This window comes from Synechococcus sp. CS-205 (assembly GCF_025128255.1).
In the GTDB taxonomy this organism is placed as follows: Bacteria; Cyanobacteriota; Cyanobacteriia; order PCC-6307; family Cyanobiaceae; genus Regnicoccus_A.
The window spans coordinates 55894-163578 of record NZ_JAHLZB010000024.1; the positions used below are offsets into that span (position 1 = coordinate 55894).

121 protein-coding genes, 1 tRNA gene, 1 other RNA gene and 2 pseudogenes (2 of these 125 cut by a window edge) are annotated in these 107685 nt (G+C 67.7%); 62 read left to right on the plus strand and 63 right to left on the minus strand.

Going from position 1 to position 107685, the window contains the following annotated elements; translation table 11 throughout:
- The 9 genes from KQ297_RS05460 to KQ297_RS05500 all read right to left on the minus strand — a co-directional run.
- Window positions 1-750 carry the 5' portion of a hypothetical protein gene (locus KQ297_RS05460; RefSeq protein ID WP_259738523.1) on the minus strand. The gene continues 486 nt to the left of window position 1, outside the view, so the window shows 750 of its 1236 coding nt (coding positions 1-750); its start codon is at window positions 748-750; its stop codon lies beyond the left edge, outside the window.
- Between the two features lie 65 nt (window positions 751-815).
- Window positions 816-1478: a translation elongation factor Ts gene (gene tsf, locus KQ297_RS05465; protein ID WP_185466208.1), complete on the minus strand. Its 663-nt coding sequence runs from the start codon at window positions 1476-1478 to the stop codon at window positions 816-818.
- 103 nt (window positions 1479-1581) lie between these two features.
- Window positions 1582-2298: a 30S ribosomal protein S2 gene (rpsB, locus tag KQ297_RS05470; RefSeq protein ID WP_185466210.1), complete on the minus strand. Its 717-nt coding sequence runs from the start codon at window positions 2296-2298 to the stop codon at window positions 1582-1584.
- Window positions 2299-2437: 139 nt separating this feature from the next.
- Window positions 2438-3370 (minus strand): glycosyltransferase family 2 protein, encoded by a 933-nt coding sequence (locus tag KQ297_RS05475; protein WP_259738704.1) that lies wholly within the window; start codon window positions 3368-3370, stop codon window positions 2438-2440.
- An 82-nt stretch (window positions 3371-3452) separates the two neighbouring features.
- Window positions 3453-3608, minus strand: coding sequence for a hypothetical protein (locus tag KQ297_RS05480; protein ID WP_011293689.1), 156 nt, complete (start codon window positions 3606-3608; stop codon window positions 3453-3455).
- A 57-nt stretch (window positions 3609-3665) separates the two neighbouring features.
- Entirely contained in the window at window positions 3666-4355 is a 690-nt protein-coding gene (locus KQ297_RS05485; protein ID WP_259738705.1) for a DevA family ABC transporter ATP-binding protein, read from the minus strand.
- Between the two features lie 78 nt (window positions 4356-4433).
- Window positions 4434-5621 (minus strand): ABC transporter permease DevC, encoded by a 1188-nt coding sequence (devC, locus tag KQ297_RS05490; protein ID WP_259738524.1) that lies wholly within the window; start codon window positions 5619-5621, stop codon window positions 4434-4436.
- Window positions 5618-6532 carry an HlyD family efflux transporter periplasmic adaptor subunit gene (locus KQ297_RS05495; RefSeq protein WP_259738525.1) on the minus strand — a complete coding sequence of 305 codons (915 nt, stop codon included), beginning with the start codon at window positions 6530-6532 and terminating at the stop codon, window positions 5618-5620. Before KQ297_RS05495 ends, devC begins: the two co-directional genes overlap by 4 nt.
- A complete protein-coding gene (locus tag KQ297_RS05500) occupies window positions 6529-7293 on the minus strand; it encodes a phycocyanobilin:ferredoxin oxidoreductase (protein ID WP_259738526.1) in 765 nt (254 codons plus the stop codon). Before KQ297_RS05500 ends, KQ297_RS05495 begins: the two co-directional genes overlap by 4 nt.
- A gap of 55 nt (window positions 7294-7348) precedes the next feature.
- Here KQ297_RS05500 and KQ297_RS05505 point away from each other — a divergent pair, with 55 nt between their 5' ends.
- Both KQ297_RS05505 and KQ297_RS05510 read left to right on the plus strand, forming a co-directional pair.
- Entirely contained in the window at window positions 7349-8647 is a 1299-nt protein-coding gene (locus tag KQ297_RS05505; protein WP_259738527.1) for a pitrilysin family protein, read from the plus strand.
- Complete coding sequence (locus KQ297_RS05510) at window positions 8644-9966, plus strand: pitrilysin family protein (protein WP_259738528.1); 1323 nt, start codon at window positions 8644-8646, stop codon at window positions 9964-9966. Before KQ297_RS05505 ends, KQ297_RS05510 begins: the two co-directional genes overlap by 4 nt.
- Here KQ297_RS05510 and KQ297_RS05515 read toward each other — a convergent pair.
- Window positions 9924-10205 carry a DUF3148 domain-containing protein gene (locus tag KQ297_RS05515; protein ID WP_259738529.1) on the minus strand — a complete coding sequence of 94 codons (282 nt, stop codon included), beginning with the start codon at window positions 10203-10205 and terminating at the stop codon, window positions 9924-9926. The genes KQ297_RS05510 and KQ297_RS05515 overlap by 43 nt on opposite strands.
- Before the next feature lie 61 nt (window positions 10206-10266).
- On the opposite strand from KQ297_RS05515, the gene KQ297_RS05520 reads away from it, so the two are divergent.
- Genes KQ297_RS05520 through KQ297_RS05535 form a run of 4 tightly spaced genes read left to right on the plus strand, consistent with a single transcriptional unit; the run spans window position 10267 to window position 15098 of the window.
- Complete coding sequence (locus KQ297_RS05520) at window positions 10267-10842, plus strand: biotin transporter BioY (RefSeq protein WP_259738530.1); 576 nt, start codon at window positions 10267-10269, stop codon at window positions 10840-10842.
- Window positions 10839-11318: a signal peptidase II gene (gene lspA / locus KQ297_RS05525; RefSeq protein WP_259738531.1), complete on the plus strand. Its 480-nt coding sequence runs from the start codon at window positions 10839-10841 to the stop codon at window positions 11316-11318. The genes KQ297_RS05520 and lspA overlap by 4 nt, the downstream gene beginning before the upstream one ends.
- Entirely contained in the window at window positions 11305-13506 is a 2202-nt protein-coding gene (locus KQ297_RS05530) for a transglycosylase domain-containing protein (RefSeq protein ID WP_259738532.1), read from the plus strand. Before lspA ends, KQ297_RS05530 begins: the two co-directional genes overlap by 14 nt.
- Window positions 13506-15098 (plus strand): YcjF family protein, encoded by a 1593-nt coding sequence (locus tag KQ297_RS05535; protein ID WP_259738533.1) that lies wholly within the window; start codon window positions 13506-13508, stop codon window positions 15096-15098. The genes KQ297_RS05530 and KQ297_RS05535 overlap by 1 nt, the downstream gene beginning before the upstream one ends.
- Window positions 15099-15211: 113 nt before the next feature.
- Here KQ297_RS05535 and KQ297_RS05540 read toward each other — a convergent pair whose 3' ends face one another.
- Entirely contained in the window at window positions 15212-16678 is a 1467-nt protein-coding gene (locus KQ297_RS05540) for a pyridoxal-dependent decarboxylase (protein ID WP_259738534.1), read from the minus strand.
- A gap of 90 nt (window positions 16679-16768) precedes the next feature.
- Here KQ297_RS05540 and KQ297_RS05545 point away from each other — a divergent pair, with 90 nt between their 5' ends.
- On the plus strand, window positions 16769-17278 hold the full coding sequence (locus KQ297_RS05545; protein WP_259738535.1) for a nucleoside deaminase: 510 nt from the start codon (window positions 16769-16771) through the stop codon (window positions 17276-17278).
- On the opposite strand, the gene KQ297_RS05550 is transcribed toward KQ297_RS05545, so the two are convergent.
- Together KQ297_RS05550 and KQ297_RS05555 are read right to left on the minus strand one after the other, a co-directional pair.
- Entirely contained in the window at window positions 17248-18456 is a 1209-nt protein-coding gene (locus tag KQ297_RS05550; protein ID WP_399251260.1) for a pyridoxal-phosphate-dependent aminotransferase family protein, read from the minus strand. The two genes, KQ297_RS05545 and KQ297_RS05550, sit on opposite strands and share 31 nt — an antisense overlap.
- Window positions 18457-18515: 59 nt before the next feature.
- Window positions 18516-19034, minus strand: coding sequence for an allophycocyanin subunit beta (locus tag KQ297_RS05555; RefSeq protein WP_259738536.1), 519 nt, complete (start codon window positions 19032-19034; stop codon window positions 18516-18518).
- 250 nt (window positions 19035-19284) lie between these two features.
- Here KQ297_RS05555 and glnA point away from each other — a divergent pair, with 250 nt between their 5' ends.
- Window positions 19285-20706, plus strand: a complete 1422-nt coding sequence (glnA, locus tag KQ297_RS05560) for a type I glutamate--ammonia ligase (protein WP_259738537.1) — start codon at window positions 19285-19287, stop codon at window positions 20704-20706.
- Here the strand turns inward: glnA and KQ297_RS05565 are convergent.
- Complete coding sequence (locus KQ297_RS05565; protein ID WP_259738538.1) at window positions 20684-20917, minus strand: hypothetical protein; 234 nt, start codon at window positions 20915-20917, stop codon at window positions 20684-20686. The genes glnA and KQ297_RS05565 overlap by 23 nt on opposite strands.
- Window positions 20918-21072: 155 nt before the next feature.
- Here KQ297_RS05565 and KQ297_RS05570 point away from each other — a divergent pair, with 155 nt between their 5' ends.
- Together KQ297_RS05570 and KQ297_RS05575 are read left to right on the plus strand one after the other, a co-directional pair.
- Window positions 21073-22134 carry a class I SAM-dependent methyltransferase gene (locus KQ297_RS05570; protein ID WP_259738539.1) on the plus strand — a complete coding sequence of 354 codons (1062 nt, stop codon included), beginning with the start codon at window positions 21073-21075 and terminating at the stop codon, window positions 22132-22134.
- 93 nt (window positions 22135-22227) lie between these two features.
- A pseudogene (locus KQ297_RS05575) lies at window positions 22228-22440 on the plus strand (copper-binding protein); the annotation flags it as partial.
- Between the two features lie 182 nt (window positions 22441-22622).
- Here KQ297_RS05575 and KQ297_RS05580 read toward each other — a convergent pair.
- Complete coding sequence (locus KQ297_RS05580) at window positions 22623-22973, minus strand: hypothetical protein (RefSeq protein WP_259738540.1); 351 nt, start codon at window positions 22971-22973, stop codon at window positions 22623-22625.
- Window positions 22974-22988: 15 nt separating this feature from the next.
- Here KQ297_RS05580 and KQ297_RS05585 point away from each other — a divergent pair, with 15 nt between their 5' ends.
- Window positions 22989-23309 carry a DUF6439 family protein gene (locus tag KQ297_RS05585; protein ID WP_259738541.1) on the plus strand — a complete coding sequence of 107 codons (321 nt, stop codon included), beginning with the start codon at window positions 22989-22991 and terminating at the stop codon, window positions 23307-23309.
- A gap of 25 nt (window positions 23310-23334) precedes the next feature.
- Here the strand turns inward: KQ297_RS05585 and KQ297_RS05590 are convergent, their stop codons facing one another.
- Together KQ297_RS05590 and KQ297_RS05595 are read right to left on the minus strand one after the other, a co-directional pair.
- Window positions 23335-23748, minus strand: a complete 414-nt coding sequence (locus KQ297_RS05590) for an ATP-binding protein (RefSeq protein WP_259738542.1) — start codon at window positions 23746-23748, stop codon at window positions 23335-23337.
- Window positions 23749-23799: 51 nt separating this feature from the next.
- The gene (locus KQ297_RS05595) at window positions 23800-24525 is read right to left on the minus strand and encodes a GUN4 domain-containing protein (RefSeq protein WP_259738543.1); all 726 of its coding nucleotides are present in this window, start codon (window positions 24523-24525) and stop codon (window positions 23800-23802) included.
- A gap of 71 nt (window positions 24526-24596) precedes the next feature.
- On the opposite strand from KQ297_RS05595, the gene mnmH reads away from it, so the two are divergent.
- From mnmH to KQ297_RS05615, 4 genes are read left to right on the plus strand one after another with little or no spacing between them, the layout of a single operon-like run.
- Window positions 24597-25709: a tRNA 2-selenouridine(34) synthase MnmH gene (gene mnmH / locus KQ297_RS05600; protein ID WP_259738544.1), complete on the plus strand. Its 1113-nt coding sequence runs from the start codon at window positions 24597-24599 to the stop codon at window positions 25707-25709.
- 22 nt (window positions 25710-25731) lie between these two features.
- Window positions 25732-26133: a photosystem II reaction center protein Psb28 gene (psb28, locus tag KQ297_RS05605; protein WP_185466259.1), complete on the plus strand. Its 402-nt coding sequence runs from the start codon at window positions 25732-25734 to the stop codon at window positions 26131-26133.
- The gene (locus KQ297_RS05610; RefSeq protein ID WP_259738545.1) at window positions 26130-27203 is read left to right on the plus strand and encodes an AI-2E family transporter; all 1074 of its coding nucleotides are present in this window, start codon (window positions 26130-26132) and stop codon (window positions 27201-27203) included. Before psb28 ends, KQ297_RS05610 begins: the two co-directional genes overlap by 4 nt.
- Complete coding sequence (locus KQ297_RS05615; RefSeq protein ID WP_259738546.1) at window positions 27200-28201, plus strand: AI-2E family transporter; 1002 nt, start codon at window positions 27200-27202, stop codon at window positions 28199-28201. Before KQ297_RS05610 ends, KQ297_RS05615 begins: the two co-directional genes overlap by 4 nt.
- Here KQ297_RS05615 and KQ297_RS05620 read toward each other — a convergent pair whose 3' ends face one another.
- From KQ297_RS05620 to rsmA, 7 genes are all read right to left on the minus strand, one after another.
- The gene (locus KQ297_RS05620) at window positions 28202-28387 is read right to left on the minus strand and encodes a hypothetical protein (RefSeq protein WP_259738547.1); all 186 of its coding nucleotides are present in this window, start codon (window positions 28385-28387) and stop codon (window positions 28202-28204) included.
- Entirely contained in the window at window positions 28387-29418 is a 1032-nt protein-coding gene (secF, locus tag KQ297_RS05625) for a protein translocase subunit SecF (RefSeq protein WP_259738548.1), read from the minus strand. The genes KQ297_RS05620 and secF overlap by 1 nt, the downstream gene beginning before the upstream one ends.
- Before the next feature lie 6 nt (window positions 29419-29424).
- The gene (secD, locus tag KQ297_RS05630) at window positions 29425-30939 is read right to left on the minus strand and encodes a protein translocase subunit SecD (RefSeq protein WP_259738549.1); all 1515 of its coding nucleotides are present in this window, start codon (window positions 30937-30939) and stop codon (window positions 29425-29427) included.
- Between the two features lies 1 nt (window position 30940).
- Complete coding sequence (locus KQ297_RS05635) at window positions 30941-31924, minus strand: pyruvate dehydrogenase complex E1 component subunit beta (RefSeq protein WP_185466272.1); 984 nt, start codon at window positions 31922-31924, stop codon at window positions 30941-30943.
- Window positions 31925-32125: 201 nt separating this feature from the next.
- Window positions 32126-32440 (minus strand): DUF3082 domain-containing protein, encoded by a 315-nt coding sequence (locus KQ297_RS05640; RefSeq protein ID WP_185466274.1) that lies wholly within the window; start codon window positions 32438-32440, stop codon window positions 32126-32128.
- Window positions 32437-33447, minus strand: coding sequence for a 4-(cytidine 5'-diphospho)-2-C-methyl-D-erythritol kinase (gene ispE, locus KQ297_RS05645; protein WP_259738550.1), 1011 nt, complete (start codon window positions 33445-33447; stop codon window positions 32437-32439). Before ispE ends, KQ297_RS05640 begins: the two co-directional genes overlap by 4 nt.
- On the minus strand, window positions 33440-34300 hold the full coding sequence (gene rsmA, locus KQ297_RS05650) for a 16S rRNA (adenine(1518)-N(6)/adenine(1519)-N(6))-dimethyltransferase RsmA (protein ID WP_259738551.1): 861 nt from the start codon (window positions 34298-34300) through the stop codon (window positions 33440-33442). Before rsmA ends, ispE begins: the two co-directional genes overlap by 8 nt.
- A 154-nt stretch (window positions 34301-34454) precedes the next feature.
- On the opposite strand from rsmA, the gene KQ297_RS05655 reads away from it, so the two are divergent.
- Window positions 34455-34745 (plus strand): hypothetical protein, encoded by a 291-nt coding sequence (locus KQ297_RS05655; RefSeq protein ID WP_259738552.1) that lies wholly within the window; start codon window positions 34455-34457, stop codon window positions 34743-34745.
- On the opposite strand, the gene KQ297_RS05660 is transcribed toward KQ297_RS05655, so the two are convergent.
- Window positions 34730-35140 carry a YraN family protein gene (locus tag KQ297_RS05660; protein ID WP_259738553.1) on the minus strand — a complete coding sequence of 137 codons (411 nt, stop codon included), beginning with the start codon at window positions 35138-35140 and terminating at the stop codon, window positions 34730-34732. The genes KQ297_RS05655 and KQ297_RS05660 overlap by 16 nt on opposite strands.
- 51 nt (window positions 35141-35191) lie before the next feature.
- Between KQ297_RS05660 and KQ297_RS05665 the strand changes: the two genes are divergently transcribed.
- The 11 genes from KQ297_RS05665 to KQ297_RS05715 all read left to right on the plus strand — a co-directional run bounded on the left by KQ297_RS05665 (window position 35192) and on the right by KQ297_RS05715 (window position 43023).
- Window positions 35192-35701, plus strand: coding sequence for a pentapeptide repeat-containing protein (locus tag KQ297_RS05665; protein WP_185464645.1), 510 nt, complete (start codon window positions 35192-35194; stop codon window positions 35699-35701).
- 19 nt (window positions 35702-35720) lie between these two features.
- Window positions 35721-36161, plus strand: coding sequence for a hypothetical protein (locus KQ297_RS05670; protein WP_259738554.1), 441 nt, complete (start codon window positions 35721-35723; stop codon window positions 36159-36161).
- Between the two features lie 69 nt (window positions 36162-36230).
- On the plus strand, window positions 36231-37208 hold the full coding sequence (locus KQ297_RS05675) for an ATP-binding cassette domain-containing protein (RefSeq protein ID WP_399251354.1): 978 nt from the start codon (window positions 36231-36233) through the stop codon (window positions 37206-37208).
- Complete coding sequence (locus tag KQ297_RS05680; protein WP_259738556.1) at window positions 37205-37993, plus strand: ABC-2 family transporter protein; 789 nt, start codon at window positions 37205-37207, stop codon at window positions 37991-37993. Before KQ297_RS05675 ends, KQ297_RS05680 begins: the two co-directional genes overlap by 4 nt.
- Window positions 37993-38781: an ABC transporter permease gene (locus KQ297_RS05685; RefSeq protein ID WP_259738557.1), complete on the plus strand. Its 789-nt coding sequence runs from the start codon at window positions 37993-37995 to the stop codon at window positions 38779-38781. Before KQ297_RS05680 ends, KQ297_RS05685 begins: the two co-directional genes overlap by 1 nt.
- An 80-nt stretch (window positions 38782-38861) precedes the next feature.
- Window positions 38862-39578 (plus strand): VIT family protein, encoded by a 717-nt coding sequence (locus tag KQ297_RS05690; RefSeq protein ID WP_259738558.1) that lies wholly within the window; start codon window positions 38862-38864, stop codon window positions 39576-39578.
- 62 nt (window positions 39579-39640) lie between these two features.
- Window positions 39641-40648: a transglycosylase SLT domain-containing protein gene (locus KQ297_RS05695; protein WP_399251272.1), complete on the plus strand. Its 1008-nt coding sequence runs from the start codon at window positions 39641-39643 to the stop codon at window positions 40646-40648.
- Window positions 40649-40665: 17 nt separating this feature from the next.
- Window positions 40666-40920: a hypothetical protein gene (locus KQ297_RS05700; protein ID WP_259738560.1), complete on the plus strand. Its 255-nt coding sequence runs from the start codon at window positions 40666-40668 to the stop codon at window positions 40918-40920.
- Between the two features lie 46 nt (window positions 40921-40966).
- Entirely contained in the window at window positions 40967-41248 is a 282-nt protein-coding gene (locus tag KQ297_RS05705) for a hypothetical protein (RefSeq protein ID WP_185464711.1), read from the plus strand.
- A 69-nt stretch (window positions 41249-41317) separates the two neighbouring features.
- A complete protein-coding gene (locus KQ297_RS05710) occupies window positions 41318-42451 on the plus strand; it encodes a phosphotransferase enzyme family protein (protein WP_259738561.1) in 1134 nt (377 codons plus the stop codon).
- Entirely contained in the window at window positions 42448-43023 is a 576-nt protein-coding gene (locus tag KQ297_RS05715; RefSeq protein WP_259738562.1) for a DOMON-like domain-containing protein, read from the plus strand. Before KQ297_RS05710 ends, KQ297_RS05715 begins: the two co-directional genes overlap by 4 nt.
- Window positions 43024-43200: 177 nt before the next feature.
- Here the strand turns inward: KQ297_RS05715 and KQ297_RS05720 are convergent, their stop codons facing one another.
- The gene (locus tag KQ297_RS05720) at window positions 43201-43416 is read right to left on the minus strand and encodes a Nif11-like leader peptide family natural product precursor (RefSeq protein ID WP_259738563.1); all 216 of its coding nucleotides are present in this window, start codon (window positions 43414-43416) and stop codon (window positions 43201-43203) included.
- 54 nt (window positions 43417-43470) lie between these two features.
- Window positions 43471-43599: pseudogene (locus KQ297_RS05725) on the minus strand (PKHD-type hydroxylase); the annotation flags it as partial.
- A gap of 92 nt (window positions 43600-43691) precedes the next feature.
- Between KQ297_RS05725 and KQ297_RS05730 the strand changes: the two are divergent.
- Window positions 43692-43892: a hypothetical protein gene (locus KQ297_RS05730; protein ID WP_259738564.1), complete on the plus strand. Its 201-nt coding sequence runs from the start codon at window positions 43692-43694 to the stop codon at window positions 43890-43892.
- Between the two features lie 36 nt (window positions 43893-43928).
- Here KQ297_RS05730 and aroB read toward each other — a convergent pair whose 3' ends face one another.
- Window positions 43929-45098: a 3-dehydroquinate synthase gene (gene aroB / locus KQ297_RS05735; RefSeq protein ID WP_259738565.1), complete on the minus strand. Its 1170-nt coding sequence runs from the start codon at window positions 45096-45098 to the stop codon at window positions 43929-43931.
- Between the two features lie 34 nt (window positions 45099-45132).
- Complete coding sequence (recQ, locus tag KQ297_RS05740) at window positions 45133-47028, minus strand: DNA helicase RecQ (protein WP_259738566.1); 1896 nt, start codon at window positions 47026-47028, stop codon at window positions 45133-45135.
- 14 nt (window positions 47029-47042) lie between these two features.
- Between recQ and KQ297_RS05745 the strand changes: the two genes are divergently transcribed.
- The 3 genes from KQ297_RS05745 to ssrS all read left to right on the plus strand — a co-directional run bounded on the left by KQ297_RS05745 (window position 47043) and on the right by ssrS (window position 49489).
- Entirely contained in the window at window positions 47043-47966 is a 924-nt protein-coding gene (locus KQ297_RS05745; protein ID WP_259738567.1) for a carbohydrate ABC transporter permease, read from the plus strand.
- 84 nt (window positions 47967-48050) lie between these two features.
- A complete protein-coding gene (locus KQ297_RS05750; RefSeq protein WP_259738568.1) occupies window positions 48051-49301 on the plus strand; it encodes a 5-(carboxyamino)imidazole ribonucleotide synthase in 1251 nt (416 codons plus the stop codon).
- 6 nt (window positions 49302-49307) lie between these two features.
- Window positions 49308-49489, plus strand: a non-coding RNA gene (gene ssrS / locus KQ297_RS05755) — 6S RNA.
- Between the two features lie 3 nt (window positions 49490-49492).
- Here ssrS and KQ297_RS05760 read toward each other — a convergent pair.
- Entirely contained in the window at window positions 49493-49774 is a 282-nt protein-coding gene (locus KQ297_RS05760; RefSeq protein WP_259738569.1) for a DUF2103 domain-containing protein, read from the minus strand.
- Window positions 49775-49841: 67 nt separating this feature from the next.
- Here KQ297_RS05760 and KQ297_RS05765 point away from each other — a divergent pair, with 67 nt between their 5' ends.
- Window positions 49842-50072 carry a hypothetical protein gene (locus tag KQ297_RS05765; RefSeq protein WP_259738570.1) on the plus strand — a complete coding sequence of 77 codons (231 nt, stop codon included), beginning with the start codon at window positions 49842-49844 and terminating at the stop codon, window positions 50070-50072.
- Window positions 50073-50099: 27 nt separating this feature from the next.
- Here the strand turns inward: KQ297_RS05765 and clpS are convergent, their stop codons facing one another.
- Entirely contained in the window at window positions 50100-50390 is a 291-nt protein-coding gene (clpS, locus tag KQ297_RS05770; RefSeq protein WP_259738571.1) for an ATP-dependent Clp protease adapter ClpS, read from the minus strand.
- 67 nt (window positions 50391-50457) lie between these two features.
- Here clpS and petN point away from each other — a divergent pair, with 67 nt between their 5' ends.
- From petN to KQ297_RS05785, 3 genes are all read left to right on the plus strand, one after another.
- Window positions 50458-50559 carry a cytochrome b6-f complex subunit PetN gene (gene petN, locus KQ297_RS05775; RefSeq protein ID WP_185464627.1) on the plus strand — a complete coding sequence of 34 codons (102 nt, stop codon included), beginning with the start codon at window positions 50458-50460 and terminating at the stop codon, window positions 50557-50559.
- Window positions 50560-50585: 26 nt separating this feature from the next.
- Window positions 50586-50759, plus strand: coding sequence for a hypothetical protein (locus KQ297_RS05780; RefSeq protein ID WP_185464626.1), 174 nt, complete (start codon window positions 50586-50588; stop codon window positions 50757-50759).
- 130 nt (window positions 50760-50889) lie between these two features.
- Window positions 50890-52377, plus strand: coding sequence for a hypothetical protein (locus KQ297_RS05785; RefSeq protein WP_259738572.1), 1488 nt, complete (start codon window positions 50890-50892; stop codon window positions 52375-52377).
- A gap of 25 nt (window positions 52378-52402) precedes the next feature.
- Here the strand turns inward: KQ297_RS05785 and psb29 are convergent, their stop codons facing one another.
- On the minus strand, window positions 52403-53173 hold the full coding sequence (gene psb29, locus KQ297_RS05790; RefSeq protein ID WP_259738573.1) for a photosystem II biogenesis protein Psp29: 771 nt from the start codon (window positions 53171-53173) through the stop codon (window positions 52403-52405).
- Window positions 53174-53275: 102 nt separating this feature from the next.
- Between psb29 and clpP the strand changes: the two genes are divergently transcribed.
- Window positions 53276-53866 (plus strand): ATP-dependent Clp endopeptidase proteolytic subunit ClpP, encoded by a 591-nt coding sequence (gene clpP, locus KQ297_RS05795; RefSeq protein ID WP_259738574.1) that lies wholly within the window; start codon window positions 53276-53278, stop codon window positions 53864-53866.
- An 18-nt stretch (window positions 53867-53884) separates the two neighbouring features.
- Here the strand turns inward: clpP and KQ297_RS05800 are convergent, their stop codons facing one another.
- The 5 genes from KQ297_RS05800 to pyk all read right to left on the minus strand — a co-directional run bounded on the left by KQ297_RS05800 (window position 53885) and on the right by pyk (window position 59821).
- Window positions 53885-54121, minus strand: a complete 237-nt coding sequence (locus tag KQ297_RS05800; protein WP_399251281.1) for a hypothetical protein — start codon at window positions 54119-54121, stop codon at window positions 53885-53887.
- A gap of 120 nt (window positions 54122-54241) precedes the next feature.
- A complete protein-coding gene (ftsH, locus tag KQ297_RS05805; RefSeq protein ID WP_259738575.1) occupies window positions 54242-56167 on the minus strand; it encodes an ATP-dependent zinc metalloprotease FtsH in 1926 nt (641 codons plus the stop codon).
- A 132-nt stretch (window positions 56168-56299) separates the two neighbouring features.
- Window positions 56300-56563, minus strand: a complete 264-nt coding sequence (locus KQ297_RS05810) for a DUF1830 domain-containing protein (protein WP_259738576.1) — start codon at window positions 56561-56563, stop codon at window positions 56300-56302.
- Between the two features lie 142 nt (window positions 56564-56705).
- Complete coding sequence (locus KQ297_RS05815; protein WP_259738577.1) at window positions 56706-57935, minus strand: ABC transporter permease; 1230 nt, start codon at window positions 57933-57935, stop codon at window positions 56706-56708.
- Window positions 57936-58033: 98 nt separating this feature from the next.
- Window positions 58034-59821: a pyruvate kinase gene (gene pyk / locus KQ297_RS05820; RefSeq protein ID WP_259738578.1), complete on the minus strand. Its 1788-nt coding sequence runs from the start codon at window positions 59819-59821 to the stop codon at window positions 58034-58036.
- Window positions 59822-59895: 74 nt separating this feature from the next.
- Here pyk and KQ297_RS05825 point away from each other — a divergent pair, with 74 nt between their 5' ends.
- Both KQ297_RS05825 and KQ297_RS05830 read left to right on the plus strand, forming a co-directional pair.
- Entirely contained in the window at window positions 59896-60225 is a 330-nt protein-coding gene (locus tag KQ297_RS05825; protein ID WP_259738579.1) for a nucleoside triphosphate pyrophosphohydrolase family protein, read from the plus strand.
- Window positions 60226-60387: 162 nt separating this feature from the next.
- Window positions 60388-60816, plus strand: coding sequence for a hypothetical protein (locus KQ297_RS05830; RefSeq protein WP_259738708.1), 429 nt, complete (start codon window positions 60388-60390; stop codon window positions 60814-60816).
- 19 nt (window positions 60817-60835) lie between these two features.
- On the opposite strand, the gene KQ297_RS05835 is transcribed toward KQ297_RS05830, so the two are convergent.
- Genes KQ297_RS05835 through ilvA form a run of 3 tightly spaced genes read right to left on the minus strand, consistent with a single transcriptional unit; the run spans window position 60836 to window position 63316 of the window.
- Window positions 60836-61126 (minus strand): YggT family protein, encoded by a 291-nt coding sequence (locus tag KQ297_RS05835; protein WP_185464616.1) that lies wholly within the window; start codon window positions 61124-61126, stop codon window positions 60836-60838.
- 30 nt (window positions 61127-61156) lie between these two features.
- Window positions 61157-61699 (minus strand): SMC-Scp complex subunit ScpB, encoded by a 543-nt coding sequence (gene scpB / locus KQ297_RS05840; protein ID WP_259738580.1) that lies wholly within the window; start codon window positions 61697-61699, stop codon window positions 61157-61159.
- Between the two features lie 54 nt (window positions 61700-61753).
- A complete protein-coding gene (ilvA, locus tag KQ297_RS05845) occupies window positions 61754-63316 on the minus strand; it encodes a threonine ammonia-lyase, biosynthetic (RefSeq protein WP_259738581.1) in 1563 nt (520 codons plus the stop codon).
- Window positions 63317-63423: 107 nt separating this feature from the next.
- On the opposite strand from ilvA, the gene dxs reads away from it, so the two are divergent.
- Window positions 63424-65334 (plus strand): 1-deoxy-D-xylulose-5-phosphate synthase, encoded by a 1911-nt coding sequence (gene dxs, locus KQ297_RS05850; protein ID WP_259738582.1) that lies wholly within the window; start codon window positions 63424-63426, stop codon window positions 65332-65334.
- Window positions 65335-65443: 109 nt separating this feature from the next.
- On the opposite strand, the gene psaK is transcribed toward dxs, so the two are convergent.
- From psaK to KQ297_RS05870, 4 genes are all read right to left on the minus strand, one after another.
- A complete protein-coding gene (psaK, locus tag KQ297_RS05855; protein ID WP_185464612.1) occupies window positions 65444-65701 on the minus strand; it encodes a photosystem I reaction center subunit PsaK in 258 nt (85 codons plus the stop codon).
- Between the two features lie 69 nt (window positions 65702-65770).
- Window positions 65771-66130, minus strand: a complete 360-nt coding sequence (locus KQ297_RS05860) for a DUF3593 domain-containing protein (protein ID WP_259738583.1) — start codon at window positions 66128-66130, stop codon at window positions 65771-65773.
- Window positions 66127-66426 (minus strand): DUF2499 domain-containing protein, encoded by a 300-nt coding sequence (locus KQ297_RS05865; RefSeq protein ID WP_185464611.1) that lies wholly within the window; start codon window positions 66424-66426, stop codon window positions 66127-66129. The genes KQ297_RS05860 and KQ297_RS05865 overlap by 4 nt, the downstream gene beginning before the upstream one ends.
- 152 nt (window positions 66427-66578) lie before the next feature.
- Window positions 66579-66722 carry a chlorophyll a/b-binding protein gene (locus KQ297_RS05870; RefSeq protein WP_185464610.1) on the minus strand — a complete coding sequence of 48 codons (144 nt, stop codon included), beginning with the start codon at window positions 66720-66722 and terminating at the stop codon, window positions 66579-66581.
- Between the two features lie 132 nt (window positions 66723-66854).
- Between KQ297_RS05870 and csaB the strand changes: the two genes are divergently transcribed.
- Window positions 66855-67931, plus strand: coding sequence for a polysaccharide pyruvyl transferase CsaB (gene csaB / locus KQ297_RS05875; protein ID WP_259738584.1), 1077 nt, complete (start codon window positions 66855-66857; stop codon window positions 67929-67931).
- A gap of 104 nt (window positions 67932-68035) precedes the next feature.
- Here the strand turns inward: csaB and KQ297_RS05880 are convergent, their stop codons facing one another.
- The 8 genes from KQ297_RS05880 to KQ297_RS05915 all read right to left on the minus strand — a co-directional run bounded on the left by KQ297_RS05880 (window position 68036) and on the right by KQ297_RS05915 (window position 74319).
- On the minus strand, window positions 68036-68614 hold the full coding sequence (locus KQ297_RS05880; protein WP_259738585.1) for a peroxiredoxin: 579 nt from the start codon (window positions 68612-68614) through the stop codon (window positions 68036-68038).
- A 22-nt stretch (window positions 68615-68636) separates the two neighbouring features.
- Entirely contained in the window at window positions 68637-68873 is a 237-nt protein-coding gene (rpmB, locus tag KQ297_RS05885; protein WP_185464607.1) for a 50S ribosomal protein L28, read from the minus strand.
- A 99-nt stretch (window positions 68874-68972) separates the two neighbouring features.
- On the minus strand, window positions 68973-70868 hold the full coding sequence (htpG, locus tag KQ297_RS05890) for a molecular chaperone HtpG (RefSeq protein WP_259738586.1): 1896 nt from the start codon (window positions 70866-70868) through the stop codon (window positions 68973-68975).
- A gap of 92 nt (window positions 70869-70960) precedes the next feature.
- A complete protein-coding gene (locus tag KQ297_RS05895; protein ID WP_259738587.1) occupies window positions 70961-71161 on the minus strand; it encodes a hypothetical protein in 201 nt (66 codons plus the stop codon).
- Between the two features lie 315 nt (window positions 71162-71476).
- Window positions 71477-71707 carry a ferredoxin family protein gene (locus KQ297_RS05900; protein WP_185464605.1) on the minus strand — a complete coding sequence of 77 codons (231 nt, stop codon included), beginning with the start codon at window positions 71705-71707 and terminating at the stop codon, window positions 71477-71479.
- 77 nt (window positions 71708-71784) lie between these two features.
- Window positions 71785-72960, minus strand: coding sequence for an ATP phosphoribosyltransferase regulatory subunit (locus KQ297_RS05905; protein WP_259738588.1), 1176 nt, complete (start codon window positions 72958-72960; stop codon window positions 71785-71787).
- Window positions 72961-73040: 80 nt separating this feature from the next.
- Window positions 73041-73916, minus strand: coding sequence for an inositol monophosphatase family protein (locus tag KQ297_RS05910; protein ID WP_259738589.1), 876 nt, complete (start codon window positions 73914-73916; stop codon window positions 73041-73043).
- Between the two features lie 34 nt (window positions 73917-73950).
- On the minus strand, window positions 73951-74319 hold the full coding sequence (locus KQ297_RS05915) for a 2Fe-2S iron-sulfur cluster-binding protein (RefSeq protein WP_259738590.1): 369 nt from the start codon (window positions 74317-74319) through the stop codon (window positions 73951-73953).
- Window positions 74320-74380: 61 nt separating this feature from the next.
- Between KQ297_RS05915 and KQ297_RS05920 the strand changes: the two genes are divergently transcribed.
- Window positions 74381-74467 (plus strand) — tRNA-Ser (locus KQ297_RS05920).
- A gap of 140 nt (window positions 74468-74607) precedes the next feature.
- Here the strand turns inward: KQ297_RS05920 and pstB are convergent.
- From pstB to pstC, 3 genes are read right to left on the minus strand one after another with little or no spacing between them, the layout of a single operon-like run.
- Window positions 74608-75426 (minus strand): phosphate ABC transporter ATP-binding protein PstB, encoded by an 819-nt coding sequence (gene pstB / locus KQ297_RS05925; RefSeq protein ID WP_185464601.1) that lies wholly within the window; start codon window positions 75424-75426, stop codon window positions 74608-74610.
- A gap of 40 nt (window positions 75427-75466) precedes the next feature.
- A complete protein-coding gene (pstA, locus tag KQ297_RS05930) occupies window positions 75467-76360 on the minus strand; it encodes a phosphate ABC transporter permease PstA (protein WP_259738591.1) in 894 nt (297 codons plus the stop codon).
- A gap of 10 nt (window positions 76361-76370) precedes the next feature.
- Window positions 76371-77333, minus strand: coding sequence for a phosphate ABC transporter permease subunit PstC (pstC, locus tag KQ297_RS05935; protein WP_399251293.1), 963 nt, complete (start codon window positions 77331-77333; stop codon window positions 76371-76373).
- Between the two features lie 185 nt (window positions 77334-77518).
- On the opposite strand from pstC, the gene dnaK reads away from it, so the two are divergent.
- From dnaK to murQ, 4 genes are all read left to right on the plus strand, one after another.
- The gene (gene dnaK / locus KQ297_RS05940; RefSeq protein ID WP_259738592.1) at window positions 77519-79672 is read left to right on the plus strand and encodes a molecular chaperone DnaK; all 2154 of its coding nucleotides are present in this window, start codon (window positions 77519-77521) and stop codon (window positions 79670-79672) included.
- A 5-nt stretch (window positions 79673-79677) separates the two neighbouring features.
- Window positions 79678-80649 (plus strand): DnaJ C-terminal domain-containing protein, encoded by a 972-nt coding sequence (locus KQ297_RS05945; RefSeq protein WP_259738593.1) that lies wholly within the window; start codon window positions 79678-79680, stop codon window positions 80647-80649.
- A gap of 61 nt (window positions 80650-80710) precedes the next feature.
- The gene (locus KQ297_RS05950; RefSeq protein WP_259738594.1) at window positions 80711-81127 is read left to right on the plus strand and encodes a DUF3110 domain-containing protein; all 417 of its coding nucleotides are present in this window, start codon (window positions 80711-80713) and stop codon (window positions 81125-81127) included.
- Window positions 81124-82080, plus strand: a complete 957-nt coding sequence (gene murQ, locus KQ297_RS05955) for an N-acetylmuramic acid 6-phosphate etherase (protein WP_259738595.1) — start codon at window positions 81124-81126, stop codon at window positions 82078-82080. Before KQ297_RS05950 ends, murQ begins: the two co-directional genes overlap by 4 nt.
- On the opposite strand, the gene mtnP is transcribed toward murQ, so the two are convergent.
- Window positions 82081-83025, minus strand: coding sequence for an S-methyl-5'-thioadenosine phosphorylase (gene mtnP, locus KQ297_RS05960; protein WP_185464595.1), 945 nt, complete (start codon window positions 83023-83025; stop codon window positions 82081-82083).
- 89 nt (window positions 83026-83114) lie between these two features.
- Here mtnP and KQ297_RS05965 point away from each other — a divergent pair, with 89 nt between their 5' ends.
- Window positions 83115-83555 (plus strand): peptidylprolyl isomerase, encoded by a 441-nt coding sequence (locus tag KQ297_RS05965; RefSeq protein WP_259738596.1) that lies wholly within the window; start codon window positions 83115-83117, stop codon window positions 83553-83555.
- A 5-nt stretch (window positions 83556-83560) separates the two neighbouring features.
- On the opposite strand, the gene ribBA is transcribed toward KQ297_RS05965, so the two are convergent.
- Window positions 83561-85153: a bifunctional 3,4-dihydroxy-2-butanone-4-phosphate synthase/GTP cyclohydrolase II gene (gene ribBA, locus KQ297_RS05970; protein ID WP_399251297.1), complete on the minus strand. Its 1593-nt coding sequence runs from the start codon at window positions 85151-85153 to the stop codon at window positions 83561-83563.
- A gap of 223 nt (window positions 85154-85376) precedes the next feature.
- On the opposite strand from ribBA, the gene argC reads away from it, so the two are divergent.
- On the plus strand, window positions 85377-86453 hold the full coding sequence (argC, locus tag KQ297_RS05975; protein WP_259738597.1) for an N-acetyl-gamma-glutamyl-phosphate reductase: 1077 nt from the start codon (window positions 85377-85379) through the stop codon (window positions 86451-86453).
- Here argC and purN read toward each other — a convergent pair.
- Entirely contained in the window at window positions 86444-87007 is a 564-nt protein-coding gene (gene purN / locus KQ297_RS05980) for a phosphoribosylglycinamide formyltransferase (protein WP_259738598.1), read from the minus strand. The two genes, argC and purN, sit on opposite strands and share 10 nt — an antisense overlap.
- A 106-nt stretch (window positions 87008-87113) precedes the next feature.
- On the opposite strand from purN, the gene KQ297_RS05985 reads away from it, so the two are divergent.
- The 3 genes from KQ297_RS05985 to KQ297_RS05995 are packed head-to-tail and all read left to right on the plus strand — an operon-like array spanning window position 87114 to window position 90120.
- Window positions 87114-87458 (plus strand): DUF1257 domain-containing protein, encoded by a 345-nt coding sequence (locus KQ297_RS05985; protein ID WP_259738599.1) that lies wholly within the window; start codon window positions 87114-87116, stop codon window positions 87456-87458.
- An 8-nt stretch (window positions 87459-87466) separates the two neighbouring features.
- Entirely contained in the window at window positions 87467-89230 is a 1764-nt protein-coding gene (locus KQ297_RS05990) for a M61 family metallopeptidase (protein ID WP_259738600.1), read from the plus strand.
- Entirely contained in the window at window positions 89224-90120 is an 897-nt protein-coding gene (locus KQ297_RS05995; RefSeq protein ID WP_259738601.1) for a peptidoglycan recognition family protein, read from the plus strand. The genes KQ297_RS05990 and KQ297_RS05995 overlap by 7 nt, the downstream gene beginning before the upstream one ends.
- 15 nt (window positions 90121-90135) lie before the next feature.
- Here the strand turns inward: KQ297_RS05995 and KQ297_RS06000 are convergent, their stop codons facing one another.
- Window positions 90136-90861, minus strand: a complete 726-nt coding sequence (locus tag KQ297_RS06000) for a helicase DnaB (protein ID WP_259738602.1) — start codon at window positions 90859-90861, stop codon at window positions 90136-90138.
- A 334-nt stretch (window positions 90862-91195) separates the two neighbouring features.
- Here KQ297_RS06000 and KQ297_RS06005 point away from each other — a divergent pair, with 334 nt between their 5' ends.
- Genes KQ297_RS06005 through fghA form a run of 3 tightly spaced genes read left to right on the plus strand, consistent with a single transcriptional unit; the run spans window position 91196 to window position 94828 of the window.
- Window positions 91196-92797 carry a glucose-6-phosphate isomerase gene (locus KQ297_RS06005; RefSeq protein ID WP_259738603.1) on the plus strand — a complete coding sequence of 534 codons (1602 nt, stop codon included), beginning with the start codon at window positions 91196-91198 and terminating at the stop codon, window positions 92795-92797.
- 51 nt (window positions 92798-92848) lie between these two features.
- Window positions 92849-93967, plus strand: coding sequence for an S-(hydroxymethyl)glutathione dehydrogenase/class III alcohol dehydrogenase (locus KQ297_RS06010; RefSeq protein ID WP_399251302.1), 1119 nt, complete (start codon window positions 92849-92851; stop codon window positions 93965-93967).
- Window positions 93968-93979: 12 nt separating this feature from the next.
- Complete coding sequence (gene fghA / locus KQ297_RS06015) at window positions 93980-94828, plus strand: S-formylglutathione hydrolase (protein ID WP_259738604.1); 849 nt, start codon at window positions 93980-93982, stop codon at window positions 94826-94828.
- On the opposite strand, the gene leuS is transcribed toward fghA, so the two are convergent.
- Together leuS and KQ297_RS06025 are read right to left on the minus strand one after the other, a co-directional pair.
- On the minus strand, window positions 94825-97488 hold the full coding sequence (gene leuS, locus KQ297_RS06020) for a leucine--tRNA ligase (RefSeq protein WP_259738605.1): 2664 nt from the start codon (window positions 97486-97488) through the stop codon (window positions 94825-94827). The two genes, fghA and leuS, sit on opposite strands and share 4 nt — an antisense overlap.
- A gap of 83 nt (window positions 97489-97571) precedes the next feature.
- Window positions 97572-97793, minus strand: coding sequence for an Hfq-related RNA-binding protein (locus KQ297_RS06025; RefSeq protein ID WP_259738606.1), 222 nt, complete (start codon window positions 97791-97793; stop codon window positions 97572-97574).
- Window positions 97794-97805: 12 nt separating this feature from the next.
- On the opposite strand from KQ297_RS06025, the gene dapF reads away from it, so the two are divergent.
- The 5 genes from dapF to dacB are packed head-to-tail and all read left to right on the plus strand — an operon-like array spanning window position 97806 to window position 102784.
- Complete coding sequence (gene dapF / locus KQ297_RS06030; RefSeq protein ID WP_259738607.1) at window positions 97806-98972, plus strand: diaminopimelate epimerase; 1167 nt, start codon at window positions 97806-97808, stop codon at window positions 98970-98972.
- Entirely contained in the window at window positions 98969-100162 is a 1194-nt protein-coding gene (locus tag KQ297_RS06035) for a cysteine desulfurase family protein (protein WP_259738608.1), read from the plus strand. The genes dapF and KQ297_RS06035 overlap by 4 nt, the downstream gene beginning before the upstream one ends.
- Before the next feature lie 27 nt (window positions 100163-100189).
- Window positions 100190-100888: a DUF1995 family protein gene (locus tag KQ297_RS06040; protein ID WP_259738609.1), complete on the plus strand. Its 699-nt coding sequence runs from the start codon at window positions 100190-100192 to the stop codon at window positions 100886-100888.
- A gap of 56 nt (window positions 100889-100944) precedes the next feature.
- On the plus strand, window positions 100945-101484 hold the full coding sequence (locus KQ297_RS06045; protein WP_185464579.1) for a DUF4330 domain-containing protein: 540 nt from the start codon (window positions 100945-100947) through the stop codon (window positions 101482-101484).
- Between the two features lie 4 nt (window positions 101485-101488).
- Entirely contained in the window at window positions 101489-102784 is a 1296-nt protein-coding gene (gene dacB, locus KQ297_RS06050) for a D-alanyl-D-alanine carboxypeptidase/D-alanyl-D-alanine-endopeptidase (RefSeq protein ID WP_259738712.1), read from the plus strand.
- On the opposite strand, the gene KQ297_RS06055 is transcribed toward dacB, so the two are convergent.
- On the minus strand, window positions 102759-103709 hold the full coding sequence (locus KQ297_RS06055; protein ID WP_185464578.1) for a hypothetical protein: 951 nt from the start codon (window positions 103707-103709) through the stop codon (window positions 102759-102761). The two genes, dacB and KQ297_RS06055, sit on opposite strands and share 26 nt — an antisense overlap.
- A 17-nt stretch (window positions 103710-103726) precedes the next feature.
- The gene (gene coaD, locus KQ297_RS06060; protein WP_259738610.1) at window positions 103727-104203 is read right to left on the minus strand and encodes a pantetheine-phosphate adenylyltransferase; all 477 of its coding nucleotides are present in this window, start codon (window positions 104201-104203) and stop codon (window positions 103727-103729) included.
- 113 nt (window positions 104204-104316) lie between these two features.
- Between coaD and KQ297_RS06065 the strand changes: the two genes are divergently transcribed.
- The 4 genes from KQ297_RS06065 to KQ297_RS06080 form a co-directional block, all read left to right on the plus strand.
- Window positions 104317-104832 carry a flavin reductase family protein gene (locus KQ297_RS06065; RefSeq protein ID WP_259738611.1) on the plus strand — a complete coding sequence of 172 codons (516 nt, stop codon included), beginning with the start codon at window positions 104317-104319 and terminating at the stop codon, window positions 104830-104832.
- Window positions 104833-104855: 23 nt separating this feature from the next.
- The gene (gene uvrC, locus KQ297_RS06070) at window positions 104856-106841 is read left to right on the plus strand and encodes an excinuclease ABC subunit UvrC (protein WP_259738612.1); all 1986 of its coding nucleotides are present in this window, start codon (window positions 104856-104858) and stop codon (window positions 106839-106841) included.
- A 105-nt stretch (window positions 106842-106946) separates the two neighbouring features.
- Window positions 106947-107537 (plus strand): protoporphyrinogen oxidase HemJ, encoded by a 591-nt coding sequence (gene hemJ / locus KQ297_RS06075; RefSeq protein ID WP_259738613.1) that lies wholly within the window; start codon window positions 106947-106949, stop codon window positions 107535-107537.
- Window positions 107482-107685, plus strand: the start of a protein-coding gene (locus KQ297_RS06080) for a PHP domain-containing protein (RefSeq protein ID WP_259738614.1). The gene runs 495 nt beyond the window's last position; only the first 204 of its 699 coding nucleotides appear in the window; it begins with the start codon at window positions 107482-107484; its stop codon lies beyond the right edge, outside the window. Before hemJ ends, KQ297_RS06080 begins: the two co-directional genes overlap by 56 nt.

The window sequence follows — 107685 nt, forward strand, 5'->3', positions numbered from 1 at the left end:
ACTCGAGGGTGACTCAGCTATCTCCGCGCTGTGCGGGACGCTGAGGCCGGGTCCCTGGTCTTGGGTCTCCCCGGAGTTGGCCATCACCAGCAGGGCGCGCAGGATGTCGGTGGGATCGTCAGCCTCGCCCTCCACCGAATCTGCTCCGCTGTCGTCTTCTCTGTCTTCTTCGACTTCTTCGACTTCTTCGCCCTCCTCGAGGTCGACGTCCTGGTCCTCGTGCCCGGCGATGTCGTTGGAAGGGGCCTCGAGAAGCTCGCTGAGGCCGGCCAGCGCAGGGATACCAGCGGAGAACAGCTCGGCGGAGAGGGGCAGGTTCAGATCCAGCCGGATCGAGCCGGCCGGCTCCTCACGCTCCTCCTGATCGTCCGTCTCGGGGTCGGATCCGGCCTCGGAGGACATCTGCTCCAGGGCCTGGTTCAGGCGCCGTTGCTCCAGCTCCCCCTGGCGCCTCTTCTCGGTCTGAACCTGGCGGGCGAGCACCAGGAGCTGCTCGAGGGTCAGGAGGCAGCCGCAACGGTGGACCAGTTGCTCCAGCCGCCGGGGCAGTTCCTGCCGCTGGAGGTCACTGAGCTGCTGGTAGCGCTCGGGGACCACCTGGGTGGCCACATGAAAAACGGCCTGCTGAACAGTGTCCAGCAGGCCTTCGCGCAACACCTGGAGGTAGAGGGCCAGGTCGCGGTACAGGTCCCGATGACCCTCCGCCAGACTCCGGCGAATCCGATCGAGGTGCCCTCGGGCTTCGGACAACGCGGTGGCGCTGGTCTCCAATCGGCTGAGGCGTAGGGACGGAGGACGGGGAACGCCGGCGGGGCTCAGGCCGCCTTGCCGGTGATGGCGGCCACTTCGGCGGCGAAGTCGGTCTGTTCCACCTCGATCCCTTCGCCGAGGGTGTAGCGGGTGAAGCGCCGCACCTGGACGTTTTCGCCGATCTTGCCGGCCACCTGCTTGACCAGCTCGGCCACGGTGATCGAGCTGTCCTTGATGAAAGGCTGCTCCAGCAGGGCCAGTTCCTTGAGGCGCTTGCCGATGCGTCCCTCGACGATCTTCTCCTTCATCTTGTCGGGCTTGCCGGCCAGGTCGTCGCGACCCATCTCGATCTGTTTTTCACGCTCACCCACCGCCGCGGGAATGTCGGTGGTGCTGACGTATTCGACATTGGGGCAGGCGGCAATCTGCATCGCCACATTGCGCAGCAGGTCCTGGAAGAGGTCGCCGCGGGCGACGAAATCGGTTTCGCAGTTCACCTCCACCAGCACACCCACCCGTGCCCCGGTATGGATGTAGCTGCCAATGGCACCTTCAGCGGCCGTGCGGCCCGCTTTCTTCTCGGCGGTGGCGATGCCTTTCTGGCGCAGCCATTCAGCGGCCTTGCCCATGTCGCCCGCGGATTCTCCGAGCGCCTTTTTGCAATCCATCATGCCGGCGCCTGTCTTCTCGCGCAGTTCCTTGACGAGCTTCGCTGAGATTTCAGCCATGGGAGGGAGAGGGAGGAAAGGAAGAGTTGGGTTGAAAATCAGGGGTCCCGAGCATATCGGGACCCAATGGGACCATCAGTCCTGAGTGTCGAGCCGCCTGGCTCTAGCCTTCGTCGTTGTCGTCGCGCTGCTCCTGGTTGCCGTGGCGACCTTCGTTGATCGCGTCAGCAAGGCGACCCAGCACGAGCTGCACGGAGCGGACCGCGTCGTCGTTGCAGGGGATGGGGACGTCGGCGAGGTCGGGATCGCAGTTGGTGTCGAGCATCGACACCAGGGGGATGTCGAGCTTGCGGCACTCGAGCACAGCATTGTTCTCGCGGCGCTGGTCCACCAGCACCACCACGTCCGGCAGGCGGCGCATGTTCTTCAGGCCACCGAGATACTTCTGCAGGCGCTCCAGCTCACGGCGCAGCACGGCCCCTTCTTTCTTTGGGCGCATGGCGATGGCTCCGGAGCTCTCCATCCGCTCCAGATCCTTGAGGCGATCGATGCGGGCACGCATCGTGCTCCAGTTGGTGAGCATGCCACCCAGCCAGCGCTGGTTGACGTAGGCGGCGCCGCAGCGACTGGCCTCGATGGCAATCACCTCGGAGGCCTGTTTCTTGGTGCCCACGAAGAGGAAGCGCTTGCCGCTGCGGGAGGCATTGCGGGTCCACTTGTAGGCATTGTTCATGCAGACGGCGGTCTGCACGAGATCAATGATGTGAACCCCATTGCGCGCGCAATAGATGTAGCGCGACATCTTGGGATTCCAGCGACGCGTCTGGTGCCCGAAGTGGGCGCCAGCCTCCATCATCTCGGAGAGGGTGACAACAGCCATGGTTGGGAAGGGTTTCGGGTTCGCCTCCACCTGCCAGGGATCAGACGCGATGACCCGAAAGGAGGATCACCGGTGCCGACTGAGCACCCGAAACGGACAGGTGTGCGGTTTGTTAAGGACGCTCCAAGCTACCAAACGGTCAGCGAAGGCCTTCAGCGTGCGCCTCGCGGAACAGGGCTCGCACCCCCAGGCGGTTGAGGGGCAGCCGCAGCAGCTCCATGGCCAGAGCGTTGTGGCCGTGGCGAATCAGCCAGGCCAGCAGCGGCCTGAGCGTGCGCTCGTTGAGCAGACCCCCCAGGGTGAGCAGCTCCCAGAGCAGGCGGTGCCACCAGGTGAACTGAATGATGAAGCGCACCCGCCGGGTGGGGTGCTTGCGGTAGAAGACCAGCCCCATGCGGGCCCGTTCCTGCTCGATCCGCACCAGATCAGGCAATTGCTCGAGGCTGAGGGCCGGGTGCCAGTGGTACCCCACAGCCGCCGGGCAGCGCACCAGCTCAACCCCCAGACGGCGCAGCCGCTCGCCCAGCTCCAGGTCCTCCCAGCCGTAGAGGCGGAAGCCCGTATCGAACAGGCCGGCCCTCTCCAGCACCTGGCGATCAATCGCCACATTGCCCGTGGCGAAGTAGGCCCAGGAGTGATCGCTCAGCTTGTGGGGCTCGCTGGTGGGATCTTCGAAATTGGCCGTGTTGATCACGGCTCCGTAGGTGAAGCAGAGCCGATTGCCGCTCTGCCGCCAGCGGGCCTCCAGAGCCCGGGCATGCTCCAGCAGAAAGGAGCTGGTGACCACCAGATCACTGTCGATGAACACGATCACGTCACCGCGAGCCTCATCCACGCCCCGGTTGCGCCCCTCGGCGGGTCCGCCATGGTCCTGCTCGATCAGGCGCACATGGGGGAATCGCGGGGCTTCCTGCCGCAGCCAGGCGGCGGTGCCGTCGGTGGAGCCGTCGTCGACCACCACCACCTCGTAACCCTCCAGCGGAAGGCCCAGCTGCTGATCCTCGAGGGCGAGCAGGGCCTTCTCCAGGATCGGGCGGCGGTTGTAGGTGGGGATGACGACGCTGGGGAACATGGCTGGCGGCCGGTGGGACTGGGGCATGAAAAAGGGATCCCTCAGGATCCCCACGCCCCGGAGAGCGAAACCAGCGCCAGGCTCAGTCGGCGGCGCCGCCGTTGTTGGCGGTGCCGGTGACGCCGTTGCCGGCGCCTTCACCGCGGCCGTCGTTGCGGAGCTTGCGCTTCTTGAACTTGCGGGCGTAGGCGCGGTTGCGTTCCTGTTTTTCCTTTTTCAGATTCCTGCGTTTCGACATGGAATGTCTTGTGCTCTTGAGAGAATCACCAGCTTACCAAGAACGCCCGATCCTCCCTCAGGCGGTCGGCTCAGGCACCGGGGCGGCCATCAGGCGTCCGTCCTCCATCTGCACCAGGCGGTCGGCCACATCCAGGATGCGCGGGTCGTGGGTCACCATCAGCACGGCGCAGTGCTGTTCTCGAGCCAACCGCTTGAGCAGATCCACCACCTCTCGGCCACTTTGCTTGTCGAGGGCGGCGGTGGGTTCATCGGCCAGCAGCAGGCGGGGGTGGGCTGCGAGGGCCCGGGCGATCGCCACCCGTTGCTTCTGGCCCCCTGAGAGTCCATGGGGAAGTTTGTCGAGATGATCGCCGAGGCCGACGGCCCGCAGCCACTCCCGCGCCTGATCACGCCGGGCCCGGTAGCTGAGGTCCGGGAGGAGGTCGGAGCCCATCTGCACATTCTGCTCGGCGCTGAGGCAGCGCAGCAGGTTGTGCCCCTGGAAGATCATGCCGATGCAGCGGCGCAGCTGCTGCCGTTGCTTGCGGCTGGAGCCGTTCAGCTCCTGCCCCAGCACCCGCACGCTGCCCTGCTGGACCTGGCGCAGAGCTCCCACCAGGGTGAGCAGGGTGGTCTTGCCGCAGCCCGAGGGGCCGGTGAGCAGGACCACCTCGCCGGGCTGGATCGTCAGGTTCACCTTCTGCAGCACCTGGCGGCGCATCTCCCCGGCGCCGTACCAGTGGCAGAGACCATCCACCTGAACCATCGGCAGGGGGGCTCCTGACGGGGCGGCGCTCGAGCGCAGCGGTGAAACGGAGGTGGTCATGGCGGCGCCAGGCAAGGGTCAGAAGATCTCGGCCGGGTCGGCATCCGCCAGGCGGCGCATTGCCATGCCTGCGGAGCCCATGCACATCACCAGGATCAGGGTGAACACCGTCACGGCTCTCGGGGTGTCCATGGTGACCGGCAGCCGGGTGGCCGATCGGACAAGGGCGTAGAGGCCCTGGCCGGCGGCATAGGCCGGCAGATAGCCGAGCAGGGCCAGCAGCAGACCCTCCCGGGCCACCACCCCCAGGAGGGTGGACAGGCGGTAGCCCATCGCCATCAGGGTGGCGTACTCGGGCAGGTGATCACTCACATCGCTGTAGAGGATCTGGTACACGATCACGCAGCCGACGATGAAGCCCATGGCCGCCCCGAGCGTGAAGATGAAGCCGATGGCCGTGCTGCTGCGCCAGTAGTCCTTCTCGAAGTCCATGAAGCCCTGCTTCGTGAACACGTTCACGTCTTTGGGCAGAGAAGCCTTGAGGCGCCGGATCACCGCCTCGGGATCCGCTCCGGGGCGCAGGCGGATCAGTCCCACTTCGATGCTGCCGGGGGGGGTGTTGGGCAGCAGCTGCAGGTAGGTCTCGCTGCTGGTGAGAATGTTGCCGTCGGCTCCGAACGAGACCCCGAGAGCCACCAGGCCTCCGACCCGGACGCGCTTGCCGCCGATCTCGCTCTCCACGGTGCGGCCGTCCCGGAACCATTCGGCCACGGGCCCGAACTCGGGCCGGGAGAGTTCATCGAAGAGCACCCGTCCCCGCTGGTTGAGCACCTTGGCCTTGGACGCCAGGGCGGGATCGGTGAACAGAGGATCGCCCGGCTCGAAGCCCAGGGCCAGGATCGAGCGGGTGCTGCGGTCTTCCGGATTGCGCCAGATCACCAGATTCCAGTGCACCGGCGTGATGCCGGCCACATCGGGATCGGCCAGGGTCTGGACCAGGCGCCGACGGGGGAAGCCCTCCATGCTCACCGAACTGCTGGAGCGGGGGCTGAGCAGCACCAGATCGGTGTCGAACAGCTTGTGCACCGTGACGCTGGCGTCGAACAGGCCGTCGCGGAAGCCGAACTGCATGAACATCAGGATTCCGGCGAAGCTGATGCCCGCCAGGGCCACCGCCAGCCGGGCCGGTTGCCGGGTGAGCAGCAGCCAGGCCAGGGGGATCCGGCGCCAGCTCCAGATCTCGCGCAGCCCCGGCAGCCCGCTCATGACTCGAAGCGGATCACGGTCTTGAGGCCGGCTCGATCGCGGACCCGGGCAATGTCGGCCGGATCGAGGGCGAGGCGCACCTCGACGATGCGGGCATCGGCATCACCGGTGGGGTCGGTGGAGAGCACATCCCGTTGGCGCACCTGGGGACTGATCCGGATCACCCGGCCGTTGAGTGTGCCGGTGAAGCCTCCGTTCTCGCTGGTGATGGTCGCCCGCTGACCCAGCTGAACTCGGTTGATGTCGCTCTCGTACACCTCGGCGAGCACCTCCATCTGGTCGCTGGCCCCCAGCTCGAGGATGCCGTCATCCCCCGGACGTTCACCCACCCGGGCCTGAAGGCTGAGCACGGTGCCGCTGAACGGGGCGCGCAGCTCCGTGTTGACCAGATCGGCTTCGGTTTTCACCAGTTCGTCCTGGGCTTCCCGCAGGTTTCCCTTGAGTTCCACCAGGGTGAGTTCACGGCTTTCCAGGTCGGCTGCCGGTGTGGCGCCCGCCTTGGCCAGCTGGCGGTAACGGGAGATTTCCCGCCCCAGCAGGGTCACCTGGTCCTGGAGGTTGGCGATGCGGCTCTGCAGCAGGCGCCGCTGGGCCTGCAGGGCTGGACCGGTGTCAAAGGTGGCCAGCAACTGACCGGCCTGCACCCGCTCACCCTCCTCCACCAGCATCCGGGTGATGCGGGGACTGCCGCCGATGCCGGTGATCGGGGCGGCCAGCCTGCGGATGTCGCCTGCCGGCTCAAGACGTCCGAGGGCAGAAACCGCTTCGAGCTTTCTGGGCTCGGAGGTGGTCTGCGGTGAGGCCACCGGTTGGTTGCCCTGCTGGCCGCGGAGGATCAGGGTGATGGCCCCAGCCAGCAACAGGGTGACGGCGGCGCCGATCAGCAACGGTCGGCGTCCCAGTCGGGTCATGCCGGAAAGTCGGGATCGTCGAACAGAAGTTGTTCGATGTAGCGATCCGCCCAGCTCGGGTTGAACGCCTTCTCCAGCACGCGGCGGGTCTTGTCGTTTCGTTTCTGTTGCCGGCAATATGAGAGCTGACCGTGATAACGAAGAACCGTAGCGGGGTCGTCGATGCTCTGCTCCGGCGTACTCGTCACGGCCTGGCCCATCACCCCCAGCAGACCCGCCACCTCCTCGAGGAACCAACCCTCCTCCTGGGCCGTCACAGGCCGCACGAAACGCACGTGTGGAGAAAAAATGCTGCCCCAGGCAGGCAGCTCGCGCGGCTGGCTGTAGGGGTGTCTGGGCAGAACCTCCAGGCCCGCCTCGATAGCCTCAGGCAGACCCTCCCGGGTGGGGGAGAGATCGGCGATCGCGGCGGACACCCCAGCCTGGGTGGCGACGATGTCGGCCCCGAAGACGGGCAGGTCGTAGCGTGGATCCGGAAAGAACACGCAGTGCAGGATCTGCAGACCCGCTCCGAGTCGTGCGGTCTCCAGGTGCAGCTTGCGCAGGCCGCGGCAACGGCGCAGCTCATTGCGGATGAACAGCTGTTCGCCGTCGAGGCTGCCGCTGATCGCCTCCAGATCCGCCTCGATCGCCAGGGGGCCCAGCTCAGGCAGATCGCTCCAGCTGCTGCGGATCGTCTCGGCCAGCGCGTCCATCAGGGGATGCAGGCCGGTGGCGGGGGGGCGCTGATCGGGGCTGGGGGCGGGGACGGTGGAGGTCACGGGGCAGCCTCGGCCAGCAGAATGAAGATCCTGCCACGTCCGTTCGGCGCCCCCGTTGCCCCAATCTTCCCGCCCCCCGCTCCAGGCTGCCGACAGCTTCGAGGATCCCCGCCTGCTGCGTCTTCCCAACGGGGTGGAGGTGGTGAGCCTGAATCAGGAGCAGGCTCCCCTGGTGTGCCTCGATTTCTGGTGCCGGGCCGGCAGCGCAGGCGAAGGGCCAGACCAGGCGGGGATGGCCCACTTCCTGGAGCACATGGTCTTCAAGGGCAGTAAGCGCCTGGAGGCGGGGGAATTCGATCGTCGCGTCGAGTCCCTGGGCGGGAGCAGCAATGCCGCCACGGGCTTCGATGACGTGCATTACCACGTGCTCGTGCCACCGGAGGGGGTGGCCGAGGCCCTCGACCTGCTGCTGGATCTGGTGCTGAAGCCGCGCCTCGACCCCGGCGACTTTCAGATGGAGCGCCAGGTGGTGCTGGAAGAACTGGCCCAGAGCGAGGATCAGCCTGAGGAGGTGGCCTTCCAGCGCCTGCTCTCCCTGGCCTGTCCCCAGCACCCCTACGGACGCCCGATCCTGGGGGATCGTTCAGCGCTGAAGGCTCAGAACCCCGAGCGCATGGCGGCCTTCCATCGCAACAGCTACCGGCCCAGGCGCTGCAGCCTGGCCCTGGCCGGTGCTCTCGATGGCCTGGCCCTCGACGATCTGCTGGCGGGCAGTGCCCTGGCCGATCTCGAACCCGTGCCCTCTTCTGCACTGCCCGGGGCCCTGCCACCGCCTGCCGGCCCTGATCTGGCGCTTCTCCCCGGCGTCCATGAGCTACGGCTGCCACGGCTGGAGGCGGCCCGCCTGCTGATGGCCTGGCAGCTTCCCGCGGCCGCTGATCTGGAGGCCGTGGCCGGCGCCGATCTGCTCACCAGCCTGATGGCGGAGGGCCGCCGCAGCCGCCTGGTGCAACGCCTGCGCGAGGACCGGCGGCTGGTGGAGAGTGTCGACCTGGATCTCAATGTGCTGGAGGCCGGCAGCCTGGCCCTGCTGGAGGCGGTCTGCGCTCCCGAGCAGGTGGCGGCGGTGGAGGAGCAGATTGCAGAGGTCTGGCGGGAGCTCTGTTGCACCCCTCCCGCAGAGAGTGAGCTGGAGCGCGCCCGCCGCCTGGTGGCGAATGGTTACCGGTTCGGTCTGGAGTCGGCGTCCTCGGTGGCTGGTCTGATCGGTCACCAGTGCCTCTGGGGGCGACTGCAGCCGCTGCACCATCCCCTCGAGCTGCTGCAGCGCTGGAGTGTGGAGCGCCTCGGTGCTGAACTCCTGCCGTTGCTGGCCCCCGAGCGGGCCTGCCGTCTGCTGGCCCTGCCCGCATGAGCACCACCACAACCCTGCCGCCCCTGCCCCAGCCCGAGCGCTTCCAGCTCCCGGGGGGCTGCCCGGTGTCGGTGCTGCGCCGCGGCGCTCCGGCGATCCTCTCCGCCAGGCTCTGGATCCGTGGCGGCAGCGCCGCCGACCCCCCAGGCCAGCGCGGTCGCTCCCAGCTGCTGGCGGGTCTGCTCAGCCGCGGCTGCGGCGAGCTCAGTGGTGATCAGCTGGCCGATCTGGTGGAGGGCCTCGGCGATGACCTCCGCTGCGAGGCCAGTGAAGATGCCCTGGTGATCAGTCTGAAGTGCGCCAGCGACGACGCGCCGACTCTGCTGCCCCTGCTGGGGGCGATGGTGCAGCGCCCCTGGCTCGAACCCGATCAGATCAGTCTCGAGCGGCAACTCAACCTGCAGACCCTCGCCCGCCTGCGCGAAGACCCCTTCCAGCAGGCCCACGACCTGCTGCAGTCCCATCTCTATGGTCAGGGTCCCTATGGCCACGACCCCCTCGGGGTGGAGGAGGAGCTGGCCGGGCTCGACCGTTCCAGGCTGCTGGAGGCCGCCGAGGATCTGGGCGGCCAGGGGGCAGCCCTGGTGCTGGTGGGTCGCCCCCCCCGGGATCTGGAGCAGCTGCTGCATCCGGCCGCTGCACCGATCTGGGCCGCCCGGCCCCCGCTGACCCTGCCCGGCCAGCTGGGGGAGGCCGCCCCGGCCCTGGTGCGGGAGGAGCAGGACACCGAACAGCTGGTGTTGCTGCTCGGTGCCAGCACGGTGCCGCTTGGCGATCCCCGCTCCCTGGCCCTGCGTCTGCTGCAGTGCCACCTGGGGGTGGGCATGTCGAGTCGTTTGTTCGTGGCTCTGCGGGAAGAGCACGGCCTGGCTTACGACGTGGGGGTGCATGCCCCGGCCCGTTGTGGCGCCTCCCCCTTCGTGTTCCATCTCTCCAGTTCCGCCGAACGGGCCACTGAGGCCACCAGGGAGTTGCTCTCCGAGTGGCAGCGCCTGCTCGATCAGCCCCTGAGCGAGTCCGAACTGGCCCTGGCCCTGGCCAAGTTCCGCGGCGCCTCCGCCGCTGGCCGTCAGACCTGCGGCCAGATCGCCAGCCGTCAGGCGATGGTGCTCGGCCATGGCCTCGGTTGGTCCTACGCCGATGACGCCCTTCGACGCGCCGAGAGTCTCGATCCCGCCACGCTGCACACCGTGGCCCGGCAACTGCTGAGCCGGCCGAGCCTGAGCCTCTGCGGACCGCCCCAGGCCCTGCACGCCGCCGCGCAGGTCTGGGGCGCTCACCCCCTGGGCCGCTCGTCGCCGGAGCAGGCGGTGAGCTGATCGGAGTCCAGCAGGAAGGTGCCACGCCGGAAGCGCACCGCCAGCTGGTTGATCGCCCTGAGTCCGATCACCTGGCCGACTTCGTCGGCGTCGACCAGGTCGGGGGGACGCAGCATCGGCATCGGATCGGCCGTCTTGAGGTACGACAACCGGGCCGTGATCCGCACCAAGTCGCCAACGCTGAAGGCTTGGGCCTCCGGTTCCGAGGGCGTCACGGTGGGTTGGTCGGGGGAGCTCATCGCCACCGCTGTTCAGCTGGCCTCCACTACAGCAGGATGGGGGCAGACAATCCCCCTTGATGTGCGGGCCTTAGCCAACTGGAGCGGTGCCCTCGTGGGGTTGCTGCTGATCGTCATGGGTGGTCTGATCCAGGCCGCCATTCCCCTGCCCCTGGCCGGGGGAGGCCTGCGCCTGCTGGATCTGCCCGTCACCGCTCAGGTCCCGGCCCTGCTGCTCACGGCCCTGGTCTGCGGCCCCAGGCCGGCCCTGCTGGCGGCGGTGGCCTACCTCAGTCTTGGCCTGCTGGTGCTTCCGGTGTTCCATTCCGGCGGTGGCATGGCTTACCTGCTCGACCCGAGCTTCGGTTTCCTGGCCGGATTCGTGCCGGCCGCCTGGGTGAGTGGTCGGCTGGCTCGCCAGGAGGGGATGGGGCAGTTGCTGGGTCTGCTGGGCGCGGCCTGCTTCGGCCTGGTGGTGATTCAGCTGTGCGGCATCGCCAACCTGTTGCTGGGGGCCCTGGCGGGGCGCTGGAGTGCCGGTCTGCCGGATCTGCTGATCGCCTACAGCCTGGGGCCGCTGTTGTCCCAGCTGTTGCTCTGCTGCTGTGTGGCGGTGCTGGCCTGGCCCCTGCGCCGGATCCTGCTGGTGGAACCATGAGCCGGGCGGTCAGCTCCGCTCGACGCCTGGCCTGGTCGGTGGCCGCCTTGGTTCTGGTGCTCGACCAGCTCACCAAGGCGTGGGCCTCGGCCGTCCTGCCGTCCGGCCTGGCGGAGCCGCTGCTGCCGGGGCTGTTGCGTCTGCGGCTGGTGTTCAACACCGGGGCTGCCTTCAGCCTGTTCACCGGTGCCGCCGTCTGGCTGGGGGTGGTGAGTCTGGCGGTGGCGCTGCTGCTGGTGGTCTGGATCCAGCGCCATCCCGAGATGCCGCGCTGGCAGTGGCTGGGGCTCGGATCCTTGCTGGGAGGGGCCGTGGGCAATGGGATCGACCGCTGGCGTCTCGGCGGTGTCGTCGATTTTCTCGAGTTCGTGCCCGTTCAGTTCCCGGTGTTCAACGTCGCCGACGTGGCGATCAACGTGGCGGTGGTCTGCCTGATCCTCGATCTGTGGGAGGGACGCCCCCGTGAGCGCCGTTGAGGGCCTGAAGCGGCAGCTGGTTCAGCTGCAGAGTCCTTCGGGCGCTCAGGTGGAGATCCACCTTGCCGGCCAGCCCTCCCGACGGGTGCCCCTCCATGGCGGCTTGGTTCGCCTTGGCCGTGACCCTGGCCTGGAGCTGACCCTCGACCACCCCGCCGTGAGCAAGCAGCACGCCCGGCTGGAGCTGGTGGGAGCCCACGACTGGTTGATCCGTGACGCCGGCTCCACCAACGGACTGTTCTGGCGTGGCCGGCGCATCCGGGAGCTGCTGCTGCGGGATGGCGATGTGGTCCGTTTCGGTCCCCCGGCGGAACCCGGCCTGCCGGAGCTGGTGTTCGAGCGCCAGCCGAGCCCCCGCGGGCTGCGGCTTGCCCGCGGGGCCAGTCTGGCCCTGGCGGGTCTGGCTTCGGGAGGGGTGCTGCTGCTGGGGGTGGCCTGGCTGTTGACCCCGGTGCGGGGCAGCCTGGCGCCGGTGCGGGGCCCGCTTGCCCTCTACGACCGGCTCAACCGCCCCCTCAGTTCGGCGGATTCCAGCGAGCACCGCGAAAACGAGGCGCTCTCCGATTTTCCCCCGGTGCTGGTGGACGCTCTGCTGGCCAGTGAGGACAGCCGTTTCTGGTGGCATCCGGGGGTGGACCCGATCGGCACCGTACGGGCGCTGGCCACCAATGTCTTGGGTGGGCGCGTGCTCGAGGGAGGCAGCACCCTCACCCAGCAACTGGCCCGCAGCCTCTATCCGGAGCAGGTGGGCCAGGGGGAAACCCTGATCCGAAAGTGGCGGGAGCTGCTGGTGGCGCTGCAGCTGGAGGGCCGTTTCAGCAAGGGCGACCTGCTGCTCAGCTACCTCAACCGGGTGTATCTGGGGGTGGGATGGGGCTTCGAAGATGCCGCCCGCCACTACTTCGCCAAACCTGCGGCCCAGCTCAGCCTCGAGGAAGCGGCGTTGCTGGTGGGCCTGCTGCCCTCCCCCAATGGGCACGATCCCTGCATCAACCCCCAGGCGGCGCTCGAGGCCCGCAACGTGGTGCTGCTGAAGATGGCCGACAGCGGCCGACTGGGCGCCGACCAGGCCCGCCGTTCCCGTCGCAGCCCCATCCGGCTGGGTAGCCAGGCCTGCCGCAGCGGAACCCGGCGGCCCGCGCCCTACTACATCGACCAGGTGCGACTCGACCTGGAGCGACTGCTGGGGGCGGATGTGGCGGAGGAGGGAAATTTCCTGGTGGAGACCTATCTGGATCCGTCGGTGCAGCAGGTGGTGGAGCGGGAGCTGCGCCGTCGCCTGGCGGCTTCGGGGTCGCTGGGGGTGACGCAGGGGGCCGTCGTGCTGCTGGACAGCCGCAACGGCGGCGTGGTCGCCATCGCCGGGGGGCGTGACTACCGCACCAGCCAGTACAACCGGGCCAGCCAGGCCTTGCGTCAGCCCGGCAGCACCTTCAAGCTCTTCACTTACCTGGCGGCCCTGCAACGGGGCATCGGGCCTGGCGAGGCCATCAGTTGCAGCCCTCTGAGCTGGGGCGGACAGTCGTTCTCCAGTGGCTGCTCGGGCAGCCTCAGCCTGCGCCAGGCCTTCGCCATCAGCAGCAACACCGCGGCCCTGCGGCTGGCCAGGCGGGTGGGGCTCGACGCGGTGGTGCAGCAGGCTGTGGACCTTGGCATCAGCTCCAGCCTCAGCCCGGTGCCGGGCCTGACCCTCGGCCAGAGCGAGGTGCGCCTGATCGAGCTCACAGCCGCCTATGCCGCCGTGGCCAACGACGGGGTCTGGCACGCTCCCACCACGATCCGTCGCCTCACCGACGCCGAAACCTGCGGGGGCCTCAGCAGCGACAGCTGCCGCAGCCGCAGCAGCGACGGCGATCAGCCGAACCGGGCCATCCAGGCCGGGCGCAGCGTGCTCAAGCCCGAGGTCGCCCGCAACATGCAGGGGCTGCTGCGGGCCGTGGTCCGCTCCGGCACGGGTCGGGCGGCGTCCCTCGGGGGGCAGGAAGGCGGCAAGACCGGCACCACCAACGGGGCCCGTGATCTGCTTTTCATCGGGTATGAGCCTCGTCGTCACTGGGTGATGGGCATCTGGCTCGGCAACGACAACAACAGCCCCACCCGCAGCAGCAGTGCCCTCGCCGCCGCTCTCTGGGGCGACATCATGCGCCAGGCTTCCCCCACCCCTGGCACTCCCGCGGCAAAGCCCTGATGCCTCGCCTGCGGCTCTGGATCTGGCTGGCGGTGGCCCTGGCCGCGATCGTGGCCCTCTCGCTGCTGCTGCAGGCCTTCAACAGTCTGGTGTGGCAGCTCAGTTACCTCCTGCCGCCAGCCCTGGTGGGCCCCCTGCTGCTGCTGGTGCTGGGCGGCGGCGGCGTGCTGCTGCTGCGCCTGGCCTGGCCCTGGCTGCGGGCCTGGCGCACACCCAGGCAGCTGCCTGGCCCTGGCCAGGGCCCCCTCCCCGCCCCCAGCAGCCGCCAGGAGGCGGTGGGCCAGCAACTGCGGGCGATTGATCCGGTGCTGGAACGGGTGCGGGATCAAGTCGCCCGCGAAGCTCTGCGCCAGGAACGCGACCGGGTCGAGGCGGAGCTCGCCCGGGGCGATCTGGTGCTGGTGGTGTTCGGCAGCGGCTCCGCCGGCAAGACCTCCCTGATCCGCGCCCTGCTCAATCAGGTGGTGGGTGAGGTGGGGGCGGCGATGGGCTCCACCACCACCTGCCTCACCTACCGGTTGCGTCTGAAGGGGCTTCAGCGGGGGCTGCAGCTGGTGGACACCCCGGGCATTCTCGAGTCCGGCCGCGACGGCCAGGAGAGGGAGCTGGCGGCCCGTCAGCAGGCGGCCCGGGCCGATCTGCTGGTGCTGGTGGTGGATGGTGATCTGCGCGCTGCAGAATTTCAGGTGTTCGAGGCCCTCGCCAGCCTGGGGAAACGGCTGGTGCTGGTGCTGAACAAGTGCGATCTGCGCGGCGAGGAGGAGGAGCGGCGACTGCTGGCCCTGCTGCGCCAGCGCTGTGCCGGCAGGATCACCCCTGACGATGTGATCCCCGCCGCAGCGGCCCCCCAGTCGATCCCCAGGCCCGGCGGGCGGCCCCTTCAGCCTGGTCCGGAGGTGGACGCCCTGCTGCGTCGCCTCTCGGCGGTGCTCCACCAGGACGGTGAGGAGCTGATCGCCGACAACATCCTGCTGCAGAGTCAGCGCCTCAGCGACGCCAGCCGCGCCCTGCTCTCGCGCCAGCGTCGCCAGGACGGGGAGGCGATCATCGATCGCTACATGTGGATCGGTGCCGGGGTGCTCGTGGTCAATCCGTTGCCGGTGGTGGATCTGCTCGGCACCGCGGCCGTGAATGCCCAGATGGTGGTGGAGCTGGGCCGGGTCTACGGAGTGACCCTGACGCGGGAGGCGGGGCAGGATCTGGCCCTCTCGGTGGGGCGCACTCTGGCGGGCCTTGGGGTGATCAAGGGGGGGCTGGGCTTGATCACCACGGCCCTGAGCCTGAATCTGCCGGCGCTGGTGGTCAGCAAGGCCGTGCAGGGGGTGAGTGCCGCCTGGTTGACGCGCATTGCGGGCCTCAGCTTCCTCACCTATTTCGAGCAGGGTCAGGACTGGGGTGACGGAGGTCTGCAGGAGGTGGTGCAGCGCCAGTACGACCTCAACCGGCGGGAGGGAGCGTTGCGCGGGTTTCTGGAGGTGGCTCTGCGCCGGGTGGTGGAACCACTGCAGCGCCGGCGGGACCGGCAGTTGCCTCCACGCCCAGGGCCTCGGGGGGAGGGGGCTGGAGGGGGCCCCGGGCATCGAGCACCGTGATCAGACCGAGATAGAGCACACCGATCAGGATCGAGACGACTCCGGTGACGATGGCCACCCAACGTCCGCGCGGGTTGGTCGGGGGCTGTTGTTGGCTCATGGAGGTTGTGGTGTCATGGCTGGGTTGGCGCGGGGCTCCCGGCGTCCAGCGACCGCCCGACCACCGCGGCGAGGCGCTCGAGGTGCTCCGGTTGGGTGTGGGGATTGCCCAGCACTGCTTTGAGATGGTGCCGCCCCTGGTAGCGGGGACGGGAGAGCATCAGGTCATGGGCCAGCAGCTGCTGCCGGCAGCGCTCCGACCAGCGCTTGCAGCCTTCCGCATCCAGCTGGCTGGGCCGGAAGGCCAGCAGGTGCAGGGGGCCGCTCAGCAGGGTGAGCTGCTGCGGGTCGAGCGTCTCGTGCAACAGCTGCTGCAGGCAGCGCCGCCGCTGAATCGCTGCTTCGATCACGGCTTCGATGCCATCGAGGCCCAACTGGCGCAGGCCGAGCCACAGTTTGAGGATCTCCGCGCTGCGGGTCCCCTGCAGCCCGCACTCGCCGCCATGGCCGCCTTCGCGGCTGCGCTCCATGTAGGGCAGGCCCGTGGCGAAGCTCCGCTCCAGAGCCGAGGGGTCGGCCAGCAGCAGCAGGGAGGAGGTCTTGGTGATCCCCAGCAGCTTCTGGGGGTTGATCGTGAGCGAATCCGCCAGCCCCAGGCCCTCCACCCGCTGGCGATGACGCTCACTCAGGCCGAGCACTCCCCCGATCGCCGCATCGACGTGCAGCCAGACGCCATGGCGGCGGCAGACGGCGGCGAGCTCCACCAGGGGATCCACGGCTCCGCGCACTGTGGTGCCGGCCGTGGCGACCAGGGCGATCACCGGAACGCCGGCTTGCGTGAGGTCCGCCAGGCTCTGGGCCACCACCGCAGGCTCCAGGCGACCATCGCCGTCGAGGGGCAGCCGCCGCAGGGCTCCGGCCGGAAGCCCCATCACCATCACCGCCTTCTCCAGCGAGGTGTGGCTGTCCTGGCCGCAGAGCACCACAGCCTGGGGGGCGCCGCGCAGGCCGCGGCTCTCCCGGGCGGTGACCAAGGCCATCAGATTGCTGAGGCTGCCGCCGCTGGCGGGCACTCCGCCGGCGGCGTCGCCAAGGCCCAGCCGCCGGCCCAGCCAGCCGCACAGGCTCCGCTCCAGCCGGCTCAGCGATGGCGAGAGCTCCTCGGCCAGCAGGTTGTTGTTCAGTCCGGCGCAGATCAGATCTCCCACCAGCGATGCGCTCAGGGGAGGTGGATCGAGGTGGGCCAGAGCGCCTGGATGGTTGGGGTTGTAGGCCCCCTCCATCACCAGGTGCAGATCGGCGAGCAGCCTCTCGGCGCCAAGGCCGTGGTCTTCCGGCTCCACAGCCGGCAGCAGACTCAGCCCCGGCAGGGGAGGACGGCTCAGCGCCGAACCCAGCCAGTGGCAGAGCTGATGAGAGGCGTCCTGCAGGAAGGCCTCGAGATCCGCATCGAAGCCATCCGGCGCGGCGAAGGGTGGGGGGTCGAGCGCCCGCTCCAGGTGAGGCGAGACGGCCAAGGGCAAGGCGGTCGGGGCACTCATTCTCTCTTGTGATGTGCGTGCCCTGGGGGCCTTCCGGTGATGGGCTGTCAGTCTCGGGGGGGTCCTGCGTCACAGCAGTCGTCGGTGTCGATGCCCTCTCCAGCCCCGCTGCCCGTCGGCAGCCAGCAGCTCTGGATGGAGCGCTTGCTCAGGGTGGCGCGCCGGGCGGGAGAGGCTGGTGAAATTCCCGTGGCTGCGGTCGTTCTCGACTCAGCCGGCCGTGCCCTGGGCTGGGGAACGAACCGGCGGCACCGGCAGCAGGATCCCCTCGGCCATGCCGAACTGGTGGCCATGTCCCAGGCTGCTCACCTGAGAAACGACTGGCGGTTCAATTCCTGCACCCTGCTGGTGACCCTGGAGCCCTGCCCGATGTGTGCGGGCGCCTTGATCCAGGCCCGCATGGGACGGGTGGTGTTCGCTGCCGGCGACCCCAAGCGCGGAGCTCTGGGGGGCTGCCTGAACCTGGCCCTCGATCCCAGCGCCCATCACCACATGGAGGTGGGCCAGGCGGTGCTGAAGGGTGAGGCCAGAGAGCTGCTGGAGGACTGGTTCAGGCGCCGTCGGCGCCGTCAGGCGACGGTGGCAAACGGCTGGGACTGACGGAAGGCGGGTAGTTCCGTTTCCAGCAGGTTGAGCAGCAGGTCGACGTTCTCAGGCTGGCTGTTGTACCCCATCAGGCCGATCCGCCAGACCTTGCCCGCGAGGGCTCCCAGCCCACCGCCCACCTCGATGCCATGGGTGTTGAGCAGGTGGAGCGCAAAGGCCTTGCCGTCGATCCCCTCGGGAATGCGCACCGTGGTGAGGGTGGGCAGGCGCAGGTGCTCGGGCACGTGGAGTTCCAGTCCGAGGCGCTCCAGGCCCGCCCAGAGACGTTCGGCGTTGCTGCGGTGTCGGCTCCAGGCGTTCTCCAGGCCCTCTTCGGCGAGCAGGCGCAGGGCTTCGCGCATGCCGAAGTTCATGTTCACCGGAGCGGTGTGGTGGTAGACCCGGTTGCTGCCCCAGTACTGGTTGAGCAGCGACACATCCAGGTACCAGTTGGGCACCTTGCCGGTGCGGGCGGCCAGCTTGGCTTCGGCACGCTCCCCCATGGTGAAGGGGCCGAGGCCAGGCGGGCAGCTCAGCCCCTTCTGGCTGCAGCTGTAGGCGAGGTCCACCCCCCAGGCGTCGAGATGCAGGGGCACGGCTCCCAGGGAGGTGACCGTGTCGAGCAGGAGAAGGCAGTCGTAGCGGCGGCAGAGCTCACCGATCCCTTCCATCGGCTGGCAGACGCCGGTGGAGGTTTCGGCATGGACCATCGCCAGGATGGCCGGTCGGTGGGTGTCGAGGGCCTGCTCGATCTCCTCCAGCGTGAAGGCCTCACCCCATGGCCGCTCGATCGTGGCCACCTCGGCCCGGTAGCGACCGGCCATGTCCACCAGCCGCAGACCGAAGTAGCCCTTCACCGCCACCAGCACCTTGTCGCCGGGCTCCACCGTGTTGGCCAGGGTGGCCTCCATGGCGGCACTGCCCGTGCCGCTCATGGGGATGGTGAGGCGATTCTCGGTCTGCCAGGCGTAGCGCAGCAGATCCTGAACCTCTCCCATCAGCTCGATGTAGAGCGGATCGAGATGGCCGATCGGGGTGCGAGCAAGCGACTGCAGCACCGTGGGGTGGGCGTTCGAGGGCCCTGGGCCGAGCAGGAGGCGGTCAGGGGTGGCGATCGGCCCCAGCTGCAGGCGATGGCGGTTGCTCACGGCGGCCGCCGAGGAGGTGGAAGGGGAGGAGGACAGGGTGACCAAGGCCTGCAGCGCAACGAAGGAACGGTGTACGTCAGCCTAAGCAGAGGGCCATCGGCCGCTCAGCCGACCCTCAAGTCGGAGGCGGCCAGGCCGCGGGCCATGTGCTCGAACGGGGCCTGGATCAGATCCGCAGGCTCCAGGCCTGCATCCGACAGCCGCTCGGCCAGCACCTCCCCCAGCAGCACGATGCTGCGCACCGTTGGCCCGGTGGGCACACCAAGGCTCTTGTAGGTGTCGTCGAGGCCATTGAGCACCCGCTCGTTGAGGATGGTGGGATCGTCGGCCACCAGCGCGTAGCTGGCATAGCGCAGGAAATAGTCCATGTCCCGCAGGCAGGCGGACAGCCGACGGGTGGTGTAGGCGTTGCCGCCAGGCAGCAGAAGCTCGGGGTCCTGCTCGAACAGGCGGCGGCTGGCGTCCCGAACGATCTCAGCCGCCTCCCGATTGATCATCTCCACGGCCGCCAGGCGCACCTCGGCCTGGGCGTGGTACGTGGCGATGCGGTCGATCGCCGCACGATCGAGATAGCGCCCCAGCTGGTCATACCGGCCGATCAGGCCGGTGATGGCATCGCGCATGACGTTGAGATCGTCGCACCTGGAGCGGAAGCTAGCACCCGTGTTTGGCCAAAACCCTGTCCAGCCATGGGATCTGGCCAATCTGACAGAAACGGTTACGCAGCCTGGCCCCATGGCGGCTCCCTGGGGTTCTCCGGATTGAGGGTTACAACGGTTACCGGAGGCTGCCTGTCACGGTCGGACGATCAGTCGCGGCGGTCGCCCTCCGGTGCCCGCAGCCTCTGCCCCTCCAAACCGCCTCTGCCTCCCCATGGTCAGCTCAGCCCAGGATGTGCTTCGCCGGATCAAGGACGAGGCTCTCGAGCTGATCGACCTCAAGTTCGCCGACCTCCATGGCAAATGGCAGCACCTCACCGTCTGCGCCGAGATGCTCGATGAGGAGGCCTTCCGCACGGGCCTGGCCTTCGATGGCTCTTCGATCCGCGGCTGGAAGGCGATCAATCAATCGGACATGGCGATGGTGCCCGATCCGTCCACGGCCTGGATCGATCCGTTTTTCCGTCACAAGACCCTCAGCCTGATCTGCTCGATCCGGGAGCCCCGCAGCGGGCAGCCCTATGGACGCTGCCCCAGGGCGCTGGCCGAGCGGGCGCTGGCTCATCTGGCCGGCACGGGCCTGGCCGACACGGCCTTCTTCGGACCGGAACCGGAGTTCTTCCTGTTCGAGGACGTCCGCTACAGCTCCAGCGAGGCCGGCTGCTCCTACAGCGTCGACTCGATCGAAGCCCCCTGGAATTCCGGTCGGCAAGAGGAGGGGGGGAACCTCGCTTACAAGATGAATCTCAAGGAGGGGTATTTCCCACTACCACCCAACGATGTCTTTCAGGACATCCGCAGCGAGATGCTGCTGACCCTGGGGCAACTGGGGGTCCCGATCGAGAAGCATCACCACGAGGTGGGGGCCGCCGGCCAGCAGGAGCTGGGCATGAAGTTCGCGGAGCTGATCAGCGCGGCCGACAATGTGATGTCCTACAAATACGTGGTGCGCAACGTGGCCCGCAGGTACGGCCGCACCGCCACCTTCATGCCCAAGCCGGTGTTCGCCGACAACGGCAGTGGCATGCACGTGCATCAGAGCCTCTGGAAAGGGGGGCAACCCCTGTTCTTCGGTCTGGGCACCTACGCCGACCTCTCCCAGACGGCCCGCTGGTACATCGGCGGTCTGCTCAGACATGCCCCTAGCTTCCTCGCCTTCACCAACCCCACCACCAACAGCTACAAGCGCCTGGTGCCCGGCTTCGAGGCACCTGTGAACCTGGTGTATTCCCAGGGGAACCGCTCGGCGGCCGTGCGCATCCCCCTCAGTGGCGACAACCCCAGGGCGAAGCGCCTCGAGTTCCGCACCGGCGATGCCATGGCCAACCCCTACCTGGCCTTTTCGGCGATGCTGATGGCAGGGCTCGATGGAATCCGCCAGCAGATCGATCCTGGCGACGGAATGGATCTGGATCTGTTCGAGTTGGCTGCCGAGGAGCTGGAGCATGTCGCCACGGTGCCCGCGTCGCTCAGCGGCGCCCTGGAATCCCTCGAGGCCGACAAGGACTACCTGCTCGCCGGGGATGTGTTCAGCGACGACCTGATCAGCAACTGGATCGCCCTCAAGTACGAGGAGGTGCAGCAGTTGCGGCAACGACCCCATCCCTACGAGTTCAGCCTGTATTACGACGCCTGAGCTGGGCCAGGGCACTGGTGTGGAGATGGCGGGCGCGCTCCCGCCGGCGAGTCCAGGCCAGCTGCTGCCCGATGGCTTCCCGGCGATCGCCGGGGTCGTGATGGAGGGTGATCTGGGCCAGTTCGGCGGCATGGCGTCGTCGCTGGCGGCGGTGGGCCCGGGCCCAGGCCAGGACGGTGGGGTCGATCTGTTGACTGGATGCAGGGCCCATGGCCGGAGCTCCCGATGGCCTGGAACCATTCTGTAGCGATTGCTACCGGAGCCCGGCTTGTCTTCGCAGGCCTTCACGCCCCTCTGGCGCTCGCAGCCAGGGGATGGATCGGCTGAAATGGAGGGCCCTTGCCGCCGTCTTCCCACCGGCACCCCATGCCCGACACCGTCAGCAAATTCGCCTATCAGGCCCTGCAGCAGGGCAAGACGATCATGGGGCTGGCCCACAAGGAGCTGGGATCACGGCTGATGCGTCTGGTTGATCCCCAGGGGGTCCCCAAGACTGTGCCGGTGCCGCCGCAGATGAGCCTGGCCCTCAAGGCCTCGATGGACCGGCTGCTGGAGACCGACTGGCAGGAGGCCGAGAGCGGTCTCTATCCACCCTCCCTGCTCTTCGATGCCCCGTGGCTCGACTGGGCGGCCCGCTACCCCCTGGTCTGGCTCGAGACTCCCCGGCAGTGGAACCGCCGCACCCAGCGCAAGGTGCGGGATCTTCCCCGGCACATTCGCCTGGAGGACTATCCCTCCTATTACCTGCAGAACTTTCACCATCAGACCGATGGCTACCTGAGCGACCATTCCGCCGCGCTCTACGACCTCCAGGTTGAAATCCTCTTCAACGGCAGCGCCGATGCCATGCGCCGCCGGCTGATCAGCCCTCTACAACGGGGGCTGAGGGCCTTCGCCCAGCGCTCTCCGGGTCAGCTGCGCCTGCTGGATGTGGCCACGGGCACCGGCCGGACCCTGCGCCAGCTGCGTGGTGGCCTCCCTGGGATCCAGCTGGTGGGCCTCGACCTCTCCGCCTCCTACCTGCGTGAAGCCAACCGTTGCCTCAGCCAGCTGCCGGGTGAGTTGCCCCAGCTGGTGCAGGGCAACGCCGAGAGCCTTCCCTTCGCCGACGCCACCTTCCAGGCGGTGAGCTGTGTGTTCCTCTTCCATGAGCTTCCCGGTGAAGCCCGTCAGAACGTGCTGCAGGAATGTTTCCGGGTGATCGAACCCGGTGGCGTGCTGGTGCTGGCCGACTCGATCCAGCTGGCCGATTCACCAGAGTTCTCCGTCGCGCTGGAGAATTTCCGCCGGGCCTTCCATGAGCCCTACTACCGCGATTACATCTCTGACGACATCGAAGCCCGCCTTGGCCAGGCCGGCTTCAGCGGCATCAGCGCCCGCTCCCATTTCATGACCCGGGTCTGGTCCGCCACCAAGCCCCTGTCTTGAGTGAAGTCCGCGCTTGAGCACATCCCTCCCCCTCCTGAGGCAGACCTTGCAGATTCTGAATAGTTTTCATAGACATCTCTGCGCGTTAGTCCCATGACCAATCCGTTCCATCTGCGTTGGTTGCAGGGCTGGTCTTTTCAGACGGTGCTGATGGAAGGACACGTCCAGATCGAAGCTCACGGCTACGGCATTCGCCTGCGCACCCCTCTTTTGGCAGGGGAGAGTCCACGCGCCGGAGCCGACAGACTGGTGCTTCAGGAGGACCGCCGGCGCCGCTCCCTGCATCACGCCTGGCGTCGGGGCCAGCTTCAGCGCCCCACCCCGGCCTCTGTGGCCGCTGTCCCCCCGCTGAGTGATCCGGCCGTCGACCCCCTGGCCCTCCCCGTCCCCCCCAAGGAGGTTCTCTTCGCCAGCGGAGGCCTGTTCTCCGAGGGCAGCCCCTACCTGGTGGGTCTGCTGGAGGAGGCCCCCCAGCCGCTGCTGGCCGTCTAGCGCAACAGCCACCAGGCCAGGAGCATCCCGAGCCCGCCCCAGCGCAGGGCCTTCCAGAGCACCGTCTCCTGCCACCGGCTGGCGCGCAGAGCGGTGGGCAGGGGATCCAGCAACCGTTGACCCAGCTCAAGCCGTTGGTTCAACCGTCGCCAGTTGCTGGAGAGGTCGCCGGGGCTCTCGGCTTCCGCGGCGGACAGCCGCTCCCCCTGAGAGGCCACCGTGAGCAGGGTGGAGAGCCCATGCAACCAGCCGGAACGGCGACGGATCACCCGCTTGAGCGGTCGACGGAATCGGCGACCCGGTCGACGCCGCGAAGAGAAGGCCATCGCGTCAGGATGGATCTTCATCACGTCCTCCGTCCAGTGCCGCTTTCTTCAGCGCCCGCTGCCCCCACGCGGAGCGGATCCCCTCAGACCTGGCCGGACCCCAGCCGCCAGCTGGCCGAGGAGCTCCAGCGGCTGCTGGCCATCGACGGCCGTGACTGGCATGCCCTGAAGGGTCACAAGCCCAGGCGCGCGGCTGAGCAGGTGGCTGCAGCCCTGGTGCATCTGCTCTCTGAGCAGAGCCCGCCCCAGCGCCTTGAGGGTGATGCCCAGCAACGGGCGATCGAACTGCTCGAGCATGGGCTGGCCTGGCTGAAGGGGGACCTGCGCGACCCCGGTTGCCCCAGCCACGGCCACTGAATCCACGGGATTCCTGGTCTGGGGTTCAGACCCGGTGTCGCTGGGCCGCCAGCTGCAGGCGGTTGCCCCGCTCGCTCCAGCGCACGTCGTCGAAGCAGTGGTGAATCAGGAAGAAACCTCTGCCGCAGCAGGCATCACTGCGCTCGGGCAGTTCGTTGGAGCGGGCGCACACCGGCACACCACAGCCCTCATCCTGGATCTGCCAGATCACCCAGTGGGGGGTGAGGATCCGGCGGATGCGCAGGCACTTGCTTGGATCACCGCCATTGCCGTGCCTGACCGCATTGACCAGGGCCTCCTGCAGTCCGAGTTGCAGCTCCGCCAGGTTGGCGGCTGTTGCCATCGGCTCCAGCAGCAGCTCCACCAGTGGTGCGAGCTGCAGGGTGGAGGGAGTGATGAAATCGGTCCACCGCAGCGGAGTGATCAGGCGCCGAAGCATCCACACCAACCAGGGCTGAATTTGACCCTAACGCTCCGTGCCGCCCCCGGCTCAACGGGTGCTGATTCTTTGTTGCACGGCCGGGTGGTTGAGCAGGGCGTCCATCAGCCGCACACCGCGCAACTGATTGATCAGGGGCATGTGGCCCTCCGGCGCCTCCAGGTTCCACTGGAACGCACTGGGGTAGCGGGTCCAGGTGCCCTCACACTTCCAGCCCAGCCTGGGCCAGAGCTGCTCCCAGCGGCCGTTGCAGGCCCTCAGCAGCCTTCCCTGCACGGAGAATCCGAAGCGGCCCCGTGAGTAGACCACCCAGAGCCGATCGAGGCTGGTCAGATCGAGGGGGGGCATGGGAGCCACCTCGCTGTAATACACGTAGCCCCGGCGCATCGCTTCAGCTCCGGCCAGCTGCCTGAGCACCTCGCTGGTGATCCGGTCCGCCTGCTCGAAGCGGCGCTGGGCCAGGGCCTCCTGCAGAGAGGCGTAGGAGATGCCGGCATCACTCCCCACGCGCAGCCAACCGTCCGGATGGCCCTCGAGCAAAGCGGTCCTGTGGCTGTCGTCCTGGGCCATCAAGGCCTGAACCCAGACCCCTGCGATCCAGTCGTCCCCCTCGGGATCGTGGCGCGAGAGGGCTTCCAGCAACAGGGGGCGCAGCTCCGGGAGGCGGGCCTCGATCTGGGGAAGCAGACTCCGCCGCTGCCGCGGGGAGCTCGAACCGAAGCGCTCGAGCAGCTGTTCGGCGCTGGCCGTGGCGGAAGCGGGTGGACCGGAAAGCATGGAGTTCGGCGGGCCTGAGCCTGGCCTGCGTGGGCCCACTATGTCAGGCAAGGTCCGTGGGATGGGGCGCGATGGCGTCGTGGCTGGCGATCGATGCCTTCCTGCAAGGCGAGGGAGCGGTGCTGGATGTGCGTAGCCCGGCGGAGTTCGCCCATGGGCACATCCCCGGAGCCCGCAACCTGCCCCTGTTCAGCGACCATGAGCGGGCTGAGGTGGGGCTGACCTACAAGCAGCGGGGTTCCCAACAGGCGGTTCGAGCCGGGCTGGCCCTGGTGGGCCCGAAGCTGGCGGTCCTCGGCGATGGGCTCCTCGCCCACCACCAGGACGCTGGCGGCGGGCCCCTGCGCATCCATTGCTGGCGCGGCGGCATGCGCTCCGCCAGCATTGGCTGGCTGGCCGAAACCCTCGGGCTGCCCGTACAGCTGCTGGAGGGGGGCTACAAGGCCTACCGCCGCTGGGTGCTTGCCCGCTTCGAGCGCTCATGGCCCCTGCGCCTGCTGGGGGGGCGCACAGGCACCGGCAAGACCGACCTGCTGCTGGAGCTGGCCCATCGCGGCCTGGCCGTGGTCGATCTCGAAGGCCTGGCCCACCACCGCGGCAGCAGCTTCGGAGGCCTCGGGATGCCACCTCAGCCAAGCAACGAGCACTATGAAAACCGGCTGGCGGCGTCCCTGGAGGCCTGCCGTGGGGCCGAGGCGATCTGGCTGGAGGCCGAAAGCGCCCAGGTGGGGCGCTGTCGCATTCCCGCAGGCCTCTGGCGGCAGATGCAGAACGCTGCGGTGCTGGAGATCCGTCGCCCGCTCAGCGAGCGGTTGCGCCGGCTGGTGCAGGTGTACGGGGGGCAGGACCCTGAAGCCCTCTCGGAGGCCACCCGGCGGATCGCCCGGCGGCTGGGACCCGCCCGCACCCAGGCGGCCCTGGCGGCGATCGAGAGTCGCGACTGGAGCGAGGCCTGCCGTTGGATGCTCGACTACTACGACCGCTGCTACGACCACGAGCTGGAGCGGCAGCGCAAGCGGCCGGTGGCCGGCGCCAGCCACAGCTCTCTGGAGCTTCACGACTGGGATGAGCGGCGTGCGGCCGACTGGCTGCGGGAGCAGGGTTGGCTGGCCAGTGCTGCTGGAGCCGGCCCGGAAGATCAAGCCCATGTGAACCCTGAAGGCGGGATCGGAGGCTCTGCTTAGGATCGGACTTTGCCCCACCCCGATGACGGCCATTCAGTTCTTTCGCGGGGTGGACGAGCCCGTGGTTCCCGATATCCGGCTGACCCGCTCCCGCGATGGACGAACCGGCCAGGCCCTGTTCGTGTTCGAGCAACCCCAGGCGCTCGCCCCTGAAACCATGGGCGACATCACCGGCATGTTCCTGCTCGACGAGGAAGGTGAACTGGTGACGCGGGAGGTGAAGGCCCGCTTCGTGAACGGCAAACCCAGTGCCCTCGAGGCCACCTACACCTGGAAGACGGAAGAGGACTTCGGCCGCTTCATGCGTTTCGCCGAGCGCTACGCCGCCGGCCATGGTCTCGGCTTCGCCGAGAAGGACGGGGAGCCCGACACCCCGGACGCCAGTCCCGATCCGGGCGCCGAGGGCGAACCCGCAGACGCTTGAAATTCGGGCAATGGCTGGGCCTGGCGGCCATCATCGCCGCCGTGGCCCTGCTCTGGAACCTGCGGGGGCTGCTGTTGCAGCTGTTTGCCGCCGTGGTGCTGGCCCTGGCGATCTGCACCCTGGTGGGCGCCGTGCGCGAGCGTCTGGGCTGCCCCAGGCCCCTGGCTCTGGTGATCAGCCTGGTGGGACTGGCCCTGGTGGTGGTGGTGGGCAGTGCGGTGCTGATTCCTCCCTTCGTGGAGCAGTTCGCGGAGCTGCTGGCCAAGCTCCCAGACGCGGCTGATGTGCTGATCGGCCTGGCGCGCCGGGTGCTCTCCAACGTGAGCCGGATCCTCTATGGCCGCCATGACGGCTCGCTGGAGTGGTTGCAGCAGCTCTGGCCGTCCGAGGGGCCCAGCCCCGAGGTGGTGGCGGGTGGTCTTGGAGGGGGAGCCCTGCGGCTGCTGGGCCTGGCCAGCAACCTGGGCAGCGGCACCCTGCAGTTTGTCTTCGTGATAGCGGTGAGCCTGATGCTGGCGGTGCAACCCACCGCCTACCGCGGTGTGCTGGTGCTGCTGGCTCCCTCCTTCTACCGCCGCCGCTTCGGGCGTGTGCTGGATCTCTGCGGAGCGGCCCTGAGCGCCTGGATGGTGGGGGTGGTGATCAGCTCCCTGTTCGTGGCTCTGCTGGCGGGCGTCGGCCTGTCGCTGCTGGGGGTGAAGCTGGTGGTGGCCAATGCCCTGCTGGCGGGTCTGCTCAATGTGATTCCGAACGTGGGTCCCACCCTGAGCACGGTGTTCCCGATGTCGGTGGCTCTGCTCGACGCCCCCTGGAAGGCCCTGGCCGTGCTCGGCCTCTATGTGGTGGTTCAGAACCTGGAGAGCTATGTGATCACCCCATCGGTGATGCACGCCAAAGTGCACCTGCTGCCGGGCCTCACCCTCACGGCCCAGTTCCTGTTCACGATTGTGTTCGGGCCGCTGGGGCTGCTGCTGGCTCTGCCGATGGCCGTGTGCGTCCAGGTGATCGTGCGCGAGGTGATCATCCACGACATCCTGGATCCCTGGAAGCGTCAGCGCCTGTCCCCATGAACGGCCGTGCCCTGCTGGGGACCCTCGCCCTGGTGCTGCTGGCGCTGCTGGTGTGGGAACTGCGCTGGGTGCTGCTGGTGCTCTTCGGGGCCGTGGTGCTGGCCGTGGCGCTGGACGTGCCGGTGAGCCTCCTGCGCCGTCGACTGCCCCTGAACCGCCCCAGCGCCGTGGCCCTGGTGATGGTGGCCCTGGTGGTGGTGGGCTGGAAGGTGTCGGACCTGTTGCTGCCTGAACTGTTGCAGCAGGCCAACCAGCTCACCCAGTTGCTGCCGGTGCTGTTGCAGCGGCTGGGGGACCTGGCGGGAGGCTCCACGGCCTTTCGCGGCCTCGAAGACAGGCTGCTGGAGCTGGCCACCTGGGAGAAACTGCAGCCCCTGGGTAGTCAGCTGCTGGGGGTGGCCGGCGGCGCCGCCAATTCCACCATCCAGATCCTGCTGATGGTGCTTCTGGCGATCCTGCTGGCCCTGGATCCAAGGCCGCACCAACGGCTGGTGCTGGCCGCCACGCCCCAGTTCTGGCGCGGTTCGATGCAGTCGCTGCTGCGGGAGTCGCGCCAGGCGCTCGGCGGCTGGCTGGCAGGGATGACGCTCTCGGCGGTCACCGTGTTCCTCTTCACCTGGGCTGGTCTGGCCCTGCTTCAGGTTCCCCTGGCCCTGCTGAGCGGACTGGTCTGCGGTCTGCTCACCTTTGTGCCCACGATCGGCCCCACGGTGGCCACGCTTCTGCCCCTGGCGGTGGCCCTGCTGATCTCCCCTGCCAAGGTGGTCCAGGTGTTGGTGCTGCGGCTGCTGCTGCAGAACGCCGAAGCCTTCGTGCTCACCCCCCTGCTGCTCAGCCGCACGGTCAACCTGCTGCCCACCGTGGCCCTGATGGCCCAGTTGAGCCTGGGCGCCCTGCTCGGCCTGCCCGGAGTGCTGCTGGCTCTGCCGCTGGTGGTGGTGCTGCAGGTGATCTGTCAGCGCGTGCTGGTGGAGCAGATGATGGATCGCTGGACCTGATCAGCGGTAGTGGCGGATCAGACTGGGCGTAAGCACCAGCACCGCCACGGCCAGGGGATGCTGCTGCATGGCCGTCACCAGCGACGACCAGGTGAAATGGTCGAGCAGGAGCCGCAGTTCCGACCTCAGATCCCCGAACGCCAACAGGACCAGCAGCAGTGGGATCAGCGGCGGGACGCGCGGCATCAAGCCACGCCCGCTGGCGTCGCCCCATTCCCGGCACTGGGTCCGACGAAGCCCTTGCCACTGAGCAGAGGCAGCAGGGTGGGGGCCAGGCCGATGCTCGACCAGCTGCCCACGCTGATGCCGAAGGTGAGGGCCACGGAGAACCAGAACAGACTGCTGCCGCCGAAGAAGAGGATCCCCAGCAGGGGCAGCAGCGTGGTGAGGGAGGTGTAGATCGAGCGGGTCAAGGTGGCATCCACGGCCACGTCCACCTGCTCACTGAAGGGAACTCCCCCCAGGTTGGCCTTCTGCTCGCGGATCCGGTCGAAGACCACCACGGTGTCGTTCACCGAATACCCGGCCACGGTGATCAGGGCCACGGCGAAGAGGGAATCCACTTCGATTCCCCGCAGCAACCCGAGCCAGGCGAACAGCCCGGTGGTGATCAGCACGTCGTGGGCCAGGCAGAGAATCGCCAGAAAGGCGAACACCCTGTCGTAGCGGAGCGTGATGTAGAGGGCGATGGCCGCGAAGCTGACCAGCAGGGAAATGAGGCTGCTGCGCAGCAACTGTGCCCCCAGGGTGGGCCCGATCGTGTCGACCGACGTGCCGCCGTCCTTGAAGGGCCCCAGGCTGGCGGCCAGCTGCTGGATCACGCTGGTTCCCTGCCCGGCGCTGAGGCTGGGCAGACGCAGCTCGATCGAGCGACCCTGGTCGAGCACCTGCACCGGAGCGCCAGCGAGGCTTGGCGCTGCCTGACCGTTCTCAGCGGGAAGCTGGAGGGTTCCAAGACTGGCGCTCACCTCGGGCACGGAGATCGCCGAGCAGTCAGGCTCGCAGGCCCTCTCCATCTGGATTCGGGTGCCACCGGTGAAGTCGAGGCCGGGCTTGAGCGGCGCGCCGATGGCGGGGTTGAGCCAGCAGAGGGCCATGCCGATCAGGCTGATCAGGCAGGCCACGACGGAGCCCCACCAGGCGATGCGCCGGTGGCGCGTGATGCGGAAGTACTGGATCGGTGCTGAGGCGCCCGATCCCGATGGGGAGGAAGTCATGGATGCTCAGGCGGCTGGCGAGGGCCGCTGGCGGCTGGGCAGGAAGTAGCTGGGGCGCCGCAGGGTGGGGTAACTCATCATCAGGCGCAGAAGCACGCGGGTGCAGGAGAGGGCGGTGAACAGGCTGAGCAGCAGACCGATGCCGAGGGTGACCGCAAATCCCTTGACCAGGCCGGTGCCCAGGGCGAAGAGGGCGATGCAGCTGATCAGGCCGGTGACATGGCCATCGAGGATCGATGAGAAGGCCAGGGAGAAGCCACCGTCGATCGAGCGGATCAGGGTGTTGCCGGAGCGCAGTTCCTCCTTCACCCGCTCGAAGATGAGCACATTGGCGTCCACCGCCATGCCGATCGAGAGGATGAATCCGGCGATGCCCGGCAGGGTCAGGGTGACGGGAATCAGGGCGTAGCTGGCGAGGTTGAAGAGGGCATAAAGGCTGAGAGCCACCACGGCCACGGCTCCGGGGAGCCGATAGACCACCACCATGAACACCGCCACCAGGGCCAGGCCCGCCAGGGCCGCCACCAGGCTGGTGCGGATGTTCTCAGCCCCCAGCAGGGGGCCGACGGTGCGCACCTCGAGGATCTTCACCGGGAGGGGCAGGGAGCCGCCCCGCAGTTGAACCTCCAGATCGCGGGCTTCCTCGGCTGTGAAGTTACCGGTGATGCTGGCGGCCCCACCGGTGATGCCGGCTGCGGCGAACTCCTGGCTCACGGAGGCTTCGCTGATCGAGCGACCATCCAGGACGATGCCCAGCAGCCTGTCGCTGCCCGCAATCGACTGGGTCAGGCGGGCAAAGGCCTCACCCCCCTGGCGGTTGAAGGTGAGCGTCACGTCCCAGCCCGTGCCGGTCTGCTGCTGCTGGCGGCCAGCGGTGACCAGGTCCTTGCCGGTGAGGGCCGCCGGCTCGTAGAGGGCCACCACCCGTTTGTTCACCTCCTCGAGCAGCGCTTCGATCTGCTCGGTTTCGCCGGCCCCTTGAGGCACGGAGACCCCGAGTTCCCGCAAGGCCCTGGCCAGATCCTCCTCCGGAAAGCTGGGCGTGGGGGCCGGCGGTTGTCCTGCCGGGGTGGTTGGAGACGGATCCGGGGTCGTGCGCCTGCGGCTGAGGTCGAGCACCGACTGGGCCTGGCGCTTCAGCCGCAGCAGCCCCTGCATCTCCTGCTCGGTGCCGGGTTTCTGGGCGCGGAATTCGAGCAGGGCCGTGGTGCCGAACACCTTGGCCGCCCTGGTGGGGTCCTGTTCGCCGGGCAGCTGCAGAACCAGCTGGTCGTCTCCGATGGTCTGGAGGGTGGATTCGGCCACTCCAAGGCCGTTCACACGGCGGTCGAGCACCTCCTTGACGGCCTCCAGCTGCTCCTTTCTCACGGTTTTGATCGCACCCGCCGGCATCACCTGCAGGGTGAGCTGGCTGCCGCCGCGCAGATCCAGCCCAAGCTGCAGGGGAAAACTGAACAGAACAGCCCCGGCGGCGATCGCCAGGGCCAGGATCAGGGCGAACAACCCCTGCTGGCGTGCCATCTCAGATCGTGCCTGCCTTGAGCTGCCGCGCCGCCTCGACGATCTGCCGGGGCTGGATGATGGTCAGATTCTCCAAGGCGCCGTTGTAAGGGGTGGGAATGTCCTGGCTGGAGAGGCGCACGGGCCGGGCGTCGAGATCGTCGAAGCAGTGCTCGGTGATCAGGGCCAGCAGTTCGGCGCCGATGCCGCCGGTCTTCATGCACTCCTCCACCACCAGCACCTTGTGGGTCTTGCGGATCGATCGGGTGATGGTCTCGAGGTCGAAGGGCTTGAGGCTGACCAGATCGATCAGTTCCACACTGACGCCATCGGCCTCGAGCTGCTCCACCGCCTTGAGGCAGTGGTAGCGCATGCGTGAGTAGGTGAGGATCGTCACGTCCTTGCCCTCGCGCACCACCTCGGCCTGGTCGAGAGAGCAGATGTAATCCCCTTCGGGGATGTCCTCGCTGAGGTTGTAGAGGAGCACATGCTCGAAGAAGAGCACGGGGTTGTTGTCGCGGATCGCGGCCTTCATCAGCCCTTTGGCATTGGTGGGGGTGCTCACCGCCACGATCTTGATGCCGGGGACAGCGTGGAAGTAGGCCTCCAGACGCTGGCTGTGCTCTGCGCCCAGCTGGCGCCCCACTCCACCGGGGCCGCGCACCACGGTGGGAATGGTGTAGTTGCCGCCGCTGGTGTAGCGCAGCATCCCCATGTTGTTGGAGATCTGGTTGAAGGCCAGCAGCAGGAAGCCCATGTTCATGCCCTCCACGATCGGGCGCAGGCCCGTCATCGCGGCCCCGACGGCCATGCCGGTGAAACTGTTCTCGGCGATCGGGGTGTCCAGCACCCGCAGTTCGCCGTATTTCTCGTAGAGATCCTTGGTCACTTTGTAGGACCCGCCGTACTGGCCGACGTCCTCCCCGATCACGCACACGTAGGGGTCACGGGCCATCTCCTCGTCGATGGCGTCGCGCAGGGCGTTGAAGAGAAGGGTCTCGGCCACGGACGGTGTGCGAACCCGGCAAGTGCCGGTGGAGCGGCCAACTTATCTCAGGCGTCGGCTCGCGGGAGCTGGCCGGTGAGCTCACCCACCGGCGGCGAACGTGGCCAGCAGCAGCACCGAGAGCAGCATGCCCGGGGAGAGCAGCAGGGCCAGCAGGCCGAGGTCGTGGGGAGTCATGGCGGTAACGGGCTGCTCAGAAGACTAGGAAGGCTCGCCCTGGTCCACCGGCAGCAAGCTGCGAATGAAGACAAGGGTCAACCCCAGGGCGACGAAAGCGAAGGTGAAGGTGGCCAGAAAGCTCATGCCCACCACCAGGGTCTTCATGGCCGTGCCGATGCTCTGGGCGAAGGGCTTGCTGTAGTGGGGGGGATGCAGGCTGTACCAGGCCACCACCCGCTGGCTCAGGCCCAGGCAGACCCAGGCCAGCAGCCCGCTGGTGAGGGCGCCGGAGAGAAAACTGAGCGGACCCTTGCGGGGTGCGCCCGGCTGTGACTCGATGGGCTCCGGAGCGCTCATGGGGTCTCGTCTGGTTGCAGGATCCTGACGCCCATGCTGCTGCAGCGGCAGCACCAGGCCTCGAAGCCCCCAACGGCCAGGGCATCCCCGAGCTGACCACGGGCCGCTTCGGCCCGCTCCAGACCGGCGAAGAGGGCGAACAGGCTCGGCCCTGACCCACTCATGGCCACCGCCAGGGGATCCCTGGCCTGACGCAGCAGGCTCAGCCCCAGACGCACACTCTCCTGCTCCGGCTCCACCACCGCCTGCAGGTCGTTGCGCAGGGGCGGCAGGCCCCGCTCCCCCCGCAGGGCGGCCAGCAGCGCTCCGCCGCGCAGGCTCTGCCGACGCTGCTCGAAGTCGCTCTCGCACGTGAGATAGAAATCCCCCCTGAGCTCACGGCAGCGGCCGTAGGCCCAGGGGGTGGAGACACTGGCGGCTGGATCCTTGATCAGCAGCACCGCCAGGTCTTCGGCCCCCTGGGCTCCCACCCCCTGGGGGCCAGCCTCGGGCAGCTTCACGGGCTCGAGGATTTCCCCCCGGCCGAAGCAGAGCTGGGTGCCGCCGGCCAGGGTGAAGGGCACATCCGAGCCCAGCTCCCCCGCCAGCAGCCGCAGCTCGTCGGTGTCGAGCTCCAACCCCCAGACCTGGTTGAGCCCCAACAGGGCAGCGGCCCCGTCGCTGGAGCCCCCGGCCAGGCCGGCGCCGATCGGGATGCGTTTCTCCAGCTCGATCGTGGCCCCCAGTTCAGGCCTGCCGGCGTGCTGCCTGAGGCGCTCGGCGGCCCGCACCACCAGGTTGCCTCCATCGGTGGGGAGGCGGCTGTCCTGGCAGCGCAGCAGGATCGCGCCATCGCTTCGGGGCTCGATCGCCAGGCGGTCGGCCAGATCGAGGCTCTGCATCACCATCGCCAGCTCATGGAAGCCATCGGCCCGCAGCCCGAGCACCTCCAGATGCAGGTTGATCTTGGCCGGTGCCTCCACCAGCAGCGGAGCCGAGCTGATGTCCTGGAGCAAGGGGTCAACCATGGGACGGGTCATCGGGGAGGGGAGAGAACGACATGGCTGGGTTCTCTGCGGTGGGACCCAGCTGCCGGGTCAGCTCCACCCACTGCTGAGGGGAGAGTTCCTGGGGCCTCTGCTGCAGGACAACCCCGGCGCGCCCGGCCCGCTCGGCCAGCTCCCCTTCGCTCCAGAGCCCGGCCAGGGTGTTGCGCAGCATCTTGCGCCGGGCGGCGAAGCAACGCCTGAGCAGGCCCTCCAGCCGCCCGGCCAGCTCGGGCTGAAGCCGCCCTGATGGCGGCAGCGGATCGAGCACGATCACCTCCGACATCACCCGGGGGGGTGGCTGGAAGCAGCGCGGGGGAACGGTACAGACCGAACGGCAGCTCGCCAGCAGTTGCAGGCGAACACTCAGGGCGCTGAAGGCGCTGCTGCCGGCCACCGCCCGGATCCGCTCACCCACCTCCTGCTGCACGAGCAGCACCAGCCGCCGGTAGGGGACGGCCAGGGGGCGGTCAAGCCGGCCCACCAGCCGCTCCAGCAGGGGCCCGGTGATGTTGTAAGGGATGTTGGCCACCACCTTGTCGGCCAGGGGCAGATCCAGGCGCAGCACATCGCCCTCCAGCAACTGGAACCTTTGATCGCCTGCGAAGCGCTGACGCAGGCCCGCCACCAGGTCGCGGTCGAGTTCGATGGCCTGCAGCTCCGCCAGCGGAGTGGCCAGCAGCCGCTCCGTGAGGGCTCCGCGGCCAGGACCCACCTCGAGCACGCTCTCCCCGGGCTGCAGGTCGGCCGCCGCCACGATCCGCTCGAGCACGGTGGCATCGGTGAGCCAGTGCTGACCGAAGCGCTTGCGGGTGCGGTGGCCCCCGAAGGACATGGGCGTGGACGGGTGGAACACCCAGATTGCCCGGCCGGGTTGCCGATCCCTGGCTAGGTCTGGAGCACAGACCTGCCTGGCCGCGATGGGCCCCATCCAGATCCGCCCTCCAATCCGTCCTCAGATCCGCTCCTCCCTCCCCTCCAGGTCAGCCATGGCCTGGTTGCTGCCCTGGGGCCGGGGCCTTGCAGCTGCGGTCCTGCTCTCCCTGGTCGGGCTGGCGCCGGCACGCTCCGGCAGCGTCAGCGCCGACTCCGTCTGGGACAAGGGCAATGCCCTGCAGCGGGCCCGGCAACTGGTGCCGCGGGGGGCCGTACCGGGGCGGCATCGCTGTCAGGAGATGACGGTGGGCATGGGCAACTACCGCTACCGCTGCACGGTGGAGTACAGCCAGCCTGAGCCTCGCCAACCGCTGCAAGCGGATGATCCTCAGCCGTCCCCCTGAGCCGTCTCCAGCCCCTCCAGGCGCAGCCAGCGCACCGGACCCGCCGCCGGTCGCAGGGGCACCAGGGCGCAGACCACCTCCAGGGGCAGCTGGGCCTGGTGGGGGTGTTCGGCCAGCCAGCAGCTCAGGGCCCTGGCCAGACGTCGACGCTTGACGATTCCCAGGGCAGCCACGCCCCAGCCATCGGCGCCACAGCGCCGGCGGCCCTTCACCTCCACCACCAGCAGCCGGCCCGGTTTGGCCACCACCAGGTCGAGTTCTCCCCAGCGGCAACGCCAGCGGCTGGAGAGCAGTCGCCAGTCCCGCTGCCGCAGCAGGCGCCAGGCCCGTTGCTCCGCCCAGGCCCCGGGGAGGGCGCTGCGGCTTCTGGTGCGTTGCGTATTGCTCAGGGCCATGGGGAGCGTCACCCGGTTTTCCTAGGGTTCCCTTGCTGTCCCTTCCCTGCCATGGCTGCCCCGCTGCGTTCGCTGGTCTCAGGCCTGCTGGCCTGGATGGGCGGGGGGCTTCTGGCGATCCTGCTGCTGCTGCAGCCGGCGGCTCCGGCCATGGCGGCGATGGACTACGCCAAGCAGGTGCTGATCGGCGCTGATTTCCATGACGGCGACCTGCGCGGGGTCACCTTCAACCTCACCAATCTCCGCGACGCCAACCTCTCCGGGGCGGACATGCGCAACGCCAGCCTGTTCGGCGCCAAACTCCAGGACGCCGACATGCACGGCGTTGATCTGCGGGAGGCCACCCTGGATTCGGCGGTGCTGGAGGGCACCGACCTGCGCGATGCCGTGCTGGAAGATGCCTTCGCGTTCAACACCAAGTTCGTCAACGTGGCCATCGAGGGGGCCGATTTCACCAACGTGCCCCTGCGATCCGATGTGCTCACCTCCCTGTGTGCCATCGCCAGCGGCACCAATCCCGTCACAGGCCGCGACACCCGCGACACCCTCAGCTGTCCCTGACCCCGTTGTTCAAGCTGCCATGAGCTTCGATGCCCACAGCCTCGAGCGCCTGCGCGAGCTCGGTCGCCAGCTGCCCCAGCCCCTGCCCGCACCGGCACCGGAACCGGCGCTATCCGCCGGCGCCAAGCCCAGGGCCAGCGAAAAACGCCACACGGTGGAGCTGGAGCGCGATCCGGAGCAGCTCTTCCGAGAGCTGATGAAGGTCAGCCCCGACGGCTCCGTTCCGCCCCACCTGATGGATCGTCTCCGCAGCCTCGAGGAGAGCCGGTTGGCGCAGCAGGCCAGGGAGCGGCGCGCTCCTTCTTCTGGGCAGTCCGCTGCCCCAGCCGCCGAGGCCACCCGCCGCCCGGGGCCTGGCCGCAGCACCACCCCGCGGGCCGATCCCCGTCTGGCGGCAGAGCACCCCGACCTCTACACCGCCTTCCACTCCCTGCTGCTCGAGGACGAGGAAGAGGATTGAGCGGCCGCGGAGGATCTCCCATCGCTTCAGCTCAGGGCGCTTCAGGCCAGGGGGTGGGCTGAGATGTCGATCATCCATGCCCGCGGGCTTGGCAAGAGCTTCCGGGTGGCCGACAAGCAACCGGGTCTGGGCGGCACCCTGCGCCATTTCGTGGCCAGGCGCCACAAGGACATTCCGGCCGTGCGGGACGTCAGCTTCAGCATCGAGCCCGGTGAGGTGGTGGGCTTCCTGGGGGCCAACGGCGCCGGCAAGACCACCACGCTCAAGATGCTGACCGGGCTGATCGAGCCCAGTGCCGGAGCGGTGGCGGTGGCCGGCTTTGTGCCCTTTCGCCGCCAGGCGGCCTTCCTGCGCACGATCACCCTGGTGATGGGGCAGAAGCAGCAGTTGATCTGGGATCTGCCTCCGCTGGATTCACTGCGGGTCAATGCGGCGGTCTATGGCATCGGTGAAGCCGAGGCGCGCCGGCGCATCCATGAGCTGTCCGAGATGCTGGAGCTGGGGGAGGAGCTGCGCCGGCCCGTGCGCAAGCTCTCCCTCGGCCAGCGCATGAAGGCCGAGTTGCTGGCGGCTCTGCTGCATCGCCCCGCGGTTCTCTTCCTCGATGAACCCACCCTCGGGCTGGATGTGAATGCCCAGGCACGGGTGCGTGAGTTCCTCGCCGACTACAACCGCCGCACGGGCGCCACCGTGCTGCTCACCAGCCATTACATGGGCGACATCACCGCTCTCTGCCAGCGGGTGCTGCTGATCCACCAGGGGCGTCTCTTCTACGACGGCAGCCTGCAGGAGCTGACCCAGCGGCTTGCCCCCTACCGGGAGGTCTGCTGCGATCTGGGGGAGGTCTATCCGCCGGAGGCTTTCGCTGGTTTCGGCGAAATCGAATCCCTGGCGGGTCACCGGGTGCGGCTGCTGGTGTCCAGGGATCAGCTCACGGCCACCATCTCCCGGCTGCTGTCCACCTTTCCAGTGCTCGATCTGGAGGTGAATGATCCGCCGGTGGAGGAGATCATCGGCCGCCTGTTCCGCGAGGGGGCGGTGGGATGAAACGGACCCTGCGCCTGGCTCGGGTGCTGCTCTCGGTGCAGTACGCCTACATGCTCGAGTACCGCGCCGAGATTGCCCTCTGGGCCCTCTCCGGGCTGTTGCCCCTGATCATGCTGGCCCTCTGGAGCGGTGCGGGGGCGGCCGGGGAACTCAGCCTCAGCCCGGCGGCCCTGAACCGTTACTTCCTGGCGGCCTTCGTGGTGCGGCAGTTCACCGTGGTGTGGGTGATCCATGTCTTCGAGGAAGATGCCCTGCAGGGACGCCTGTCCCCTTACCTGCTGCAACCGCTGCACCCCTTCTGGCGCTACCTGGCCGCCCACATCGCTGAGCAGGCCACCCGGGTGCCCTTCGTGCTGGCGATCGTGCTGGTGGTCTGGCTGCTGGGCGCAGGCACCAGCGGCTGGCCTCCTCCCTCCAGCTTGCTGCTGGGCCTGCTGGTGACCCAGCTGGCCTTTCTGCTGCGCTTCCTGCTGCAGTCGGTGATCACCATGGCCTGCTTCTGGAGCGAGCGGGCGGCGGCACTGGATCGGCTGCTGTTGATTCCCTACCTGTTCCTCTCCGGACTGGTGGCCCCCCTGGAGGCCTTCCCTCCCGGTCTGCACCGCCTGGCGGAGGCCACCCCATTCCCTTCGATGGTGTCGTTCCCGGCGCGGCTTCTCTCCGGAGGCGAGGTGGATCTGCTGGGGGGTCTGGCGACGATGGCCGCCTGGATGGGCCTTCTGCTGCCCCTCTATCTGCTGCTCTGGCGCGCCGGATTGCGGCGCTATGCGGCCATGGGGGCCTGATGGCCCGCTACCTGCGCACTCTGCGGGCGTTCTGGACGTCGGCCCTGGCAGCGGAACTGGAGTATCCGGCCAACGCGCTGATCGAACTGCTCTCCGTGCTGGGCAACCTGGCGGGAAGCCTGGTGCTGCTGGCGCTCTTCTACGGCCGAGGCCATGGCCTCGGCGGATGGAGCTGGAACGAGGCCCTGGTGGTGCTCGGGATGTACACGCTGCTTGATGGCGTCACCAGCACCCTGCTGCAGCCCAACCTTGGGGAGATCGTGAACCATGTGCGCACCGGCAGCCTCGATTTCGTGCTGCTCAAGCCGATCGACAGTCAGTTCTGGCTGTCGGCCCGCACGTTTTCCCCTTGGGGCCTGCCGGGGCTGTTGGCGGGGGTGGTGCTGATCGTGGTGGCGGCTGGTCGGGCGGGAGCTGCCCCGCCGCCCATCACCGTGCTGGGGACTGCCGGGCTGTTGCTGTGCAGCGCCCTGATCCTCTACAGCCTCTGGTTCGTGCTGGCGGCCACCAGCATCTGGTTCGTGAAAGTGTGGAATGCCACCGAGGTGCTGCGCAGCACCCTGGTGGCCGGCCGCTTTCCCGTCAGCGCCTACCCCCCCCTGCTGCGCACCCTGTTCACCCTGGTGCTGCCGGTGGCGTTCCTCACCACCGTGCCAGCGGAAGCCATCCTGGGCCGGGCCACCCTCCCCTGGGTGGTGGCCAGCCTGGGGATGGCGACCCTCTCCCTGGGCCTCAGTCGTGGGTTGTGGCGCCATGCCCTGCGCTACTACACCTCGGCGTCCAGTTGACAGCGATGGCGACGACGCAAGCATCAAGCTGAGGCTGGGCCGTGCTGCGGCCTTCCCCTTGGCTTCGGACGTCGACACACGTGGCACAGCAACGAGAGCTTGATGGCTCGCGCCATCCGGAGAGGCACCGCACCGACCGGGTGGGCTGGCTGCGGGCAGCGGTGCTCGGGGCCAACGACGGGATCGTCTCCACCGCCAGCCTGCTGGTGGGGGTGGCGGCGGCCGAGGCCGACCACGGCGCGGTCATGCTGGCTGGGGCGGCCGGACTGGTGGCCGGAGCGATGTCGATGGCTGCCGGTGAATACGTTTCGGTCAGCTCCCAGGCCGACACCGAGCGGGCCGACCTGGCCCGGGAGCGCCAGGAACTCGCCGATGATGCTGCCGCCGAACTGGCCGAGCTCACCGGCATCTACGTGAATCGGGGCCTCGAGCCCTCCCTGGCCCAGGAGGTGGCGTTGCAGCTCACCCGCCACGATGCCCTTGGTGCCCATGCCCGCGATGAGCTGGGCATCACCGCCAGCCTCAAGGCACGCCCGGTTCAGGCCGCCCTCACCTCGGCGGCCATGTTCTCGATCGGGGCGGCGTTGCCTCTGGCCACGGCCTCCCTGCTGCCTGCCTCCCGGATCGCGGCGGTGGTCTCGCTCACCTCGTTGCTGTTCCTGGGGGTCCTGGGTGGCCTCTCGGCCCGCGCCGGTGGCGCCCAGGTGCACACCGCCGTTGTCCGGGTCACCGTCTGGGGGGCGATGGCGATGGCGGCCACAGCCCTGATCGGTGTCCTGCTCGGGGTCGGCCCCTGAACGGACCAGATCGGCCCGAACACCGATAACGTCCTGGCTGCGACAAGCCGCCAGCTCCCGCCATGCCCGCTCCTCTCCGTCGATGGTGTGTTTTGGCTCTGAGCGGACTGCCGGTGCTGTTGATCTTGGCGCTGGCGGCGTCCGGACCACGGCTGCCGGGCCCCGCCCGGGCGGCTGTGGACGCCCCGCCACCGCCAGCCCCGGCCACGGTTCCGCTGCCGCCTGAGCCGGGCCTGCCCCAGACGGCCGAGGGTCGTCACTATCCGGAGGTGCCCGGCGACCCCCAATCCGTGGCTGAGTTGCTGGTGTCGCTCGAAGAAGCCCTGCGCTCCCCCGACACACCTGCTGACTCGTTGCCTGCCCTTGGCCATCAGCACCAGGTGATCCTGCGGGTGCTCGCCGTCAGGGAGGGCCTGGCCAATCAGGTTCGGCCCCTTCTGAGTGCGCGCTGGCAAACGGTGCTCGACCATCACCTGGGGGCCCGACGGGCGTTCCTGTCGATGCGCCGTGGCCGCAAGGGCAGCGCCACCCTGCCGGCCTGGCGGATCGTGGCACCAGAACCGGCGGATAATCTGCTGGGCTACTACCGCAGCGCGGCGGCGGCCACCGGCATCGACTGGGAAGTGCTGGCGGCGGTCAACCTGGTGGAAACCGGAATGGGGCGCATCGACGGCGTTTCGGTGGCCGACGCCCGCGGGCCGATGCAGTTCCTTCCCACCACCTGGGCAGAGCCTGGCATCGGCAAGGGGGACATCCGCGATCCCCACGATTCGATCCACGCCGCGGCTCGCTACCTCGTGCGCCGGGGGGGCTTGAAAGACATTCGCAAGGGGCTCTGGGGCTACAACAACAGCGACTATTACGGCAAGGCCGTTCTCCATTACGCGGCCCTGCTCCGTGACGATCCGGCCGCCTACACGGCCCTGTACCACTGGGAGATCCACTTCGCTTCCTCGGCCGGTGACCTCTGGCTGCCCGTGGGTTATGCCCAGACCAGACCGATCCCGGTGGCCCTCTACCTGGAGCGCTTCCCCGCCAGCGCGCCGCCGCCGGCCAACCGTGGCGTCTGAGGCCCTGGGCCACCGGCATGAAGGAGCTTGTCGGCTGGGAGCCCGCTCGGTCCGCCGGCATCACACTGGTCCTGGTGATCCCAGGCAAAGCGATGGAAGAGGGGGGGAGCACGATCACGGCATCAGGACGCTCCGAGTCCCTCGCGGTGTCCTTGGGGAGTCTGGCGGCACTGGTCGTCTGCCTCCTGGTCCTGGGGCTTGGGGTGGGTCAGATCACCACGGTGATGCCGACTCTGGCGGGTGTGTCCACCGCCGCAGCCGGCCGCCCTTGAGCAGCTGCCGGGGTTGTGGTGTTCGCCGGTGTTCTGGGCTGGCTCCATGAGTGCCCGCCTGGTGCTCGGCCCTGTGCACGTCAGCCCGCAGGTGCGCGAATGGCTGGATCTGGAAACGCTGCAACGTCTGGTGGCTCGCCACCGCCGGGGCGACTGGGGCCAGGTGGATGCCCGCGATGCCAGGGCCAACACGCTGGCGGCCTATCACCAATGCGGCCGGTTGCGCAGTGTCTATCACCTTGGGCAGGGGCTGTGCGTCTGGGTGATCACCGACCATCTCGGTACCGACAGCCTCCAGACCACCGTGCTGATCCCCGCTGACGAGTGAGCCGGAGCCAGAGCTAAGGCGCTGCTACGGTTCCGGCCACCTGGCCCCTGGGGATCCCCTGCCGCTGCGATGACTGATCCGGCGCAGCCCAGGGGCGACGATTTCCCGGCACTCAGGGCGATTGCGGAGCGCTTTGAGCTCGGCGGTCCGATCAGCGGCATCGAACCCCTGGGGCAGGGCAACGTCAACGACACCTATCTGGTGCGCCTGGGCGACACCGCCCGTCCCGCCGCCGTGCTGCAGCGGGTGAACACCCAGGTGTTCACCCGTCCCGAACTGGTGATGGGCAACCTGGTGACCTTCAGTGACCATGTGGCCCGGCGGATGCGCGAACCGCCCAGGGAGCTGGCAGGCCGCCGCTGGGAGGTGCCGCGGGTGTTTCCCGCCCGTGAGGATGGACGCCCCTGGGTGTGGGAGGGCTCGAATTTCTGGCGAGCCCTGGGCTATGTGCAGGGGGCCCAGTCGCTGGAGAGGATCGGCCACAGCGGCCACGCCCGCGAAATCGGTTTCGCTCTGGGCATGTTCCACCGGCTGATCAGTGATCTGCCCGTGGAACACCTGGCCGACACTCTGGAGGGTTTTCATATCACCCCTTCCTATCTGCGCCACTTTGATCAGGTGCTGGGCCAGCTCAGCTCCCATGGCGATGCCGAGCTGGACGATTGCCTGGCCTTCGTGGAGCAGCGACGCTCCCTGGTGCCGGTGCTGGAGCAGGCCAAGGCCAGTGGAGAGCTTCGCCAGCGTCCGATTCACGGTGATCCGAAGATCAACAATGTGATGCTTGATCTCCAGGCTGATCGGGCCGTTGCCCTGGTCGATCTCGACACCGTCAAGCCAGGCCTGGTGCACTACGACATCGGCGACTGTCTGCGCTCGGCCTGCAATCCCCTGGGAGAAGAGGCCGACGACTGGCGCGCAGTGCATTTTGATGTGGGTCTCTGCGACCTGCTGCTGAAGGGGTACGGCAGTGTGGCCAGCTCTTTCCTCACCGACGCCGACTACAGGCACATCCCTGCCGCCATCCGTCTGATCAGCTTTGAACTCGGACTGCGCTTCCTCACCGATCACCTGGCCGGGGACGTCTATTTCAAGACCCGCCATCGCGGCCATAATCTGCGCCGGGCTCGGGTGCAGTTCAAGCTGACGCAGAGCATCGAGGAGCAGGACGCTGCGATTCAGGCCGTTGTGGCGGCGATGCGATGAAACCGCCCGGCAGCGAACCCACCGCTGAGCAGGCTGAGATGCCCTGGCAGTCCTTTGTCCTTCAACCCTTCGATCCAGAGGCTGGCCTGGCGCTGACGGGGCGGATCCGACGTGGGAGGGAGATCCTGGAGCTGCATCTGCATCTCAGCGGCGACCTCGCCTCGGTGGTGGTGCCTGAGCCCTCACCCCGGCCGGAGCGCCGCGATGATCTCTGGCGAAGCACCTGCTTCGAGTTGTTCCTGGGCGCTGAGGCGGAGCCGGTGTACCGGGAAGTGAACCTCGCCCCAAGTGGCCACTGGAATGTGTATCGCTTCAGCGGCTACCGCCGGGGGATGGAGCCAGAGCCCTCTCTGCAGGACATGCCCTTCGGGTTCAGGCGGAAGCCCGCAGCGCTTGAGCTGGCGCTGGCCTGGATGCTGCCCGACGACCTTCAAGCCGCGGGTTCAGCCCTTGAAGCCGGGGTCTGTGCGGTGATTGAGCGGCGCCAGGGGCGGCTCAGCCACTGGGCTGTGAACCATCCTGGTGATCAGGCTGACTTCCACCGCAGGGATGGCCTGGTGCTGCGCCTCTGAGCGGAACAACGCCTGCCTTGGAGGGGTGGAAGAGCCCGGAGTGAACCACCACCCCAAGCTCCTGCCCGAAGGCATCGTCATCGTGACATGCCGATCCGACTGCATCTTGGCATCGGACCCCCGCAACGTCTCCGCCGGCGCAACCGGATCACCGCTGCAGTCGGCTGGGGTTGCCCCTCAGCTGTACTCGCCCGGCATGTCCTGCTTGGTGATCGTCACCCTGCCGATGCGCTGGCCGGAGGAACGCAACACTTCGTCCCCGGAGACGTCGAAGCCCAGGGACGCGGCGATCCTGGCCACGTCATCGGCGGTCGAAGCGCTCAGCACCTGGCGCCTGAGTTCAGCATCGTCCTGCACCCGTGCAAGAAAGGCCCTGAGTTGGTCCTGGGACATGGCAGAGCGGGGATCGGGACTGGTGCTTCAGCATGACCCCCCCGGGTGTGCGGGTCACTCCCCCCACTGGCGCAGCAGGTTGGTGTAGCTGCGGCTGACCAGATCGAAGACCTCATCCTTGCCATCGCGCTGGAAGATCGCCCGCCGCGCTGTGTCGAGTTCGAACAGCAGCTCCCGCTGGTCGTCCCGGCGCACCCGGTGCTCCTGGAGCAGGGGTTCGAGCACGCAGCGCTTGGCGGGTGGGGGACAATGAAGAGGTCTGCTTCAACCCGCCCATGAACCGATCCAGCATCGCTCTGTTCCTGGCCACGGCCGGTCTGGTCGCAGGAGTGGCGGGTTGCGGCCAGGCCGAGACGCCCAGCCCAAGCTCCACGGAGATGGAGAAGCCGTCGATGAGCAGCCCCGAGGAAGAGAAGTCGGGCGATCACGACGGCATGAAGCCCGATGAAGGGGGTGAGGGCGGCGAGGGAGGCTGATGCGGCGGAAGCTGAATCAAGTCGCATCCTGAGCACTCAGCCCTGTTGCGCTCCGCTGGATCTGAGCAGCTCTCGGATCCGTTCAGCACCCACGTCGTTGCGGATCTCCACCCTGCCGATGGCGCTGGGCAACACGAAACGCACCTGCCCGCCCTTCACTTTTTTATCACTCTGGAGGGTGCGCAGCACCGCCTCTTGGTCAAGGGAAGGCAGCCGCATGGGCAGGCCGGCCCTGGAGATCACGGCGCACTGCCGTTGCTGATCGGCGTCGCTCCAGAGACCCATCGCCGCGGCCAGCTCGCCGGCTGCCACCATCCCCAGCGCCACCGCCTCCCCGTGGAGGTAAGTGCCGTATCCGCACAGGGTTTCCACCACGTGGCCGAGGGTGTGACCGTAGTTGAGGATGGCGCGCAGTCCGCCTTCCCGCTCATCGGCGGCCACCACGCGGGCCTTGGCTGCCGCGGATCGCTCCAGCAGCGTCTGCAGCAGGGTGTCGCCCACCCCCTCCAGGCTGGAGAGGTCGCCGGCGGCTTCCAGCTCGGCGAACAGCTCAGGATCGCCGATCACGCCGTACTTGATCACCTCGGCCATGCCAGCGCGGAAGTCCCGCTCCGGCAGTGTGACCAGGGTGCTCGGATCGATCAGCACCAGGCTGGGCTGGTGGAAGGCTCCGATCAGGTTCTTGCCACCGGGATGGTTCACGCCTGTCTTGCCACCGATGGAGGCATCCACCATCGCCAGCAACGTGGTGGGCACCTGCACCACGGCAATGCCCCGCAGCCAGGTGGCGGCGGCGAATCCCGCCATGTCCCCCACCACGCCGCCGCCGAGGGCCACGATCAGGGAGCCCCGCTCCAGCCGGCTGGCCTGGGCCGCGTCATGGATCAGGGCCACGCTGGCGGGAGTCTTCTGGTCTTCCCCGGCCTCGAGCACCAGCAGGCCGGGATCCAGCTCGGCCATGAGCAGACTCTCCAGGGTCTTGCCGCCATAAAAGCCCTCCACCACAGGGTTGGTCACCACCAGCACCTTGGTGCCCGCCGCCACTCCACGGGAGCGGATCAGCGGGCCGAGCTGATCGAGGCTGCCATCGCCGATCACCACGGGGTAGGGATGGCTGCTCAGGGCCACCTCGATCGTGTGGAGGCGCAGGCCGGCAACGGTCTCGCTGGCGGGGCCGGTGGGCTCGATCGAAAGCGTGGGGATCATCGCTGGGGCCGACGCGACTGACTGATGCGTCAGGCTAGGCCTGGGCTTCCATGTCCCCATGGCCCTGGATCACCGCCAGCACCGCCGCGCCGTAACGCTCCAGCTTGGCCGCGCCGATGCCGCTCACCTGCTCCAGTTCCGCCAGCTCCCCGGGTCGCCTGGCCGCCAGCTCCACCAGCGTGCGGTCGTGGAACACCACATAGGGGGGCACGCCCTGATCACGGGCCTGTCCCCGGCGCCAGTCCTTGAGGGCCGCGACCAAGCCGGGATCGGCCGCCAGTTCAGCTGTTCCGCCTGCCGTCGGGGCCAGAGGCTGCCGGGCGCTGCGGCTTCGATCCGCGGCCCGCTTCCGCTCCTGGCGTGGCGGCGTGGCTGGCAGCTCCAGGGTCAGCTCCCCCCGCAGCAGGGCCCGCACACGGGCTTCTTCTCCCCAGCGCAGACCGCCGCGGCCGTCGGGCACCGGCTCAATCCATCCCTGGCTGGTGAGCTGCCGCAGCAGTGTGCGCCACTGGTCGCGGTCCAGCTCTTTGCCGATGCCGTACACACTCAGGCTCTGGTGGCCCAGGGAGCGCACCCGGGCAGTGTCGGCCCCCAGCAGCACATCCGTGAGGTGGGCCGCCCCGAAGCGCTGGCCAGTGCGGTAAACGGCCGAGAGCGCCTTCTGGGCCGCCACGGTCCGGTCTTCGAGCACCTGGGGCTCGAGGCAGCGGTCGCAGTTGCCGCAGGGCTCGGCCAGGGTTTCGCCCAGATGGGCCAGCAGCAACTGGCGGCGGCACCCCGGCGCTTCGGTGAAGCCCACCAGGGCGTCGAGCTTGCCGTGCTCGATACGCTTCTGGCCGGCCTCGGCATCAGACTCCTCGATGAAGCGACGCAGCTGGGGCACATCCCCTGGCCCATGCACCATCCAGGCGGTGGCCGGCAGACCGTCCCGGCCCGCACGGCCGGTTTCCTGGTAATAGGCCTCCAGGCTCTTGGGCAGATCCAGATGGGCGACGAAGCGCACGTCCGGTTTGTCGATGCCCATGCCGAAGGCGATCGTGGCCACCACCACCACGCCACTGTCGTTGCGGAAGCGGCTGAGGGCGCCGGAGCGCTGGCCGGCATCCATCCCGGCGTGGTAGGCCACGGCGTCGTGGCCGGCATCGCGCAGCAGGGCGGCGAAGCGGTCCACACGGCTGCGGGAACGGGCATACACGATCCCCGCTTCAGCGCGGAAGTCCTCCAGGAATGCCAGCAGCTGCTCCCTGGACTCCTGTTTCGGCCGCAGCAGGTAGCGGATGTTGGCTCGGTCGAAGCTGGCCAGGAACACCCGTCCCTGCTCGAGGGCCAGGCGTTCGATGATCTCTCCGCGGGTGCGGGGATCGGCGGTGGCGGTCAGGGCCAGCCGGGGAACCTGCGGGAACTGCTGGGCCAGGACCTTCAGCTGCAGGTACTCGGGGCGGAAGTCGTGGCCCCACTGCGAGACGCAGTGGGCTTCGTCGATGGCGAACAGGGCCAGGGGCCTCTCCTGCAGCCGCTCGAGCAGATCGCCGCCGAGCAAGCGCTCAGGTGAGACGTAGAGCAGATCCAGACCACCCTGGTGGAGAGAGCGCCAGAGGGCGCTGGCGGCCTCGCCGGTGAGGCCGGAGTGCAGGGCGGCCGCCCGCACGCCGGCCTGGCGCAGGGCCTGCACCTGGTCATCCATCAGGGCGATCAGGGGGGAGACCACCACCGCCAGGCCCTCCAGGCAGAGGGCCGGCACCTGATAGCAGAGCGATTTGCCGCCGCCTGTGGGCATCAGCACCAGGCCTGACCCTCCGGCGATCACATGGCGCACGATCGCCTCCTGGGGACCACGGAAGTGGTCGTAGCCGAACACCTCACGCAGCACCTGCAGCGGGTCGCTGCCGCTGAAGCTGCTCTGCACGGCCGTGGTCCCGTCAAGGTTCATCCCACAATGGCGCCATGGATGGTTCCCGCTCTTCCGCCCCTCCGGCCCGCCGGTCTCCCGCCTGGTTGGGACGCAGCGCCACGGCCTGGGGCTTTCTCAGCCCGGCTCTGCTGCTGCTGAGCGTCTCGGTGCTGATTCCGGCCGCGATGGCCCTGGTGATCAGCTTCACCGCCACCGGCCTCGACGTGAGCGAGCCGTTGCGCTTCGTCGGTCTGGCCAACATCCGCCGCCTGCTGGCCGACCCGGTCTTCCTGCAGGTGCTGGGCACCACCTTCCTTTATCTGATCGGCGTGGTGCCCCCGATCGTGCTGGGGTCCCTCACCCTGGCCGTGCTGGTGAACCGCCAGCTGCCTGGGATCCACCTGTTCCGCGCCGCCTTTTACACCCCGGTGCTGGTGTCGATCGTGGTGGCGGCCATCGCCTTCCGCTGGCTGTACGCCGAGAATGGCCTGGTCAACGGCTGGCTGGCGGCCTGGCTGGGGGATGCTTTCACGCCGATCGGCTTTCTCACCACCCCCTGGCTGGCCCTGCCCGCCGTGATGCTTGTGACCCTCTGGAAGGGCCTCGGCTATTACATGGTGATCTTTCTCTCGGGCCTGCAGGGCATTGCCCCGGAGCTCTATGAAGCCGCTGCCCTCGATGGCAGTGAGGGCTGGAGGCGCCATCTCGACATCACCCTGCCCCTGCTCAGGCCCTACCTCACGCTGGTGGGGGTGATTTCCGCGATCGCCGCCACCAAGGTGTTCGAGGAGGTGTATCTGATGACCCAGGGGGGGCCAGCGGAGTCCACCCGCACCCTCGTCTACTACGTCTACGACCAGGCCTTCTCCGAACTGGAGATCAGCTATGCCTGCACGGTGGGTCTTGCCCTGTTCCTGATCGTGCTGGTCTTCAGCCTGCTGCGCTTCCTGGCGGTGGGGGACAAGAGTTTCAGCTGAGGGCGTCCACGCCGCTGGTCAGGGGAGTGGCAAGCTGCTCAATCGGCACGCGGCCCCTGTGGGGTGTCGTCCTGGAGGTGAGGGATGAGCGGCAGTATCGGGGTGGTGGGAGGCGGCCAGCTCGCCTGGATGCTGGCTGCGGCAGCTCGGGAGCAGGGCATTGAGCTCCACGTCCAGACCCCCGCTCTCACCGATCCCGCCGCCCGGCTGGCCAGCAGTGTGGTGCGTGCCCCTCTTGATGATGCGGAGGCCACCCGCCGCCTGGCCGAGAAGGCTTCGGCGATCAGTTTCGAGAACGAATGGCTCGATCTCGACGCCCTCGCCCCGCTCGAGCAGCAGGGTGTGGTGTTCATCCCCCGCCTGGAGTCCCTGGCGGATCTGGTCTGCAAACGTCAGCAGCGGCTGCTGCTGGAGCGGTTGCGCCTGCCGTCGCCCCGCTGGTTTCCACTCGAGCAGGTGCTGATCCCCCCGGCACCGGCTGAGGAGGATGAAGCGCCGCAGGCCGAGGCCGATCAGGACGCCGGCGGAGAGCAGGAGCCGCTGCCACCCCTGACGCCGCAGTTGCCGGCGGGGTTTGACTTCCCGTTGATGGCCAAGGCGGCGAGGGGGGGCTACGACGGCCGCGGCACCCGGGTGATCCGCAGTCAGCAGGAGCTGGAGGCCCTGATCGAGTCTGTGGATCCTGGCCTCTGGCTGTTGGAGGACCTGGTGGCCTTCGAGCAGGAGCTGGCCCTGGTGGCCTGCCGCGACCACCAGGGCGCGGTGCAGTGCTATCCCCTGGTGGAGACCCACCAGCACGATCAGGTCTGCGACTGGGTGCTGGCTCCTGCCGCCGCCAACCAGGCGGTGCAGGCCCGGGCCCGCAATGTGGCGGCCTCGCTGCTGGCCGCCCTTGAGTATGTGGGAGTGCTCTCGATCGAGTTCTTCTACGGACCTTCGGGGCTGCTGATCAACGAGCTGGCGCCAAGGACCCACAACTCCGGCCATTACACGATCGAGGCGACCCGCACCAGTCAGTTCGCCCAGCAGGTGCGCCTCGTTTCAGGGCAACCCCTGGGGGACATCACCATGGAGCTGAACGGCGCGCTGATGGTGAACCTGCTGGGCTTCGAGACCTCCACCGCGGCCTACGCCAGGCAACGCCAGGCTCTGGAGGCTCTGCCCGATGCCAGCCTGCACTGGTACGGCAAGCGTCTGGCCAGGCCTGGGCGCAAGCTGGGCCACATCACCCTGGTGCTCAAGGCCACGGACGCAGCCGAGCGGGCCCTGGAGGCAGAAATCCGTCTGGCTGAGGTGCGCGCGATCTGGCCGCTGCCACCGGAGCGGACCCCTTAGAGTTTGCGAGGACTGCTGTGTTGGTGACTGCCTTTCACAGTTTCTGATCTGACTCCCTCTTCGACGTGGGTGGTCTGTCGTGACGGTGACGTACACCGGCCTCGTTGCCGGAAACGAAACCCCACTTTGACTGCCCCTCTGGTACTACCAGGTCGAACACTGGGGCAAGACGGCACAGCGGTTCACCCTTTTCATCCCTTCCGGCAGAGGCGATCCAGGCAGTCCTGGAGTTGGTCTTTTGCCCAGGACGTGACCACGAACACTTCCTGGGCGGTGCTGCCGCGCCTGGCCAGCAGCTTGAACCCTCCGTTGATCGGGATCGACACCCGCAGCCGTAGGCGCGGGCTGTGCCCCTTCACCCGGCTGATCACGGCCGGGGTGATGGTGTCGATGCCTTCCTCCCGGGCCAGCACCTTGAGTACGGGGATCAGGCCCTCCAGGTAGGTGCTGTGGGTGATCACAACCCGACCCATGGGTATTTCTCCCCAATGGTCAACTGTAGGTGGGCTGGCTAAGACAAGAGAGCCTCGCCGAGCCTCGGTGGACCTGACACGCACATCGCTCAGCCTCGAGCTCAGCCGGCAACTCGGCGAGGCCGTTGAGGTGCTCACCATGGCCCAGCCCCTGCGGAGGCAGGTGAGCGGCCTGGCGGTCTGCTCCGGGCGGCTGTTCAGCTACGTGCTCGACAGAAGGGCTCTGAGCCTGCAGGTGCGCAATCTGCCGATGTTCACCGTCCGTCCGCAGGAGGAGGCGCTGCCGGGGCTGGCCTGAGCCTTGCTTGGGCCTGAGCTTCCCGAATCACTCCCGCTCGAGCGGGGCCATCGTCAGGCCCTCCTGGCCGAGTTGCTGGTGGTACAGCTCGGCCTGCTCCTGGGGCCCACTCCAGACCACCGCGGAACCCCCGCGATCGATCTGATGGGCCAGCTCCCAGGCGCGGTCGGGTCCCATGCCCGGCAGGTAGCGCACCAGGCAGTTCACCACGTGCTGGAACGTGTTGACGTCGTCGTCGAGCACCACGACCCTGAAGTGGGGATAGGGCTGGCGAAGGCGGATTCCCGCCGGGATCGTCTGGGCTCCCGGGGCTGCCATCGTTGTTCTGCGGCTGGTGGCGACCCACACTAGGTAAACTCTCGATAATCGTTGCTGGGGCGCCCCCATGCTCATCACCCTCGCCTGGGCTTCCCTGGCTGCCCTCTTCAGTTTTTCGATCGCCATGGTCGTCTGGGGTCGTAACGGCGACGGCACGATCAACTTCTGATCCACGAAGGATCGTTTCTCACCCGGATGCCTGAACTCCCACTCACCAGCACCAATGTCCTGGCGCTGACCGCCTCTGTGTTGCTGGTCTTCGTCACGGGAGGGGTGATCTATCTCTCAGCGGTCGAGTGGCGTGATCGTCGCCGAGCCAGCCGTGGCTCACGCCCGGCATCCGGTCGCCTCTCCTCCGGTCGGCGGTGACGCGGGCGAGGCCCGCCTGCATCCATGGCCCCTGGTTCGTGAATCACCAGCCGAGCTGGCTGAGGCCCGCTCCAGATGGCTCCTGGGCACGGTGGCGCACCACGCTGTCTGTCATGCCCTCCCCTCACTGATGACCCTCTCCCTGCCCCGTTGGAAGGGTGGTCTGCCCTGGCCTCCTCGGCTTGGGCCTCTGCCGATCACCTCGGCCGTGATCGCTCTGCTGGTGCTCGCCCCGGCCAGCCAGCTCCACCGATTTCCCCGCTCGAACGCCGAGGGGCTGGAGCGGGTGGTGGCGATGGCCACGCTGGTTCAGAGCTTTCAGTCGACTGATGTGCGGCCGGTGCCCCTGCTGTGGCAGGAGCGTCTTGGAGCTGAGCCGGCCGCCAGGCTCTGGGCCCGCCAGCGGGGACCCTGGTGGCAGTTCTGGGGTCGGGAAGGGTCCGCCCACCTGGTGGTGCCGGCCCGGCTGTTCGGCCCTCAGGCCAGCATGGCCCTGCCGGAGGGGGCCCTGCGGGTGGACGATCTGGTGGTGATCGCTCCCGATCCCCTCTCCGAGCAGACCCTCCAGCAGCAACTGACCCGCACCTCCCGCCCGCCCCGCGGCCTGGAGCAACGCTGCGTGAACCTGTTGCGAACTCGCCAGGCCGTGGTCTGGACCAAGCTGGCCCTGGCCCAGATCTCGGGTGACCTCGCCCCGCTTCTGCAGGGATTCCAGCAGGGCTGTCTCACAGTCAGCGCCGAGGCTGATGGCCTCTACTGGCAGGGAGAGGCCAGTGCCAAGCCAGATTCGGTGGTAGCGGCATCGCCGCAGCCTCCTGAGCCGGCCCGCAGCCGGGAGCCCCTGCCGGAGAACCTGCTGCTGGAGGTGGCCGGGGCACGGCTTGATCAGTTGCTGGAGGCCCTGCTCAGCAATGCAGTGATCCGGCGACCGCTGATGGATCGCTATGGCCTTGATCAGACGGCCCTGGAGCGATTGAAGGGCACCCCGTTCCTGCTGAGGCTCAGGCCCCAGTCCAAGGGCCCCTTTCTGGCCTCTCTGGAATTGCAACTGGCGGTGGGCGAGGACCGCTCAGGCTGGACAGGTTGGCTGGCGACGCTGGGCCAGGCCCTGGAGAGCCAGGGTCTGAGCGATCAGCGCTCCAGCACCGGCAAGTCCGGGGCGAGCGCCGTGCAGGCGAAGCTGCCCAGCAGCCTCTGGCTGCGCGAAGACGGCACGCCATTGGGCGGCTGGCGCTGGGTGGTGCCGGCATCCGGTGGTGCCCCTGAGCTGCTGTTCGTGCTCGGCGCCGGGCTTCCGGGGGGAGAGCGCTTCCCAGCGGCCATGGCTCCGGCGGGTGGGGGGCTCAGTCTGCGGGCCAGGCCTTCAGCCCTCTCCGAGCTTGGCTTGCTGCCCCCGGACCTGCCCGCGGTGGCCAGGCGCTCCAGCCAGCTGGAGATGGTCTCCGCTCCGGCGGGAGCGTCCAGATCCAGGGCCGGCAGCTCCCAGAGCAGCGGGTCCGGGCTGTCGTGGCTGTGGGGTTCCTTGCGTCTGGAGCCCTCCCCTGCGAGCCCGTCAAGCATCTCCCCACTCAAGCCCCCAGCGAAGGCGAAGGATCCCCCTCAGCCGGGCGAGCGCTGAGCAGGCCCCTGTCGGTGTCGGATCCTCAGCCCCCCTGGGGGGCAGTGGGAGGGGTGGCCTCAGCCGCGGGTCCGGATTCGCCTTGGCTCTCCCCGGTGGGGTTGGCGGTGGCGGGGGGGGCCAGTTTCTCCTGAGCCTGACGCTCACGGCGGCGGCGTTCCGCCGCAAGGGTCTCCTCCATCAGCTCGACGGCCTGGGCCATCTTCTCCAGAGTGCTCGCGTAGAGGTTGAGGTCCTTGTCGACCCGTTCCTTCATCAGACCCATGGATTCACCGATCTGATGGGCGGCCTCCCTGAGGGCCTGGGGTTCCACGGCTTCGGCGCCACGGGCTCGCTGCAGCAAGCTGAGCAGCCCCACGGCGAACAGGCGTGAGTAGTGGAAATCTGGCCTGTCGATACCGGCCAGCACCCCGGCGATCGGCTCAGGGGCCCCCTCGCCCCGCTGGGCCAGCCATTGCTTCACTTCCTCGAGGCTGTGCTCTCCCACCGCTGCCACGGCGGCGTCATGCTGGGCGCGAATCCGCTCGGCATCGAAGCCCGAGGAGGCGCAGAGGGCCGCAAACAGGGGCTCACGCTGCTGCTCCGGCCGGTAGCCCTTGGCGAAACCATCAAAGACCTGGGTGAGCCCCACTGCGAACAGCGGGTCGCTGCGGAATCCGCTCTGCCGGCTGAGCAGATGCAGCTCGACGAGAAGCTCATCGACCATGCGCCGGTACAGAGGACCGATCACATAGGGAAAGGCTGCGTGGAAGGCACGCTTGCTGTCAGCAACGGTGAGGCAGGCGCTCACACTCATCCGCACGAATGCCTGGACATTAGCGCTGCACCCCCCCCGGGGCGATCGGGCGCTGCGAGCACCGACCTCGGTAGGATCGCGGCAGTTGCTCTGCCGTTGCCGATGATCCCGATCGTGATTGAGGATTCTGGCCGGGGTGAACGCGCCTTTGATATCTATTCCAGGCTCCTGCGTGAGCGGATCATTTTTCTGGGCGAGACCGTGACCGCAGAGTCTGCCAACCGGGTCGTGGCGCAACTCCTCTTTCTGGAGGCGGAGGATCCGGAGAAGGATATTTTTCTCTACATTAATTCCCCCGGAGGTTCCGTCTATGACGGCCTGGGCATCTTCGACACGATGCAGCACATCAAGCCGGATGTGCAGACGGTCTGCGTGGGCCTGGCCGCCAGCATGGGAGCTTTTCTGCTCACCGCAGGTACCAAGGGCAAGCGCAGCAGCCTGCATCATTCCAGGATCATGATTCACCAGCCCCTTGGTGGTGCCCGCGGCCAGGCCAGCGACATCCGCATTCAGGCGGATGAGATCCTCTTCCTGAAGGACAAACTGAACCGCGAACTCGCCGACCGTACCGGCCAACCCCTGGATCGCATTCAGCTCGACACTGACAGAGACTTCTTCATGTCGCCTGCTGAGGCCGTGAGCTACGGACTGATCGACAAGGTGATTGAAAAGCGACCCGTCCGGCCGGTCTGAATGATTCAGCTTTGCTGATCACTCTTCGCTGGGGATCTGCAGGCCGTTCTTGCTGCCCTTGAGTTCTTTCCAGAGCTTGCGAATCTCATCGTAAGCCTGATCCTGGTTGAGTTTGCCGTTGCTCTGCAGACCTACGATCAGGCCCACGCGATCAGCGAAACGCTCAAGATTCTGGTGAAAAGCCAGCCGTTGCGGACTCCAGTCGTCGCCGTGATAGGGACTGAACGACTCCATAGGAGAGCGGGTGCTGCTCAAAACCTGGATACGCAATGACTCAGGGTAAGCACCGACCTCAACCGGGCGGGACAAGGTTTGGTTAAGAACCTGAACCTTGCCCGAGCGGCGCCCGCCTGGGCCGGCGGGCTCTGCACAAGTTCAGGAAGCGGGCAGCAGGGGAGAGAAGCGGTCCTTCTCGGGAATGGTCGTGAATTCGGCCACCACGGCGCGGAACTCATCGCCATCGAGAGTTTCCTTCTCGATCAGCATCTCCACGAGTCGATCCATGCAGTCACGATGGCTCGAGACCAACTGCTGGGTGTCGCGGTAGCAGAGGTCCACGATGCTGCGGACCTGCTCGTCGATGCGCCGTGAGATGGAGTCGGAGACATCGCTGCGGGTCATCAGATCGCGGCCGAGGAACACCTCCTGATTGCCGGCCTCCAGCGACACAGGCCCCAGATCGCTCATGCCGAACCGTGTCACCATCTGGCGAGCCATGCTGGCCACCTGCTGGATGTCGCCTCCGGCGCCCGTGGTGACTTCGGCGTGGCCAAAGACCACGTCTTCAGCCACACGGCCACCAAGAGCTCCCATGATGCGGGCCTTGAGCTGGGCGCGGCTGACCAGCATCTGCTCCTCGTCGGGCGCGAACCAGGTGAGACCCTGGGCCTGACCGCGGGGAACCAGGGTGACCTTCTGAACAGGGTCATGGTCCTTGACGAGGGTGCCGACAAGGGCATGGCCCACTTCGTGGTAGGCGATCAGCCGCTTGCTGCGACCGTCGGTAAGAGGCTTGCCCTCCATGCCGGCGATCACCCGATCCACGGCATCATCGATCTCAGCGAGGCTGGTGGCCTCCTTGCGGCGGCGGGCTGTGAGGATGGCCGCCTCATTGAGCAGGTTGGCCAGATCGGCGCCGGTGAACCCCGGGGTGCGCCGGGCGATCGCCTCGAGGGACACATCCTCCGCGAGCTTCTTGTTGCGGGAGTGAACTTTGAGAATCGAGAGCCGTCCCTTAATGTCCGGCGCGTCGACGCTCACCTGGCGGTCGAAACGGCCGGGACGCATCAGCGCCGAATCGAGCACATCGGGTCGGTTGGTGGCGGCGATGATGATGATGCCGCTGTTGCCCTCGAAGCCATCCATCTCGGTGAGCAGCTGGTTGAGGGTCTGCTCCCGCTCGTCATTGCCGCCACCGATGCCGGCACCGCGCTGACGTCCCACCGCATCGATTTCATCGATGAAGATCAGGCAGGGGCTGTTTTCCTTGGCCCGCTTGAACAGGTCGCGCACGCGGCTGGCGCCGACGCCCACGAACATCTCCACGAATTCAGAGCCTGAGAGGGAGAAGAAGGGCACGCCGGCCTCACCGGCGATGGCCTTGGCCAGCAGGGTCTTGCCGGTACCGGGAGGACCCACCAGGAGCACGCCCTTCGGGATCTTGGCGCCCACGGAGGTGAAGCGTTCCGGTTGCTTCAGGAAGGTGACCACTTCCTCGAGATCCTCCTTGGCCTCCTCCACCCCGGCCACGTCGTCGAACATCACACCGGTTTCAGCCTCCATGGCGAAACGGGCCTTGGTCTTGCCGAACTGCATGGCCTGACCAGGTCCGCCGGGCATGGAGGACGATCGGCGCGCCAGGAAGATCAGGGATCCGATCAGCAGCAGGGGGAAGAGCAGGTTGCCGAGGATTCCCAGGGCCGGAGGGGTGGTGCGAGGGGGGTGGATGTCGAAGCTGATCCCCTGGGACTTGAGGTTGTTGATCAACTCGGGCGCCAGGCCAGGGAGATCGACCCGCAGCCGTTGCACGCGGTTGTCCAGGTCGGGATCCACCGCCTCGATCACGGCACTGCGGCCCCCATCGAAAATATCCACCGCTGTGACCCGGCCCGCCTCGATGTAGTCGAGGAAGCGGCCGTAGCTCATGCGCGCCACGGCCGCGTTGCGCGGGGCCACGGTGCCGGTGCGACCCTCAGGTGTGAACCGGCTGGCGCCGCCGTTCCCCAGCACCTGCCAGCCAAGGAACAGGGCTACTCCGATCGGGAGCAGCCAGAGAGCGAACAGACGCCAGCGCTGATTCATGGCTGAGGGGATTTTTAACAAGTGTAAAGCGCGCAATCCTCAGCCGAGGGTTCCCGGCCGCCGCGCCATGGCTTTCAGCTTGTCATGGTTACCTTCAGTCGCGAGCTCCGGTGACAGAGCTTCAGCTGATGCTCAGCCAGGCTGGGTCGTCGCTTTCCTGGATGGTATCGAGATCGGGGGCTCGATCAGCAGCTCGGAGCTCGGCAGCGTTTCCAGCAGTTCAGGTCCCCCCAGGCCGTGGGTCCAGATTTCCAGTTCCGCTCCCTTGGGGGCCTGGAAACTCAGCAGTTCAAAGGGAAAGATCACCCGCTCGAGGTAGAAGTCGCCGGGCCCGCAGGAACGCAGAATCACCATACGGTCGCTGGAATTGCGATAACCGCAGGACAGCAGGGCCAAGGGAGGAGTTTCGTCGGGGTTCAACCATCAAGCCACCATCCCCCCATGGCTTTGGTCACGGTCAGCACCGTTCGGCTTTCTTAAGGTTTTCTTGATGAGCTGCCGTGGCCGGCACCCTGGTGGTTCCGCAGGATCTGTGCCGTCAGAGGCTGCGCAGGGCGACGATCGGATCCAGGCGCGAGGCCCTGCGCGCGGGCACCACCCCGAAGAACAGCCCGATCGATCCGGACAGTCCCACCGTGAACAGCACGCTGCCGCTGTCAATGGCGGCCGGCAGGGGCGTGAAGCGGCTGACGGCCGCCACCGTTCCCAGGCCCACCGCACTGCCGATCAGCCCCCCCAGGCTGGCGAGCACCAGCGATTCCACCAGGAACTGCAGCAGCACATCGCCACTGCGGGCACCCACGGCCTTGCGCAGGCCGATCTCCTGGGTGCGCTCGCTCACCGACACCAACATGATGTTCATGATGCCGATGCCGCCCACCAGCAGAGACACCCCGCCGATCGCCCCGAGCATCAAGGTGAGTCCCCCGGTGATCGTGCCCACGATCGAGAGGGCGTCCTGCTGGGAGCGCACGGCGAAATCGTCTTCTCTGAGGATGCGATGCCGGCGGCGCAGCAGGTTGGTGATCTGAAATTTGGCCGCGCTGGTGCTGGCTTCGTCACGGGCTTCAGCGCTGATGAAGGTGAGCACAACCCCATAGGTGGGATCCCGGCCGCTGAGCTTGCTCACCATCGTCGAGAGCGGGATGTAGGCGGCTTCGTCCTGGTTGGTGCCGAAGGCGGCGCCTTTGGCGGCCATCACACCGACCACCTCGAAGGACTGATCGCGGATGCGCAGGGTCTGGCCGATGGCGGAGCCGGAGGGCAGCAGCTTCTGCTTGAGATCAGGGCCGATCACTGCCACGTTGCGGGCCCCATTGATGTCGTCCTCGCTGAAGAATCGGCCCTGGGCGATCTCGAAGCGACGCACCGGCAGGAACTCGGGCGTGATCCCCGAAACCGAAGCGTTCGAGCTGTTTCCCCCCGACTGGACCACCTCGTTGATCGTGATCTGAGGAGCTACCCGGCGCACGCTCGGCACCTGCTCGGCGATCGCCTCCGCGTCCTCCAGCACAAGGGTGCGCGGATTCTGGATTCCCTGACGGCGGGTGTCGTTGTTGCCGGGCACCACGAACAGGACGTTGGCCCCCAGGGTGTTGAGCTGGCCCTCCGCCAGGTTCTGGGCCCCTTTGCCCACCCCCACCAGGGTGATCACCGAGGCGTTGCCGATCACGATCCCCAGCATGGTCAGCAGGCTGCGCAGCCTGTTGGCCTTGAGGGTGTTGAGGGCCATCCCCACGGTTTCCGCCATGGGCAGTTTCGAGGCCATGGCCACCAGCAGAGATCAGGTCCGCATCATGGCCAGCAGTGGCTGCCGCTGGCGGGACTGACCCGCCGGCCCCGGAGATCCAGGCCGAGAATCCTCTCTCAGAGGATCGTTTCGCTGCGGTCAGCCTGGGTGTGGTTGCGGGCACCGCGGTGAACGACCCCCTCGCGCACCTCCAGGGTCACGAATTCGCCGAGGCGCAGGTCGGACGTGGCGTTGGCCACGCCCACGATCACGGGAACCCCCAGCCGCTGGGCGATCACCGCTGCATGGCTGTCACAGCCGGCCTCTTCGGCGATCACCCCCTTGGACTTGCGGATGGCATCGAGGTAGGCGGCGGTGGTTTCGCGCACCACCAGGATCTCTCCGGTCTCCAGCCGAGCCGCTTCCTCGGCGTTGGTGGCCACGCGCACCCGGCCGCTCACCGAGCCGTTGCCGATGCCGAGGCCCCGGCCCAGCACCGCCGAGACGATGCCCACCTTGACCAGGTCTGTGGAGCCGCTCACTCCCGAGAGGGTGCCTGCGGTCTGAACCACCAGATCGCCCTCCCTGAGCAGGCCCCTCTCCTGGGCCACGCCCATGGCCAGGGTGAAGGTGCTGGTGGTCGACTTCTGGTGGCCGATCAGCAGGGGGTTCACCCCCCAGACCAGCTGCAGCTGGCGGGCGACCTGCACCTCGCTGGTGATCGCCAGGATCGTGGTGGAGGGGCGGAACTTGCTGACGTTCCGGGCAGTGGCCCCGCTTTTGGTTAAGGGGAGGATCGCGGCGGCCTGCAGCTGGCGGGCGATCGTGCTCACCGCCTGGCTGATCGCATTGGGGATGGTGGAGGCGATGTGGCTGTCCACGACCCTGCGGGGATAGTCGCGCTCGATGCGACGGGCGATGCGCGCCATGGTCTCCACCGCCTCCACGGGGTAGTCACCCACGGCGGTTTCGTTGGAGAGCATCACGGCATCGGTGCCATCGAGGATGGCATTGGCCACATCACTCACCTCGGCCCGGGTGGGGCGCGGGCAGCTGGCCATGCTGTCAAGCATCTGGGTGGCGGTGATGATCGGGATCCCCAGGGTGTTGGCCTTGCGGATCAGCTCCTTCTGGAGCAAGGGCACCTCCTCGGCGGGCATCTCCACCCCCAGGTCGCCCCGGGCCACCATCACGCCGTCGCAGAGCGGCAGGATCGCATCGATCTGGTCGATCGCCTCGAACTTCTCGATCTTGGCGATCACAGGTGTGCTGTGCCCCTGGCTGCTGATCAGCTCGCGGATCTCCTGCATGTCGGAGGGGTTGCGCACGAAACTGAGGGCCACCCAGTCGACCCCCTGCTGCAGGCCGAAGCTGAGGTCCTCCCGATCCTTGGTGGTGAGGGCCCGGATCGAGAGCTGCGCGTCAGGGAAATTCACCCCCTTGTTATTGGAGAGCACCCCGCCCACCACAACGGTGCAGTGCAGGGTCCGCTCGGGAATGTCCACCGAGCGGACCACCATCTCGACGCGGCCGTCGTCGAGCAGGATGCGGCTGCCGGCTGTGACCTCATCGGCCAGGCGGTCGTAGGTGATCGTGGCGATGCTCTGGTTGCAGCTCACCGGCCGGGAGGTGAGGGCGAAGGGATCGCCGTTGGCCAGGGTGATCGGACCGCCTTCGAAGCGGCCCAGGCGGATCTTGGGACCCTGCAGATCCTGGAGGATGCCCACATGGATGCCCAGCTCATGGGCCACCTGACGGATCGTGGCGATCCGTGCGGCATGTTCGGAATGGTCCCCGTGGGAAAAATTGAGCCGAAACGTGGTGGCGCCGGCCTGGATCAGGTCCCGCAGTCGCTGGGGGGACTCCGTGGCTGGACCGATGGTGGCCACGATCTTGGTGCGACGCGACAGATCGGGCTGCGCCATCGGAAAGGCCGAAGGTTCAGGCGGAAACTACCATCCGGTCCCGCCCCGCTCCTGCCACCGATGGTGCCGAACCCATGGATCTGAACCAGTACCAGCGCCAGGCACGCACCACGGCCCGATACCCCCAGGTGGGCTCCAATCCCATCTATCCCACCCTTGGCCTCTGCGGTGAGGCCGGTGAAGTGGCCGACAAGGTCAAGAAGGTGCTGCGCGATCGAGGAGGTGTGTTCGAGCCGCCGCTGGTGGAGGATCTGGCCCTCGAACTGGGTGATGTTCTCTGGTACGTCGCCCAGCTGGCCAGTGAACTGGGGCTTGATCTGGAAGCCGTTGCCCGGGGCAACCTGGCCAAGCTGGCCGCCCGGGCCGAACGCAACACTCTCGGAGGCAGCGGCGATCACCGCTGAGGGCCTGCCTTGAAGCCATCCTCTTCAGATCCCCCTCGCCTGGCCCGACGGATGCCCCTCGCGAAGAATCCCTTGAGATCACCTTCTTCCAGGCCCGCTTCAGGCGGCCAGGTCAGGAGCCTGCCCAAGGTGCTGGCCCTGGCGCTGGCCCTGCTGCTGCTGATGGCCCCGGCGGCACCAGCCTGGGCGCTGGATCTGGCCGTGAGCGAAGTCCGCCTGGAGCCCTGTCCGGCGGATGATCCCGGAGCCCAGCCTGAGCTGAAACGTCCGAGTGGGGCCCGTTGCTATGCCCTGCGCGGCACGGTCAGCAACCCGCGCTCCCAGCCGGTGATCGACGCGGATCTGTTCGCCGTGATCAGTGACCGCAGCGGTGAGCCGGTGCTTCAGAACCGCACCCGGGTTGGCTCCCTCGGCGATGTCCCCCCGGGGAACTCCAGCTTCGCCCTGCGCCTGGCGGTGCCGGCCGGTACCCCCGGTCCCCTCAGGGTCAGCCATGCCAAGGCCAGGGGATTCAACGCCCCGGTGCGGGTGCGTGCCGGCTCAGGCGATGAGCTGCTGCCGCTGGAGCAGGCCCTGCTCGATCCGGGCTGAGCGGCCCCAGGAGGCCTGCTCAGTAGCCGAAACCACCCATCAGGGACCCGCTGAGGTTGCCCAGCAGCCCCTGCACGAGGCTGAGGGTGATGAAGGCGATGATCGCCGAGAGATCAAGACCTCCCAGGGGCGGAATCAGGCCGCGAAAGGCGTTGAGGTAAGGGTCGGTGATCGAGCTCACCGTGCTCAGGACAGGGTTGCTCCAGTCGAGGTTGGGGAACCAGCTCAGCAGCACCCTGACCAGCAGCACGAGGCTGTAGATGCTGAGGGTCTGCGCCAGCACGGCCAGGATCTGGCTCAGGATCGACATGGACAAGGCCTGAAGTGACTTCATCCGACTCTATGCAGCTTCGTTCCCCCCTGTCCTGTCCTGGATGGCTGGAGGGGTCTCCTGCAGCTGGGTGACGGCGAAGGTGCGGTGGAACTTGTCGCTGAGGCTGATCCAGAAGGACCGGCCGTCGCTCTGTCGCCGCCGCTCGATGAAGTCCTGGGCCAGCAGCTCCTTGATGTGGTCGTAGGCGCCCGATCCGCGCAGCTCCACCAGATCCGACTGAAGGATGCGCCGCTTGAGGGCCACGGTGGCCAGGGTGCGCAGGGTGGCGGTGGAGAGGTCCACCGGCAGCAGCGTCTGGACCAGATCGGCATGGCTGTCGCGCAGCTGAAGGCTGAAGCGCTGACTGTCCTGGCGGATTTCCAGGGCCGTGTCCCGGTGGGCATAGTCGGCCATCAGGGTGATCAGGGCCAGCTCCACCTCGCCCCGCTCGATCGGATCGCTCAGTCCGGCCGAGGCGATCTCGGCCAGCTCGCCCAGGCTGAGCGGGCGGCCTTTGAGGTAAAGGATGGCCTCCAGCCGGGCCGGCAGAGACAGGGATTCGCTGGACATGCTCGCAGCCGCCCATCGTTGGGCGCACGGTACCGCAGCTGACCAGGGGGAGCCTCAGGCCAGGGCCGGCACCGGCTGGCTGGCGGGGCCGAGGAACAGCCGATAGGCCGGGTTGCCGGTCTCGTCCCAGTGGCGGTAGCCCAGGCCGGAGAGGAAGCGGTCCCACTCCTCGGAATCCCGCTCCTCCACCTGAACCCCCACCACGATGCGGCCCACGTCGGCCCCCTGGTTTCGGTAATGGAAGATGCTGATCGACCAGTTGGCGTGCAGGGCGTTGACGAAGGCCATCAGGGCGCCAGGCCGTTCGGGAAACTCGAAGCGATAGAGCAGTTCCCGAGGCAGGGCAGCCCCGGCGCGGCAGGCCGCCTCAGGCAGGCGCCCGCCCACCATGTGACGCAGGTGCAGCTTGGCCAGTTCGTTATCGCTGAGGTCGAGGCAGGGGAAGCCACCTTCGCTGAGCTGGCTGATCAGAGCCTCGGTGTCCCGGCGCCCGTCGATCTGAACGCCCAGGAAAATGTGAGCCAGGCGGTGGTCCGCCATGCGGTAGCTGAACTCGGTCAGGCTTCGGGAGCCCAGCAGCTCACAGAGCTGACGCAGGCTGCCGGGTCGCTCGGGAATCTCCACCGCCAGCATGGCTTCACGCTCTTCCCCCAGCTCCGCCCGCTCGGCCACGAAGCGCAGCCGGTCGAAGTTCATGTTGGCGCCGCAGGCCACGGCCACCAGGGTGCGTCGCTTCAGTCCGCGCCGCTGCACGTCGGCCTTCATGCCGGCCACCGCCAGGGCCCCTGCCGGCTCGAGGATCGAGCGCGTGTCCTCGAACACGTCCTTGATCGCCGCGCAGATTTCATCGGTGTCCACCGTGACCATGGCGTCCACATAGCGCCGGGCCAGTTCAAAGGTGTGCACTCCCACCTGGCGCACCGCCACCCCATCGGCGAACAGCCCCACCTGCTCCAGGCTCACCCGCCGGCCCGCCGCCAGGGAGCGGGTCATGGCATCGGCATCCACCGGCTCGACGCCGATCACCTCCACCTCGGGCCAGACGTTCTTGATGAAGGCGGCGATGCCGGCGATCAGGCCACCGCCGCCCACAGCCACATAGATCGCATCGGGTGGAGCCGAGCACTGGCGCAGGATCTCCAGGCCCACGGTGCCCTGGCCGGCGATCACCTCCGGATCGTCGAAGGGATGGATGAAGGTGAGGCCCCGCTCCTGCTCCAGGACCCTGGCCTGCTGGCAGGCCTCGTCGTAGGTGTCTCCGTGCAGCACCACCTCGGCCCCGCGGGCGGCCACGGCCCGCACTTTCATGGCGGGGGTGGTGAGCGGCATCACGATCACCGCGTGACAGCCCAGCCGATCGGCCGCCAGAGCCACCCCCTGGGCATGGTTGCCGGCGCTGGCGGCGATCACCCCCCGCTGCAGTTCGTCGGCCCTGAGCTGGGCCATGCGGTTGTAGGCGCCGCGCAGCTTGAAGGAGAAGACCGGCTGGAGGTCCTCACGCTTGAGCAGCACGGTGTTGTCCAGCCGCCGCGAGAGGTTTGGGGCCGGATCCAGCGGCGACTCGATCGCCACGTCGTAGACCCGGGCCCGCAGGATGCGCTGCACTGTGTCGTCCATCTCCCCAGTGTGCCGGGCCTCTGGAGGGTCGGCTTCAGGAATGGTGACTGTTGCCCCCACTCCTTTGGAGGCAGGACCTAGATTGAATTCTCAGATCTGATCAGGGTATGCATCTCAGCGAGCTGAGCCATCCCAACCAGTTGCATGGCCTCAGCATCGGCGAGCTTGAAGCCATCGCTCGTCAGATTCGTGAGAAGCATCTGGAGGTGGTGTCCACCAGCGGAGGCCACCTCGGCCCTGGCCTGGGCGTGGTGGAACTCACCCTGGCCCTCTACCAGACCCTCGACCTGGAGCTGGACCGGGTGGTGTGGGACGTGGGTCACCAGGCCTATCCCCACAAGCTGATCACCGGGCGTTATCACCAGTTCCATACCCTCCGCCAGCAGGGCGGTGTGGCCGGTTATCTCAAGCGCAGCGAGTGCCGCTTCGACCACTTCGGTGCAGGCCACGCCTCCACCAGCATCTCGGCGGCCCTGGGCATGGCCCTGGCCCGCGACCGCCGTGGCGAGGAGTTCAAGTGCGTGGCGGTGATCGGCGACGGTGCCCTCACCGGTGGCATGGCCCTCGAGGCGATCAACCACGCCGGGCACCTGCCCCGGACTCCGCTGCTGGTGGTGCTGAACGACAACGACATGTCGATCTCGCCGCCGGTGGGAGCCCTCTCCACCTATCTCAACCGCATGCGGCTGAGCCCGCCGCTGCAGTTCCTCTCCGGCAGCGCTGAGGAGGCCTTCAAGCACCTCCCTTTCATGCATGGCGAGCTGCCGCCCGAGCTGGAGCGGCTCAAGGAGAGCATGCGCCGGCTGGCGGTGCCCAAGGTGGGCGCGGTGTTCGAGGAGCTGGGCTTCACCTACATGGGCCCGATCGACGGCCACGACATTGCCGAGATGGTGCGCACCTTCACCGCCGCCCACCGCTGCGAGGGTCCGGTGCTGGTGCATGTGGCCACCACCAAGGGCAAGGGTTACCCCTATGCCGAGGCCGATCAGGTGGCCTACCACGCCCAGTCGGCCTTCGACCTCAAGACCGGCAAGGCCTTTCCCTCCAGCAAGCCGAAACCCCCCAGCTACAGCAAGGTGTTCGGGCAGACCCTGGTGCGGATCTGTGAACAGGATCCCACCGTGGTGGGGATCACCGCGGCCATGGCCACCGGAACTGGCCTCGATCTGCTTGAGAAAGCTCTGCCCAAGCAGTATTTCGACGTCGGCATCGCCGAGCAGCATGCGGTCACCATGGCGGCCGGCATGGCCACGGCCGGGCTCAAGCCCGTGGTGGCCATCTACAGCACCTTCCTCCAGCGTGCCTACGACCAGCTGATCCACGACGTGGGCATCCAGAAACTGCCCGTGACCTTCGTGCTGGATCGGGCCGGCATCGTGGGTGCCGATGGGCCCACCCACCAGGGCCAGTACGACATCAGTTATCTGCGGGCCGTGCCGAATTTCACGGTGATGGCCCCCAAGGATGAGGCCGAGCTGCAGCGCATGCTCGTCACCTCGATCGGCCATGACGGGCCCTGTGCCATTCGCATCCCACGGGGCGAAGGGGAGGGGGTGCCCCTGATGGAAGAAGGCTGGGAGCCCCTTCAGATCGGCCGCGGCGAGCAGCTGGCCGATGGCGATGATCTGCTGATCGTGGCCTATGGCGCGATGGTGGCACCGGCGATGGCCACCGCCGGTCTGCTGCAGGAGCAGGGCATCCGGGCCGCTGTGGTCAACGCCCGGTTCCTGCGCCCCCTGGATGAAAGCCTGATTCTGCCCCTGGCCCGCCGCATCGGCCGGGTGGTGACCATGGAAGAAGGTGCACTCCCCGGGGGATTCGGCGCGGCGGTGGTGGAATGCTTCAACGACCACGAGGTGATGGTTCCCGTGTTCCGGATCGGCATCCCCGATCAGTTGGTGGACCACGCCAGCCCCGCGCAAAGCAAGAAGGCCCTGGGCCTCACGCCGCCCCAGATGGCCGATCGCATCCTTCAGCGCTTTGCCCTCGGCGTCCGCCGTCAGCCGGTGGTGGTCTGAACCACAGCCTCAAGACACTCGATGAGATGATCTGAGGCTCAGCAAAAAGGGCGGGTCATGCCCCGCCCTCGAACACTCTCTGACTGAGTGAGACTATGGCTGCCTGTGCTCAGAGCACGCCGCGTGAGGCCAGACCCTGAATGGCACCGATGCCGAAGATGTGACCCAGGCTGGTGGTGGCCAGCAGCGAGGCGTGGCTCAGGCCGCCGAAGAACTGGGCGTTGGGCAGTTGAGCACCTTCGGAGGGGTACTTGATGGTGGCCTTGCCGATGCCGATGGCGATCACGTTGCACACGATCATCACCAACGCCACCTTCGGCGACCAGGTCAGCGAGGCGGGCGCCATGGCGAGAAGAGGAGCGATCATGGTCGATCAAAAACTGACGCCCCATCCTCTGGGGGAACCGCTGGGTGTTCACCGACGCTTAAGACTTGTTCACTGCTCAGGCCCGGATGACGGCTCGGCTGTGCGGCTGAACCCCCAGAGCACCAGTAGGTTGGCCACGGTCAGGAAGGACTCGGCGCTCCCGTGCAGAAGATCGACATCGGCCAGCTGCTGGCCGAAGCGTTGCTCCGCCACCACTGCGGCAACGATGGTGACCGCCACGAACACCAGCGTGAACTGGAAGCCCCGCAGGGCCATTGGAGGGAAGCGATCGCTGCGTCGGGCCCAGCGCAGGAAGGCCAGATAGGGCAGCAGGGAGAGCACGAACAGGGGACCAGGGTCCACCGATGCCAGGGACGCCAGCCAGCCCAGGGAGGACCCTCCGCTGCTGCCGAACAACAACGGGCTCATGGCCGGCTCCCCTCAGGAAGCAGCCTCCAGGCCGCCGCGGCCAGGGCCACGTTCCCCAGCAGGGTGGTGCCGGCCTGGAAGACCACCAGACCCTGAAGCTCCAGGGGGTTGTCGAACAGATGCCAGGTGCAGGCCGCCATTGCACTCACCAGGGCCGGCAGCATGGCCAGGGCAAGCCAGCGCCATTCCGCTTCTCCGCGGCGCTCTCCCCAATGGATCACGGCGGCCATCGCCAGCATCCACTCCAGCACCGAGGCCACGTGGATCCACCAGGTGGGAAGTGAAAGGGCATGCATGGCGCCCGGCACCCACGTGGAGGCGTAATTTACGGACTTCCGAGGCTGACCTGCGGCCAGGTGCTGGCCAGGCCAAAGGCTCAGGGGAGCAGATCCAACAAAAAACCCTGCCCGCAAGACGGACAGGGCGGATGAAATTCAGGTTGGCTGGTTCAGCCCAGGCCGATCTGGCTGAGGATGCCCTGGCCGGTGAGCAGTTCGGTGGCAAGGCCGATCACGAAGCCGAGCATGGCCAGACGGCCATTCCAGGTTTCTGCGAAGGAGACAAAGCCGAAGCGGGAATCGGAGGTGGTCATCACTTGTGAAGCAATGTTGCGCAAATTGTAACAGCAAGTAACCGGCTTGGCCACGTTCTCGGTGAGTTCGTGCCAGCGCCTGCCGCCACGGGCTGCTCCCCTAACGTCTCTGGAGATCGCAGCGGGTGTCTGGTGGAGCCAGCCCATAAGGGGGTTCATCCGCTGCTCTGCGGGTACTACGGCGAGCACAACCTGGGAGATGATGCCCTGCTCGCTGCCTTGCTGGCTCAGTTGCCCGAGGGGTGTGAGCCCATCGTCACCGCGTTCGATCAGGGTGAAGTGGAGCAGCGCCTGGGGGTGCGCACCTGCCCCAGGCGCGAGTTCAAGGCGGTGCGGCGAGCCCTGGGCAGCTGTGATGCCCTCGTCCTCGGAGGCGGCAGCCTGCTTCAGGACGCCACAAGCTTCCGCAGCCTTCTGTACTACGCCGCTCTGATCGTTTCGGCGCGGCTTCAGGACAAGCCGGTGCTGCTCTGGGGCCAGGGGCTCGGCCCCCTGCGGCGTCGGCGCAGCCGCCTGCTGGTGCGGCGATTGCTGGCTCTGGTGCAGGCCAGCAGCTGGCGTGATCCCCAGTCAGCCGCTCTCGCCGCCGCCTGGGGACATGGGGGCCTGCTGGGCAGTGATCCCGTCTGGTCGCTGACACCGCAGCCCTGGCACGGCCGCCAGGGTCCGCTGGTGCTCTGCTGGAGGCCCACATCACTGCTCCAGGGCGAAGAATGGAAGCCACTGCTTGAAGCCCTGGACGCCGTGGCGGCGGCGGCGGATCGGGAGGTGATCTGGCTTCCCTTTCACCGCGATCAGGACCGTGGGTTGCTCGCCCAGCTTGCGAGCCAGGCTCTGCTGCCCCAGCGGCTGGCCTTGCGCAGCCGGGAAGTGCAGGTGGCCACTCCCGGGGAGGCGATGGCCATCTTCAGCCAGGCCGGCCTGGTGCTCTCGATGCGGCTGCATGGGCTGATCGTGGCGGCTCTTGCCGGTGCCCCCCTGGTGGCGCTCAGCTACGACCCGAAGGTGAGCGCTGCCGCCACAGCCCTGGCCTGCCCCTGTCTCGAACTGGATCAGTCCAAGACCCACGGGGCCCTCGAGCAGTGGCACGGGCTGGCCGAGATCTGGAGGCTGCAGCTGGATCAGCCGCCCCAGCCGCTGGTGGTGGAGCGGTTGCGACGGGCCAGCGCTGTGCATGGTGATCTGCTGGGCCGCTGGCTGGGCCGCTGAGCTTTGTTCAGCGCAGAGACTGCCCAAAGTGAACAATGCTGCCGGGAAGTGGAAACCTGCTCCAGGCATTCACGGGATGTCCGGCTTCTGGAGCCTTGGGGCGCTCAGAGCTGAAGGCTGATCAGTTGATCAAGCACCTCTCGGCTGTGGCCAAGGGGGCGAACGGCCACCCAGCGGGCCCTCAGCACTCCTTCAGGGTCGATCAGGAAGGTGTGCCGCTGGGAAAAGGGGGCGATCCAGGATCCGTAGCGCCGGCTCACGACCCCGCCGGGATCAGAGAGCAGGGGGAACACCAGTCCTTCGCTGTCGCAGAAGGAGGCATGGGCCTCGAGATCATCGGCGCTGATGCCCACGACCTCACAGTGGAGCTCCTGGAACTCTTCAAGATCCCGCTGGAAGCCTCGCGCCTCCAGGGTGCAACCCCCGGTGAAATCCTTGGGATAGAAATAGAGGACAAGCCAGCGACCATGCAGGTCGCTGAGCCCGAGGCTGCCTGAGCGATCCAGTCCGGGGCCGAAACCGGGCAGACGGAACTCGGGCGCCGGCTCACCGAGAGAGGGGAGAGTGCCGCCAAGGGCCCGGGCCTTGAGCGGCCAGGAGAGCAGAGCAGCTCCAAGGCCGGAGAGGGCCATGGCCGCGCGGGCGTGAACGATCGCACCTTCCAGGAGTTGGCGACGGTTCACTGGGCGCAGACTCGGAGGGAGCTCAGAGTTTGGCCAGGTTGATGCCCAGTTCGCGGGCGTAGGCGCCAAGGCCTTTTTTCTGGATGGTGCGCAGGGTGCGGGTAGCGACCCGCAGCTTCACCCAACGGTTGCCTTCAGCCCACCAGAGACGGCGTTCCTGCAGGTTGACCTGTTGAAGTTTCTTGGTGCGCACGTGGGAATGGCTGACAGCCATGCCGTTGTTGGCGCGCTTGCCGGTGAGCTGACAAACCCGGGACATGAATCCAGCCGATACGCAGGGAACAGGCAACCACCAGAAGTCCGGAATGTTGCCAAGAAATCATCTTAACAAAGTGGGCGTGGCCCCCACCCAGCGCATTCAGCCGAGGCCCTTCTCCATCAGCCGGCCCATCAGGTCGGCGCTGCGCTGCTGGAAACCGGCCAGTTGGTTCGGCTCCAGGCCCCCCACCGCCAGGCGGGCCAGTTCATAGATGTGGCAGCTGATCTCCTCGGCCAGCTGCTGGCTGGGGGAGCTTGTGCCCACACCCGTGAGAACGGCGCCACTGGAGAGTTTCTGCAGGCCAGCCACCAGGGGGTGACGGCGGTTGACCACCAGCACATGGTGGTCAGGCAGTCCGGGCAGGCGCTGCTCCATCAGGGCGCCGATGTCGTTGAGGCGGCGCATCTGCTCCGGCAGCAGGATCAGGGCCGCCGGCGTGTTCTCCCCCTTGAGCGCCTGGACCTGGATGGTCACCTTCTCGTTGGCCAGGGCACCCCTGAACAGCTCCCGTAACTTCTCGGAGCTGTCGGTGCCGTCAGCATCACTCAAGCTGCTGTCCTGCTCCTGGATGCTGGCATCGAGTTCCGCGTCCACCCGCTGGAATTTCAGCTCCCCGTGGCGGTCCTCCAGCCAGGGGATGAACTGGGCATCGATCAGGGTGTCGGCCAGAAGCACCTCGGCCCCCTGCCCCTGCCAGAGGGCCAGCGGCCCGGCCTGGGCGGCTTCATCGGTGCAGTAAAGGATGCGCTGCTCCTCCGTGCTGCTCAGGCGGCTGCGGTAGCCGGAGAGGGTGGTGTAGGCCTTCTCGCCGACGGCGATCGGGTCGGGTTCCCCTGCGTCCGCGGTGGTGCCGAACAGGATCAGCTCGGCCACCTGATCGGCGAACTTCTCATCCTCTATGGCGCCGATCTTGATGAAGGGAGCGATCCCTTCCCAGATCTCGGCATAACGGGCTGGCTCATCGCGGTGCAGTTCCTTGAGCCGGTCGCCCACCTTCTTGGCCACGAAGCCACCGATCGAGCGCACCCTGCGGTCCGTCTGCAGGGCACTGCGGCTCACGTTCAGGGGGATGTCGGGGGAGTCGATCACGCCGCGCAGGGGCAGCAGGTAGCGGGGCACCACCTCCTTGATCGAGTCGCTCACGAAGACCTGATTGCAGTAAAGGCGGATCTCGCCTTTCTCCCAGTCGGCCCGGCCGGTGATCTTCGGGAAGTAGAGGATGCCCTGCAGGGTGTAGGGGTAATCGGTGTTGAGGTGCACCCAGAGCAGGGGGTCACCCTGGAAGGGGTAGAAGTAGCGATAGAGCTGGATGTAGTCGTCGTCGCTGAGGTCGCGGGCACTCTTGCGCCAGGGCGCCTCCCGTTTGTTCACGGTTTCGCCCTCCAGCTGCACCTCAACGGGCATGAAGTCGCAGTAGGTGGTGATCAAGGTGCGTAGGCGGGCGGGCTCGATGTACTCGAGCTCCTCCTCCATCAGGTGCAGGATCACGTCGGTGCCGGGTTCGCTGCGCTCGGCGGCCTCGAGGCTGAAGTTGGGGGAGCCATCGCAGCTCCAGCGCACGGCCTCGGACCCTTCGCGGGCACTGAGGGTCACCAGTTCCACCTGGCTGGCCACCATGAAGCTGGAGTAGAACCCAAGGCCGAAATGGCCGATGATCGCCTCGTCTTCGCGCTTGTACTTCTCGAGAAAGTCTTCGGCGCTGGAGAAAGCCACCTGGTTGATGTAACGCTTCACCTCCTCGGCGCTCATGCCGATGCCGTTGTCGGAGATGGTGAGGGTCTTGGCCTCGCGGTCGATGCGGATCTGGATCCTGCCCTCGTCGCCCTCGCTGCAGTCGCCGGCCATGGCGGCCATGCGGCGCTTGCTGATGGCATCCACCCCGTTGCTCACCAGTTCCCGCAGGAACACCTCATGGCCGCTGTAGACGGCCTTCTTGATGATCGGGAAGATATTTTCTGTATGGATCTGGATCTGGCCCTGTTCGGCTTGAAGCACAGTCCCACTGGCAACGTCGTGCCGTTCAGGATCGATCCCGGCAGGGGGTCCCGCCAAGGGGGCGCCATGGGCAGGAAACCGCCCCCCCCCCACTAGGGCAGGAGGCCTCCGGCAAACAGCTCCCCCTGGATCAGCCTTTCCCAGGGGGGCGGCTGCAGGGCGGCTTTGGCAATCCTGGCGGCTTTGGTGGCCCTGGTGGTGTGGCGGCGTGGGTTGGGTCTGCGCGGCGGCGCCTCGGTGAGCCAGGGCTCATCCGCGGCGCGAAAGACGGCATAGGGGGAAGCGACGGCCATCGACACCTGTGGCAAGTACAGGTGTACTAGCTCGATCCGGGTTCGCTGTCAACGTCGGTCTGGCCGCTGGTCGCCGGGCACCAGGGCGACGATGGCGATGGCGATGGTGCTGGGGGGACGGCTGCACCAGTTTTTTCTCGGTGTGGGGGTTTCCCGGCCCAGAGTCTGCTCAGACCTTGCCCAGTTCACGGCGAAGCCTCAAAGTTTCCCCGGGCTGCCGTTGCCCCTGGGGGTCTGAGCTCGGCAGCCTGCTGGGCCGGGGTGAGGCCGGAAGCGGCCAATCCAGGCCATCGGAACAATTTCGGCGGCTGAAACCTACTGGAAGCCGCCCTTCTGCAATCCTGGCTTCTCCTCAGGCAGAATCGCGCCGCTCACCGGACACACCTGCAGGCAGATGCCGCAGTCGATGCAGGTGTCGAAATCGATCCAGTAAAAGGATGTGCCCTTGGCATTGGCACCCTGGCCCGGGTGGATGCAGGCCACCGGGCAGGCATCCACGCAATCCGCCACCCCCTCACAGATGTCGGTGACGATGCTGTGGGCCATGGCTGCTGGAAGCTGCGGGTGACGATCCTAGAAATTTGCCGCGTCAGGGCGCTGCCGGCAGAACCTGACCAGGCAGTTCAGGGGAGCCACTCCAGGGCCGAGCACCCCCGGCGCTGGGCGGCCGCTTCGGCCTGGTCCCGGCTGGGACAGGCATCGGGGAGCAGTTCTGCGCTCTGGCCCTTCTCGTGCAGGCGGGCGAGGCACTCCAGGGCCCTGGCCAGGCTGGAGTGGTTGCCGTAGGCCACCAGCACCGGCCGGCCGGCCGGATCGCGGCTGCCGGGCCTGAGCAGCAGATCCCGGATGTCCTCGATCGAGAAGCCGAAGCCCACCCCGGCCGCCTCGGCCGCCTCTGCTCCGAAACGACCCACCAGGGCGTCGTAGCGGCCGCCGCTGGCGATCTCCACCGGTGCCTCGGCTCCCAGGCAGACCAGCTTGAGCACGATGCCGTCGTAGAGGTCGAAATGGGGCTGGAAACTGGGATCGAGCTGCAGGCTGATGCCCAGCCGTGCGGCCGTGGGGGCCACGATCTCCAGGGAGCCAGCCAGCTCGTCGATCAGGGGGCTCTCCCCCAGATGGCGTCGCAGCTGGGGGAGCACCACCGTCGGCTCTCCGCGCAGGCGCAGCAGCGCCTGCAGCCGATCGATCTGGGCCTGGGGCAGGGGCAGACGGGCGATCGCCAGGGGATCGAACCCCGAGAGGGCCTGGCGCGCCCTGGGGCGATGGGCGGCCGGCAGGTCCTCGAGCAGGGCGGAGAGAACGCCGTGGTGGCCCACCAGCAACCTGGGTTGATGGCTGGCCTGGAGGCCGAGGGTTTCGCTGCAGGCGAGCAGCAGGGCCATCAGTTCGGCGTCCGCGGCGGCGGAGCGGACCCCCAGCAGCTCGACGCCGCTTTGGAGACGCTCGCTCAGACGCTGGCCGCCGCCATCACCGGTGAAGGTGCGGAAGGTGCTGCCCTCGGCCCACAGCCGCAGCGGACGGGGCCGATCAGCCAGGCGCGTGCAGGCGGCCCGGGCGATCGAGGCCGTCAATTCCGGTCGAAGCCCGAGGGGCTCCTCGGCGATCAGCCGGGCCACGTCGCGCTCGGCGATGCCGCCACCGGCTTCGAGGGTGTCGAGGCGCTCCACCATCGGCGGCGCCACCTCCCGGTAGCCCCACAGCCGGTACACCGCCGCCAGGCGCTGGCAGAGCTGGCGGTTGCGGTCCACCTGGCGCGGGTGCAGATCCCTGGCGCCGGCGGCGGGTTGCAGGGCCATGGGCGCAGAGCGGCTTGTGGAAGGGAGATCCTGGATCCTATGGACTGGCCGTACGGGGGCCGGACGGGCTGGCCGGGGGTTCAGGGGTCGAGCTCCGGGGCTCCGTACAGGTGGCCGGGCAGGGGCCTGCAGTGGGCGAGCCCATCGATCAGGGCTGCCTGAACTCCAGGCGTGCAGGCGATCAGCCGACCTTCAGCCAGGTCAGCGGTGCTGCCGTCGTATCGGCTGACCACCCCGCCCGCCTGCTCAACGAGCACCACACCCGCGGCCAGATCCCAGGGGGAGAGGCCCCGCTCCCAGTAGCCGTCGAGCCTGCCGGCGGCCACGAAGGCCAGATCCACCGCAGCCGCACCGCCGCGGCGCACACCGCGGCTGCGGTGGGTGAACCAGCAGAACTCGGTGTAATTGGTGTCGGGCTGGCTCTGGCGGTCGTAGGCGAATCCCGTCACCAGCAGGGACGCGGCCAGGTCGCGGCAGCCGCTCACCCGCAAGGGGCGGTCGTTGCACCAGGCCCCCAGCCCGGGAGCAGCCCAGAAGAGTTCGTCGAGGGCCGGAACGCTGATGGCCCCCAGCAGGGGAATGCCCCGCCAGGTGAGCCCGATCGATGTGGCGAAGAAGGGATAACCGTGGGCGTAGTTGGTGGTGCCATCGAGGGGATCCACGCACCACTCCAGATCCGATCCGGTGTTGCGACGTCCACTTTCCTCCGCCAGCACCCCCAGCTCCGGGGTGTGGGCCTCAAGCACCGCCAGCACCGCCTGCTCCGCTGCCAGATCGGCCTCCGTGACCAGATCACCGGCGCGTCCCTTCTCGCGGATCTGCTCCAGCTGGCCGAAGTGATGGGCGAGCACCCGCGCGCCGGCCGTGGCGGCGTCCCTGGCCACGGCGGCGAGGCGCTCGAGCTCGGCGCTGTTCAGGGCTGACTCGATCAGGGCCTGCTCGGAGAGGCTGCTCACGGGCTTGGGAAACGGCAGTGTTGGGCTGGCTTCATCATTCCTCGTCAAGCGGGAGGCCAGGCTTCACCTTTCCGCGGCCGAAGTAGCGGCCGAACTGCAGCTCATACACCTCGTCCTCGTCCTGGGTCTCCACCTCCAGCGGTCCGGTGGCCCTGGCCACGCAGAGGAGGCCATAGCCCCGCCGCCGCAGCTCCTGGGAGAGCCCCAGAGCTTCCTGCTGATCGATGTCGCCTGAGATCACGCGCACGGCGCAGGTGGTGCAGCAGCCATTGCGACAGCTGAAGGGCAGGGGTTCCCCCTGGGCCTCGAAGCTGCGCAGGATGTACTCCCCTTCGGAGACCTCCAATCGGATCACCCGATGTTCCTGACGCCAGTGCACCGTGATTGGGAAGCTTCGTGTCATTGGACGGGGTAGGACCCTCTGGGCTGACTGCTACATTGCCACCTGCCCCATGACAGCCCCTGGAGAGGTGGCCGAGTGGTCGAAGGCGCAGCACTGGAAATGCTGTATAGGGGCAACTCTATCGAGGGTTCGAATCCCTCCCTCTCCGCTTCCAACCAACGAGCCGGCTTCAACAGCCGGCTTTTTTCTTGATGGTTTGGCCTGCTGGTGGGGGGAGCCCGTCGGCACAGGTGACAGCACCGCAGCAACGGGTGATGAGGGCCGAAAGAGCCATCGCTGCCCAGCTCCTCAGCCGAAGCGGCCGGTGACGTAATCCTGGGTGGCTTGTTGCACCGGGGCGTTGAAGATGCGCTCGGTGTCGTTGAATTCCACCAGGTAGCCCACCTTGCCGCTGCCGCCTTCCACGGCTTCGGCATTGAAGAAGGATGTGTAGTCCGACACCCGTACCGCCTGCTGCATGTTGTGGGTGACGATCACGATGGTGAAGCTCTTCTTGAGTTCATGCATCATCTCCTCGATCTTGAGGGTGGAGATCGGGTCGAGGGCCGAGCAGGGTTCATCCATCAGGATCACCTCAGGCTCCACGGCGATGGCCCGGGCGATGCAGAGCCTCTGCTGCTGGCCTCCGGAGAGGGCGTTGCCGCTCTCCTTGAGCTTGTCCTTAGTTTCGTCCCAGATGGCGGCCTTGCGCAGGGAGCGCTCCACCAATTCATCCATGTCTCCCTTGAAGCCATTGATCCGGGCTCCGAAGGCAATGTTTTCGTAGATGCTCTTGGGGAAGGGGTTGGGTTTCTGGAACACCATGCCGATGCGGCGGCGCACCTCCACAGGGTCCACTTCACGGGCGTAGATGTCCTGACCGTCGAACACCACCCGTCCGCGCAGGCTGCAGCCCTCGATCAGATCGTTCATGCGGTTGAGAGCCCGCAGCACCGTCGATTTACCGCAACCGGACGGGCCGATGAAGGCGGTGACCCTGTTGCGGGGGATGTCCATGTAGACATCGCGCACGGCCTCGAAGCTTCCATAGCTGATGGTCACATTCTCCAGGCTGAGGCAGCTGGGAAGGGTGCCGCTGGTGCTCGGTTGGTTGAGGGTGCTGGTCATGGCAGGGTTGGGAAGGGATGGGTGGTATCCGCGCCTGGGGCTAGCTGGAGGTGAACCGTCGTATCCAGCGGGCCAGGAGATTGGCGCCAAGAATCAGGATCACCAGCACGAAGGAGGCGGCCCAGGCCAGGGCGTTCTGGGCTTCGTAGGGCATGATTGCGAAGTTGAAGATCAACACCGACATCGAGGCGATCGGGTTGAACAACCCCTCGGGCCAGAAGGGTGAGAAGAGGGCGGTGAAGATCAGGGGAGCCGTTTCGCCGGCGGCTCGGGCGATGGCCAGCACCACGCCGGTGGCGATCGGGGTGAAGGCGCTGGGTAGCGTGATCCGTGTGATCGTCACGAATTTCGAGGCACCGACGCCGATGGCCCCCCAGCTGAGCTCCTGGGGCACCAGCTTGAGCGCCTCGTCGGTGGTTTTGATTACCGTCGGCAGCATCAACACCGCCAGGGCGATGCCACCGGCCATGGCGGAGTACGACTGGCCGAAGAACAGACGGGTGGCCACGATGGCGCTGTAGACGAAGACCCCGCAGATGATCGAGGGGACTCCGGCCAGGATGTCGTTGCCGAGCCGGATGAACTGGGAGAACCAGCCGCTGCGGGCATACTCCGCCAGGTAGATCCCTCCACCCACGCCCACCGGTATGGCGATCATCGACCCCACGAAGGTGACCACAAAGGTGCCGATGATGGCGTTGGCGATTCCCCCTCCTTCAAGGCCCGCGGCCGGTGGCAGTTGGGTGAACAGGCTGATGCTGATCAGCTTGCCCCCCTGGATCAGCACATAGATCAGCACCAGCACGAGCGGGAGCACCGCGATCAGGCTGAACAGCGCGGCGATCGCGGTGAAGAGTCTGTCGGTTCGGTTGCGCTTCAGCCCCGGGTTGAAGCGCAGTGAGCGAGATGGAAGGGTGGCTGTGGTGAGGGTCATGGCGGGCTGCTCAGTTGTAGCTCAGGCTGAATCTGCGAACGATCCACTGGGCAAGGATGTTCACGGCAAAGGTCATCAGCATCAGGATCAGAGCTGCATAGAGAAGGGCTGAGACCTGAATGCCATCGGCCTCGCCGAACTGGTTGGCAAGCATGGCCGAGATGGTGTTTCCCGGGGCCAGCAGTGACCAGCTGAAATTCATCGAGTTGCCGATGATCATGGTCACAGCCATCGTTTCGCCCATGGCCCGGCCCAGGGCCAGCATCACCCCGCCGATGATCGAGGAGATGGCCGCCGGCAGGATCACATTGAAGATCGCGATCCAGCGGGTGCTGCCGACGCCATAGGCCCCCTGGCGCAGCTCCTGGGGCACCTGGTTGAGGGCATCGCGGGAAATGGCGGTGATGATCGGCAGGATCATCACCACGAGAATCAGCACCGCCGGCGCCATGCCGGGTCCCTTGGGCACCGTTGAGAACAGGGGAAACCAGCCGAGGCTTTGGTGAAGGAAATTCAGGAGCGGCCTGAGCAGCGGCTCCATCACGAAGATGGCCCACAGACCCAGCACCACCGAGGGAATCGCCGCCAGCAATTCCACCATCACGCCGATCACCTCCCGCCAGGTGCGCGGGATCAGGTTTTCGGTGATGAAAATGGCTGTGCCCACCCCCAGTGGCACGGCAATGAACAGGGCCAGCAGGGATGACACCAGGGTGCCGTAGATCGCTGTGAATGCCCCGTACTGATTGTTGACGGGATTCCAGCCCGAGGTGACCAGAAAGGAGAGGCCGAAGCTGGCCATCGCCTCCTGGGCACCGTTGAACACCGTGAGGAAGATGCCCAGCAGCACCACGGCCACCAGGGAGGCCAGCAGGATCGTGAGCAGCCTGAATCCGCCGTCGATGCTGCGCTCGGACCAGGGGCGGCGTCGCAGGGTGAACTGATCCTGGCCCGTTTCCGATCGCATCACCATGGGGGCCGTAAGGAAAGTCGGGAGGCCGGCTCTTACCTCCTGAGTTCAGAACTTAGGTCTCGCCCGAGGCCCACGACCACTAAGAACGCTTTAACACCCTTGCGTTTCCGGCCTTTCCGTGGGAGAGCCTCGCCACGGACCCACGGCCAGGAAGCCGGTAGTTTGGGGCTTCAGTTTGAGGCTGCATGGGCCGGATCGTAGGCATTGACCTCGGGACCACCAACTCGGTGGTGGCGCTGCTGGAGGGCGGCCGTCCCCAGGTGATCGCCAACGCGGAAGGTGCCCGCACCACGCCGTCGGTGGTGGGTTTCAGCCGCGACCAGGAGCTGTTGGTGGGTCAGCTCGCCCGTCGCCAGCTGGTCCTCAATCCGCGCAACACCTTCTCCAACCTCAAACGGTTCATCGGCCGCAGCTGGGACGAACTCGATGAGGGCAGCCTGGCGGTTCCCTACACCGTGCGGGCCAACGACCAGGGCAACGTGCGCATCCTCTGCCCGGTCACCGAGCGTGAATACGCCCCCGAGGAGTTGCTGGCCAGCATTCTGCGCAAGCTGGTTGACGACGCCGCCACCTACCTCGGCGAGGAGGTGGAAGCGGCGGTGATCACCGTTCCCGCCTATTTCAATGATGCCCAGCGCCAGGCCACCCGGGATGCCGGCCGCCTGGCGGGGCTCACGGTGGAGCGGATTCTGAACGAGCCCACCGCCGCGGCCCTGGCCTATGGGTTCGATCGCAGTGCCGTCAAGCGAGTGCTGGTGTTCGACCTGGGCGGCGGCACCTTTGATGTGTCGGTGCTGCGCATCGCCAACGGTGTCTTCGACGTGAAGGCCACCAGTGGTGACACCCAGCTGGGTGGCAACGACTGGGACCGGCGCATCGTCGACTGGCTCGCCGACGCCTTCGAGGCCAGGCATCAGATCGACCTGCGCCGGGATCGCCAGGCCCTCCAACGGCTCAGCGAGGCCGCAGAGAAGGCCAAGCAGGAACTCTCCGGTGTCACCACCACCCCCATCTCACTGCCCTTCATCGCCACCGGGCCCGACGGTCCCCTCCACATCGAAACCAGCCTGGAGCGGCGCACCTTCGAGTCGCTGTGCCCTGATCTGCTCGATCGGTTGCTGCGGCCCGTGCAGCGTGCCCTGCGGGATTCCGGCCTCACCGCCGATGACATCGACGACGTGGTGCTGGTGGGCGGCAGCACCCGGATGCCGATGGTTCAGGAGATGGTGCGCACCTTGATCCCTCTCGAACCCTGCCAGTCGGTCAATCCCGATGAGGTGGTGGCCATCGGCGCGGCGGTGCAGGCCGGCATCCTCACCGGCGATCTGCGCGATCTGATGCTCAACGATGTCACCCCCCTCTCCCTTGGTCTGGAAACGATCGGCGGGGTGATGAAGGTGCTGATCCCCCGCAACACCCCCATACCCGTGCGCCGCTCGGATGTGTTCAGCACCTCCGAGGCCAACCAGTCGGCGGTGGAGATCCATGTGCTCCAGGGGGAGCGCCAGATGGCGCCCGACAACAAATCCCTGGGGCGCTTCCGGCTTTCGGGAATTCCGCCGGCACCCCGGGGGGTTCCCCAGGTGCAGGTCTCCCTGGACATCGACGCCAACGGCCTGCTGCAGGTGTCGGCCACCGACCGCACCACCGGCCGCCAGCAGAGCGTCAGTATTCAGGGCGGCTCCAACCTCAGTGAACAGGAGATCCAGGCGCTGCTGGAGGAGGCGGAGCGCAAGGCCGCCGACGACCGGCGCAAGCGGGCTGCCGTCGATCGGCTCAACCGGGCTCAGACCCTCGTGGCCCAGGCGGAGCGCCGCCTGCGCGATGCCGCCCTCGAGCTGGGCCCCTATGGCGCTGAGCGACAGCAGCGCTCGGTGGAGATGGCCCTGCAGGAGGTGCAGGTGCTGCTCGACGATGCCGATCCGGCGGAACTCGACCTGGCCGTCAGTCAGCTGCAGGAGGCCCTCTATGGCCTCAACCGCCGTCTGATCAGCGAACGCAAGTCGGAATCGGGTCCGTTGCAGGGCCTCAAGAACACCCTGGGGTCGATCAAGGACGACCTGTTCTCAGATGAGGACGACTGGGACGAATGGGACCGCTCCCGCCCCGGACCCAACGAGCGCTGGGGAGGGGATCCCTGGAGTCCACCCTCCCGTTATGGCGGTTACCAGGAGGATGGCTATGCCTCGTACGAGAACCCTCGCCTGGAGCCCTCCAGACTGGAGAGTCCACGGCTGGAGCGTTCGCGGCTGGAGAGTCCGCCCCCTGACCGTTACCAGCCTTCCGCCAGGCCGGCACCCTCGCGCCCCAGGTCGGATGATCCCTGGGCTGAGGACTGAGGGCCGTGAGCCGTAGCCCCACCGCCACGGTCGGAGATGACCACTGGGCGGTCCTCGGGCTGAGCCCGGGGGCCGACGCCGCGGCCCTCAAGCGCGGGTTTCGCGAGCAGGCCCGCCGCTGGCATCCGGATCTCAACGGCAACGATCCGGTGGCGGAGGAGCGCTTCAAGCGGGTCAACGAGGCCTATGCCGTTCTCTCTGATCCACGCCGGCGCCAGGCCTGGGAGTCAGGACGCGACCCCGGTTCCCTGCGGAGCGAGCGCGCTGATCCCTTCGCCAGCGGTTTCCCTGAGTTCGATGACTACCTCGATGCCCTGTTCGGGCGTCCATCGCGGCAGCAGGACCGCCGTGAGCCTGATCCGGAGCTGGATCACGATCTCGATCACGACCTGGATCCCGATCCCTGGCGGCCTGACTCGCGCGAGCAGCCTGAGGGACCCGGGTTCGAGGTGACCCACACTCCACCGCCGCCATCACCGGTGCGGGCCACCAGCGACCTGGAGACAGAGGTGGATCTCAGCCCCGAGCAGGCCCTCGCCGGCACCCGGTTGGAGCTGGAACTTCCAGGTGGTCTGGCGGTGGAGGTCTGGACACCTCCCCTGGCCGGGGATGGCTGGCGACTGCGCCTGGCCGGGGTCGCCCCCGGCGGTTCCGACCATTTCCTGCAGCTGAGGGTGCGTCGCGCCGATGGCCTGCGCATCGATGGCCTGCGGGTGCTCTACACCCTGGAGCTGTCGCCGGCCGAAGCGGCCCTTGGCTGCAAGGTTGTCGTGCCCACCCTCGAGGGGCGGGTGCAGCTCACGGTGCCCCCCGGCTCCTCCAGCGGCCGGCTGCTGCGTCTGCGTGGTCTGGGCCTGAGCCAGGCTGAGCGGCGGGGGGATCAACTGGTGGAGCTGCGCATCGTGCTGCCCGAGCAGCTGAGCGATGCCGAAGTGGCGCTGTACCGCCGGCTGGAGGAATTGTCCCGGGATGCTTGAGGGGCGCTTGGGAGCACGCGACAATCAATGGCACACTCACCGCTTGGGATTGGTTCGCTTCATGCCCGTCCATGTGCTGCTGTTCGAAGCCGGCACCGACAACGAAGGCATTCACTCCCTCGAGCTGAATGGCCGCACGGTGGTGCTCCTGTTCGAGGAGCGGGATGACGCCGAGCGCTATGCGGGCCTGCTCGAGGCCCAGGACTTTCCGGTTCCCAGCGTGGAGGCGATCGAGCGGGAGGAAATGGAGCTGTTCTGCGGACAGGCGGGCTATGAGGCCCGGTTCGTGCCCTCCGGCTTCCTGCCCAGCTCGGCGGAGGAGCGCCTGCTGATCGCCCCTCCGGAGCGGAACATGGATCTGACCCACTGGCGGGAGGAATCCCAACCCCCTGGGGCTCCCCAGGAGCCCGGCCGTGATGGAAGTCCCGAAAGTGCCGAGCTGGAAGCCTTCCGCCGCCGCCTGGAGGGTCTGCTGTGACCTCTCCTGAACCGAGCCCCGGCCTGCCTGTCTCCGCTGCCCCCGATCGGGGCCACCTGCTCACCGAGCAGGCCAATCCCGCCAGCGCCAGCCTCGATCAGCTCAGCTCCGGCGAACTGGTTGATCTGTTCTGCCGGGAGGATGAAAAGGCCTTGCTGGCGATGGAGGCGGCGGCTCCGGCCCTGGCCGTGGCGGTGGAGGCGATCAGCGCCCGCCTGCGCGCCGGCGGGCGTCTCTTTTACCTGGGTGCCGGCACCTCCGGCCGGCTGGGTGTGCTCGATGCGGCCGAGTGTCCTCCCACCTTCTGCACCCCCCCGGAGCTGGTGCAGGGTGTGCTGGCCGGTGGTGCCCCGGCCCTGCTGCGCAGTTCCGAAGGCCTCGAGGATCTGCGCGAAGCCGGCCGCCATGATCTGATCGAAAGGGGTTTCTCCTCTGCCGACGCCCTGGTGGGCATCGCCGCCGGCGGCACCACCCCCTATGTGCTGGGCGGCCTGGAGCATGCCTGCGGCATCGGAGCCCTGGCGATCGCCATGGCCTGTGTGCCCAGCGAGCAGGCGCCGATGCCCTGCGCCATCGACATCCGCCTGGTCACCGGAGCGGAGCTGCTCACCGGCTCCACACGTCTGAAGGCCGGAACGGCCACCAAGATGGCCCTGAACATCCTCTCCACCGGGGTGATGGTGCGGCTGGGCAAGGTGTTCGGCAACCGGATGGTGGATGTGGCCGTCACCAACAGCAAGCTGGAGGACCGCGCCCTGCGCATCCTTCGGGACCTGGCCGGAGTGGACCGGGAGCAGGGCTACGCCCTGCTGGCCCAGGCCGGCGGTTCGGTCAAACGCGCCCTGGTGATGGCTGCCGCCGGGCTGAGCGCCGAGAAGGCCGATGAGGCCCTGAGCGCCCATGACGGCCAGGTGCGGCAGGCTCTGGAGCAGCTCGGTGCTCCGCTGGCGTGATCAGCCCTGCGGCGTCGGGGCCGTCTCGAAGGGGCCCCAATAGGGGGAGGTGAACAGGTCGAGCTTGCGGCGGGTGGCTGCAGGCACCTGTTCCACAGGAGTCATCAGGGCATCGCGCAGGGCGCTGTGGGAGCTGCTGGCGGGCCGCTGGGCATCGATCCGCTCGGCCGCCACCGCCACGATCTGCTGGGCCAGTGCTGCGTTGGCGCGCAGGTTCTCGATCACCAGGTCCACGGTGACCGAGGCGTGATCTGCGTGCCAGCAGTCGTAGTCGGTGACCATGGCGAGGGTGGCGTAGGCGATCTCGGCCTCCCGGGCGAGGCGGGCCTCGCTGTGGTTGGTCATGCCGATCACCGAGCAGCCCCAGCTGCGGTAGAGGTTCGATTCCGCCCGGGTGGAGAAGGCGGGGCCTTCCATGCAGAGGTAGGTGCCGCGGCGGTGCAGCTGGCGCCCTGCAGGCATCAGGCTTTCGGCCACATCGGCCAGCAGTCTGCTCAGGCTCGGGCAGAACGGATCGGCGATGCCCACATGGGCCACGGCTCCGTCGCCGAAGAAGCTCACGGGCCTGGCATGGGTGCGGTCGATGAACTGATCCGGCACCACCATGTCGAGGGGGCGCAGGGGATCCTGCAGGGAGCCCACGGCCGAGCAGGAGAGGATCCAGCGCACCCCCAGGGAGCGCAGGGCCCAGAGGTTGGCCCGGTAGGGCACTTCCGTGGGCAGGTGGGTGTGGTGACGGCCGTGGCGGGCCAGAAAGACCACCTCCAGCGTCCCGATGCGGCCCAGCCGCAGGGTGTCCGATGGCGGGCCGAAGGGGGTGTCCACCGTCAGTTCGCGGACGTCCTCCAGCCCGTCGATGGCATAGAGCCCGCTGCCACCGAGCACCCCGAGGCGGGCGCAGCCCAGGTCGAGGCCCGGGCTCGAAGTGGGGGCATTGGGGCTCATGGGCGTGACTGACCGAGGGGAAAGCCCCGTGCAGGACCGGGAACCGTTCTACCCGAGAGTGGATACAGTCCGCCTTTGCTCTGACTCCCATGACCAAAGCCCTGATGGAGACCGAGGCGGGCACGGTGGAACTCGAACTGTTCGACACCGACGCCCCCGGCAGCGTCGCGAACTTCGTCAAGCTGGCGGAATCGGGGTTCTATGACGGGCTGGCGTTTCACCGGGTCATCGATGGGTTCATGGCCCAGGGGGGCTGTCCCAACACCCGCCCCGGTGCCAGTGGGATGCCGGGAACCGGTGGTCCCGGCTACATGATTCCCTGCGAGATCAACAGCCGCAAGCATCAGGCCGGAACCCTCTCGATGGCCCATGCCGGCAAGAACACCGGCGGCAGCCAGTTCTTCCTCTGCCATGACGCCCAGCCCCATCTCGACGGGGTCCACACCGTCTTCGGTCAGGCCTCGGATGTGGACGTGGTGCGGGCGATCCGCAAAGGCACGCGCATCACGAAGGTGACGATCCTGCCCTGAAGGGCTCAGCCCCACTGCACGAAGGCGCCGGGTGTCGTGGCCAGCTGAGGGCTCTCCTGACTGAGCTCCTGCAGGGGGCGGCGCTCGGGCTCCAGGGTGGCGCTGGGGTGGGCGCTGCGCTGGGCATCGGGAGCCAGCAGAAGGCTCACCGAGCGCGAGCCAGACCAGCCGGCCATCAGCTTCAGGGCTGAGACCAGATCGGCCTTGCGCAGCTCCCGATCCCGCCCCGGTGGCTGGGCCAGCAACAGCGACAGCTGCGGCTGGCCCAGCAGGGCCAGCAGCCGGGGATGCTCCTCCCGCCGCAGTTCCAGCTCCCGCTCACCTGCCCAGCGGCGCAGCTGGGGCCAGTGGTCGGCTTCCGCCTGCTCGGGTGCCAGGCTCGCGCCGCTCCAGGAGATCACGGCTGTGGGCCCGCCCGCTCCGGTGCTCTCCCGGTCCGGGGCACCCTGCATCAGATGACCGAGTTTGGTCTGTTTGGTGAGCAGGTAGGCGGCATTGTGCTGGCCTGGATCCATCACCAGCGGCACCCGGTCTTCCACCTGCAGCCCGTAGCCCCCCAGGCCAGCGATCTTGCGCGGATTGTTGGTGATCAGGCGAAGATGGTGAACCCCCAGATCACTGAGGATCTGAGCCCCGACGCCGTAATTGCGCAGGTCGGCCGCGAAGCCGAGCCGCTCATTGGCCTCGACGGTGTCGAGGCCGCCATCCTGGAGGCTGTAGGCCCTGAGCTTGTTGATCAGTCCGATGCCCCGTCCCTCCTGACGCAGGTAGACGACCACCCCCTCTCCGGCAGCCTCGATCATGCGCAGAGCCGCCTCCAGCTGGGGCCTGCAGTCGCAGCGGAGCGAGCCGAAGGCATCGCCGGTGAGGCATTCCGAGTGCACCCGCACGAGAACAGGTCCGCTGGCCCGCTCGGGTCGGCCCTTGACGATGGCCACATGCTCGCTGCCATCGAGCTCATTGCGATAACCGATGGCCCTGAATTCCCCGAAGGCGCTGGGCATCAGAGCTTCGGCCTGGCGACGCACGAACCGTTCGGTCTCGAGCCGGTAGCTGATCAGGTCGGCGATGCTGATCAGACGCAGACCGTGGCGACGGGCATAGAGGGCCAGCTGAGGCAGCCGGGCCATCGAGCCATCCTGGTTCTGGATCTCGCAGATCACCCCCGCGGGGTAAAGCCCGGACAGCCGCGCCAGATCAACGGCCGCCTCGGTGTGCCCGGCCCGCTTGAGCACCCCTCCCTGGCGTGCACGCAGCGGGAAGATGTGGCCCGGACGGCGCAGGTCCGATGGCCGGCTGGCGGGATGGATCGCCACCTGAATGGTGCGGGCCCGGTCGTCGGCGGAGATGCCCGTGCTCACCCCATTCTCGGGACCGGCATCGACGCTGACGGTGAAGGCCGTCTGGTTGCTGTCGGTGTTGCGGTCGACCATCAGCGGCAGCTCGAGAGCGTCGAGACGCTCGCCCTCCATCGCCAGGCAGATCAGACCGCGGGCCTCGGTGGCCATGAAGTTGATCTGCTCAGGCGTGGCGAACTGGGCCGCGCAGATCAGATCCCCTTCGTTTTCACGGTTTTCATCATCGACGACAACAATCATCTCGCCGTTGCGAATGCCGGCTAGCGCATCGGCGATCGTATCGAAGCGGATCGGATCCTTGCCCGGACCCGGACGTGGGGGAGCGTCAGCGGCGCTGGCGAGGGGAGCGGAAGGCTCGGAGCGGACAGTCAGAACATCTGGATCAGGTGGTCAGCATTCTCTATCAGTTAGGGGCACAACGTGACCGGGTGCCCGGTACGATCAGCGCCCCAGACACCCCTGCATGGTCAGCCCCTCAGCAGCTCGGCGCGTCGCGGTGATCGGCGCCAGCGGCTACGGCGGCCTTCAGACCCTGCGCCTCCTTCAGGATCACCCCGCGTTTGTGGTCAGTTATCTGGGGGGAGAGCGAAGTGCCGGCCACTCCTGGAGTGAACTGGTGCCCTTCCTGCCCCTTGAGGGCAATCCAGTGGTGCGGACCCCCGATCCCGACGCGATCGCCGCCGAGGCCGACTTCGCGGTGCTCAGTCTCCCCAATGGACTCGCCTCCCAGCTGGTGCCGGCCCTGCTCGAGCGTGGGGTGAAGGTGGTCGATCTCTCCGCCGACTACCGCTACCGCTCCCTGGCCCGGTGGAAGGAGGTGTACTCGAGCGAGGCGGAACGGTTCGAGCGCCATGATGAAGCTCTGTGCAGCGAGGCGGTCTACGGCCTGGTGGAGTGGGAGGAGGAGCGGCTCGCCGCGGCGCGGCTGGTGGCGGCTCCAGGCTGCTTTCCCACCGCCAGCCTGCTTCCCCTGCTGCCCTTTCTCAAGCAGGGTCTGATCGATCCCAGCGGCATCATCATCGATGCCAAGACGGGGACCTCCGGCGGCGGCCGCGCCGCCAAGGAGAACCTGCTGCTGGCTGAGGCGGCTGAGGCCGTGGCTCCCTACGGCGTGGTGGGCCATCGCCACACCAGCGAAATCGAGCAGATCGCCAGTCGCCTGGCTGGACAACCCATTCAGCTGCAGTTCACGCCGCATCTGATGCCGATGGTGCGGGGTCTGCTGGCTACCGTTTACGGACGGCTGCGGGATCCGGGCCTGACCGCCGACGACTGCACCACCGTGCTGCAGGCGGCCTACCGGCACAGCCCCTGCGTGGAGGTCCTGCCGGTGGGCACCTATCCCTCCACCAAGTGGACGCGCCAGACCAACCGCGCCCTGCTCTCGGTGCAGGTTGACCTGCGGACCGGGCAGCTGATCCTGATGAGTGCCGTTGACAACCTGGTCAAGGGTCAGGCCGGCCAGGGGATCCAGTGCCTCAATGTGATGGCCGGACTCCCGGCGCCGACGGGCCTGCCGCTCCTGCCTTTCTATCCCTGATCCCTGAGTCGCTCAGCGGCAAGGGCCACGGCCAGCGGCAGCAGACGATGCTCCTGCGCATGGATCCGGGCGGCCAGAGTCATCCTGTCGTCTTCGTTGAGCACTGGGACGGTGGCCTGGGCCAGGATCGGACCCCCATCGAGGTCTTCGGTCACCAGGTGGGCTGTGCAGCCGCTCAGGGTCACCCCGGCGGCGAGGGCCTGCCCCACTGCATCAAGACCCCGGAAGCTCGGCAGCAGCGAGGGGTGAATGTTGATCAGGCGTGAGGGGAAGGCGCCGATCAGCCGCGGAGTGACGATCCGCATCCAGCCGGCCATCACCACCAGATCCACCCCGGCGGCGGTGAAGGTCTCGATCAGGACCCCATCCAGATCTTCCCGGCGACGGTGCAGGCGGTGATCGGCGACGGTGCAGGGGATGTTCAGCCTCTTGGCCCGGCGCTGGGCGCCACAGCCAGGATTGTTCACCACCAGCTGGAGCACACGGCCCCGCAGGGGGCCCTGGCGGCAGGCCGTCACCAGCGCCTCGAAGTTGGAGCCCTCGCCGGAGGCCATCACCCCAAGCCGCAGCTCGTGTGGTTGCAGGGGCCAGTGCTGTGCCAACGGCCACTGGACACAACCGGGCGGATCGCTAGGGTCTGGCGAAGCGGGCACTGGCGTCTTGTCCCATCTCTCCATCCTGCCAACCGTGATCCAGGATCTGGATCAGTTGGCTGCATCACTGGCCGATCTCGGCTGTGAACCGATCCCTGGCGGCCTGCTCGAAGGCTTCGCCGGGGATCGCACCCCTGTGGATCTGATGGTGCGCTTCGCGGGCGAGCACTGGATCGGTTGGCGCCGTCAGAGCGATGGCAGCCTCGCCTTGCTCGGAGATCTCCAGCGTCTGAGCCGCTCCCGTTCCCTGCAGACCTTCCTCGGACGCCTCACCCGTCGCTACGCCGCGCGGGTGGCCCTGCAGGAGGCGGCTCTTCAGCTGCCGATGGCCACGGTCGAGCTGGTGTCCTGAACCCCCAGGTGGTTGACCTTTCGCTGGATCTGAGCCAACCCCACAGCCATCTGGTTCATGTCAGCCTCCGCTGCACACCAGCCACACGGGTGCTCAGGCTCAGGCTGCCCGCCTGGACTCCGGGTTCCTACCTGATCCGCGACTACGTCCGTCACCTCGAAGCGCTGCTGGTGCGTCAGGGAGCGGACCAGGTGCCGGCGATCCGCACCGATCCGGCCGGCTGGCAGCTGGAGCTGCCCTGCCTGGATCCCCTGGAGATCCACTACGACGTGCTGGCCGCTGATCTGAGCGTGCGCACCTGCCACCTCGATGGCGACCACGGCTTCCTGGCCCTTGCGGGCCTGGTGCTCCAGGTGGAGGGAGAGCGCTGGGCCGCGCACCGGCTGAGCCTGCGGCTGCCTTCGGGCTGGGAGGCCTTCGTGCCCCTGCCGCGGCAGGGTGATGGAACCTGGCTGGCGGCTGACTTCGATCAGCTGGTGGACACCCCGGTGGAGGCGGGCCCGCACCGGGCACATCACTTCAACGTGGCCGGTGTGCCGCACCGCTGGGTCTGCTGGGACGCCACCGCCCCCCGCCAGTCCGCTGGGTCAGAGCCCTCAGGGTCAGCTGGGGATCCGCCAGACAGCCTGCTCAGGGCTCATCCGACCCTGCTTCAGGACGTGGCGGCGGTGTGTGAGGCCTGCTGTCGGTTGATGGGGGAGCCCAGGCCAGCGGCACCGGAGTATCTGTTCGTGCTGCATCTGCTTGATCAGGGCTATGGCGGTCTGGAGCACGACACCTCGACGGTGCTTCAGTTCGGCCGCCAGGCCCTGCTCAAGCCCGAGGGTTATCGCCAGCTGCTGCAACTGGTGGCCCACGAGTATCTGCATCAGTGGAATGTCCGGCGCCTGAGGCCAGCATCCCTGAGCCCGATCGATTACGACCGACCTGTGATCGTTCCTGGACTCTGGTTTGCCGAAGGCGTCACCAGCTATTTCGATCAGCTTCTCCCCCAGCTGGCTGGAGTGACGAGCGAAGATGAGGTCGTGCACGACCTCGGCACCGATCTCAGCCGTTATCTGCTCACTCCTGGGCGTCTGCATGGCCAGAGCCTGCACCAGAGCGCCGAGGAGGCCTGGGTGAAGCTCTACCGGCGTGAAGCCAACAGTGATGACAACCAGATCAGTTACTACCTCAAGGGGGCCATTCTTTCTCTGGTTCTCGATCTGGAATTGCGCCGTTCTGGATCATCCCTGTCCCAGGTGCTGCGCGACCTCTGGGCCCGCCTGGGGCGCTGGAGACGGGGCTACCGGGAGCGGGATCTGATCGAGGCCTTCGCCGCCCGCTCCCCCCGGCTGGCCGATCTCCTGCCCACCTGGCTGGAGGGCTGCGAGGATCCGGATCTGCCGGCCTACCTCCAGGATGTGGGCCTGACGCTGGAGCCACAGCTGGCCTCGGCTCCCCATCCGGGCCTGAAGGCTGCCGTCAAAGCCAGTGGCCTTGAGGTCGTCCGGGTGGAGCGCCATGGGCCTGCCCAGCAGGCCGGCCTGATGGTCGGTGATGAGTTGATCGCTCTAGAGGGCCTGCGGCTGCGCAAGCCAGAGGATCTCGTCCCGATCCTGATGGCCCAGCAGCCCCAGGTGCTCACCATCTGCAGGCGGGGGTGCCTGCGCAGCCTGACGATCACCGCCGCCGCCCCGGCGATCGAGCGTTGGCGGCTGCTGGTGGACCCCCAGGCCAGCTCTGAAGCTCTGGAGCGACGCCGTCAGTGGCTTGCCCTGGTGCCATGTTGAACAACCTGCTGGAGCGATTGCGCGCCAACCCTCTCGCCCTGGGCCTGGTGGGGGCCGGGGCCGTGCTGGGCCTGGGGGGCCTGGGCTGGTTGGCCCGCGAGGTGACTGCTCGCTCCGAGACCGCCAGCCGTCCCTCCCTGCTGCAGCTGCTCGAGCAGGTCACCCAGCCCGCCACCACGCCGCGCCAGCCACAGCCCCGACGGCCTGCGCCACTGCCGCCGCCGCGCCCGGCCTGGGTCAGTCCCCTGGGCCGCGAGTGCGTCGACCGTGATCCACGCCTGCGCCAGCGCCTGGAGGCTGAGCTGGCGGCCTTGCCCGCTCGCCGCCAGCGCATTCCCATCGACCCCAGCAACTACGGGGTCCGTTTCGAGCGTGACGCCTTCGGCCATGCGATTGACCCCACACCTCAGGTGGTGGTGCTTCATGAAACCGTCTATGGAGTGGGCTCAGCCCTGCGCACCTTCCAGACCCCCCACCCCAGGGACGAGGACCAGGTGAGTTACCACACCCTGATCGGGGGCGATGGCCAGGTGATCGATGTTCTTGATCCCGGACAGCGGGCCTTCGGGGCGGGCAATTCGGCCTTCAACGGACGGTGGGTCGTGACCAATCCGCGCGTGGGGGGCTCGGTGAACAATTTCGCGTTGCACATCAGCCTGGAAACCCCCCTCGACGGGGAAGACAACGACCCTGGCCACAGCGGGTACAGCGCGAGGCAATATGACGCCCTGGCCCTGGTGCTCACTGACTGGATGCGGCGCTTCGCGATTCCTGCGGCTCACATCACCACACACCGTCAGGTGGATCTCGGCGGTGAGCGGGCGGATCCGCGCAGCTTCGACTGGCAGGCCCTCAAAAGAAGACTCGGGGCCCTCTCTCAGCTCTGCTGAGGACGGAGCAGAGGGTTAGATCAGCTGTGAGAGCTGGGGTTTGCGCTCGGAGTAGATCAGCGCATGCAGTTCCGGATCCTGCATGTAGCTCAGGATCCGGGCGGGGTAATCGAGCTTGCCGTTGTGGAGGTACGCCAGGGTGGCCAGCGCCTTGGCATCCCGGGGACTGCGGCTGGCCTGGAGGGTGCGGCCAGCTGGAAAGCCCAGGTCCCGGCTGAGACGCGCAAACTTGCCCACCAGCAGGGTCACGTTGCGGTTGGGGTCGAGCAGTTCCAGCCGTGCTGTCTGGATCTGATCCGCGCTGGGATCGGGGGGGAGCAGACCCTGATGAATCAGCTCGCCGATGCCGAGCTGGGCGGGGCCATGGGTGCTGAACAACCCTGACTGAGCCGCCAGCGGCAGATCTTCCCCTGGTTTGGCGTGCTGAATCTCATCGAAGAGCACAGCGGCCACCAGCATCGGGTTGATGTGGTGGCGGCGGCTTTCCAGAAGGATGACGGGCCGCAGTTCCTCCAGCTTCTCCACCGTGCGGGCCCGCAGGGGGGTGAGCTGATCCAGTCCGTGGGTGAACAGCTGGGCGAGAGGAGCCTGCGGTCCGTGCACACCGAAGCGGCGCTGCAGTTCCTTGAGTTCCTCAGGAGTGAAGTCAAGGGGATCGGGGCGCTGGCCTTCGCTGGTGAAGGCTGCGGGATCGCTGCTGTCGGTGGTGAGGCTGGCGGTCAGCCCGGGTTCTGTGAGCAAACCTGCTGCTGGGAGCTCTCGCCGGGGGGAGCCTGCTGAAAGGCTCAGCAGTGCAAAGGTGGCGGTGAAGCCGACAGCCCAGCGCCTCGACCCGCTCCAGGGGGAGGGCGACGTGATCGCAGGGCGCGTCGACAAGGAAATAGGGAGATCCAGAATGTTCATGAACAGTACCGGCAACCCCAGGGACGACCAGATCGGGGGGGCGTTTGTGTTTTCGTCCATACCATGCGTGCCGATCCGGTTGGCTTCGGTGTGGCATGCCACCCCTGAGCTTCCTAGGGGGCCCTTCCACGGATAGGTTCAGCCTCGGCAGCCGATTCGTGAAACAGCGCGCATGACGACGCTCCCGGATTACAGCATCCACGAGCCCCAGGTGCAGTGGCAGCGCTTCTGCGCTCTGCTCTGGTATCACGACGACCTGGGCTGCTGGGTCGATGTCAGCCGCATGGCGCTCAACCAGGCGCACCTCGAGGCCCTTGAGCCTGGCTTTGATCGTGCCTTCGCAGCGATGCAGGCCCTGGAATCCGGGGCGATCGCCAACCCCGATGAGGGCCGCCAGGTGGGTCATTACTGGCTGCGCAGCCCTGAGCTGGCGCCCGATCCGGCGGTGGCGGCCCACATCCAGGCGGAGGTGGAGCGGATCGCCCACTTCGGCCAGCAGGTGATCAGTGGAGCCTGCTCGGCGCCATCGGGCAAGCCCTTCACCGATGTGCTCTGGATCGGCATCGGTGGATCCGGGCTGGGTCCCCTGCTGATCCTGCGCGCCCTCAAGGAAGAGGGGGTGGGGCTGCCGTTTCACTTCTTCGACAACGTCGATCCCCAGGGGATGAGCCGCACCCTCTCGGCCCTGGGGGATCGGCTGCTTACCACCCTGGTGGTGGTGGTGAGCAAGTCGGGTGGCACGCCCGAGCCTCGCCTGGGCATGGAGCAGGCCCGCGCCCGCCTCGAGGCCCTCGGCGGGACCTGGGCTCAGCAGGCCGTTGCCGTCACCATGGTGGGCTCTCAGCTGGATCAGCGGGCCGAGGCGGAGGGCTGGCTGGCACGCTTCGACATGTTCGACTGGGTGGGGGGACGCACCAGCATCACCAGCGCCGTGGGTCTGCTTCCTGCAGCCCTGATCGGTGCCGACCTCCGTGGCTTTCTTGAGGGGGCGGCCCGCATGGATGCGGCCACCCGTGTACGGCGCCTGCGCGACAATCCCGCAGCGCTGATGGCCGCCGCCTGGCATGTGGCCGGCGGCGGAGCCGGACAGCGCGACATGGTGGTGCTTCCCTACCGCGACCGGCTGGAGGTGTTCAGCCGCTACCTGCAGCAGCTGGTGATGGAGTCGCTGGGCAAGCGGCTCGACCGCGATGGGCGCCAGGTGCACCAGGGCATCGCTGTCTACGGCAACAAGGGCTCCACCGATCAGCACGCCTACGTGCAGCAGCTCCGCGACGGTGTCGACAACTTCTTCGTGACCTTCATCGAAGCACTCGACGATCCAGCTGATCTGGCCCCCATTGGCGGGGAATACCCGGGCGACTTCCTTGATGGATTTCTGCAGGGCACCCGCTCCGCCCTCAGCGAAGGGGGCCGCCAGAGCCTTTCGATCAGCCTGCGCCGCTTTGATGCCTGCAGCTTGGGGGCGCTGGTGGCTTTGTTCGAGCGGGCCGTTGGCCTCTATGCCGAGCTGGTGAACGTGAACGCCTATGACCAGCCCGGAGTGGAGGCCGGCAAGAAGGCCGCTGCCACGATCCTCGAGCTCCAGAGCCGGCTGGAGGCCCTTCTGGCTGACGGGCAGGCCCGCTCCCTGGGGACCATCCAGGCGGAGCTGGAGCTGCCCAGCCCGGAAGCGGCGTTCTGGATCCTGCGCCACCTCTGCGGCAATGCCCGCGGCTATGGCGCCGAGGGCGATTGGAGCGATCCGTCAGGGCTCGCGTTCAAGAAGTTATGAGCAGGGTCGAGGGGCTCTGGTCCCGTTGCTAAGTTCCGCACCTTTGCGGCCATGATCCGTTCCCGCGCTGCGGTGGCCTGGGCCGCGGGCCAGCCCCTGGAGATCACTGAGATCGAGGTGGCTCCGCCGGCCGCCGGTGAAGTGCTGCTGCGGGTGGTGGCCAGCGGGGTGTGCCACACCGATGCCTTCACCCTCTCGGGTCAGGATCCGGAAGGGCTCTTTCCTGCCGTGCTCGGCCACGAGGGCGGCGCGATCGTGGAGGAGGTGGGGGCCGGCGTGACCTCCGTGGCCGTGGGGGATCACGTGATTCCCCTCTACACACCCGAGTGCCGGTCCTGCAGCTTCTGCCTCTCCGGCAAGACCAACCTCTGTCAGGCGATCCGCGGCACCCAGGGCAAGGGCCTGATGCCGGACGGCACCAGCCGCTTCTCCAGGGCCGGCCGCCGGATTCACCACTACATGGGCACCTCCACCTTCTCGGAATACACCGTGGTGCCCGAGATCGCCGTGGCCAGGATCAACAAGGAGGCTCCCCTGGAGAAGGTGTGCCTGCTCGGATGCGGGGTCACCACCGGCATCGGTGCCGTGCTCAACACCGCCAAGGTGGAGTCAGGCAGCACGGTGGCCGTGTTCGGTCTGGGGGGCATCGGCCTGGCTGTGATCATCGGTGCGGTGATGGCCGGCGCCAGCCGCATCATCGGCATCGACACCAATCCCGAGAAGTTCGCGATCGCCCGCCAGCTCGGTGCCACGGATTGCCTCGACCCAAGCGCCTCGGGTGCACCGATTCAGGAGGTGGTGATCGATCTCACCGATGGGGGAGTGGATTATTCCTTCGAGTGCATCGGCAATGTCCAGGTGATGCGGGCCGCCCTGGAGTGCTGCCACAAGGGTTGGGGCGAATCCACGATCATCGGCGTTGCCGGCGCCGGCCAGGAGATCGCCACCCGCCCCTTCCAGCTCGTCACCGGCCGGGTGTGGCGTGGCTCGGCCTTCGGTGGGGTGCGGGGCCGCACCGAATTGCCGGGGTATGTGGAGCGGTTCCAGAGCGGTGAGATCCCGCTCGACACCTTCATCACCCACACCATGCCCCTGGGGGAGATCAACCGGGCCTTCGATCTGATGCACGCCGGTCAGAGCATCCGCTCGGTGATCCACTTCAACCCTTGAGGGAGGTCCCCCGTGCTCACACTCCTGAGTGAGAACCGCAGCTTTGCGGGTGCCCATCGGCGCTACCGGCACCAGTCGGCCGCGCTCGCCTGTGAGATGACCCTGGCGGTGTATCTGCCTCCCCAGGCCCTGGCCGGCGGCTCCGTGCCGGCGCTGTACTGGCTCTCCGGGCTCACCTGCACCGATGAGAATTTCATGCAGAAGGCTGGCGCCCATCGCCTGGCCTCCAGCCTCGGCCTTGCCCTGATCGCTCCCGACACCAGCCCCCGTGGCCCTGAGGTGCCCGAAGATCCAGACGGAGCCTGGGACTTCGGCCATGGGGCCGGCTTCTACCTCAATGCCAGCGAACCCCCCTGGGCGCGCCACTACCGCATGCACGATTACGTGGTGGAGGAGCTGCCGGCGCTACTGGAGGCCCAGCTTCCCCTCAACGGGCTGCGCGGCATCAGTGGCCATTCGATGGGGGGGCATGGCGCCCTGGTCTCTGCCCTGCGTCACCCCGGCCGCTACCGCTCCGTTTCAGCTTTTGCACCGATTGCTCATCCGAGCTGCTGCCCCTGGGGGGAGAAGGCGTTCAGCCGCTACCTCGGCCCCGATCGCACCCACTGGAGTTCCTGGGACGCCTGCGAGCTGATCGCCTCGGCGCCGGAGCGGCTGCCGCTGCTGATCGACCAGGGACTCGACGATCCCTTCCTGGAGAGTCAGCTGCGACCCGATGACCTCGAGGCTGCCGCCCAAGCCGCCGGCCACCCGCTCCAGCTGAGGCTCCAGCCGGGCTACGACCACAGCTACTTCTTCATCGCCAGCTTCATCGAGGACCACCTGCGACACCATGCGGCGGCCCTGATTCCCCTGGGCTAGGGCACCAGGTTCACGAGCTTGCCGGGCACCACGATCACGCGGCGGGGAGGCTGGCCTTCCAGCCACCTCAGGGCGATCTCACTCTCCAGGGCCAGCCGCTCCAGGGTGGCGGCATCGGCATCGGCTGGCACCTCCAGCTGGCCCCGCACCTTGCCTTTCACCTGGATCACCAGGGGGACCGTGTCCTGAATCAGGGCGGCGGGATCGGCCACGGGCCAGCGCTGGCGATGCACGCTGCCGGCTCCACCCAGCCTCTGCCAGAGCTCTTCAGCCAGGTGGGGCGCGAAGGGGGCCAGCAGGATCACCAGGGCCCTGAGCGCTTCGCTGGCCACGGGCTCGGCCGCGGCCTCCAGCTGCGCCGCCATGGCATTGCTGAGTTTCATCAGCTCCGAGACGGCGGTGTTGAACTGGTAACGCCCCGGGGCCAGGTCGTCGTCGATGGCGGCGATGGCGGTGTGCACGGCCCTTCGCAGCTCCTTCTCCCCCGAGGTGCTCGCTTCGGCAGGTCCAGCCGCGACGGCCCTCAGGCTCAGTCCACGGGCCACCGCCCCGTCCACCAGTCGCCACAGCCGCTGCAGAAAGCGGAACTGACCTTCGACGTCAGCGTCGTCCCACTCCAGGTCCTTCTCGGGCGGTGCCTTGAACAGGATGAACATGCGGGCGGTGTCGGCCCCATAACGGTCGATCACCACGGAGGGGTCGACGCCGTTGTGCTTCGACTTGGACATCTTCTCGAAGAAGGTGTCGAGCCGCTCACCATCGACCGGATCGCGGGGATCGGCGGGATCGCTCACATCCGCCGGGGCCACGTAGCGGCCCGTCTGGGGATTTCTGTAGGTGATGGCCTGGACCATGCCCTGGGTGAGCAGCCGCTGGAACGGCTCATCGAAGCTCAGCAGGCCACGGTCGCGCAGCACCTTGGTGAAGAAGCGGGAATAGAGCAGGTGCAGGATGGCGTGCTCGATGCCGCCCACGTACTGGTCCACGGGCAACCAGCGGTCGGCCGCACTCCGCTCGAAGGGCAGGCGGGTGTTGTGGGGATCGCTGTAGCGCAGGTAGTACCAGGAGGAGCAGATGAAGGTGTCCATCGTGTCGGTCTCCCGCCGGGCGGCCTGGCCGCAGCAGGGGCAGGGCACCGTCACCCAGCTCTCCAGCTGCGCCAGGGGTGAGCCGCCCTTGCCGCTGAAGGCCAGATCCCTGGGCAGTTCCACCGGCAGCTGCTCCGCCGGCACCGGCACCACACCGCAGCTGTCGCAGTGGATCACGGGGATGGGACAGCCCCAGTAGCGCTGGCGGGAAATCAGCCAGTCGCGCAGCCGGTAGCGCACCTTTCCCTCACCCCAGCCTTCCGCTTCGGCCAGGGTCACGATCCCGGCGCGGGCTTCAGCCGCATCGAGGCCGTCAAAGGGTCCGGAATGGACCAGGCAGCCGCCTCCGGTCCAGGCGCCACCGTCGTAGGCCTCTTCGTGGGCGCCCTCGGGCACGATCACCCGCTTCACCGGCAGCTCGTACTGGCGGGCGAACACGAAATCCCGCTGGTCGTGGGCGGGGACCCCCATCACGGCGCCGGTGCCGTACTCGGCCAGCACGTAATCAGCGATCCAGATGGGGATCGTCTCGCCGTTGAAGGGGTTGCGCACGCTGGCGCCCAGGGGCACCCCCCGCTTGGGCTGATCCTCGGCGGTGCGTTCCTGTTCGCTCTGGGCGCTGACCAGATCACAGAAGGCCTCCACCGCCAGGCGCTGCTCAGGGGCGGTGAGGCTGGCCACCAGGGGATGCTCCGGGGCCAGCACCAGGTAGCTCACGCCGTAAACGGTGTCGGGTCGGGTGGTGAAGACCGTGATCGACGTTGCGCTGCCGGCGGCCGCTGCTGGCGCCACGATCGGGAAGTGCAGCTGGGCTCCGGCCGAGCGCCCGATCCAGTTGGACTGCATCGTGCGCACCCGCTCCGGCCAGCCATCGAGCTGCTGGAGATCGTCAAGCAGGGCTTCGGCGTAGTCGGTGATGCGCAGGAACCACTGGCGCAGCTGCCGCTTCTCCACCCTTGCCCCGGAGCGCCAGGAGCGGCCCTCGCCATCCACCTGCTCGTTGGCCAGCACCGTCTGATCGATCGGATCCCAGTTGACCGTCGCTTCCTTGCGGTAGGCCAGGCCCGCCTCGAGGAACTGGAGGAACAGCCACTGCGTCCAGCGGTAGTAGTCGGCATGACAGGTGGCCAGCTCCCGGTCCCAGTCGATCGAGAGGCCGAGGCGCTGGAGCTGGGCCCGCATCTGGCCGATGTTGGCGTCGGTCCAGTCGCCGGGATCCACGCCCCGCTCGATGGCGGCATTCTCCGCCGGCAGGCCGAAGGCGTCCCAGCCCATCGGATGCAGCACCCGACTCCCCCGCAGCCGCTGCACCCGGGCGATCACATCAGTGATCACGTAGTTGCGCACATGGCCCATGTGCAGGTTCCCCGAGGGGTAGGGGAACATCGAGAGGGCATAAAACGTTTCGCCGTCACCGCTGCCGCTGCCCTCGCCGTCATCGCCGGGTTCGGGTGTCCGGTGCAGCCCCTGCTCCTGCCAGCTCCGCTGCCAGCCGGCCTCGATCGCCTCTGGGCGGTAGCGGTTGTCGACCGGGCTGTTGCCGGCGTTGGGATGGGAGTCGGACGCGGCCATGTTCCGGAGTCGGCCGGTTCGCATCAGCCGTTGAGTGCGTGGTTGTGATCGTGCCACACCTCCATGGGGCGATCAGCTCGGGTTCATTCCAGCGCCTGAATGGTGTCGAGGGCGGAGCGGCGGATCAGCACCGGCTGATGGGCGTTCGGGGGGCGCAGGGCGAGAAACTCGGGGTCCTGCCAATCGAGGCAGCCTTCGAGCTGCTCTCCACCCGGGAATCGCACCCGCAGAGCCGTGCGCTGGCGGACCCAGTTCTGGAGCTGGCGCACACCAGGCAGGCTTGGATCCAGGTTGTGAATCTCCATAGGATTCAGGCTATGTCGATCGAGAGCGGAGCCGTGCTGGCATTCAGCAAGTACCAGGGGCTGGGCAACGACTTTCTGATGCTCGACGGGCGCGAGGCCGCTGATCCAGGCGAGGTGTTCGGTCTCGACCCCGAGCGGGTGCGCTGGATCTGCGACCGCCGCTTCGGCGTGGGCGGCGACGGGGTGATTCTCGCGCTCCCCCCCCTGGGGGATGGGGAACTGCGCATGCGCATCTTCAATGCCGACGGCAGCGAAGCGGAGATGTGCGGCAACGGCATCCGCTGCCTGGCCCGTTTTCTGGCCGACAGCGACGGAGATCAACCGGGCCGGACCTGGCAGGTGGAGACCATGGCCGGTCGGATGGTGCCGGAACTGCTCAGCGACGGCATGGTGCGCGTGGACATGGGCGAGCCGTTCCTGGTGCCCGACCAGGTGCCCACCACCCTGCCGATCGGCCCCGCGGGGTTGCCCCAGGGGGACCTGGAGGTGGAGGGGGCCCGCTTCGGGGGGGCGGCGGCCGGGATGGGCAATCCCCATCTGGTGATTCCGGTGGAGGCGGTGGAGGGCGTGGATCTGGAGCGTTTCGGCGCCCTGCTGGAGGTGCATCCTGCTTTTCCGGCCCGCACCAATGTTCATTTCGTGCAGGTGCTCGGCGCCGACCATCTGGTGATGCGCGTCTGGGAGCGGGGGGCTGGCCCCACCCTGGCCTGCGGCACCGGGGCCTGCGCCACCCTCGTGGCCTGCCATCGCCTGGGCCTGAGCGCCCGCTCGGCCCGTCTGGATCTGCCCGGCGGGTCTCTCTGGATCGACTGGGATTCCCAGTCGAACCATCTGTACATGACAGGGCCTGCCGAACCGGTGTTTGATGGGGTGCTGGCGCCGGCGGCGGAGAACGCCGTTCAGCCGGACAGCAACGCTGAAGGCGTTGCTGAGCTCGCCACCAGGCCGGAGACGCCGCGGCCGGCGGAGCCAGAAGACATCAACTGCGCGATCGCCTGCGTGGAGGGCTGCCAGCGGCCTGACGACTGCCCCAGTGCCGAGGCCCGTCTCCGGGTGGAGGCGCTGCTGCAGAGCCGTTCGCTCGATGATCTGGTTGCCCTGGCGACCCAGTCGCTGGAAGCTCGCAGCCAGGCCCGCTTCAGCCGCGACGGCGCTGGCTCCGGGCCTCCGGCCGAGTGACCCGGAGCCTGCCCGACGGCTCTGCAGCGCAGGAGCTCTACCTCGATGCTTCAGCCGGCGCCCCTCCTGCCGCAACGGTGCTGGAGGTCATGGCTGCCGCCACGGGAACCGCCTGGGCCAATCCCTCCAGCCTGCATGGCTATGGGCTGAGGGCAGCTGAATCGCTGGAGCGCAGCCGTCAGCTGATCGCTTCCCTGCTCGGGGCCGAGCCCCGGCAGCTCACCTTCTGCTCGGGGGGCACAGAGGCTGCCCACCTGGCCCTGCTCGGGGCGGCGGCGGCCCTGCCCCCCGGCCGGCTGCTGATCTCGGCGGTGGAGCATCCGGCGGTGCAGGCTGCGGCCGAGCGTCTGGCCGGTTCGGGCTGGTCGCTGGAGCGGCTTCCGGTCGATCCTGTCGGCCGGGTGCGCTTGGATCGCCTGGAGGCCCTGCTGGAGCCCCCCACGCGGCTGGTCTCCGTGATCTGGGGCCAGAGCGAGGTGGGCACGCTTCAACCCCTTCAGGCGATCGGAGAGCGTTGCCGCCGTGCCGGCGTGCTGCTGCACAGCGACGCCGTTCAGGTGGTGGGCCACCGCCCCATTGATTTCACTGCCCTGCCGGTGGATCTGTTCAGCTTCACCGCCCACAAACTGCAGGGACCGCGGGGGATCGGGGCGCTGCTGGCCCGTCCCGGCCTTGAACTGCGTCCGCTGCTCGAAGGCGGCGGCCAGGAGGGGGGGCTGCGCTCCGGGACTGAACCGGTGATTCTGGCGGCTGGATTCGCCCAGGCCCTGCGGCTGGCCCAGCATCGGCTGGCGCTGCACGGCGGCCGGGATCCGCTGCAGCCATGGCGTGACCGCCTGCTGGAGGCCTTGCTGGCCTTGGGCGGTGTGGAGCTGAGTGGCTGCCCCGATGAGCGTCTGCCCCACCACCTCAGCCTGGTGGTGCGGGATGGTGCCGGGCGCCCCCTGCCGGGTCGCCGTCTGGTGCAGGCCCTCTGGCGCCAGGGCCTGGCTGTCAGCAGTGGCAGTGCCTGTCAGGGGGGGCGAGCCGGCGCCAGTCCGGTGCTGCTGGCCATGGGCTACGACCCGGAACTGGCCGCCAGTGGCCTGCGCCTGAGCCTGGGCCCCTGGCTTGATCCCAATCAGCTCGATGCGGTACCCGTCCGCTTCGAGCGGGCCCGGCAGGCTGTGGTCGACGGCCAGCTTGGGTAGGGTCGCCGGGCTTTGCCGTGCCTTTGCGTGCTCCCTCCCGATCTGCGCAGCGCCGAAGCTGAGGCCCTCTCAGCCCTGGCGGCGGCCCTCGCTGACACCCCCCGCGGGCGCTGGACGGTGGAGCTGCGCTTCGAGGGGCTCAAGGTGCTGCCCCTGGCCCTGAGGCTGCTGGCGGCCCTGGATCCCACGGAGCGGCCTGTGCGCCTGCTCTTCCCTGACGCCGGTGCCGCCGCCCTGGCCCGGCGCGATGCCCCTGAGCTGGCGCCGCATCTGGGCTCGCTCGGGGATCAGCTGCGGCGCCAGGAGCAGCAGAGTGATCCCCCCTCCGCCGACCTGCTGATCATGGTGGAGCCCGCCCAGGCCGAGTACGAGGAGGTGGAGCGTCTCTGTCAGGCCCATCCCGCCGGGGTGGTGCTGCTGAACGGACGCCTGGAGGACGCCGCCGTGGGCATCGGCAGCGTGGCCCGCGAGCGCCGGCGGGGGTTTCTCGCCTCCTGGCAAGCGGCCTATGCCCTTCTGCCTCTGGACAGCGGCGCCCTTCGCTTCACATTTCCCGGTCCATGGGAGCTCTATCGCCTGGATCCCGACGGCTACCGTCCAGCCGCCAGCTTCGAGCAGAAGCCCGATGCGGAACAGCAGGCTGAGGCCCTCAGCTCCGAGGACGGCCCCGATGTGGTGGCGGGTCTGCAGGCCCTCGACCGGTTCATCGGCAGCCTGCGCAACTGACCCCCCCTGGCCGGAGCGGTGAAGGCTCCTTAAAGTTGCGCGTCTGCCCCCTGCCCATGCCCCCTGAGTCAACCCCCGCAGCGCCGGGTGGGTCCTCCCGCTGGGGGCTGGTCGACATCGGCGCCGCAGGCGCCGTGCTGCTGGCCATCGCAGGTGTTGTCTGGAGCCCGAAACTCAGTGGTGCCGTGGCCACCGCCACCGGAGCGATGCAGCCGGTGACGGTGATCGTCGACGTGCGCGGGATTCCCTCCGCTGATCCCGATGGCTTGATCGCCGCAGCCCGTGAGGAGGGGAAGGTCAGCATCGTGATCCGCAATCAGCCCCACGGCAGCGTGAAGCTCAAAGATCTGGAGCGGCTGCAGCGCAGGCTGGTGGCCCTGCAACCCGACGGGAGCGTCGTGACCGCCGAGGATCCGAACCAGGCCAGGGTCGGCTCCCTGGATGCCCGCTTCGTTCTCGAGGGCCAGGGCCGGAAGACCGAAGGCGGAGTGGTCTTCGGCAACCAGAACCTCAAGATCGGAGCCCCGATCGAGCTTGAGGGTCGCAACTACCGCCTCAATGGTTCTGTCAGTGGTCTTGTCCTTGGTGAGTCCTGAGATGATGGTGATGATCTCCCAGTCCCAGCCCCGTCGCGCCCCTCGGAGTCTGGTCAGGGCCCTTGCCTTCGGCCTGGCCCTGGCGCCAGGACTGCCCGTGCTGGCTGCCGACCCCCTGGCCCGCCTTCCCGGTTCCCCGGCAGCGGCCGGACTGCCACGGCTCCAGAGCCAGGTGAGCTGTCCGGCCCTGCAGCAACGGGTCCAGGCCAGCCTGGGGGCTGAAGCCAGGGTCTGGAGTGTGTCGGTGGCCGATGGCAACGGCCGCCTCCTGGCCGATGTGAACGGCCTGCAACCGCGGGTGCCCGCCTCCAACCAGAAGCTGCTGAGCACGGCCTTCGCTCTGGATCGTCTCGGTCCTGACTATCGCCTCACCACCCGCCTCTGGCGCCTCTCCGATGGGACCCTGCGGCTCACCGGAGAAGGCGATCCCGACCTTGCCCTGCCCCAGTTGCAGCGCTTCGCCAAGCTGGCTCTCGGCTCCGGGGGCGCCGATGGAGCCCCCCCCAGCGCGGTGCGGCTCCAACTGGCCGAGATGCCACCCCAGGCCTGGTGGCCCCAGGGCTGGCATCCCGGTGATCGCGCCTATGCCTACGGCGCTCCGATCACCCGCCTGGCCCTCACCAGCAATGCCATCGACATGGCGGTGGCCAACCCCACCTCCCGGCTGCGCACCCTGCTCAACCGGGAACTGGTGCGCCAAGGGGGGAAGGCCATCCAGATGACGGTGGTGTCCCCCGACGCACCCCTCTCCAGCGACGCCGTGCTGATCCATGAGGAGCCCTCAGCTCCGATGCACAACCTGCTCAGCCTGGCCAACACCGAAAGCCATAACTTCACCGCCGAAGTGCTGATGCGTCAGGCCAGCGGCAGCTGGAATCTGGCCGTCAGCCGCCAGGCCCAGATGCAGTGGCTGGCCGAGCAGGGCCTGCCACTGCAGGGAATCCGGGTGGCCGATGGCAGCGGCCTCGACCGGGCCAATCGGCTCACCAGCCGCTTCGTGACCTCCCTGCTGCTGACCATGGGGCAGCACCCCTATGCCGGCTACTACATGGCCTCCATGGCGGTGGCCGGTCAGCGGGGCACCCTGCGCAACCTCTACAAGGGCACCAGCCTGGCGGGCCGCTTTCGCGGCAAGACGGGCACCCTCACCGGAGTGCGCTCGATCAGTGGCGTGCTCAGCACGAGTGATGGACCCCGTTACGTGAGCCTGATCTCGAATGGTGCTCGGACTCCGAACACCACCATCGGGAGGGTGCTGCGTCAGGTGCAGAACATCAGCCTCTGCCAGCCACCTGCCTGAGCCGTGAGGCGGCCCGCCGGGCGCGGCTGATCGGCACGGCCGCCTGCTCACCGGCAGGCGGTTGTGCCGCGGGGCTCCTCTCGGCCGACGCCGACACCTCGGTGCTCTGGATACGGACCAGTTCGCGGCGTCCGGCCAGAACCACCTTGCTCAGTTCTCCCAGTCGTCCCTCCAGTTCGGTGAGCACCTGCTCGGCATAGCGGTTGGCGCCGTCCTGCACCGTGGTGGCTTCCTGGCGGGTGCGGCTGATCAGGGCCTCGCACTGTTGCTGGGTCTGCTGGCGGAACTGCAGGGCGTCGTTGTGGAGGCGCTCGGCTTCCGACTGGCTTTCGCGCTGGATGCGAAGCCCTTCCTGACGGATCTTCTCCAGCTCCTGCAGGCTCTGCTGCCGGGAGCGTTCGTGCTGCTCGCTCAGTTGGCGCTTCATCTCGGAGAAGTCCTGGTCGAGCTGCTGTCGCCGCTGCATGGCCTCCTGCTCCAGCTGCTGGCGGCGGCTGCTGAACTGCTGTTCGGTCTGGGCGAGCCGGGTCTGATGCTCCTGTTCGGTCTGGGCCACCTGCTGCCGGGCCGAGAGCAGGAGTTGCTCGCACTGCTGCCGGGCCTGCTCGCGCAGCTCGGTGACCTGACGCTCGGCCTCCTGGCGAACGGCGGCGGAATTGATCAGCTGCTCCCGCTCCTGGCGGGCCCGGCCGATGATCTCCTCAGCCTGCTGGCGGGCCTGGGCAATGAAACTCTCCCGCTGGCGCAGCAGCTCCTCGGCCTGATCCAGCTGCGACGGCATGGCCTCACGGACCGCGTCCATCAGCTCGATCGCGTCCTGCTCATTGACGAGGCGGCCCCCGCTGAAGGGAATGCGGCTGCCCTCCAGCACGATTTCTTCGAGCTGGTCGATCTGATCCAGCACGCTGATCCGAGTGTCGGCCATCTCAACGGGGCAGAGGATTACCGATTAAAGAGCCTGGCGAGGTCATCCGCCACTCCTGGCGGGACCATGTGGCGCACATCCCCACCGAAGCGGGCCACTTCCTTGACCACGCTGCTGCTGAGAAAGCTGTGGTGTGCGGCCGTGGCGAGGAACAGGGTTTCAACCTCCGCGGCCAGGCTGCGGTTGGTGTGGGCGATCTGAAGCTCGAACTCGAAATCGCTCATGGCCCGCAGCCCGCGCAGGATCACGGTGGAGTCGCAGCGTCTGGCGAAGTCGACGGTGAGGCCGTCGAAGCAGCTCACCTCGACTGTCTCCAGGTGGGCCGTGGCCTGGCGGATCTGGCTGAGCCGCTGCTCGAGGGGGAAGCTGGCCTGCTTGCTCGGGTTCTGCAGCACCGCCACCACCAACCCTCCGAACAGCCGCTCGGCCCGCTCGATCAGGTCAAGATGGCCCAGGGTGAGGGGATCGAAACTTCCGGGATACAGGGCCTTCATGGGAGGTCGGTCATGGGGCCCCCTGCAGGGAAGCGTTGGCGCGGATCCTATGGACGATGCCGCTGCAGGCGATGACACTGCCTAAAGTCAGGGTATCGATCGCGACAGGGCAGATGGCCACCGACGCTCCCACCAGCGCCGCCAGCGGCGGCCTCGATGCCGCCGCCAAGAAAACGCTGCTGCGCAAGATCCCCCACGGGCTGTTCATCTGCGGCGTGGCCGAAGGCGACACCGTCAACGGCTTCACCGCCAGCTGGGTCACCCAGGGCTCCTTCGAACCACCCCTGGTGGTGGTGGCCGTGCGGGCCGATTCCACCAGCAACGGCATCATCCAGCGCACCCGGCGCTTTTCACTCAACGTGCTCGCGGCCGACCAGAAGGACCTGGCGGCGGTCTTCTTCAAGCCCCAGAACGGCGTGGGCGGCCGCTTCGACGCCGCTCCCTACAGCCTGGGTCCCCTCGGTCTGCCGATCCTGGAGGCTGCTCTCGGCGCCGTCGAATGTGAGCTGGTTGGTGAGGTGGCCCATGGGGATCACACCGTGTTCGTGGCGGAAGTGAAAAGTGCCGTGCTGCAGCGCGACGGAGCCGCCCTCGAGCTCGGTCCCACCGGCTGGCAGTACGGAGGCTGAGCCGGGCCCGGGAGTCAGTCGCCATGGGCCGCATCGCCCAGCCCCTGTTGACCGATCCCGATCGCCTCAGCCAGCGCCTCAGGGAGCTGCCCGCCGAACCGGGTTGTTACCTGATGCGCGACGTCGACGACCGCATTCTCTACATCGGCAAATCGAAGAGTCTGCGCAGCCGTGTGCGCAGTTACTTCCGCGATTCGCATGATCTGAGCCCCCGCATCCATCTGATGGTGCGTCAGGTCTGCGAGATCGAATTCATCGTCACCGACAGTGAAGCCGAGGCGCTGGCGCTTGAGTCCAACCTGATCAAGGCCCACCAGCCGCACTTCAACGTACTGCTCAAGGACGACAAGAAATACCCCTACCTCTGCATCACCTGGAGCGAGCCCTACCCGCGCATCTTCATCACACGGCGGCGGCGCCTGCGCAGCCCGCTCGACCGTTTCTACGGGCCCTATGTGGACGTGGGCCTGCTGCGGCGCACCTTCTTTCTGGTGAAACGGGTGTTTCCCCTGCGCCAGAGGCCCCAGCCCCTCTACCGCGATCGCACCTGCCTCAACTTCGACATCGGCCGATGCCCGGGGGTGTGCCAGGAGAAGATCAGCCCCGAGGCCTATCAGCAGACGCTGCGCAAGGTGGCGATGGTGTTCCAGGGTCGCAGCGACGAGCTGCTGGAGCTGCTGCGCGGCCAGATGGAGCGCTATGCCGAGCGTCAGGATTACGAGCAGGCCGCCCGGGTGCGCGATCAGCTGCAGGGCCTCGAGCAGCTCACGGCCGAGCAGAAGATGACCCTTCCCGACGCCTCGGTGTCACGGGATGTGCTGGCCCTGGCGGCTGATCACCGGCTGGCGGCGGTGCAGCTCTTTCAGATGCGGGCCGGTCGGCTGGTGGGACGGCTGGGCTACACCGCGGAGGCCTCGATCGCCAGCCCCGGGGCGATCCTGCAGCGGGTGCTCGAGGAGCACTACGCCCAGGTGGAGCCGGTGGAGATCCCCCCCGAGGTGCTGGTGCAGGTCACCCTGCCCAATCAGGAGCTTGTCCAGGAGTGGTTGAGCGAACGTCGGGGCCGGAAGGTGCGGGTGTTGCACCCGCAGCGCCAGGCGAAGGCCGAGCTGATCGAACTGGTGGAGCGCAACGCGGCCTTCGAGCTCAGCCGGGCCCAGCGCAGCGCCGAGCAGCATCAGCTGGCCAATGAAGATCTGGCCCAGCTGCTGGAATTGCCCCAGCCGCCCCGCCGCATCGAGGGCTACGACATCAGCCACATCCAGGGCAGTGATGCGGTGGCCTCCCAGGTGGTGTTCGTCGACGGGCTGCCGGCCAAGCAGCACTACCGCAAGTACCGGATTCAGAGCAGCAGCATCAGAGCCGGCCACAGCGACGACTTCATGGCGATGGCGGAGATCATGCGCCGCCGCTTTCGCCGCTGGTCGCAGGCCAAGGCCGAGGGGGCCGACCTGGGGCAGCTGCGCCGCAGCACCGACACCGCCCTGCATACCGGCGGTCTGGGCGACTGGCCTGATCTGGTCATGATCGATGGCGGCAAGGGCCAGCTTTCGGCGGTGATGGAGGCCCTGCGCGAGCTGGATCTGCACGAGGAGCTGGTGGTCTGCTCCCTGGCCAAGCAGCGGGAGGAGGTGTTTCTGCCCGGTGCCAGCCAGCCATTGGAGAGCGAGCCTGACCAGCTGGGGCTGCTTTTGCTGCGGCGGCTGCGCGACGAGGCCCACCGCTTCGCGGTCAGCTTCCACCGCCAGCAGCGGGGGGAGCGGATGAAGCGCTCGCGGCTCTCGGAGATTCCGGGGCTGGGTCCCAAGCGGGTCAAGGACCTGCTGGCCCATTTCCGCTCGATCGATGCCATCCAGCTGGCCAGCCCCGAGCAGATCGCCAAGGCCCCAGGGGTGGGTCCGGCCCTGGCCCAGCAGGTGTGGAGCTACTTCCATCCCAGCGACCACGAGCAGGATTCCGGCGGCGAATCCTCGAGCCAGCCGCTCAAGGGGCTCGTCGGCCGGGGCTGACCCAGCCTTTGCTCAGCCATCGCCATCGCGGCATGCTCTGACCGCGAGCCCGCCAAGCCCGGTGGCGGATTCCCCTAACTTGAGGCACTGCCCTTCCCTGCCCTGATGACGCTCCCGGCCCTTCCCCCGGAGGCCTATCTCTGGTTCAAGACCCTGCACATCGTGGGGGTCGTGGTGTGGTTCGCCGGGCTCTTCTACCTCGTGCGCCTGTTCATCTATCACGTGGAGGCCGAGGGGCTGGAGGACCCTGTGCGCAGCGCCTTTCAGGCGCAGTACGCCCTGATGGAGCGCCGGCTGGCCGGCATCATCACCACCCCGGGGATGGTGGTGGCCGTGGTCATGGCAGCGGGCTTGCTGATCGCCCAGCCCGCCTGGCTGCAGCAGGGCTGGATGCACGCCAAGCTTGCCGTGGTGGTGGCCCTGCTCGTCTATCACTGGTTCTGCTATCGCCTGATGGGTCAGCTGAGCCAGGGAACCTGCCGCTGGAGCGGTCGGCAGCTGCGGGCCCTCAACGAGCTGCCCACCCTGATGCTGGTGCTGGTGGTGATGCTGGTGGTGTTCAAGGGGCAGTTCCCCACCGGAGCGGCCACCTGGTTCCTGGTGGCCCTGGTGGTGGCGATGGCCGGCTCGATCCAGTTCTATGCCCGCTGGCGGCGGCTGCGCCTGGAGCAGGAGGTCCTCGCCGGTGGTGCCTGAGCATCCTCTGGTGCCCGTGCTCCAGGGGGTGGGAGCCTCCTGTTGCCCCGGGCGGCTCAACTTTCACTGCCACACCATCTGCAGCGACGGCAGCCTCCAGCCGGAGGGGCTGGCGGACCAGGCGGTGGATCTGGGTCTTGAGCACTTC

Coding starts and splice junctions, on each gene's coding strand:
- argC (WP_259738597.1), top strand. CDS start 85,377: ATGGTCAGCCCCTCAGCAGCTCGGCGCGTCGCGGTGATCGGCGCCAGC.
- KQ297_RS05830 (WP_259738708.1), top strand. CDS start 60,388: ATGGCCCCGGCGGCACCAGCCTGGGCGCTGGATCTGGCCGTGAGCGAA.
- KQ297_RS05535 (WP_259738533.1), top strand. CDS start 13,506: ATGCCTCGCCTGCGGCTCTGGATCTGGCTGGCGGTGGCCCTGGCCGCG.
- KQ297_RS05545 (WP_259738535.1), top strand. CDS start 16,769: ATGCCCTCTCCAGCCCCGCTGCCCGTCGGCAGCCAGCAGCTCTGGATG.
- KQ297_RS05705 (WP_185464711.1), top strand. CDS start 40,967: ATGAGTGCCCGCCTGGTGCTCGGCCCTGTGCACGTCAGCCCGCAGGTG.
- KQ297_RS06005 (WP_259738603.1), top strand. CDS start 91,196: ATGACGACGCTCCCGGATTACAGCATCCACGAGCCCCAGGTGCAGTGG.
- KQ297_RS05515 (WP_259738529.1), bottom strand. CDS start 10,205: ATGAGCTCCCCCGACCAACCCACCGTGACGCCCTCGGAACCGGAGGCC.
- KQ297_RS05715 (WP_259738562.1), top strand. CDS start 42,448: ATGAAACCGCCCGGCAGCGAACCCACCGCTGAGCAGGCTGAGATGCCC.
- KQ297_RS05655 (WP_259738552.1), top strand. CDS start 34,455: ATGGCCTGGTTGCTGCCCTGGGGCCGGGGCCTTGCAGCTGCGGTCCTG.
- KQ297_RS05570 (WP_259738539.1), top strand. CDS start 21,073: ATGCCCGACACCGTCAGCAAATTCGCCTATCAGGCCCTGCAGCAGGGC.
- clpP (WP_259738574.1), top strand. CDS start 53,276: ATGATCCCGATCGTGATTGAGGATTCTGGCCGGGGTGAACGCGCCTTT.
- KQ297_RS05965 (WP_259738596.1), top strand. CDS start 83,115: ATGACCAAAGCCCTGATGGAGACCGAGGCGGGCACGGTGGAACTCGAA.
- pstB (WP_185464601.1), bottom strand. CDS start 75,426: ATGACCAGCACCCTCAACCAACCGAGCACCAGCGGCACCCTTCCCAGC.
- KQ297_RS05995 (WP_259738601.1), top strand. CDS start 89,224: ATGTTGAACAACCTGCTGGAGCGATTGCGCGCCAACCCTCTCGCCCTG.
- KQ297_RS05510 (WP_259738528.1), top strand. CDS start 8,644: ATGAGCACCACCACAACCCTGCCGCCCCTGCCCCAGCCCGAGCGCTTC.
- recQ (WP_259738566.1), bottom strand. CDS start 47,028: ATGAACCTTGACGGGACCACGGCCGTGCAGAGCAGCTTCAGCGGCAGC.
- rpsB (WP_185466210.1), bottom strand. CDS start 2,298: ATGGCTGTTGTCACCCTCTCCGAGATGATGGAGGCTGGCGCCCACTTC.
- psb29 (WP_259738573.1), bottom strand. CDS start 53,173: ATGAGTGTGAGCGCCTGCCTCACCGTTGCTGACAGCAAGCGTGCCTTC.
- KQ297_RS05870 (WP_185464610.1), bottom strand. CDS start 66,722: ATGACCACCTCCGATTCCCGCTTCGGCTTTGTCTCCTTCGCAGAAACC.
- KQ297_RS05495 (WP_259738525.1), bottom strand. CDS start 6,532: ATGACCCGACTGGGACGCCGACCGTTGCTGATCGGCGCCGCCGTCACC.
- lspA (WP_259738531.1), top strand. CDS start 10,839: ATGAGCCGGGCGGTCAGCTCCGCTCGACGCCTGGCCTGGTCGGTGGCC.
- KQ297_RS05680 (WP_259738556.1), top strand. CDS start 37,205: ATGAAACGGACCCTGCGCCTGGCTCGGGTGCTGCTCTCGGTGCAGTAC.
- KQ297_RS05595 (WP_259738543.1), bottom strand. CDS start 24,525: ATGCTTTCCGGTCCACCCGCTTCCGCCACGGCCAGCGCCGAACAGCTG.
- KQ297_RS05580 (WP_259738540.1), bottom strand. CDS start 22,973: ATGAAGATCCATCCTGACGCGATGGCCTTCTCTTCGCGGCGTCGACCG.
- KQ297_RS05620 (WP_259738547.1), bottom strand. CDS start 28,387: ATGCCGCGCGTCCCGCCGCTGATCCCACTGCTGCTGGTCCTGTTGGCG.
- KQ297_RS05750 (WP_259738568.1), top strand. CDS start 48,051: ATGAGCGGCAGTATCGGGGTGGTGGGAGGCGGCCAGCTCGCCTGGATG.
- KQ297_RS05540 (WP_259738534.1), bottom strand. CDS start 16,678: ATGAGTGCCCCGACCGCCTTGCCCTTGGCCGTCTCGCCTCACCTGGAG.
- glnA (WP_259738537.1), top strand. CDS start 19,285: ATGGTCAGCTCAGCCCAGGATGTGCTTCGCCGGATCAAGGACGAGGCT.
- scpB (WP_259738580.1), bottom strand. CDS start 61,699: ATGTCCAGCGAATCCCTGTCTCTGCCGGCCCGGCTGGAGGCCATCCTT.
- mtnP (WP_185464595.1), bottom strand. CDS start 83,025: ATGAGCCCCAATGCCCCCACTTCGAGCCCGGGCCTCGACCTGGGCTGC.
- ilvA (WP_259738581.1), bottom strand. CDS start 63,316: ATGGACGACACAGTGCAGCGCATCCTGCGGGCCCGGGTCTACGACGTG.
- KQ297_RS05710 (WP_259738561.1), top strand. CDS start 41,318: ATGACTGATCCGGCGCAGCCCAGGGGCGACGATTTCCCGGCACTCAGG.
- KQ297_RS05685 (WP_259738557.1), top strand. CDS start 37,993: ATGGCCCGCTACCTGCGCACTCTGCGGGCGTTCTGGACGTCGGCCCTG.
- psaK (WP_185464612.1), bottom strand. CDS start 65,701: ATGATCGCTCCTCTTCTCGCCATGGCGCCCGCCTCGCTGACCTGGTCG.
- KQ297_RS05900 (WP_185464605.1), bottom strand. CDS start 71,707: ATGGCCCACAGCATCGTCACCGACATCTGTGAGGGGGTGGCGGATTGC.
- KQ297_RS05665 (WP_185464645.1), top strand. CDS start 35,192: ATGGCTGCCCCGCTGCGTTCGCTGGTCTCAGGCCTGCTGGCCTGGATG.
- KQ297_RS05745 (WP_259738567.1), top strand. CDS start 47,043: ATGGATGGTTCCCGCTCTTCCGCCCCTCCGGCCCGCCGGTCTCCCGCC.
- KQ297_RS05670 (WP_259738554.1), top strand. CDS start 35,721: ATGAGCTTCGATGCCCACAGCCTCGAGCGCCTGCGCGAGCTCGGTCGC.
- KQ297_RS05700 (WP_259738560.1), top strand. CDS start 40,666: ATGAAGGAGCTTGTCGGCTGGGAGCCCGCTCGGTCCGCCGGCATCACA.
- KQ297_RS05485 (WP_259738705.1), bottom strand. CDS start 4,355: ATGGTTCAGGTGGATGGTCTCTGCCACTGGTACGGCGCCGGGGAGATG.
- coaD (WP_259738610.1), bottom strand. CDS start 104,203: ATGAAGGCCCTGTATCCCGGAAGTTTCGATCCCCTCACCCTGGGCCAT.
- KQ297_RS05905 (WP_259738588.1), bottom strand. CDS start 72,960: ATGGCCCTGCAACCCGCCGCCGGCGCCAGGGATCTGCACCCGCGCCAG.
- KQ297_RS05720 (WP_259738563.1), bottom strand. CDS start 43,416: ATGTCCCAGGACCAACTCAGGGCCTTTCTTGCACGGGTGCAGGACGAT.
- KQ297_RS05695 (WP_399251272.1), top strand. CDS start 39,641: ATGCCCGCTCCTCTCCGTCGATGGTGTGTTTTGGCTCTGAGCGGACTG.
- ispE (WP_259738550.1), bottom strand. CDS start 33,447: ATGGTTGACCCCTTGCTCCAGGACATCAGCTCGGCTCCGCTGCTGGTG.
- pyk (WP_259738578.1), bottom strand. CDS start 59,821: ATGGCGCAGCCCGATCTGTCGCGTCGCACCAAGATCGTGGCCACCATC.
- KQ297_RS06025 (WP_259738606.1), bottom strand. CDS start 97,793: ATGGAGATTCACAACCTGGATCCAAGCCTGCCTGGTGTGCGCCAGCTC.
- KQ297_RS05895 (WP_259738587.1), bottom strand. CDS start 71,161: ATGGCCGTCGCTTCCCCCTATGCCGTCTTTCGCGCCGCGGATGAGCCC.
- KQ297_RS05640 (WP_185466274.1), bottom strand. CDS start 32,440: ATGAGCGCTCCGGAGCCCATCGAGTCACAGCCGGGCGCACCCCGCAAG.
- psb28 (WP_185466259.1), top strand. CDS start 25,732: ATGACGGCCATTCAGTTCTTTCGCGGGGTGGACGAGCCCGTGGTTCCC.
- dnaK (WP_259738592.1), top strand. CDS start 77,519: ATGGGCCGGATCGTAGGCATTGACCTCGGGACCACCAACTCGGTGGTG.
- hemJ (WP_259738613.1), top strand. CDS start 106,947: ATGACGCTCCCGGCCCTTCCCCCGGAGGCCTATCTCTGGTTCAAGACC.
- secF (WP_259738548.1), bottom strand. CDS start 29,418: ATGACTTCCTCCCCATCGGGATCGGGCGCCTCAGCACCGATCCAGTAC.
- dacB (WP_259738712.1), top strand. CDS start 101,489: ATGGTGATGATCTCCCAGTCCCAGCCCCGTCGCGCCCCTCGGAGTCTG.
- KQ297_RS05780 (WP_185464626.1), top strand. CDS start 50,586: ATGCCTGAACTCCCACTCACCAGCACCAATGTCCTGGCGCTGACCGCC.
- KQ297_RS05825 (WP_259738579.1), top strand. CDS start 59,896: ATGGATCTGAACCAGTACCAGCGCCAGGCACGCACCACGGCCCGATAC.
- leuS (WP_259738605.1), bottom strand. CDS start 97,488: ATGGCCGCGTCCGACTCCCATCCCAACGCCGGCAACAGCCCGGTCGAC.
- dxs (WP_259738582.1), top strand. CDS start 63,424: ATGCATCTCAGCGAGCTGAGCCATCCCAACCAGTTGCATGGCCTCAGC.
- ftsH (WP_259738575.1), bottom strand. CDS start 56,167: ATGAATCAGCGCTGGCGTCTGTTCGCTCTCTGGCTGCTCCCGATCGGA.
- KQ297_RS05915 (WP_259738590.1), bottom strand. CDS start 74,319: ATGACACGAAGCTTCCCAATCACGGTGCACTGGCGTCAGGAACATCGG.
- KQ297_RS05480 (WP_011293689.1), bottom strand. CDS start 3,608: ATGTCGAAACGCAGGAATCTGAAAAAGGAAAAACAGGAACGCAACCGC.
- devC (WP_259738524.1), bottom strand. CDS start 5,621: ATGAGCGGGCTGCCGGGGCTGCGCGAGATCTGGAGCTGGCGCCGGATC.
- petN (WP_185464627.1), top strand. CDS start 50,458: ATGCTCATCACCCTCGCCTGGGCTTCCCTGGCTGCCCTCTTCAGTTTT.
- ribBA (WP_399251297.1), bottom strand. CDS start 85,153: ATGATTGTTGTCGTCGATGATGAAAACCGTGAAAACGAAGGGGATCTG.
- KQ297_RS05475 (WP_259738704.1), bottom strand. CDS start 3,370: ATGTTCCCCAGCGTCGTCATCCCCACCTACAACCGCCGCCCGATCCTG.
- KQ297_RS05865 (WP_185464611.1), bottom strand. CDS start 66,426: ATGCATGCCCTTTCACTTCCCACCTGGTGGATCCACGTGGCCTCGGTG.
- clpS (WP_259738571.1), bottom strand. CDS start 50,390: ATGGCAGCCCCGGGAGCCCAGACGATCCCGGCGGGAATCCGCCTTCGC.
- KQ297_RS05660 (WP_259738553.1), bottom strand. CDS start 35,140: ATGGCCCTGAGCAATACGCAACGCACCAGAAGCCGCAGCGCCCTCCCC.
- KQ297_RS06065 (WP_259738611.1), top strand. CDS start 104,317: ATGGCCACCGACGCTCCCACCAGCGCCGCCAGCGGCGGCCTCGATGCC.
- dapF (WP_259738607.1), top strand. CDS start 97,806: ATGTCGATCGAGAGCGGAGCCGTGCTGGCATTCAGCAAGTACCAGGGG.
- KQ297_RS05555 (WP_259738536.1), bottom strand. CDS start 19,034: ATGCGCGATGCCATCACCGGCCTGATCGGCCGGTATGACCAGCTGGGG.
- KQ297_RS06045 (WP_185464579.1), top strand. CDS start 100,945: ATGCCCCCTGAGTCAACCCCCGCAGCGCCGGGTGGGTCCTCCCGCTGG.
- KQ297_RS06055 (WP_185464578.1), bottom strand. CDS start 103,709: ATGGCCGACACTCGGATCAGCGTGCTGGATCAGATCGACCAGCTCGAA.
- rsmA (WP_259738551.1), bottom strand. CDS start 34,300: ATGTCCTTCGGGGGCCACCGCACCCGCAAGCGCTTCGGTCAGCACTGG.
- KQ297_RS05835 (WP_185464616.1), bottom strand. CDS start 61,126: ATGTCGATCCTGAGCCAGATCCTGGCCGTGCTGGCGCAGACCCTCAGC.
- secD (WP_259738549.1), bottom strand. CDS start 30,939: ATGGCACGCCAGCAGGGGTTGTTCGCCCTGATCCTGGCCCTGGCGATC.
- KQ297_RS05950 (WP_259738594.1), top strand. CDS start 80,711: ATGCCCGTCCATGTGCTGCTGTTCGAAGCCGGCACCGACAACGAAGGC.
- KQ297_RS05785 (WP_259738572.1), top strand. CDS start 50,890: ATGACCCTCTCCCTGCCCCGTTGGAAGGGTGGTCTGCCCTGGCCTCCT.
- uvrC (WP_259738612.1), top strand. CDS start 104,856: ATGGGCCGCATCGCCCAGCCCCTGTTGACCGATCCCGATCGCCTCAGC.
- KQ297_RS06010 (WP_399251302.1), top strand. CDS start 92,849: ATGATCCGTTCCCGCGCTGCGGTGGCCTGGGCCGCGGGCCAGCCCCTG.
- KQ297_RS05590 (WP_259738542.1), bottom strand. CDS start 23,748: ATGCTTCGGCGCCTGATCACTCCGCTGCGGTGGACCGATTTCATCACT.
- KQ297_RS05565 (WP_259738538.1), bottom strand. CDS start 20,917: ATGGGCCCTGCATCCAGTCAACAGATCGACCCCACCGTCCTGGCCTGG.
- aroB (WP_259738565.1), bottom strand. CDS start 45,098: ATGATCCCCACGCTTTCGATCGAGCCCACCGGCCCCGCCAGCGAGACC.
- KQ297_RS05815 (WP_259738577.1), bottom strand. CDS start 57,935: ATGGCCTCGAAACTGCCCATGGCGGAAACCGTGGGGATGGCCCTCAAC.
- rpmB (WP_185464607.1), bottom strand. CDS start 68,873: ATGTCCCGGGTTTGTCAGCTCACCGGCAAGCGCGCCAACAACGGCATG.
- mnmH (WP_259738544.1), top strand. CDS start 24,597: ATGGCGTCGTGGCTGGCGATCGATGCCTTCCTGCAAGGCGAGGGAGCG.
- KQ297_RS05730 (WP_259738564.1), top strand. CDS start 43,692: ATGAACCGATCCAGCATCGCTCTGTTCCTGGCCACGGCCGGTCTGGTC.
- KQ297_RS05860 (WP_259738583.1), bottom strand. CDS start 66,130: ATGAGCCCGTTGTTGTTCGGCAGCAGCGGAGGGTCCTCCCTGGGCTGG.
- KQ297_RS05615 (WP_259738546.1), top strand. CDS start 27,200: ATGAACGGCCGTGCCCTGCTGGGGACCCTCGCCCTGGTGCTGCTGGCG.
- tsf (WP_185466208.1), bottom strand. CDS start 1,478: ATGGCTGAAATCTCAGCGAAGCTCGTCAAGGAACTGCGCGAGAAGACA.
- KQ297_RS05760 (WP_259738569.1), bottom strand. CDS start 49,774: ATGGGTCGGGTTGTGATCACCCACAGCACCTACCTGGAGGGCCTGATC.
- pstA (WP_259738591.1), bottom strand. CDS start 76,360: ATGACCCTCACCACAGCCACCCTTCCATCTCGCTCACTGCGCTTCAAC.
- purN (WP_259738598.1), bottom strand. CDS start 87,007: ATGGCCTCCGGCGAGGGCTCCAACTTCGAGGCGCTGGTGACGGCCTGC.
- pstC (WP_399251293.1), bottom strand. CDS start 77,333: ATGGTGATGCGATCGGAAACGGGCCAGGATCAGTTCACCCTGCGACGC.